Origin of the sequence: Achromobacter sp. NFACC18-2, assembly GCF_900108985.1 — a bacterium.
Classification (GTDB): domain Bacteria; phylum Pseudomonadota; class Gammaproteobacteria; order Burkholderiales; family Burkholderiaceae_B; genus Achromobacter.
Window position 1 is genome coordinate 55,888 of the sequence record NZ_FNYM01000016.1, and the last position, 113,215, is coordinate 169,102.

The 113,215-nt window shown below is 67.0% G+C and carries 99 protein-coding genes, 3 tRNA genes and 1 riboswitch (2 of these 103 running past the window's edge); of the genes, 48 read left to right on the forward strand and 54 right to left on the reverse strand.

Translation table 11 applies throughout. The annotated features are described in order from the left end of the window. A protein-coding gene (locus tag BMW75_RS22210) for a LysR family transcriptional regulator (protein WP_092581904.1) crosses the window boundary here: on the forward strand, positions 1-655 show its 3' portion. The gene continues 248 nt to the left of window position 1, outside the view; 655 of the gene's 903 nt are visible here — the last part of the coding sequence; its start codon lies beyond the left edge, outside the window; it ends in the stop codon at positions 653-655. A 57-nt stretch (positions 656-712) separates the two neighbouring features. Here the strand turns inward: BMW75_RS22210 and BMW75_RS22215 are convergent, their stop codons facing one another. From BMW75_RS22215 to uvrA, 3 genes are all read right to left on the reverse strand, one after another. Beyond that, positions 713-1,345 carry an aminotransferase class IV family protein gene (locus BMW75_RS22215; protein ID WP_092581905.1) on the reverse strand — a complete coding sequence of 211 codons (633 nt, stop codon included), beginning with the start codon at positions 1,343-1,345 and terminating at the stop codon, positions 713-715. A gap of 68 nt (positions 1,346-1,413) precedes the next feature. Then, the gene (locus BMW75_RS22220; protein ID WP_092581906.1) at positions 1,414-2,550 is read right to left on the reverse strand and encodes an aminodeoxychorismate synthase component I; all 1,137 of its coding nucleotides are present in this window, start codon (positions 2,548-2,550) and stop codon (positions 1,414-1,416) included. Positions 2,551-2,556: 6 nt separating this feature from the next. Next, a complete protein-coding gene (gene uvrA / locus BMW75_RS22225) occupies positions 2,557-8,349 on the reverse strand; it encodes an excinuclease ABC subunit UvrA (RefSeq protein WP_092581907.1) in 5,793 nt (1,930 codons plus the stop codon). A 225-nt stretch (positions 8,350-8,574) separates the two neighbouring features. Here uvrA and BMW75_RS22230 point away from each other — a divergent pair, with 225 nt between their 5' ends. The 4 genes from BMW75_RS22230 to BMW75_RS29890 all read left to right on the forward strand — a co-directional run bounded on the left by BMW75_RS22230 (position 8,575) and on the right by BMW75_RS29890 (position 11,216). Beyond that, positions 8,575-9,360, forward strand: coding sequence for an IclR family transcriptional regulator (locus tag BMW75_RS22230; RefSeq protein ID WP_092581972.1), 786 nt, complete (start codon positions 8,575-8,577; stop codon positions 9,358-9,360). Positions 9,361-9,382: 22 nt separating this feature from the next. After that, complete coding sequence (locus BMW75_RS22235) at positions 9,383-10,033, forward strand: bifunctional 4-hydroxy-2-oxoglutarate aldolase/2-dehydro-3-deoxy-phosphogluconate aldolase (protein ID WP_076519008.1); 651 nt, start codon at positions 9,383-9,385, stop codon at positions 10,031-10,033. Continuing rightward, complete coding sequence (locus BMW75_RS22240; protein ID WP_092581908.1) at positions 10,026-10,955, forward strand: sugar kinase; 930 nt, start codon at positions 10,026-10,028, stop codon at positions 10,953-10,955. Before BMW75_RS22235 ends, BMW75_RS22240 begins: the two co-directional genes overlap by 8 nt. 132 nt (positions 10,956-11,087) lie before the next feature. Next, positions 11,088-11,216, forward strand: coding sequence for a hypothetical protein (locus BMW75_RS29890; RefSeq protein WP_006226408.1), 129 nt, complete (start codon positions 11,088-11,090; stop codon positions 11,214-11,216). Positions 11,217-11,313: 97 nt separating this feature from the next. Here the strand turns inward: BMW75_RS29890 and BMW75_RS22250 are convergent, their stop codons facing one another. Continuing rightward, positions 11,314-12,279, reverse strand: a complete 966-nt coding sequence (locus tag BMW75_RS22250) for a LysR family transcriptional regulator (protein ID WP_092581909.1) — start codon at positions 12,277-12,279, stop codon at positions 11,314-11,316. Between the two features lie 222 nt (positions 12,280-12,501). Between BMW75_RS22250 and BMW75_RS22255 the strand changes: the two genes are divergently transcribed. Further along, positions 12,502-13,437 (forward strand): glycosyltransferase family 2 protein, encoded by a 936-nt coding sequence (locus BMW75_RS22255; protein ID WP_092581910.1) that lies wholly within the window; start codon positions 12,502-12,504, stop codon positions 13,435-13,437. Between the two features lie 58 nt (positions 13,438-13,495). Here the strand turns inward: BMW75_RS22255 and BMW75_RS22260 are convergent, their stop codons facing one another. The 14 genes from BMW75_RS22260 to BMW75_RS22325 form a co-directional block, all read right to left on the reverse strand. After that, positions 13,496-14,233, reverse strand: coding sequence for an ABC transporter ATP-binding protein (locus tag BMW75_RS22260; RefSeq protein ID WP_092581911.1), 738 nt, complete (start codon positions 14,231-14,233; stop codon positions 13,496-13,498). Beyond that, positions 14,233-16,026, reverse strand: a complete 1,794-nt coding sequence (locus tag BMW75_RS22265) for a branched-chain amino acid ABC transporter ATP-binding protein/permease (protein ID WP_092581912.1) — start codon at positions 16,024-16,026, stop codon at positions 14,233-14,235. Before BMW75_RS22265 ends, BMW75_RS22260 begins: the two co-directional genes overlap by 1 nt. Beyond that, the gene (locus BMW75_RS22270) at positions 16,023-17,063 is read right to left on the reverse strand and encodes a branched-chain amino acid ABC transporter permease (RefSeq protein WP_092581913.1); all 1,041 of its coding nucleotides are present in this window, start codon (positions 17,061-17,063) and stop codon (positions 16,023-16,025) included. Before BMW75_RS22270 ends, BMW75_RS22265 begins: the two co-directional genes overlap by 4 nt. 188 nt (positions 17,064-17,251) lie before the next feature. Further along, positions 17,252-18,403 (reverse strand): ABC transporter substrate-binding protein, encoded by a 1,152-nt coding sequence (locus tag BMW75_RS22275; RefSeq protein WP_092581914.1) that lies wholly within the window; start codon positions 18,401-18,403, stop codon positions 17,252-17,254. Positions 18,404-18,571: 168 nt separating this feature from the next. Beyond that, positions 18,572-19,300, reverse strand: a complete 729-nt coding sequence (locus tag BMW75_RS22280) for an SDR family NAD(P)-dependent oxidoreductase (RefSeq protein WP_092581915.1) — start codon at positions 19,298-19,300, stop codon at positions 18,572-18,574. 37 nt (positions 19,301-19,337) lie between these two features. Next, positions 19,338-20,123 (reverse strand): cyclase family protein, encoded by a 786-nt coding sequence (locus tag BMW75_RS22285; protein ID WP_056568924.1) that lies wholly within the window; start codon positions 20,121-20,123, stop codon positions 19,338-19,340. Between the two features lie 51 nt (positions 20,124-20,174). Next, positions 20,175-21,425 (reverse strand): SDR family NAD(P)-dependent oxidoreductase, encoded by a 1,251-nt coding sequence (locus BMW75_RS22290; protein ID WP_092581916.1) that lies wholly within the window; start codon positions 21,423-21,425, stop codon positions 20,175-20,177. Beyond that, positions 21,422-22,591 carry a thiolase family protein gene (locus BMW75_RS22295; protein WP_092581917.1) on the reverse strand — a complete coding sequence of 390 codons (1,170 nt, stop codon included), beginning with the start codon at positions 22,589-22,591 and terminating at the stop codon, positions 21,422-21,424. The genes BMW75_RS22290 and BMW75_RS22295 overlap by 4 nt, the downstream gene beginning before the upstream one ends. After that, positions 22,588-24,228, reverse strand: a complete 1,641-nt coding sequence (locus BMW75_RS22300; RefSeq protein WP_092581918.1) for an AMP-binding protein — start codon at positions 24,226-24,228, stop codon at positions 22,588-22,590. The genes BMW75_RS22295 and BMW75_RS22300 overlap by 4 nt, the downstream gene beginning before the upstream one ends. 9 nt (positions 24,229-24,237) lie before the next feature. Next, positions 24,238-24,729, reverse strand: a complete 492-nt coding sequence (locus tag BMW75_RS22305) for an aromatic-ring-hydroxylating dioxygenase subunit beta (RefSeq protein ID WP_092581919.1) — start codon at positions 24,727-24,729, stop codon at positions 24,238-24,240. Then, the gene (locus BMW75_RS22310; protein ID WP_092581920.1) at positions 24,726-26,045 is read right to left on the reverse strand and encodes an aromatic ring-hydroxylating dioxygenase subunit alpha; all 1,320 of its coding nucleotides are present in this window, start codon (positions 26,043-26,045) and stop codon (positions 24,726-24,728) included. Before BMW75_RS22310 ends, BMW75_RS22305 begins: the two co-directional genes overlap by 4 nt. A 21-nt stretch (positions 26,046-26,066) precedes the next feature. After that, the gene (locus BMW75_RS22315) at positions 26,067-27,044 is read right to left on the reverse strand and encodes a PDR/VanB family oxidoreductase (protein ID WP_092581921.1); all 978 of its coding nucleotides are present in this window, start codon (positions 27,042-27,044) and stop codon (positions 26,067-26,069) included. A 27-nt stretch (positions 27,045-27,071) separates the two neighbouring features. After that, positions 27,072-28,616, reverse strand: coding sequence for an indolepyruvate oxidoreductase subunit beta family protein (locus tag BMW75_RS22320; protein WP_092581922.1), 1,545 nt, complete (start codon positions 28,614-28,616; stop codon positions 27,072-27,074). Positions 28,617-28,628: 12 nt separating this feature from the next. After that, the gene (locus tag BMW75_RS22325; protein WP_076519024.1) at positions 28,629-30,875 is read right to left on the reverse strand and encodes an indolepyruvate ferredoxin oxidoreductase subunit alpha; all 2,247 of its coding nucleotides are present in this window, start codon (positions 30,873-30,875) and stop codon (positions 28,629-28,631) included. Between the two features lie 367 nt (positions 30,876-31,242). Here BMW75_RS22325 and BMW75_RS22330 point away from each other — a divergent pair, with 367 nt between their 5' ends. From BMW75_RS22330 to BMW75_RS22355, 6 genes are all read left to right on the forward strand, one after another. After that, positions 31,243-31,740, forward strand: coding sequence for a MarR family winged helix-turn-helix transcriptional regulator (locus tag BMW75_RS22330; RefSeq protein ID WP_076519025.1), 498 nt, complete (start codon positions 31,243-31,245; stop codon positions 31,738-31,740). A 183-nt stretch (positions 31,741-31,923) separates the two neighbouring features. After that, positions 31,924-33,495: an ABC transporter substrate-binding protein gene (locus BMW75_RS22335; RefSeq protein WP_092581923.1), complete on the forward strand. Its 1,572-nt coding sequence runs from the start codon at positions 31,924-31,926 to the stop codon at positions 33,493-33,495. A gap of 58 nt (positions 33,496-33,553) precedes the next feature. Continuing rightward, positions 33,554-34,543 carry an ABC transporter permease gene (locus tag BMW75_RS22340; RefSeq protein ID WP_076519027.1) on the forward strand — a complete coding sequence of 330 codons (990 nt, stop codon included), beginning with the start codon at positions 33,554-33,556 and terminating at the stop codon, positions 34,541-34,543. Continuing rightward, the gene (locus BMW75_RS22345; protein WP_076519028.1) at positions 34,543-35,457 is read left to right on the forward strand and encodes an ABC transporter permease; all 915 of its coding nucleotides are present in this window, start codon (positions 34,543-34,545) and stop codon (positions 35,455-35,457) included. Before BMW75_RS22340 ends, BMW75_RS22345 begins: the two co-directional genes overlap by 1 nt. A 122-nt stretch (positions 35,458-35,579) precedes the next feature. Next, entirely contained in the window at positions 35,580-36,566 is a 987-nt protein-coding gene (locus BMW75_RS22350; RefSeq protein WP_092581924.1) for an ABC transporter ATP-binding protein, read from the forward strand. Then, positions 36,563-37,558, forward strand: coding sequence for an ABC transporter ATP-binding protein (locus BMW75_RS22355; protein ID WP_092581925.1), 996 nt, complete (start codon positions 36,563-36,565; stop codon positions 37,556-37,558). Before BMW75_RS22350 ends, BMW75_RS22355 begins: the two co-directional genes overlap by 4 nt. A 51-nt stretch (positions 37,559-37,609) precedes the next feature. On the opposite strand, the gene BMW75_RS22360 is transcribed toward BMW75_RS22355, so the two are convergent. Further along, on the reverse strand, positions 37,610-38,134 hold the full coding sequence (locus tag BMW75_RS22360; protein WP_092581926.1) for a hypothetical protein: 525 nt from the start codon (positions 38,132-38,134) through the stop codon (positions 37,610-37,612). Positions 38,135-38,269: 135 nt separating this feature from the next. After that, a complete protein-coding gene (locus tag BMW75_RS22365) occupies positions 38,270-39,061 on the reverse strand; it encodes an AraC family transcriptional regulator (protein WP_092581927.1) in 792 nt (263 codons plus the stop codon). A gap of 99 nt (positions 39,062-39,160) precedes the next feature. Between BMW75_RS22365 and BMW75_RS22370 the strand changes: the two genes are divergently transcribed. The 4 genes from BMW75_RS22370 to BMW75_RS22385 all read left to right on the forward strand — a co-directional run bounded on the left by BMW75_RS22370 (position 39,161) and on the right by BMW75_RS22385 (position 42,985). Continuing rightward, complete coding sequence (locus BMW75_RS22370; RefSeq protein ID WP_092581928.1) at positions 39,161-40,084, forward strand: DMT family transporter; 924 nt, start codon at positions 39,161-39,163, stop codon at positions 40,082-40,084. A 92-nt stretch (positions 40,085-40,176) separates the two neighbouring features. Then, a complete protein-coding gene (gene ettA, locus BMW75_RS22375; RefSeq protein WP_076519034.1) occupies positions 40,177-41,850 on the forward strand; it encodes an energy-dependent translational throttle protein EttA in 1,674 nt (557 codons plus the stop codon). A gap of 184 nt (positions 41,851-42,034) precedes the next feature. Next, positions 42,035-42,568 carry an isochorismatase family protein gene (locus tag BMW75_RS22380; protein WP_092581929.1) on the forward strand — a complete coding sequence of 178 codons (534 nt, stop codon included), beginning with the start codon at positions 42,035-42,037 and terminating at the stop codon, positions 42,566-42,568. A gap of 192 nt (positions 42,569-42,760) precedes the next feature. Beyond that, positions 42,761-42,985: a glycine zipper 2TM domain-containing protein gene (locus BMW75_RS22385; RefSeq protein WP_056321146.1), complete on the forward strand. Its 225-nt coding sequence runs from the start codon at positions 42,761-42,763 to the stop codon at positions 42,983-42,985. Positions 42,986-43,071: 86 nt separating this feature from the next. Here the strand turns inward: BMW75_RS22385 and minE are convergent, their stop codons facing one another. The 4 genes from minE to BMW75_RS22405 all read right to left on the reverse strand — a co-directional run bounded on the left by minE (position 43,072) and on the right by BMW75_RS22405 (position 47,114). Continuing rightward, positions 43,072-43,329 carry a cell division topological specificity factor MinE gene (minE, locus tag BMW75_RS22390; protein WP_006217654.1) on the reverse strand — a complete coding sequence of 86 codons (258 nt, stop codon included), beginning with the start codon at positions 43,327-43,329 and terminating at the stop codon, positions 43,072-43,074. A 3-nt stretch (positions 43,330-43,332) separates the two neighbouring features. Then, positions 43,333-44,148: a septum site-determining protein MinD gene (minD, locus tag BMW75_RS22395; protein WP_056569518.1), complete on the reverse strand. Its 816-nt coding sequence runs from the start codon at positions 44,146-44,148 to the stop codon at positions 43,333-43,335. Positions 44,149-44,300: 152 nt separating this feature from the next. Further along, entirely contained in the window at positions 44,301-45,188 is an 888-nt protein-coding gene (minC, locus tag BMW75_RS22400; protein ID WP_092581930.1) for a septum site-determining protein MinC, read from the reverse strand. Between the two features lie 159 nt (positions 45,189-45,347). Continuing rightward, positions 45,348-47,114, reverse strand: a complete 1,767-nt coding sequence (locus BMW75_RS22405; RefSeq protein ID WP_076519037.1) for a glutamine--tRNA ligase/YqeY domain fusion protein — start codon at positions 47,112-47,114, stop codon at positions 45,348-45,350. 136 nt (positions 47,115-47,250) lie between these two features. Between BMW75_RS22405 and BMW75_RS22410 the strand changes: the two genes are divergently transcribed. Both BMW75_RS22410 and BMW75_RS22415 read left to right on the forward strand, forming a co-directional pair. Beyond that, positions 47,251-48,594 (forward strand): cytochrome ubiquinol oxidase subunit I, encoded by a 1,344-nt coding sequence (locus tag BMW75_RS22410; protein ID WP_092581931.1) that lies wholly within the window; start codon positions 47,251-47,253, stop codon positions 48,592-48,594. Then, positions 48,591-49,646 (forward strand): cytochrome d ubiquinol oxidase subunit II, encoded by a 1,056-nt coding sequence (locus BMW75_RS22415; protein WP_076519039.1) that lies wholly within the window; start codon positions 48,591-48,593, stop codon positions 49,644-49,646. The genes BMW75_RS22410 and BMW75_RS22415 overlap by 4 nt, the downstream gene beginning before the upstream one ends. Positions 49,647-49,669: 23 nt before the next feature. Here BMW75_RS22415 and recQ read toward each other — a convergent pair whose 3' ends face one another. Both recQ and BMW75_RS22425 read right to left on the reverse strand, forming a co-directional pair. Next, a complete protein-coding gene (gene recQ / locus BMW75_RS22420; protein ID WP_092581932.1) occupies positions 49,670-51,499 on the reverse strand; it encodes a DNA helicase RecQ in 1,830 nt (609 codons plus the stop codon). 91 nt (positions 51,500-51,590) lie between these two features. After that, the gene (locus BMW75_RS22425; protein ID WP_175493244.1) at positions 51,591-52,925 is read right to left on the reverse strand and encodes a fimbria/pilus outer membrane usher protein; all 1,335 of its coding nucleotides are present in this window, start codon (positions 52,923-52,925) and stop codon (positions 51,591-51,593) included. Between the two features lie 246 nt (positions 52,926-53,171). Here BMW75_RS22425 and BMW75_RS22430 point away from each other — a divergent pair, with 246 nt between their 5' ends. From BMW75_RS22430 to BMW75_RS22450, 5 genes are all read left to right on the forward strand, one after another. Further along, positions 53,172-53,873 (forward strand): response regulator, encoded by a 702-nt coding sequence (locus tag BMW75_RS22430; protein WP_076521949.1) that lies wholly within the window; start codon positions 53,172-53,174, stop codon positions 53,871-53,873. Further along, a complete protein-coding gene (locus tag BMW75_RS22435) occupies positions 53,873-55,468 on the forward strand; it encodes a sensor histidine kinase (RefSeq protein ID WP_092581934.1) in 1,596 nt (531 codons plus the stop codon). Before BMW75_RS22430 ends, BMW75_RS22435 begins: the two co-directional genes overlap by 1 nt. A gap of 72 nt (positions 55,469-55,540) precedes the next feature. Beyond that, a complete protein-coding gene (gene ruvB, locus BMW75_RS22440) occupies positions 55,541-56,614 on the forward strand; it encodes a Holliday junction branch migration DNA helicase RuvB (protein ID WP_076521950.1) in 1,074 nt (357 codons plus the stop codon). 156 nt (positions 56,615-56,770) lie between these two features. Continuing rightward, a complete protein-coding gene (locus tag BMW75_RS22445; RefSeq protein ID WP_092581935.1) occupies positions 56,771-57,736 on the forward strand; it encodes a threo-3-hydroxy-L-aspartate ammonia-lyase in 966 nt (321 codons plus the stop codon). Between the two features lie 104 nt (positions 57,737-57,840). After that, complete coding sequence (locus tag BMW75_RS22450; protein WP_092581936.1) at positions 57,841-58,761, forward strand: complex I NDUFA9 subunit family protein; 921 nt, start codon at positions 57,841-57,843, stop codon at positions 58,759-58,761. Positions 58,762-58,787: 26 nt separating this feature from the next. Here the strand turns inward: BMW75_RS22450 and ruvA are convergent, their stop codons facing one another. The 6 genes from ruvA to BMW75_RS22480 form a co-directional block, all read right to left on the reverse strand. Continuing rightward, entirely contained in the window at positions 58,788-59,360 is a 573-nt protein-coding gene (gene ruvA / locus BMW75_RS22455; RefSeq protein ID WP_076521951.1) for a Holliday junction branch migration protein RuvA, read from the reverse strand. Between the two features lie 77 nt (positions 59,361-59,437). After that, positions 59,438-59,986: a crossover junction endodeoxyribonuclease RuvC gene (ruvC, locus tag BMW75_RS22460; RefSeq protein WP_092581937.1), complete on the reverse strand. Its 549-nt coding sequence runs from the start codon at positions 59,984-59,986 to the stop codon at positions 59,438-59,440. After that, a complete protein-coding gene (purH, locus tag BMW75_RS22465) occupies positions 59,986-61,575 on the reverse strand; it encodes a bifunctional phosphoribosylaminoimidazolecarboxamide formyltransferase/IMP cyclohydrolase (RefSeq protein ID WP_092581938.1) in 1,590 nt (529 codons plus the stop codon). The genes ruvC and purH overlap by 1 nt, the downstream gene beginning before the upstream one ends. 100 nt (positions 61,576-61,675) lie before the next feature. Further along, positions 61,676-61,915: a helix-turn-helix domain-containing protein gene (locus BMW75_RS22470; protein WP_006217670.1), complete on the reverse strand. Its 240-nt coding sequence runs from the start codon at positions 61,913-61,915 to the stop codon at positions 61,676-61,678. Between the two features lie 36 nt (positions 61,916-61,951). Then, positions 61,952-62,977 (reverse strand): tRNA dihydrouridine synthase DusB, encoded by a 1,026-nt coding sequence (gene dusB / locus BMW75_RS22475; protein WP_076519047.1) that lies wholly within the window; start codon positions 62,975-62,977, stop codon positions 61,952-61,954. A 139-nt stretch (positions 62,978-63,116) separates the two neighbouring features. After that, positions 63,117-64,286, reverse strand: a complete 1,170-nt coding sequence (locus BMW75_RS22480) for a UbiH/UbiF/VisC/COQ6 family ubiquinone biosynthesis hydroxylase (RefSeq protein ID WP_092581940.1) — start codon at positions 64,284-64,286, stop codon at positions 63,117-63,119. A gap of 68 nt (positions 64,287-64,354) precedes the next feature. Here BMW75_RS22480 and BMW75_RS22485 point away from each other — a divergent pair, with 68 nt between their 5' ends. Further along, a complete protein-coding gene (locus BMW75_RS22485) occupies positions 64,355-64,819 on the forward strand; it encodes a TM2 domain-containing protein (protein ID WP_092581974.1) in 465 nt (154 codons plus the stop codon). 69 nt (positions 64,820-64,888) lie between these two features. On the opposite strand, the gene BMW75_RS22490 is transcribed toward BMW75_RS22485, so the two are convergent. Next, the gene (locus tag BMW75_RS22490) at positions 64,889-66,232 is read right to left on the reverse strand and encodes an aminopeptidase P N-terminal domain-containing protein (RefSeq protein WP_092581941.1); all 1,344 of its coding nucleotides are present in this window, start codon (positions 66,230-66,232) and stop codon (positions 64,889-64,891) included. 136 nt (positions 66,233-66,368) lie between these two features. After that, positions 66,369-66,566: riboswitch (yybP-ykoY riboswitch) on the forward strand. A gap of 43 nt (positions 66,567-66,609) precedes the next feature. Here BMW75_RS22490 and BMW75_RS22495 point away from each other — a divergent pair. The 5 genes from BMW75_RS22495 to BMW75_RS22515 all read left to right on the forward strand — a co-directional run bounded on the left by BMW75_RS22495 (position 66,610) and on the right by BMW75_RS22515 (position 73,750). Beyond that, positions 66,610-67,617, forward strand: coding sequence for a sodium:calcium antiporter (locus BMW75_RS22495; RefSeq protein ID WP_076519050.1), 1,008 nt, complete (start codon positions 66,610-66,612; stop codon positions 67,615-67,617). A gap of 438 nt (positions 67,618-68,055) precedes the next feature. Then, the gene (locus BMW75_RS22500; RefSeq protein WP_076519051.1) at positions 68,056-68,388 is read left to right on the forward strand and encodes a hypothetical protein; all 333 of its coding nucleotides are present in this window, start codon (positions 68,056-68,058) and stop codon (positions 68,386-68,388) included. A 428-nt stretch (positions 68,389-68,816) separates the two neighbouring features. Continuing rightward, on the forward strand, positions 68,817-71,615 hold the full coding sequence (gene mgtA / locus BMW75_RS22505) for a magnesium-translocating P-type ATPase (RefSeq protein ID WP_092581942.1): 2,799 nt from the start codon (positions 68,817-68,819) through the stop codon (positions 71,613-71,615). Positions 71,616-71,666: 51 nt separating this feature from the next. Beyond that, positions 71,667-72,770: a porin gene (locus BMW75_RS22510; RefSeq protein ID WP_092581943.1), complete on the forward strand. Its 1,104-nt coding sequence runs from the start codon at positions 71,667-71,669 to the stop codon at positions 72,768-72,770. Between the two features lie 107 nt (positions 72,771-72,877). After that, a complete protein-coding gene (locus BMW75_RS22515) occupies positions 72,878-73,750 on the forward strand; it encodes a cytochrome c oxidase assembly protein (protein WP_092581944.1) in 873 nt (290 codons plus the stop codon). A 53-nt stretch (positions 73,751-73,803) separates the two neighbouring features. Here the strand turns inward: BMW75_RS22515 and galU are convergent, their stop codons facing one another. Next, on the reverse strand, positions 73,804-74,655 hold the full coding sequence (galU, locus tag BMW75_RS22520; RefSeq protein WP_092581975.1) for a UTP--glucose-1-phosphate uridylyltransferase GalU: 852 nt from the start codon (positions 74,653-74,655) through the stop codon (positions 73,804-73,806). A gap of 56 nt (positions 74,656-74,711) precedes the next feature. On the opposite strand from galU, the gene BMW75_RS22525 reads away from it, so the two are divergent. Further along, on the forward strand, positions 74,712-76,235 hold the full coding sequence (locus BMW75_RS22525) for a M48 family metalloprotease (RefSeq protein WP_092581945.1): 1,524 nt from the start codon (positions 74,712-74,714) through the stop codon (positions 76,233-76,235). Positions 76,236-76,241: 6 nt separating this feature from the next. On the opposite strand, the gene BMW75_RS22530 is transcribed toward BMW75_RS22525, so the two are convergent. The 4 genes from BMW75_RS22530 to BMW75_RS22545 form a co-directional block, all read right to left on the reverse strand. Continuing rightward, positions 76,242-77,342, reverse strand: coding sequence for a YheT family hydrolase (locus BMW75_RS22530; protein ID WP_092581946.1), 1,101 nt, complete (start codon positions 77,340-77,342; stop codon positions 76,242-76,244). A 17-nt stretch (positions 77,343-77,359) separates the two neighbouring features. Continuing rightward, positions 77,360-77,782 (reverse strand): YybH family protein, encoded by a 423-nt coding sequence (locus BMW75_RS22535; RefSeq protein ID WP_092581947.1) that lies wholly within the window; start codon positions 77,780-77,782, stop codon positions 77,360-77,362. Between the two features lie 39 nt (positions 77,783-77,821). Continuing rightward, on the reverse strand, positions 77,822-78,043 hold the full coding sequence (locus BMW75_RS22540) for a zinc-finger domain-containing protein (protein WP_076519057.1): 222 nt from the start codon (positions 78,041-78,043) through the stop codon (positions 77,822-77,824). An 85-nt stretch (positions 78,044-78,128) separates the two neighbouring features. Beyond that, entirely contained in the window at positions 78,129-79,049 is a 921-nt protein-coding gene (locus tag BMW75_RS22545; protein ID WP_092581948.1) for a branched-chain amino acid transaminase, read from the reverse strand. A 234-nt stretch (positions 79,050-79,283) separates the two neighbouring features. On the opposite strand from BMW75_RS22545, the gene BMW75_RS22550 reads away from it, so the two are divergent. The 3 genes from BMW75_RS22550 (at position 79,284) to BMW75_RS22560 (ending at position 82,237) form a co-directional block, all read left to right on the forward strand. Continuing rightward, entirely contained in the window at positions 79,284-80,033 is a 750-nt protein-coding gene (locus tag BMW75_RS22550) for an AzlC family ABC transporter permease (protein ID WP_076519059.1), read from the forward strand. Beyond that, on the forward strand, positions 80,030-80,365 hold the full coding sequence (locus BMW75_RS22555; RefSeq protein WP_076519060.1) for an AzlD domain-containing protein: 336 nt from the start codon (positions 80,030-80,032) through the stop codon (positions 80,363-80,365). The genes BMW75_RS22550 and BMW75_RS22555 overlap by 4 nt, the downstream gene beginning before the upstream one ends. A 381-nt stretch (positions 80,366-80,746) precedes the next feature. Then, on the forward strand, positions 80,747-82,237 hold the full coding sequence (locus tag BMW75_RS22560; RefSeq protein WP_092581949.1) for a DEAD/DEAH box helicase: 1,491 nt from the start codon (positions 80,747-80,749) through the stop codon (positions 82,235-82,237). Between the two features lie 81 nt (positions 82,238-82,318). On the opposite strand, the gene BMW75_RS22565 is transcribed toward BMW75_RS22560, so the two are convergent. Further along, positions 82,319-82,702 carry a thioredoxin family protein gene (locus tag BMW75_RS22565; RefSeq protein ID WP_092581950.1) on the reverse strand — a complete coding sequence of 128 codons (384 nt, stop codon included), beginning with the start codon at positions 82,700-82,702 and terminating at the stop codon, positions 82,319-82,321. A gap of 63 nt (positions 82,703-82,765) precedes the next feature. On the opposite strand from BMW75_RS22565, the gene BMW75_RS22570 reads away from it, so the two are divergent. The 3 genes from BMW75_RS22570 to BMW75_RS22580 all read left to right on the forward strand — a co-directional run bounded on the left by BMW75_RS22570 (position 82,766) and on the right by BMW75_RS22580 (position 85,438). Next, positions 82,766-83,575 (forward strand): EI24 domain-containing protein, encoded by an 810-nt coding sequence (locus BMW75_RS22570; RefSeq protein WP_254792102.1) that lies wholly within the window; start codon positions 82,766-82,768, stop codon positions 83,573-83,575. Positions 83,576-83,608: 33 nt separating this feature from the next. Beyond that, the gene (locus BMW75_RS22575; RefSeq protein ID WP_092581951.1) at positions 83,609-84,424 is read left to right on the forward strand and encodes a competence/damage-inducible protein A; all 816 of its coding nucleotides are present in this window, start codon (positions 83,609-83,611) and stop codon (positions 84,422-84,424) included. 150 nt (positions 84,425-84,574) lie between these two features. After that, positions 84,575-85,438, forward strand: a complete 864-nt coding sequence (locus BMW75_RS22580) for an IclR family transcriptional regulator (RefSeq protein ID WP_092581978.1) — start codon at positions 84,575-84,577, stop codon at positions 85,436-85,438. Positions 85,439-85,541: 103 nt separating this feature from the next. On the opposite strand, the gene BMW75_RS22585 is transcribed toward BMW75_RS22580, so the two are convergent. Then, positions 85,542-86,519: a tripartite tricarboxylate transporter substrate binding protein BugD gene (locus BMW75_RS22585; RefSeq protein WP_092581952.1), complete on the reverse strand. Its 978-nt coding sequence runs from the start codon at positions 86,517-86,519 to the stop codon at positions 85,542-85,544. Positions 86,520-86,898: 379 nt separating this feature from the next. Between BMW75_RS22585 and phaP the strand changes: the two genes are divergently transcribed. Then, the gene (phaP, locus tag BMW75_RS22590; RefSeq protein WP_092581953.1) at positions 86,899-87,477 is read left to right on the forward strand and encodes a TIGR01841 family phasin; all 579 of its coding nucleotides are present in this window, start codon (positions 86,899-86,901) and stop codon (positions 87,475-87,477) included. Positions 87,478-87,657: 180 nt separating this feature from the next. Here phaP and BMW75_RS22595 read toward each other — a convergent pair whose 3' ends face one another. From BMW75_RS22595 to BMW75_RS22615, 5 genes are all read right to left on the reverse strand, one after another. After that, entirely contained in the window at positions 87,658-88,701 is a 1,044-nt protein-coding gene (locus tag BMW75_RS22595; protein ID WP_076519067.1) for a quinone-dependent dihydroorotate dehydrogenase, read from the reverse strand. 62 nt (positions 88,702-88,763) lie between these two features. Beyond that, positions 88,764-89,501, reverse strand: coding sequence for an arginyltransferase (locus BMW75_RS22600; protein WP_076519068.1), 738 nt, complete (start codon positions 89,499-89,501; stop codon positions 88,764-88,766). A 55-nt stretch (positions 89,502-89,556) separates the two neighbouring features. Beyond that, positions 89,557-90,327 carry a leucyl/phenylalanyl-tRNA--protein transferase gene (aat, locus tag BMW75_RS22605; protein WP_092581954.1) on the reverse strand — a complete coding sequence of 257 codons (771 nt, stop codon included), beginning with the start codon at positions 90,325-90,327 and terminating at the stop codon, positions 89,557-89,559. Then, positions 90,324-90,905, reverse strand: coding sequence for an NUDIX hydrolase (locus tag BMW75_RS22610; protein ID WP_076519070.1), 582 nt, complete (start codon positions 90,903-90,905; stop codon positions 90,324-90,326). Before BMW75_RS22610 ends, aat begins: the two co-directional genes overlap by 4 nt. A gap of 10 nt (positions 90,906-90,915) precedes the next feature. After that, positions 90,916-91,848, reverse strand: a complete 933-nt coding sequence (locus tag BMW75_RS22615; RefSeq protein WP_076519071.1) for a LysR family transcriptional regulator — start codon at positions 91,846-91,848, stop codon at positions 90,916-90,918. Between the two features lie 131 nt (positions 91,849-91,979). On the opposite strand from BMW75_RS22615, the gene BMW75_RS22620 reads away from it, so the two are divergent. After that, the gene (locus BMW75_RS22620; RefSeq protein ID WP_076519072.1) at positions 91,980-92,381 is read left to right on the forward strand and encodes a DoxX family protein; all 402 of its coding nucleotides are present in this window, start codon (positions 91,980-91,982) and stop codon (positions 92,379-92,381) included. Positions 92,382-92,463: 82 nt separating this feature from the next. Here the strand turns inward: BMW75_RS22620 and BMW75_RS22625 are convergent, their stop codons facing one another. From BMW75_RS22625 to BMW75_RS22640, 4 genes are all read right to left on the reverse strand, one after another. Continuing rightward, positions 92,464-93,063, reverse strand: coding sequence for a DUF2946 family protein (locus tag BMW75_RS22625; protein ID WP_092581956.1), 600 nt, complete (start codon positions 93,061-93,063; stop codon positions 92,464-92,466). A gap of 2 nt (positions 93,064-93,065) precedes the next feature. Next, on the reverse strand, positions 93,066-93,404 hold the full coding sequence (locus tag BMW75_RS22630) for a hypothetical protein (RefSeq protein ID WP_092581957.1): 339 nt from the start codon (positions 93,402-93,404) through the stop codon (positions 93,066-93,068). 103 nt (positions 93,405-93,507) lie between these two features. Then, positions 93,508-93,581, reverse strand: a tRNA-Cys gene (locus BMW75_RS22635). 55 nt (positions 93,582-93,636) lie between these two features. Then, positions 93,637-93,712, reverse strand: a tRNA-Gly gene (locus BMW75_RS22640). A 330-nt stretch (positions 93,713-94,042) separates the two neighbouring features. Between BMW75_RS22640 and BMW75_RS22645 the strand changes: the two genes are divergently transcribed. From BMW75_RS22645 to BMW75_RS22660, 4 genes are read left to right on the forward strand one after another with little or no spacing between them, the layout of a single operon-like run. Continuing rightward, positions 94,043-95,872 (forward strand): AAA family ATPase, encoded by a 1,830-nt coding sequence (locus BMW75_RS22645; RefSeq protein WP_092581958.1) that lies wholly within the window; start codon positions 94,043-94,045, stop codon positions 95,870-95,872. Further along, on the forward strand, positions 95,869-96,522 hold the full coding sequence (locus BMW75_RS22650) for a 4Fe-4S single cluster domain-containing protein (protein WP_092581959.1): 654 nt from the start codon (positions 95,869-95,871) through the stop codon (positions 96,520-96,522). The genes BMW75_RS22645 and BMW75_RS22650 overlap by 4 nt, the downstream gene beginning before the upstream one ends. Further along, positions 96,519-102,764 carry an AAA domain-containing protein gene (locus BMW75_RS22655; RefSeq protein ID WP_092581960.1) on the forward strand — a complete coding sequence of 2,082 codons (6,246 nt, stop codon included), beginning with the start codon at positions 96,519-96,521 and terminating at the stop codon, positions 102,762-102,764. The genes BMW75_RS22650 and BMW75_RS22655 overlap by 4 nt, the downstream gene beginning before the upstream one ends. Next, positions 102,761-104,104 carry a hypothetical protein gene (locus tag BMW75_RS22660; RefSeq protein WP_092581961.1) on the forward strand — a complete coding sequence of 448 codons (1,344 nt, stop codon included), beginning with the start codon at positions 102,761-102,763 and terminating at the stop codon, positions 104,102-104,104. Before BMW75_RS22655 ends, BMW75_RS22660 begins: the two co-directional genes overlap by 4 nt. Before the next feature lie 103 nt (positions 104,105-104,207). On the opposite strand, the gene BMW75_RS22665 is transcribed toward BMW75_RS22660, so the two are convergent. Next, positions 104,208-104,283 (reverse strand) — tRNA-Gly (locus tag BMW75_RS22665). 205 nt (positions 104,284-104,488) lie between these two features. On the opposite strand from BMW75_RS22665, the gene murB reads away from it, so the two are divergent. Next, on the forward strand, positions 104,489-105,547 hold the full coding sequence (gene murB / locus BMW75_RS22670) for a UDP-N-acetylmuramate dehydrogenase (protein WP_092581962.1): 1,059 nt from the start codon (positions 104,489-104,491) through the stop codon (positions 105,545-105,547). A 56-nt stretch (positions 105,548-105,603) separates the two neighbouring features. Here murB and dapB read toward each other — a convergent pair whose 3' ends face one another. Together dapB and BMW75_RS22680 are read right to left on the reverse strand one after the other, a co-directional pair. After that, positions 105,604-106,395 (reverse strand): 4-hydroxy-tetrahydrodipicolinate reductase, encoded by a 792-nt coding sequence (gene dapB, locus BMW75_RS22675; RefSeq protein WP_092581963.1) that lies wholly within the window; start codon positions 106,393-106,395, stop codon positions 105,604-105,606. A 15-nt stretch (positions 106,396-106,410) separates the two neighbouring features. Next, on the reverse strand, positions 106,411-106,947 hold the full coding sequence (locus BMW75_RS22680; protein WP_092581964.1) for an outer membrane protein assembly factor BamE: 537 nt from the start codon (positions 106,945-106,947) through the stop codon (positions 106,411-106,413). A 154-nt stretch (positions 106,948-107,101) separates the two neighbouring features. Between BMW75_RS22680 and fur the strand changes: the two genes are divergently transcribed. Then, entirely contained in the window at positions 107,102-107,521 is a 420-nt protein-coding gene (gene fur / locus BMW75_RS22685) for a ferric iron uptake transcriptional regulator (RefSeq protein ID WP_056321269.1), read from the forward strand. Between the two features lie 138 nt (positions 107,522-107,659). On the opposite strand, the gene recN is transcribed toward fur, so the two are convergent. After that, positions 107,660-109,321 (reverse strand): DNA repair protein RecN, encoded by a 1,662-nt coding sequence (recN, locus tag BMW75_RS22690; RefSeq protein ID WP_092581965.1) that lies wholly within the window; start codon positions 109,319-109,321, stop codon positions 107,660-107,662. A gap of 12 nt (positions 109,322-109,333) precedes the next feature. Beyond that, positions 109,334-110,233, reverse strand: coding sequence for an NAD kinase (locus BMW75_RS22695; RefSeq protein WP_076519078.1), 900 nt, complete (start codon positions 110,231-110,233; stop codon positions 109,334-109,336). Between the two features lie 142 nt (positions 110,234-110,375). Here BMW75_RS22695 and hrcA point away from each other — a divergent pair, with 142 nt between their 5' ends. From hrcA to grpE, 4 genes are all read left to right on the forward strand, one after another. After that, complete coding sequence (hrcA, locus tag BMW75_RS22700) at positions 110,376-111,380, forward strand: heat-inducible transcriptional repressor HrcA (protein ID WP_076519079.1); 1,005 nt, start codon at positions 110,376-110,378, stop codon at positions 111,378-111,380. A gap of 45 nt (positions 111,381-111,425) precedes the next feature. Next, positions 111,426-112,541 carry a ferrochelatase gene (gene hemH / locus BMW75_RS22705; RefSeq protein ID WP_092581966.1) on the forward strand — a complete coding sequence of 372 codons (1,116 nt, stop codon included), beginning with the start codon at positions 111,426-111,428 and terminating at the stop codon, positions 112,539-112,541. Beyond that, complete coding sequence (locus BMW75_RS22710) at positions 112,531-112,767, forward strand: hypothetical protein (RefSeq protein WP_092581967.1); 237 nt, start codon at positions 112,531-112,533, stop codon at positions 112,765-112,767. Before hemH ends, BMW75_RS22710 begins: the two co-directional genes overlap by 11 nt. Before the next feature lie 141 nt (positions 112,768-112,908). Next, on the forward strand, positions 112,909-113,215 hold the 5' portion of the coding sequence (gene grpE, locus BMW75_RS22715) for a nucleotide exchange factor GrpE (protein WP_092581968.1). The gene runs 251 nt beyond the window's last position; only the first 307 of its 558 coding nucleotides appear in the window; the start codon lies at positions 112,909-112,911; the stop codon falls past the right edge of the window.

Sequence of the window (113,215 nt, forward strand, 5' to 3'; positions counted from 1 at the left end):
GCTGAATGCGCGCGTGGCGTTCGACCCGGCGCGCAGCGAACGCGCTTTCGTGATCGGCGTGAACGACGTGGGCGAGACCTACTTCCTGCCCCGGTTGATGCGGGCGCTGGACCAGGTGGCGCCCGGCGTCACCATCCGCACCGTACGCACGACCTCGATCGACGTGCGCGATGAAATGGAACGCGGCCGCATGGATCTGGCCATGGGCTTCCTGCCGGGGCTCAAGGGCGGCTTCTTCCAGCGCCGGCTGTTCCGCCAACCCTACGTCTGCATCTTCCGCCAGGACCATCCGCTGGCGCGCTCCGGCGTGTCGGCCCGCCAGTTCCGGGCGGCCGAGCACGTGGCCATCGTGTCCGAGGGCACGGGCCATGGGGTGGTGGACGAAGTGATCGAACGCGCCGGCATCCGCCGCCGCCTGCGGCTGACGGTGCCGCATTTCATGGCGGTGGGGCCGGTGCTGCAGGCCACCGACATGATCGCGGTGGTGCCGCAGCGCTTTGCCGACTGCGCCTGCGGGCCGTTCGGGCTGGCGGCGGCGCCCTGTCCGGTAAAGATCCCGGAATCCGTGATCAACGTGTTCTGGCACGCCCGGAATCATCGCGAGGCCGCGAACCAGTGGCTGCGCCAGGTCGTCGTGGACGTGTTTGCGGAGTGAGGCGTGCGCAGCGGGCGCGTGCAGCGGCGCGTGCAACAGGCGTCCTGCAATCCCGCCCTAAGCTTCCCGGAACGTCACCGTGAACCACCCGCGCAGCGCATTCGACAGCCGGATCTCGTCGGCGGCGTGCAGGTCCGCCAGCGTCAGCACGCGTTCCTTGGCCTTGCCGGCTTCCAGCAGATGCGCGCGCTGCACGCCCGGCAGGCAGCCGCTGTCCACGGGCGGGGTGTACCAGGCGTCGCCCAGGCGCAGATAGATGTTGCTGCGGCTGCCTTCGCAGAGTTCGCCGCGTTCGTTCAGGTAGACCAGGTCGAAGATGTGCGGATGCGCGGGCAGCCATTCGATGGTCTTGGTGTACCAGGGCCGATGCGTGGTCTTGTAGCGCAGCAGCGGCTCCGATGACCGCAGCGCCTCGGGCGCGAGCATGATTTCCTGATGCGCGGGCAGCGGGGGGAGGACGGCGGTCTGGATGTGGCGGCTGCCGTCGCGCGCGACCAGCAGGCGCAGGCGGTGCGGACCGGGCGTGCCCAGGGCCGTCACCGCGACCAGGATGTCGCCTTCGACGTCGCGTCCGCCCCAGACGTAACCCAGCGCCTTGCAGGAGGCTTCGAGGCGGTGGAGGTGGCGCGCCAGCAGAGGCACGTTGCCGGAGGCTTCCACCAGGATGGTCTCGATCAATTCGGGCTGCATGGGACTCTCCTGGAACATGGCGGGCGCGGGCCGCGCTCTATGCTACTACCGGTGGCGGGGTTTGCGGCTCAGGCGCGCAGGATGCGGGCCTTCCAGTGGCATTCCTGCCATTCGCCGGCGGGGTCCGAATCGTAGACGATGCCGCCGCCCACGCTGTAGACCCCGTGGCCGTCCCGGTCCAGGACCAGGGTGCGGATCGCGACGTTGAGCGAGAAGTCCCCATCCGGGGCCAGCCAGCCGATGCTGCCGCAATACAGGCCGCGCGGGGCGGCTTCCATCTGCCGGATGCGGCGCATGGCGGCCACTTTGGGGGCGCCGGTGATGGAGCCGCAGGGAAACAGGGCGTGCAGCACGTCCGACAGCGTCGCGTGCGGGGCCGTCGCCGATACGGTGGACGTCATGGTCCAGACCGTGGGGTAGCGCTCCAGCGAAAACAGCGCATCCACCTTGACCGATCCGGGTTCGGCCAGGCGCCCGAGGTCGTTGCGCAGCAGGTCGACGATCATCAGGTTTTCGGCGCGGTTCTTGTCGCTGGCCAGCAGTTCGCGGCCCAGGCGTTCGTCCTCGGCCGGGTCGGGGTGGCGCGGCGCGGTCCCCTTCATGGGCCGGGTCGTCAGCCGGGCGCCGTCGCGCCGCACGAACAGCTCGGGCGAAAACGACAGCACCGTGCGGTCGCCGTCCTGGATGAAGGCGCCGTGCGCGACCGGATTGCGCGCGGCGATGCGGCGGTAAAGCGTGGCCGGATCGCCCTGGAACTGCACGTCCAGCGGCTGCGTGAAATTGACCTGGTACAGCTCGCCGTCGCGGATGAGGCCGCGGATGGCGTCGATCTGGCGCACGTAGGCCGCCTCGGTCATGCGCGGCGCGGGCAGGCTGATGGACGCGGGCGGGGCGTCCGCGTCCGGCGCGGCCCACGGCGCCTCGTCGATCTTGCGCTCGAACACCAGCGCGGTCAGGCGGGGGCGGCCGTCTTCGCGGGGCGGGGTCCACGGGCCGGCCGGCGCGGGCCGGGTGGCTTCGGGCAGCAGCCATTCGCCCAGCTCGTAGTCCAGCAGCAGAGCGATCCAGCGCCCCTGCCGGCGCGCGGCCTCGATGGCAGCCAGCGCCGGGCCGACCTCGGCGGCGGCGCGCGCCTCGATCCGGGAGCGCAAGCCGTCCAGCCGCAACGCGCGGCCGGCCAGCCGGTCTTCAAAACGACAATCCATGATGCGTTAGCGCTGTTGTTGCGCGAGGAACTCCGTCAGGACCCGGCCGGTATGGGAATGGCCGGCCAGCGTCATCACGTGCTCGGGGGAGCCTTCGCCCACCAGTTGCCCGCCGCCCGTGCCGCCTTCGGGGCCCAGGTCCAGCAGCCAGTCGGCTTCGGCGATGACGTCCAGGTTGTGCTCGATCACCACCACGGTGTTGCCCGCCTCGACCAGGCGGTGCAGCACGTGGATCAGCTTTTCGACGTCGGCCATCGACAGGCCCACGGTCGGCTCATCCAGCACGTACAGCGTGTGCGGGATGCGCGAGGCGCGGCCGGTCTTGATCAGGCCGTCGGTCAGGCGCGCCTTGGACAGCTCGGTCACCAGCTTGATGCGCTGCGCCTCGCCGCCCGACAGGGTGGGAGAAGGCTGGCCCAGCGTCAGGTAGCCCAGGCCCACGTCCTGCATCAGTTGCAGCGGCCGGTGGATCTTGGGATGGGCGGCGAAGTAGCCGATGGCGTCGTCCACTTCCATGGACAGCAGCTCGCCGGCGTTCTTGCCGCGCATCTGCACGCTGAGCGTGTCGTTGTTGAAGCGCGCGCCGTTGCAGGCATCGCACGGCACTTTGACGTCGGGCAAGAAGTTCATTTCGATGGTGCGCATGCCCTGGCCTTCGCAGATGGGGCAGCGGCCGTCGCCGGTATTGAACGAGAAGCGCGCCGCGGTCCAGCCGCGCATGCGGGCCTCGCGGGTGTCGGCGAACTGCTTGCGCACGTCGTCCCAGAAGCCCACGTAGGTGGCCGGACACGAGCGCGGGGTCTTGCCGATGGGGGTCTGGTCGACTTCCAGCACGCGGTCGATCGCTTCCCAGCCGGTGATGCTGTCGCAGCCCGCCCATCCCGGCGCCTTGCCCTGCGAGACGGCCTGGGTCAGGTTGTCCAGCAGCACTTCGCGCGCCAGGGTGGATTTGCCCGACCCGGACACGCCGGTGACGACGCTCAAGCGGCCGACGGGAATGCGCGCGTTGACGCTGCGCAGGTTGTGCAGGCGCGCGCCGCGGATCTCGATCATGGGCGTGTCGGCCTCGACCGGACGGCGGCCTTGCAGGGGATGCGCCAGCGGCGTCTTGAGGTAGCGGCCGGTGACGGATTCGGGCGAATCGATCACGTCCTGCACCGTGCCCTGCGCCACCACGCGGCCGCCGCGGATGCCCGCGCCCGGCCCGATGTCGATGACGTGGGACGCGCGGCGGATGGTGTCGTCGTCGTGTTCCACGACCACCAGCGTGTTGCCGTTGCCTTCCAGGCGCGCCAGCGCGTCCAGCAGGATGCGGTTGTCGCGCGGGTGCAAGCCGATGGTGGGCTCGTCCAGCACATAGCAGACGCCCTGCAGGTTGGAGCCAAGCTGCGCGGCCAGCCGGATGCGCTGCGCCTCGCCGCCGGACAGCGTGGGGGCGGCGCGGTCCAGCGCCAGGTAGTTCAGGCCCACTTCCTGCATGAAGTTCAGGCGGCCGCGGATCTCGGCCAGGATGTCGCGGGCGATCTCGCCTTCGCGGCCGCGCGCCACCAGGCCGGTGAAGAAGGTGTGCGCATCGGACACGGGCAGCGAGGCCAGTTCGGCGATCGACTTGTCGCGCCAGCGCACGGCGCGCGCCACGCGGTTCAGCCGCTGACCGTCGCACTGCGTGCAGGTCTTGGCTTCGCCTTCGTACCACGCGTTCCAGGCGGTTTCCTCGCCGGTCTGTTCTTCGTCAAAGCCCTGCAGTTGCAGGCCGGTGCCGTAGCAGCCCGTGCACCAGCCATGTTTGGAGTTGTACGAGAAGAGGCGCGGATCGGGTTCGGGAAAGCTTGTGCCGCACGACGGGCACGCGCGCTTGACCGAGAAATGCTGCTGCTGCAGTTCGCTGTTCAGCGCCTCGTGCAGCTTGTTCACCGGCCAGACCACCGACATCACGCCCTGGCCGTTTTCCAGCGCGCTCTTGACGGCCGCGCGCAGCTCGGCTTCGTTGGCCGGGTCCACCACCACGTCCGCCACGGGCAGTTCGATGGTGTGCTCTTTGTAGCGGTCCAGGCGCGGCCACGGCGCCACGGGAATGAATTCGCCGTCCACGCGCAGGTGGGAATGGCCCTTGGAGCCGGCCCACTTGGCCAGGTCCGTGTAATAGCCCTTGCGCGCGGTGACCAGCGGCGCGAGCAGGCCGATGTGCACGCCCTTGTGCTCGCGCAGCAGGCGCGCCACGATCTGGTCGGTGTTCTGCGGCTCCACCGCCACATTGCAGTCGGGGCAGTATTGCGTGCCCAGCTTCACATACAGCAGCCGCAGGAAATGGTGGATTTCCGTCATCGTGGCCACGGTCGACTTGCGGCCCCCGCGGCTGGTGCGCTGTTCGATCGCCACGGTGGGCGGGATGCCGAAGATGGCGTCAACATCGGGCTTGCCGGCCGGCTGCACGATGGCGCGGGCGTAGGCGTTCAGCGATTCCAGATAGCGGCGCTGGCCTTCGTTGAACAGGATGTCGAACGCCAGCGTGGACTTGCCCGAGCCCGACACGCCCGTGATGACGGTGAACTTGTCGTGGGGGATCTCGACGCTGATGTTCTTCAGGTTGTGTTCGCGCGCGTTGCGGATTTCGATCGCCATGCTGCCCTGACGGCGTTTGCGCACCAGCGACTGCAGCGGCGTGCCGACGTCCGCGCCCTCGCCGTAATTGGCCTCGGGTTCCGCGATGCGCGCCGTCAGGCCCGCCTGTTCGGCTTCCTGCGCATCGGCGTCGCTGCTGACCACGACGTCGGCCTGTTCGCCGGCGACGGCGTCGGCGGGCAGGATGCTGGTTTCATAGTCGCGCAGCGCGGCGCCCGTGTGCGACTTGGGGTTGTCCATCAAGTCCTGCGGCGTGCCCGTGCCAAGCACCAGGCCGCCGGCGTCGCCGCCTTCCGGACCCAGGTCGATCAGCCAGTCGGCCGCGCGGATCACGTCCAGGTTGTGTTCGATGACGAGCAGCGTGTGGCCCGCGGCCAGCAGCTTGCGGAAAGCGCGCATCAGGCGCGCGACGTCGTCGAAGTGCAGGCCGGTGGTGGGCTCGTCGAACAGGAACAGGCTGCCTTTCTTGGCGACCTTGGCCGTCGAGATGCCGCTGCGCGCGGCCTCGGCCAGGTGGCCGGCCAGTTTGAGGCGCTGCGCCTCGCCGCCCGACAGCGTCGGCACCGGCTGGCCCAGCCGCACGTATTCCAGGCCCACGTCGGCCAGCGGCGCCAGTCCGGTCTGCACGTCGCGCAGGCCCTTGAAGAACTCCAGCGCCTCGCTGACCGTCATTTCCAGCACTTCGTCGATGGACGCGCTCTTGCCCAGGTGCTCGACGCGCACTTCCAGGACCTCGGGGCGGAAGCGCTTGCCGTCGCAATCGGGGCAGCGCAGGTACACGTCGGACAGGAACTGCATTTCCACGTGTTCGAAGCCGGTGCCGCCGCAGGTCGGGCAGCGGCCGTCGCCGCCGTTGAAGCTGAACGTGCCGGCCGTATAGGCGCGCTCACGCGCCAGCGGGGCCTGGGCGAACAGCTTGCGAATGGCGTCGAACGCGCCGACGTAGCTGGCGGGGTTGGAGCGCGCGGTCTTGCCGATGGGCGTCTGGTCCACCATGACCACATCGGCGATCTGTTCCGCGCCCAGCAGGCGGTCGAACGCGCCCGGCGCTTCCGACGGTTTGCCCTTTTGCTTGAGCAGCGCGGGGTACAGCACGTCCTGCACCAGCGTGGACTTGCCGGACCCGGACACGCCGGTCACGCAGACCAGGCGGCCCAGCGGGAGCTCGACCGAGACATTCTTCAGGTTGTGGGCGTTGACGCCTTCCAGCAGCAGGCGCGGCGTGTTGGCCGCCACCGGCATCGGACGCGGCGCTTCCACGCGCATGCGGCCGCCCAAATAGTCGCCCGTCAGCGTGGGCGCCGCGCGCAACTGCGCCGGCGTGCCGTCGAAGACGATGCGGCCGCCGCGTTCGCCGGGGCCGGGGCCGATGTCGATGATGCGGTCCGCGGCCACCATGACTTGCGGATCGTGCTCGACGACCACCAGCGTGTTGCCGGCATTGCGCAGGCGGTGCATGACCTCCACGACGCGGTGCATGTCGCGCGGATGCAGGCCGATCGAGGGCTCGTCCAGCACGAACAGCGTGTTCACCAGCGAGGTGCCCAGCGCGGTGGTCAGGTTGATGCGCTGCACCTCGCCGCCCGACAGCGTGCGGCTCTGGCGGTCCAGCGTCAGGTAGCCCAGGCCCACGTCGCACAGGAACTTCAGGCGCGCGCGCACCTCGGTCATGAGCAGGTCGGTGGCGGCGTCCAGCGCGCCGGAGAAGGACAGCGTGTCGAAGAATTTGCGCACGCGCTCGATGGGCAGCAGCATCACGTCATGGATGGACAGCCCATCCAGGCCATCGAGCTGCTCGCGGCTCCAGGTGGTGCCGACGGGCATGAAGCGCTTGTAGCGGCCATCCTCGGGCGGCAGCACCAAATCGGCCTCGTCCTTGCTGCCCAGGCGCCAGAGCAGGGCGTCGGGCTTCAGGCGCGCGCCGTTGCAGGTGGGGCAGGGCGTGTAGCTGCGGTATTTGGACAGCAGCACGCGCACGTGCATCTTGTAGGCCTTGGTCTCCAGCCAGTCGAAGAAGCGCTGCACGCCATACCACTGGTGCTTCCAGGCGTCGTTGCCGCCCTTCCAGTCGGGCGTGCCGTAGAGCACCCAGCGCTTGTGCTCCTCGCTCATGTCCTTCCAGGGCACGCCCAGCGGCACGCCGGCGCGCGGCGCGTATTTCTGCAGGTCGTCCTGGCACTCCTTGTAGGAGGGCGTCGTCCATGGCTTGATGGCGCCTTCCAGCAGGGTCTTTTTCTCGTCGGGGATGACCAGGCCGAAGTCGATGCCGATCACGCGGCCGAAGCCGCGGCAGGCTTCGCAGGCGCCCAGCGGGGAATTGAACGAGAAGCTGCTGGGCAGGGGATCGGTGTATTCGATGTCGCAGTCGGCGCAGTGCAGGCGGTCGCTGTACTTCCAGAGCTGCGCGTTGCCGCCTTCGGCGTCCATGGCGTAAACCGCGATATGGCCGGCGCCCATGCGCAGCGCCGTGTCCAGGGCTTCCATGACGCGTTCGCGCTCGGTGCCGGCAAAGCGGAAGCGGTCCTGGATGACGTGCAGGATGCGGCGCGCTTCGGTGGCTGCCTTGGCGGCCTTGCCCTTCTTGGCGCCCTTGGCGGGCGCGGCGGCGCGAGGAATGGCGTTTTCCTCGGCATGCACGCGTGTGTAGCCCTGCTGTTCGAGGAAGCCGCGCACTTCGTCTTCGGTGAAGTTGGCGGGCACGGCGATCGGGAAGGTCACGACCAGGCGCGGATCGCCCGCGACGGCGGCGCGCTCGGCCAGCGAGTGGTAGACGGATTCAGGGGTGTCGCGCCGCACCAGCTTGCCGCATCCGCGGCAATACAGGCGCGCGCCGCGCGCAAACAGCAGCTTCAGGTGGTCGTTCAGTTCGGTCATCGTGCCGACCGTGCTGCGCGAGCTGCGCACCGGGTTGGTCTGGTCGATGGCGATGGCCGGCAGGATGCCTTCGATGCGGTCCACCTGCGGCTTGTCCATGCGGTCCAGGAACTGGCGCGCGTAGGGCGAAAAGGTTTCCACATAGCGCCGTTGCCCCTCGGCGTACAGCGTGTCGAAGGCCAGCGAACTTTTTCCGGACCCCGAAACGCCGGTCACGACGACCAGTTCGCCGGTGGCGATGGTCAGGTCCAGGTTCTTGAGATTGTTCTGGCGGGCGCCAACGATGCGGATATGGGAGCTCATGGACGGTATCGTAGCCTGAGGAGGGAGCATGCCGGCGCGGCGACCCATCGCTGGTTCCGGGCGCGTCGATATGGAATAATTGACTATATTGTGAGGCGGCTGTCCATAATGTGGACAAAACCCGTCTCGTTAGCTGTACAAATAAACAGTATCGCAGATTCGTCTGAAAATCGCGCTGAGCGTGTTGCGCATCTGCCGGGCCATCACCTTTATTTGGGGACGTTTGTGCAGGAATCCAAGGTCGCCGGCGCGGCGGCATTCGGAAAGTTCATGGCGGTGCTGCAGGCCGTGGCCGATGCGCCGCAGCCCCCCACGGCCGCCTTGCTGGCGCGCGCCTGCGGCTATCCCCGTCCCACCGTCTACCGCATCCTTGCGGCGCTTGCCGAGCAGGGCATGGTGGCCGAGTCCGGCGGCGCGTATCGCCTGGGGCACCGCCTGATGTCGCTGGCCAGCCGGGCCTGGGGCCAGTTCGACCTGCGCGCGGCGCTGGCGCCGGAGCTCCAGTCGCTGCGCGACCAGACCGGCGAAACCGTCCACCTGGCCGTTCCCGCCGGCCACGAAATGATCTACATCGACAAGCTGGAAAGCCCCGGCTCCGTGCGCATGGTGTCGCGCGTGGGCGCCTCGGTCGCGCTGCATTCCAGCGCGGTGGGCAAGGCCTACCTGGCGGCGCTGGACGAGACCGCGCGCGAGCGCGTGCTGCGCGACCTGCCCCTGCCTGCCCGGATGCCCGCCACCTTGAACAGCCTGCCCGCGTTGCGCGAGGCGCTGGGCGAGGCGGCCGCGCGGGGATACGCTATCGACAACGAAGAAAACGAACCCGGCATCGTCTGCTACGGGGTGGCGCTGTGCGACGCGGCCGGCAGGCCGGTCGCCGGCGTCAGCGTCAGCACGCTGCTGTTCCGCCGGCGCGACGATCCGCAGTCGGCCTATATCGAACCCTTGCTGCGGCTGCGCGACGCCGCCGCGGCCAAACTCGCCGTCCTGCCGGTATCGTCCGGCGGCGCCTGACCGTCAGCCCCAGAGGAAAACCATGACCGCAACTGCTGCTCCCATCGCCTCCAAGCTTGCCGCCCTGCTCGCCGCCCGGGTCGTGCCCGTGCTGCGCTATACCGACGCCGCAACCGCGGCGTATGCGGCCGAAGTCGCGGTCGCGGCGGGCTGCACCACGCTCGAGCTCACCTGGACCATTCCGGGGGTGACGGACCTCGTGCGCGCGCTGCGCGACAAGCACGGCGCGGCGCTACTGCTGGGCGTGGGCACCGTGCTGGACGAGGCCCAGGCGCGCGAAGCGCTGGTGGCGGGCGCGGACTTCCTGGTGTCGCCCGCGCTATCGACCGAAATCGTGGACATGGCGCACGCCGCCGATGCCCTGTGCCTGCTGGGCGCCTTCACGCCCACGGAAGTGCTGGCCGCGCGCCGGGCGGGCGTGGACGTGGTGAAGGTCTTCCCCGCGGACACCGGCGGTCCCCGGCACCTGGCCGCGCTGAAGTCGGTCTTCCCGGACACGATCTTCTGCCCCACGGGCGGCATCACGCAGGAAAACATGGGCACGTACTTCGCGGCCGGCGCCGGCCTGGTCGGCATTGGCAGCAATCTCTACGACAAGGCCGCGTTCGCCGCGCGCGACACCGCCGCGCTGGTGGCCCAGATCACCCGGACCCGCGAGGCCGCCCATGGCTGACTTCGACATCGTTGCGCTGGGCGAGCCGCTGGTCGAGCTGAACCAGACCCACAAGGGCCAGCGCCAGTACCTGCAAGGCTTCGGAGGCGACACCTCCAATGCCGCCATCGCGGCGGCCCGCCAGGGCGCGCGCTGCGCGTACCTGACCCGGGTCGGCAATGACGCCTTCGGCCAGCAGTTCCTGGACCTGTGGCGCACCGAGAACGTCGACACGTCCGGCGTGCAGGTGGACGACGACGCGCACACCGGGCTGTACTTCGTGCAGCACGGGCCGGACGGCCATGCCTTCAGCTATCTGCGGCGCGATTCCGCGGCCAGCCGGATGACGCCGGCCAGCCTGGAAGGCGGGCTGATCGAACGCGCCCGCTTCCTGCACGTTTCCGGCATCAGCATGGCCATCAGCACCAGCGCCTGCGATACGGTCTTCGCCGCCATCGCGCGCGCGCAGGGCGCCGGCGTCCAGGTCAGCCTGGATTCGAACCTGCGGCTGCGCCTGTGGCCGGTGGACCGCGCCCGCGCCATCCTGCGCGAGGCGATGCGCGCGGCGGATCTCTTCCTGCCCAGCATGGACGACATGCAGCACCTGACGGGCAACGACGACCCCGAGCGCACGCTGGACTGGATCCGCGACGGCGGCGCGCCGGGCGTGGTGGTGCTGAAGCTGGGCAAGGACGGCTCCATCATCGACGACGGGCGTACGCGCACGCCCATGCCGGCCCTGCGCGTGCAGGCCGTCGACGCGACAGGGGCGGGCGACTGCTTTGCCGGCAGCCTGCTGGCGCGCCGGTGCCAGGGGGATTCCTGGGAAGAGGCCGTGCGCTATGCCAATACGGCGGCGGCGTTGTCCACGCTGGGCTATGGCGCGGTCGACCCCCTGCCGCGCGCCGAACAGGTGTGGGAACGCCTCAAAACAGGCGGCTGAGCCTCTGGAATTGGGCCGTTGGCGTGCTTTTCAGATTTCAGGCTAAAATGCCAAGTTATCCGAATTTTTTTCCGCCAGCCCATTTTCCGGTTGTGCGGGCCAATTTCCGCGAATTCAACAGGAGAAATCAACATGGCTGAACGCAAACGCGTGCGTCGTAACACCCTGGAACGCCGTTGCCTGGGCAAGGCCTTCAAGCGCTTGTTCGTCAAGTCGCCCAAGGGTGTGTTCAAGATGCTGGAAAAGATCAAGCGCGTCTAATCGACGTGTCTGGCTGGCGGGTCCTTGGGCCGGCTGGCCGAAAAAAAACCGCAGGGCGCGAGCCTTGCGGTTTTTTTTTTGCCTGTGCGGGGGCGCCTTAGCCTTGCGGCGGACCGAGCTTGGGCCGGATGAAATCCATGAAGGCGCGCGTCTTGGCCGGCTGGATGCTGGACGGGTACACCACGTAGATCGAGATCGGGTCCACCGACCAGCCCGGCAGCACGCGCCGGAGCGAATTGCGCTGGATGATGGGTTCCAGCGCCTGGCAATGCGGCATGCGGGTGATGGCCAGGTCCAGGCCGGCCAGCGTGCCCGCGATGCTCATGTTGTTGGCGGCCAGATGGCCCTTGACGGGCACCCGCTGCGAGATGACGCCGTTTTGCAGCGTCCAGTAGGAGTGCGCCTCGTCGATGGTCGTGCGCAGGCACTGATGCTGCGACAGGTCGGCGGCCGTCTGCGGTTCGCCGTGGCGTTCCAGATAGCGGTCGGATGCGTACAGGTGGGTTTCCAGCACCACCAGTTCCTGGACCACCGCGCCTTCGATGGCGCGCAGCGGCGTGCCGCTGCCGCTGCCGGTGTCGGTCGACGCGACCGGATAATCGGCCTCCCGGCCGAAGCGCAGCACCACGTCGAACGGCGTGCCCTGCGCATCCGAGGCGGTCATCATGCTCAGGTCGAATTCGCATTCCACGTCGGGATACTGTTCGAGGAATTCGTTGATGGTTTCGGGCAGCAGCCAGATCGCCAGGCTGAACGGCATGGACACCCGCAGGTTGCCCGACGGGCCGCCCGACAACGACAGGAGCTGCTCGTGCGCCAGGCGGGCTTCGTCGATGAGGCCCTGGCAGCGGCGCATGTAGGCCGCGCCCGCCTCCGTGAGATCGAGCCGGCGCGTGTTGCGGTTGATGAGGCGCAGCCCGATCGCGCGCTCGAGCTCGTTGATCCGGCGCGATAGCGTCGAGGTCGGCATGTCCAGCGCGCGCGCCGCCTGGCTGAAGCTTTTGCGCTTGGCAACCTCCACGAACAGGGCGATGTCATTGAGCTGGACGGGCGAGGCTTCCATAGGCGTTCCGAATTGGGCCGCCCGAGTTTACGCCAGGACGGCGCACGGCCCAATGACCCGCGGCGCGCGGGGCATCGAAAAAGCCGCACGGATTGTCAGATTTGATTGCAAATTCAAATGCCGTGGCATCGGTTCGCCCAGGCATATCCCCTACACTGCAGGCGACAACATAAGAACCAAGACCGCAGCGGTTTCCTGAAGATCGCAAGGGGCTCAGCAGGCATGACCGACACACCGATTTTTTTCACCGTTCTGACGCCAACCTACAACCGGGCAGGCACTCTGCACCGCGTCTATGAATCGCTCTGCCGGCAGAGCTTCCGCAATTTCGAATGGGTGGTGGTGGACGACGGCTCCACCGACAACACGCACGAGTCCATCCTGCACTGGCAGTCGCTGGCCGATTTTCCGATCCGCTACGTCTGGCAGAACAATCAGCACAAGAAGACGGCCTTCAACCGGGGCGTGCGCGAGGCGCGCGGCCAGATGATGGTCGGCCTGGACAGCGATGACGAAATGCCGGCCGACGCGCTGGCCATTTTTCACGAGGCCTGGAACGCCATCCCGCCCGCCCGTCGCGAATCCTATTTCGCCATCACCGGCCTGTGCGCGCGTCCCGACGGCTCCATCGTGGGCGACCGCTACCCGCAGGACGTCTTCGACAGCACGGCGGTCGACGTTTATTTCCGCTATCGCATCAAGGGCGAGAAATTCGGCTGTATGCGCACCGACATCCTCAGGAAGTACCCCTTTCCCGAGGACGTCGCGGGTTTCGTGCCGGAAAGCCTGGTCTGGTGGGCGGTGGCGCGTGCCGGCTACCTGAGCCGCTTCATCAACCGCGTCGTTCGCACCTACCACGACACGCCCGGCGGCCTGAGCCGGGGCGCGGTATCCGTGTCCAACAATGCCCAGGGCCTGTACCTGCTGGCCTGGGACATGCTGCAGCACCACCTGGAATTCTTCCGCTACCGGCCGCGCGAATTCATGATGGCGGCGGCGCGCTACACGCGCTTTCGCCTGCACCTGAAGCACTCGGGCGTGCCGACGGCCGTGCAGGCCTACCGGCTCAACAACCCCCTCGCGGCGTTTCTCGTGGGGGTGATGTATCCGCTGGGCTATGCGCTGTACCGCCGCGACCGCCGCCGCGGCGTGGCCTAGCCGCACCGCCGCGCGCGTCAGGCAGGCCGCGGCAGGCCGGCGCTACTGGCCGGCCGCATCAGGCGGGCGCGCCATGCCCCAGCCCCAGGTATACCTCCACCACGCGCGGGTCCTGCGCCACTTCGGCCGCAGGCCCTTCCAGCGTGACCGTGCCGGTCTCCAGCACGTAGGCGTAGTCGGCCACCTGCAGCGCCGCGCGCGCGTTCTGCTCGATGAGCAGGATGGAAACGCCCATCTCCCGCAACCGCGCCACGATGCGAAACACCTCGCGCACGATGCGCGGCGCCAGGCCCAGGCTCGGCTCGTCCAGCATCAGCAGGCGCGGCTTGGCCATCAATGCGCGGCCCACGGCCAGCATCTGGCGCTCACCGCCGGAGAGCGTGCCGGCAAGCTGGTCGCGCCGCTCCTGCAGGCGGGGGAACAGTCCATAGACCTCGGCCAGGGTCTGGTCCTGGTCTCGCACGCCACGGCGATAGCGGTCGAAGGCGCCCAGCATGAGGTTGTCTTCCACCGTCATTTCGGCGAAGAGTTCGCGCTTTTCAGGCACCAGGTTCATGCCGGCGGCCACCATTTCCTCGATCTCGGCGTGTTCCTGCTCCTTGCCGCCGAAGACGATCCGGCCTTGCGACGGCAGCACTCCCATGATGGCGGACAACAGCGTGGTCTTGCCTGCGCCGTTCGGGCCGATCACGGTGACGATCTGGCCTTCGCCGACGTCCAGACCGACGCCCGAGATGGCTTCCACCTTGTCGTAGGCCACGCGCAGGTCGCGCACTTCCAGCAGTTTCGCGCTCATCATTCCACTCCGCCCAGATAGGCCTCAAGCACCGCGGGATTCTGCTGGATCTCGGCCGGCAGGCCTTCGGCGATCTTCTCGCCGAAGTCCATGACCACCACGCGATCCACCAGCCCCATCACGAAGTCCATGTCGTGTTCGACCAGCAGGATGGCCATGCCTTCGGCGCGCAGCCGCTTCAGCAGGTCCGCCAGTTCGCACTTTTCCTGGTAGCGCAGGCCCGCGGCCGGTTCGTCCAGCAGCAGGATGCAGGGATCCGAGGCCAGGGCGCGCGCAATCTCCAGGATGCGCTGCTGTCCCAGGGCCAGCGAGCCGGCCTCGTCGTGCAGATGCTTGCCCAGGCCCACGCGCTCGACCTGGCGCGCGGCCTCGGCCAGCAGGCGCGCCTCTTCCGGCCGGTCCAGCCGCCACGCCGCGGGCAGCACGCCGCGATGGCCGCGCAGGTGCGCGCCGATGGCGACGTTCTCCAGCACGCTCATCCGGCCCAGCAGGCGCACGTGCTGGAAGGTGCGCGACAGGCCCAGCCGCGCGATCTTGCGCGCGCCCACGCCGGCCACGGGCTGGCCCAGCAGCGTGACCTGGCCCGAGGTCGGCGTGTCCACGCCCGAGATCTGGTTGAACATCGTGCTCTTGCCCGCGCCGTTGGGACCGATCAGCGCCAGCACCTCGCCGGCCCGGATCTCCAGGTTCATGGCGTTGTTCGCCACCAGGCCGCCGAACTTGCGTGTCACGTCAACGGCCTTGAGCACCACGTCGCCGCGCGGCGGCATGGCGCGCCGGGGCAGCGGTTCGGCCGTCATGTCGACACGGCGCGGCTGCCGCTTGACCGGCACCCAGCGCGTCAGCACCGGCCACAGGCCGCTGCGCGCGCGGTGCAGCAGCAGCACCATGCCGAAGCCGAAGACGATCACCTCGAAGTTGCCCGACTGGCCCAGCACCTTGGGCAAGAGGTCCTGCAGCCATTGCTTGAGCACCGTGAAGACGCCCGCGCCGACCAGCGCGCCCCAGACCTGTCCGGCGCCGCCGATGACGGTCATGAACAGGTATTCGATGCCCATCTGCAGGCCGAAGGGGTTGGGATTCACGAAGCGCTGCATGTGCGCGTAGAGCCAGCCCGAGGCGCAGGCCTGCAGCGCCGCGATGACGAAGATCACCATGCGCGAGCGCGCCGTGTCCACGCCCATCGATTCGGCCATCACGCGTCCGCCCTTGAGCGCCCGGATCGCGCGGCCCTCGCGCGAATCCAGCAGATTTTGCGTGGACCACACCGCGACCAGCAGAAAGGCCCAGATCAGGTAGTAGATGCTGCCGCCCTGCGTGAGCGGCCAGCCGAACAGATTGATGGCCGGGATGTCCGGGATGCCGGTGTGCCCGCCCAGGCCCTCGACGGACCCGAAGACGAAATACAGCGACAGGCCCCAGGCGATGGTGCCCAGCGGCAGGAAGTGGCCCGACAGCTTCAGCGTGATGGCGCCCAGCAGGTAGGCCAGCGCCAGCGTCAGGGCCAGCCCGGCCAGCAGCGTGAGCCAGGGCGACGCGCCCAGCCAGGCAAGCCAGGACGGCAAGGTGTCGGCGCGGGTGGTGAGCAGCGCCGTGGTGTAGGCGCCCACGCCCACGAAGGCGGCCTGGCCGAAGCTGGTGAGGCCGCCGACGCCGGTCAGCAGCACCAGGCCCAGCGCCACCAGGGCGTACAGGCCGATGTAGTTCAGCAGCGTGACGTAGAACGGCGGCAGCACCAGGGGGCCTAGCGCCAGCAGGGCCAGGAAGGCGAGGAGGATGTGGCGCGGGGTCATTCGTCTTCTTCCTCGACGTGATGGCTTTTGAGTGAACGCCAGAGCAGCACGGGGATGATCAGCGTGAACACGATGATTTCTTTGTAGGCGCTGGCCCAGAACGACGAGAACGCCTCGATCAGGCCGACCAGCACGGCGCCCGCCGCGGCCAGCGGATAGCTCACCAGGCCGCCGATGATCGCGCCCACGAAGCCCTTCAGGCTCACCATGAAGCCCGAATCGAAATACATGGTGGTGATGGGCGCGATGAGGATGCCCGAGACGGTGCCGATCAGCGCGGCCAGGAAGAACGTGGCCTTGCCCGCGAAGACGGGCGAAATGCCCATCAGCCGCGCGCCGATCCGGTTGAACGCCGCGGCCCGCAGCGCCTTGCCGTACATCGAGCGTTCAAAGAACTGGTACAGCACGACGATAAGCACCACCGACACCGCCACCACCCACAGCGCCTGGCTGTTCACATTGACGGGACCCAGCGCCAGGCTGGCGTCGCTGAACGGCGCGGTGCGCGCGCCTTCCGCGCCGAACGCCAGCAGTCCCAGGCCGACCAGCGCCAGGTGGACCGCGATGGACACGATCAGCAGCACCAGCGTCGAGGCTGACGCGATCGGCTGGTAGAACAGGCGATAGAGCTGCGGTCCCATCGGCACCAGCAGCAGCAGCGTCAGCAGCGCCTGCACCGCCATCGGCAATTGCGCCAGCGGCAACCGGTACAGCAGCAGCGCCAGCGCCAGCGGGTAGACCACCTTGGCCGCCATGCGCCAGTGCGCGCGGCCGCGGCCGGGGCGCTTGCGGCGCGCCATGAGGTCGGCGAGGACCTCGGCCAGCGCGAAGGCCGCCAGCAGCCACACCAGCAGCACGGGCTTGCCGGCCTGCATGGCCGCCATGGTGAGCGCGCCGAAGGCGACGAACTCGCCCTGCGGGATGAACAGCACGCGGGTGACGGTAAAGACCAGCAGGATGGACAACGCCAGGAGCGCGTAGATGGCGCCGTTGGTGATGCCGTCCTGCCCGAGTATCAAGGCAATCTGTGCATTCATGCGAAATTCCGGAAAACGGATTTCCCCCCCGAAGCGCTGCGCGCTCCCCCCAGGGGCATGCCTGCGGACCGGCGGAGCCGGATCCGCGGCATCCCGATGGGACGCGCAGAGACTGCTTCCTGGCGACGCCCCGCAGCGCATCTGAGCGTGGGTGGAAACCCTTTTACTTAACCAGCGTCCAGTTCCTTTTACTTAACCAGCGTCCAGTTGCCGTCCTTGACGGTGATGAGCTCGCGGCCGCGTTCGTCAAAGCCGCTGTGGTCGGCGGCGCTCATGTTGTAGACGCCTTGCGTGCCGACCAGCTCCTTGGTCTGTTCCAGCGCATCGCGCAGCGCGCTGCGGAACTCCTTGGTGCCCGGCTTGCCGGCCTTTTCCGCCAGCGGCACGGCCTTTTCCAGCAGCAGGCCGGCGTCGTAGACGTTGGCGCCAAAGGTGGCGGGCTTGGAGCCGTTGAGCTTTTCGTAGGCGGCGATGTAGTCAGTGGCGACCTTCTTGGACGGGTTGCTGTCCGGCATTTCGGGCAGCACCAGCATCAGGCTGGCGGCCAGCACCGTGCCTTCCACCTTCTTGCCGCCCAGCTTCAGGAAGTCGGGCAGCGCGGCGCCGTGCGTCTGGTAGAACTTGCCCTTGTAGCCCTGATCGAACAGCGTCGCCTGCGGCAGCACGCTGGCGGCGCCGGGGGCGGCCACCAGCACGGCGTCCGGCTTGGCGGCCAGGATCTTCAGCGCCTGGCCCGTGACCGAGCTGTCAAAGCGCAGATAGCGCTCGTTGGCGGTGACCTTGATGCCCTTTTCGGTGGCCATGGCGGAGAAGACCTTGTACCAGTTCTCGCCATAGGGATCGTTCAGGCCGATGAAGCCGACCGTCTTGATGCCGGTCTTGGCCATGTGGTCCACCAGCGCGCGCGCAATGATGTCGTCGTTCTGCGTCGTCTTGAACACCCACTTCTTCTGGTCGTTCATCGGCAGCACCACCGCGGCGGTGCCCACCGGCGCCAGCATCGGCACGCCGGCCTCGGCCGCGAACTGGATCACGCCCATGGCGTTGGGCGAGCCCGACGGGCCGATCAGCGCGTCCACGTTCTGCTCCGAGATCAGCTTCTTGAAGGCCGTGACCGAGTTGGTGGAATCGCTGGCGTCATCCAGCGAGATGTATTCCACGGTCAGGTCGCCGATCTTCTTGGGCAGCAGCGGCACCGTGTTCTTCTGCGGAATCCCGACCAGCGCGGTGGGACCGGTGGACGAGGTGACCACGCCGACCTTGACCTGGGCCAGGGCGGGCAGGGCGAACAGGGCGGCGACGGCGGCGGCAGCGGCCAGGGGGAGTTTCTTCGACAGCATGGCAAAACCTCCGGATAGGGAGCAGAGTGGGAGTGCGGCTGGAAAGCGGAGAAGAGCGGGAACTGCGGGAATACTTGTTGCTTAAAATTTCTTACCATCAAGGATCAGCACTGTAGACCCGGGTCCCCGTGCTTACCTATCCGTCAAAACCCGAAGCGCGACGGGCGATCAGATGGTGATGGCGCTGACGCTGGCGCCGCCGCAGACGAACAGCGTCTGGCCGGTGACGAAGCTGTTGGCGGGATCGGCGAAGAACATGACGGCGCGCGCCACGTCGTCCGAACGGCCCAGGCGCTTGACCGGGATGCCTTCGGCCAGCTTCCTTTCGCGCTCGCTGCCGGCCTCGATCACCTCGTAGAACATGTCGGTCTGGATGGGGCCTGGCGCCACGACGTTGACCGTGATGCCGTACGGCGCCAGTTCCAGCGACCAGGTGCGGGCCATGCCCACCATGCCGGCCTTGGTGGCGGAATAGGCGGTGCGCGTGGGCAGCCCCAGCGCGCCGCGCGACGACATCATGACGATGCGGCCGAACTTGCGTTCCTGCATGCCCGGCAGGGCCGCCTGCACCAGGCTGATGGCCGCGCCCAGGTGGATCTGTGTGAGGCCGTGCAGTTCCTCCTGCGTGACCTGCGGCAGCAGATTGGGCCAGATCACGCCTGCGTTGTGGATAACGTGGCTGACGGGGAATTTCGCCGCCACCTCGGCGCTGGCCTGCGCGGTGGCCGCCGCGTCCAGCAGGTCCACCTGCATGTTGTGCAGGCGCGGATGCGTGAAGTCCGCCGCCCGGCGCGCCATCGAGATCACCTCGTAGCCCGCGTCCAGCATGCTGCGGCAGATCTCCGCCCCGATGCCGGCGCTGCCGCCGGTCACGATGGCCACATGGGTTTGCGTCATGTTTTCCCCTTGATTTATTGGTCTGGGCCGAAACGGATCAGGCCGTGGGCGCCAGCGCCAGCACGCGCAGCGGACTGCCCGAGCCGCTGCGTATCTTGAGCGGCGCCGAGAAGATCACCGCGCCCGTGGCCGGCAGCTGGTCCAGGTTGGTCAGGCACTGCAGGCCGTAGCGGTTGTTGCCGTGCATGTAGTAGTGGCAGGGGTAGGGCGGATCCAGGTGCTGGGCCTGGCCGGCGTCGGTGCCCACCGACTCGGTGCCAAAGCCATGCACGTCGCGCTCCTTGATGAGCCAGGGCACGACCTCGGCGTCCGGGCCCGGCGAATGCGCGCCGTCGGCCTGCATGTTCAGGTATTCGGCGGGCTTGGCGCGCTTGGACCAGTCGGTACGCATCAGCACCCACGACCGCGCGGGAATGCGCCCGTGCTGTTCTTCCCATTTCTTGACGAAGTCGATGGTCAGCAGAAAGTCCGGATTGCCGGCCGCTTCCGCCGAACAGTCGATCACGCAGGCGCTGGCAATAAAGGCGTCGATGGGGATCGTGTCCACCGTGTTGTCGGGCTGGTCCTTGCCCGTCACCCAGTGCGCGGGCGCGTCGAAGTGCGTGCCGGTGTGTTCCGAGCACGAAAAGTTGTTCCAGTACCAGGCCGGCCCGCGCTCGTCGTAGCGCGAGATTTCCTCGATGCGGAACGGCCAGGCCTGGCCGAATTCCGGCGGCAGCACGATCGTCGGAAACTCCGGCGTCAGGGTTTCGGTCAGGTCCACCAGGCGGATGCGTCCGGAGACCAGTTCGGTCATGAATTGGGCAAGAATGGGTTGACTCACGATGCGCTCTCCTGTTGGTTCTTAGGTGTCTGACACCGGGTTGGCTGGGGGTCAGACACCGCCCGCGCCCAGCTCTCTTTCCAGTCCCTTCGGGTTCTCGGCCAGTCTTGCGCGGAATTCCTGCGCCACGTCGCCGACATACACGTCCTCGGTGCCGTCCTTCAGCGCCCGTACGATGGCCGCCGCGATCGCGGCCGGCGCCACGCGCGGCGGCGGCGTGCGCTGCTCCCATTCGTGGTCGACCGGGCCGGGGAACACGTTCACGACCCGCACCCCTGCCGCACGCATCTCCGCGCGCAGGCATTGCGCCAGGGAGAGTGCCGCGGCCTTGGATGCCGACCACATGCCGCGGGACGGCAGGTTCATGTGCGCGTAGATCGACAGCACGTTGACCCACGCCGCGGCGCTGTTCACGCCATCTGCCGCCCGGCCGCACAGCGCGGGGCCGAAGCTTTGCGCCAGCCGCATCAGGCCCAGTACGTTCACGTCCATGGCGTCGCGCGCGGTGTTCACGTCCTTGCGGTTCAACAGGCCGCCTTCGCGCTCCAGGTCCGCCGTGTTCACCAGGATCTCGACCTTGCCGCCAATCGAGGCGGCCACGCGTTCGACGGAATCGGTATCGGTCACGTCCAGCGTCACGACCTGCACGCGCGGATCGGCCGCCAGCGCGTCGAAGGCGGCATCGCGCTTCCAGGCCTGCGGATCGCCCAGGAAGACCAGCGGGCTGCCCGCGTCCAGCAGCGCGCGCGCCACCGCCTGGCCGACGGCCGATTTGCCGTCGGTGACCAGCGCGCGGCGGAATTTCGGGTCGCACGAGGTTTCGCGCAGCGTCTTGTCGTCTTCCATGTTTGGGGTATTCCTTTCGGGCAGGGCGATCATCACGGCCTGGCCGCTGCGGTCCAGCTTCAGGGCCAGGCGCACGCGGCCGCCGTCGATGCAGTCCTGGTGGACGTGCGCCACGACGGACGGACCGGCGTCCATCCGCACCGTGCCCACGCGCCAGGGCAGGCGTTCGCGGAAGTACAGGTCGTTGCTGTGATGCAGGGTCGTGCTGACCAGCAGCGCGCCGTTCGGGTCGGCGGGCCGCCAGGGCAGCTTGTCGGACAGGCAGTGGCCGCAGACCTCGCGCGGCGGATACTGCACCGTGCCGCAGTCGGCGCAGGTCTGCAGATCGAAGCGCCCTTCGGCGGCGGCGGCGGTCAGGCCCAGCGCGCTGCGGCTGCGCGAGCCGGGCGGCAGCGTGGGCTGCCGGGTCCGCGCGACGGGATTCTTGCGGGGCGGCTTGGCCAGCGGCTCGGTCATGCGTCGCTCCTTGCCAGAATGGCCGCGGCCGTGCACAGCCCGCGGTCGTAATTGATCATGCCGAAGCCGCTCACCAGCCCCAGGCGCGCATCGGCCACCTGGGTGCCGCCCGCGGTGCCGGTCAACTGGCGCAGCGCCTCGACCAGGCCGAGATACCCCCCGGCCGCGCCCGCCTGGCCCACCGACAACTGGCCGCCGTTGGTGTTGAACGGGAAGCTGCCGTCCACGGTGAAGGAGTTGTCCCGCACGAACTGCGGGGCCGCGCCCTTGTCGCAGAAGCCCAGGTCTTCGATCTGCATCAGGTTGATGACCGGGTAGTCGTCGTAGGCCTGCAGGAAATCCATGTCGGCGGGGGCGGCCCCAGCCTGTCCGTACAGTTCGTCCACGTCCAGGGTCCAGCCGCCTCGGGTCTGGATCGGGTCGTCGATCCAGGCGTTGTGGCGTTCGATGGTGGACAGGATGCGCGCGTAAGGCAGCTTCAGCGCCCGTGCGCGGTCCTCGCTCATGACCAGGAAGGCGTCGGCGCCGGCGCAGGGCATGACGCAGTCGAACAGGTGGATCGGCTCGGTGATGACGCGCGCGTCCAGATACTGCGCCAGCGTCAGCGGCTTCTTCATGAGGGCGTGCGGATAGCGCAGGGCGTTGTCGCGCTGCGCCACGCAAAGCTTGCCGAAATCCTCGCGGGTGGCGCCGGTCTGGCGCATGTAGTTGGCCGTCAGCAGCGCGAAGCTGGCGTTCGGGCCGCCCGCGCCATAGGGGTAGACGGCGTCCTGCGCAAAGCGCGAAAACTGGCTGACCGTGTTGCGGAACGAGTCCACGTGGTTGGTGTCGCCGGCCAGGCAGGCCACGACCTCGGCGTCGCCCGCCTGCACGGCGCGCGCCGCGCGGCGCAACGCGGCCACGCCGCTCGCGCCGCCCATCGGAATGTGGTCGAGCCAGCGCGGCGTCATCCCCAGGTGCTGGACCAGGCCGACCGCGGTGTCGGGCGCGAGCGTGAAGCTGGACACGCACAGGCCGTCGACGTCGGTCTTGGCCAGGCCGGATTGCCGGATCAGCGCGCCCAGCGCGCGGCCCAGCCACCAGTGCGCGGCATGCGTGGAGTAGCGTTCGTACGGAATCGTGACGGGCAGGGCCGCCACGACGCCGTTGTAGCCCAGGCGGCTCATCGGTGGGTCCCCTCGGCCGGGCGCTTCTTCATGTGGCAGGTGTCCACGCAGCGGGCCGTGCCCGGCAGGGTGGGCGCCAGCGCCTTCATCTCGCCACGCTGGATCTTGTTGGTGGTGGTCAGCGGCAGGCTGTCCACGAACGCGACATAGCCGGGCGCCTTGTAATAGGCCAGTTGCTCCAGGCTCCATGCCACGATGGCGCGCGCGGCCTCGGCCATCGCGGCCGCGTCGGCGGGCGCGGTCTCGGGCACCACGCAGGCCAGCACCTCGTCGCCGCGCACCGGGTCCGGCACGGCGGCCACCGCCACCGCCTTGACCAGCGGGTGCTGCATCAGCACGCTTTCCACTTCCACCGCGGAGATGTTCTCGCCGCTGCGGCGGATGACGTTTTTCTTGCGGTCCACGAAACGCAGGGCGCCGTCGGCCTCGCGGCGCACGATGTCGCCGGTGTGGAACCAGCCGCCTTCCCAGGCCTCGTTGGTGGCCGCCTCGTCCTTCAGATAGCCGGCGAAAAAGCCGTAGCGCGGATCGTCGCCGGCGTGGCGCACCAGCAGCTCGCCGGGTTCGCCGATGGCCGCGGGCTCGCCCGCGTCGGTCACGATGCGCACTTCCACGTCGTCTTCCTCGCTGCCGAAGCTGCTGGTGCCGACGTGGCGCGGCTCCTGGTTGGCGATGATGACGGCGCCCGCGCCGGTCTCGGTCATGGCCCAGGCCTCCAGCAGCGGAAAGCCGAAGCGCGCCTCGAAGGGCGCATGCAGCTTGCGGTCCACGCCCGCGCCGAAGCCGAAGCGGATGGCGGGCTGCCGGTCGCGGTCGGACGGCTCGGCCTTCATCAGGATGGCGGGCATGACGCCCAGGTAGTGCAGCACGGTGGCGCGCGATTCGCGCACGCTGTCCCACCAGGAACGGGGATGGAAGCGGTCCAGCGGGATCAGGCAGCCGCCCGTCAGCACCATTGCCATCGCCGAATACGCCATGGCGTTCATGTGCACCAGCGGCAGCGGCGTCAGCATGCGTTCCTGCCCGGGCCGCAGCGCGGCCAGCCCGCCGATGCGCGCGTACCAGCCGCCCGCATGCAGGAAATAGCGGTTAGGCAGGATGCAGCCCTTCGGGCGGCCGGTTGTGCCGGACGTATAGAGCAGGGCGCATTCAGTCAGTTCGTCCGGCGCTGCGCCTGGGCGGGGCGGCGGGAAGGGCGCGGCGGGCGGCGCGTCGTCCGGCCCCATGACGCGCAGCTCGCGGCCCGCCCGGCCTGCCGCGGCCAGCAGGTCCGCGTGGCGGCCGGGCAGCGCCACCGCCAGCGCGATCTCGGAGTGGCCGGCCAGGTATTCGAGTTCGGCGGCGCGCAGGTCCGGGTTGATCGGCACCACCGACACGCCCAGCGCGTTCAGCGCGAACCAGTGCAGGAAAAAGGCGGGACGGTTTTCCAGCAGCAGGCCGGCGCGGTGCCCGTGGCCGTAGCCGGCCGCGGCATAGGCGGCGCGCAGGGTCTCGATGGCGTCGGCGGCCTTGCCGTACGTCAGTTCGCCCGCCTCGATGCCATAGGCGGCGGCCGTTTCCGGCAGGATGCACAGGAACGGCTGGCCGCCATGGCGGGCGGCGGTGTCGGCAAAAGCCTGGTGGACGGTGGCGTTCACGCTCCGCTCCTACATGAACAATTGGATGTTGCCGAAGGCCGCGTCGCAGTTGACGAGGTCCACGCGCTTCAAGCGGATGCGCAGCGCGCCGTCCTGCTCTACCAGGTGATGCGTCGCCCACCCCGCGTACAGGGTCTGCGCGTCCAGCCGGGTCTCTACGTAATGGAAGGCGGTGCGCACCACGTGGCGCCCTTGCGCGGGCGCGGATTCGGGATGGCCGTGTTCGACGGTGGGCGCCTGCAGCAGATGATGGCAGCGGCTCTTGGGCTGCTGCGAGAACGTGCGCTGGCCCGCCAGCCGCTCCACGCGCACGCGCAGCAGCAGTTTGTCCTCGTACATCAGCGAGGCATGCAGCTTCGGGTCGGTCTGGCCGTGGGCCAGCGGCATCCAGTAGTAGCCGTCGTCGGTGTACAGGTCCAGCCAGTCCTCGAAGCGCAGCTCGTCCAGCATGCGCGCCTCGGCATAGACAAAATCGATCAACTCGCGGTCGCTTGCGCTCATACCGACTCCGGTCCGGTCATGTAGCGGCCCCATGCGCGGTACTGGTTGCGCATCTGCCATTCGTTGGTGCCATTGGTGACGACGTTCTTCTGGCCTTCCTCGCCGGGCGTGAAGAGCCGCCCCACGTTCACCCAGTCGCGCGCGCGCGAATGCAGCCCGTCCTGCGCGCGTTCGTACATTTCCAGGTCGTCGTGGCCCACCACCGACGTGGGCGCGTTGATGAGCCGGTTGTACATGAGCGTGCGTTCCAGCAGCAGGTCCGGCGCGCCGACGAGGCGGAAGGTCCAGGACTCCACCAGCGTGCGGTCGGCGGCGATGGGCTTGAAGATCCGCAGCGTCTGGATCGGGCCTTTGACCATGATGTTGGGGAAGTAGACCGTGTTGTGGCGCACGTCGCCCAGGATCTCCTTGGCCCGCGCTTCGCCGTAGGCCTGCACCATCGCGTCCCAATAGCCGGGAATCCCCGAGTACGAGGCGTGGATCGAGTCCGACACGCCGGTGTGGCCGTGTCCGTTCTCCCAGACACGGATGCCCATGTTCTCGAAGAACTCGTAGGGCGAGATGAACGGCGCAAAGAGCTCCACCGCCATGGGCTTGGGCGTGCCTTCGGGCGCCTGCTCCCAGACCTTGACCGCCGTGCCCGCGGAGGATTCATGGGCAACCATCGGATGGCAGGTGTCGGTCTGGTTGTCGACCAGCATCTTCCAGTTGCAGCGGTGCATGTAGCGCAGCACGCCGCCGGCGACTTCGAGGCGGCCTTCCGGCGAACGGTCGACCATGTTGTCCAGCGTGGACAGCGAGTCGCCGAAGAATTCCTCGAACGACTGGCCTTCGGGATTCAAGCGGCAGAACACGAAGCCGCGATGGTTGCGCACGTCCTTGACAGCGGCCATGCCCTGGCTGGCTTCGCAGTTTTCCAGGCCGGTGTTCTCGTAGCCCTTCTTCAGGGGAATCGACAGCAGGCTGCCGTCGGTCTTGAAGGTCCAGGCGTGGTAGGGGCAGCGGAAGAACTTGCCGGTGTTGCCGCAGGCGTCCCCCGCCACCATCGTGCCCTTGTGCGGGCAGCGGTTGTGCAGCACGCGCACGCTCTTGTCGCTGTGGCGCACCATCACCACGGGCTGGTTGCCCACGGTGGTGGTGATGTAGTCGCCCGGATTGGGCACCTGGCTGTCGTGGCCGACGTAGACCCAGGTGTTGGCGTACAGGCGCTCCATTTCCAGGTCGAACAGCTCCTGGTCGATGAAGAGATCCTTGTGGACCTCGGTGTCGCGCAACAGGGCGCGTATGGCGTCGGGATTGTCGCGGTACTTGGCCATGGTCGCTTCCTTGTCGGGGGCCTACAGATCCAGCACCAGGCGCGCGGACTTGGCGCGCGAGATGCAGATCTGGATGATCTTGCCGCTGGCCTTTTCGGTGTCGGAAAGGTAGTAGTCCCGGTGGTCGGGTTCGCCTTCCAGCACGGTGGCCTGGCAGACGCCGCATTCGCCGCGCTTGCAGTCGAACATCGGGTCGCAGCCTTCTTCTTCCATGACCTCGACGATGGTCTTGTCGGCGGGAATCGTCAGCGTGCGGCCGGACTGGCGCAGTTCGACCTCGAAGGGCTGGTCGCCGGCTTGCGGCGCCGCCGTCGCGAAGAGTTCGAAATGGATGTGGGCGTCGGGCCAGTGGCGCGCGTGCGCGCCCTGGATGACGGCGTCGATCAGGCCCTTCGGTCCGCAGACGTACAGATGCTGGCGCGGCGTGACCGATTCCAGCAGCGCCTGCAGGTCGAAGCGGCTGGACGGATCGTCGTCGGCGTGCAGCGTCAGGTCGCCGCCCGCCAGCGCCTGCAGTTCGGGCAGGAACGCAAGCTGGTCCTTGCTGCGGCCGCAGTAATGCAGGTGGAAGGCGCGGCCGGCGGCCTTGAGCGCGGCGGCCATGGACGCGATGGGCGTGATGCCGATGCCGCCCGCGATCAGCACGACGGGCTCGTCGCCCGCGGGCGATTCATGCAGCGGGAAATCGTTCTTGGGGCCTTCGACGCTCAGCGTGTCGCCCTCGGCCAGCGCGTGCATGTGGCGCGATCCGCCCTGGCTGGTCTCTTCCAGCCGCACGCCCAGGCGGTATTCGGCGGGCTCGGCGAAGCGTCCCGCTTCGGGGGCGAGCTGCACCAGGGAATAGCAGCGCGGGTCGCGTAGACCCGGGACCGTCACCTTCAGGTGCGCGCCGGGGCCGAAGGCGGGCAGCGCGCCGCCGTCTTCGCGCGCCAGCCGGAACGAGCGGATCAACGGTGATTCCTGCCGGACTTCCCGGACGATCAGTTTGAGTGTCTGCACGATGTCTGTCTCTTTCTGGTGTCGGCCTCAGGCGGCCAGTTTTTCCGCGATCTGGCGTTCCATCGGCTCGCATTTCACGTTGGCGAGCGCGGTGTCGCGCAGCGCGCGCAATGCCTCGGCGGCGTCGGGACGGCCGGCAAGCTGGTCTGCCGCGGCAATGAGCTGGCGGTACTTGCCGCCGCCGCGCGCATGGGTATCGCTATAGCCCTTGACCAGGCGGCGGCAGTTGACGGTCTCGACCGCCAGCGCGTAGTCGCGCGGTGCCAGCCGGGCGACCACCGCCAGCCAGGTTTCCTGGGATTCGGTCTCGATCTGGTGGCGCAGCGTGCTGCGCCGGAAGCGGCGCATGCCCGCGAGCGCGTACAGCATCAGGAATCCGCCCAGGGTGCCGCTGCGCAGGCGGCGGCCCTTGCCGAGGCGGCGCTCCACGAAGCCGCCGAACGCCTTGGATCCTTCGAGCCAGCGGCCCAGCCGCGTGGGCAGGGTGCCGCAGATTTCTTCCAGTCGGGGGTGCATGAACTCGGTCGTGTCGACGAGCTGGCCGGGGCGCGCGCCCACTTCCGTGCGTACGCGGTCAAAGCGCGTGCCGCGCGTCTTCAGGTCGGCCACGCGGATCACGTCGTCATAGGCCATGGCCGTGGCCACGTAGCGCGCCGCCGCACAGGTCAGCGCCCATTGCCGGGCGTCGCCGCCGTGCTGGGCGTCCAGGTCGCGGATCGCCTTCATGCGGCGCAGGTAGTCCTCGGCGTAGGCCAGGTCCTGGAACTCGATCTGGCGGCGCACGCCCGCGGTCAGCATGGGCTGCGCACAGGCGGGGAAGTCGCGGCGTATCGCGTCCAGCAAGGCCTGCGCGCGGGGGCTGGCCGCGCGTTCGGGCACGGACGGCACGGGCCGGGCCAGATCGATGGCGGCGGGCTGCCCCGGCGCCTTGTCGGCCGACTCGAATCCCAGCGCAAAGGCGCGCAGGCTTGCCTCCACGCCCAGGCCGGCGCGGCGCACGGTGGCCTCGAAGTCCTCGCGGGCGAAGGGCAGGGCGCCGCTGCCGGCCACCGCGCCGAACAGGCTGGCGCTGATCACGCTGCCGGCGCGATCGGCCAGGTCCTGCAGGTCGAAACAGAGGAAGCGCCGGGCCGCGGCGCGCCCGGCCTCCAGCACCTTGTTCGGATCGGCGATGCCGTTGCCGGGCGCGGATTTTTCGCTGACCGCGTAGCTGCGGTGCGAGGACGTGATCAGCACCGTGCGTTCGGGCGTCACCAGGCCGCGCTGGATGGCGCGGCCGCCTTCCATCAGTTCGGCGGCGACCACCAGGTCCACGTCGCCCGGGGTGGGCATCAGGGCCAGCGCGGGCTGGCGGCCGGCTCGCTGGACATCGGCCTCCGGCAGCAATTCCAGGTAGTAGATCGTCGCGCCCGTGCGCTGGGCCACGCCCGGCACCGAGGTGGTCTGCGCCCACCAGCCGGCATGCTCGGCCATGTCGACGATCCAGTCGGCCAGCACGCCGCCGCCCTGGCCGCCCATGGCCAGGATGGCGATCTTGATGGGGTTGCCTTGCTGCATCACCGCCGCGTTCATGGGGCTGGTTCCTTAAAGGGCGTTCTGGGCCAGGCGCGCCGCGCGGCGGCGCTGCAGAAAACCGATCACCGCGCCGCGCATGCGCGCCAGGAAACGGTCGGCGCCGGTCGGGTTGTGGATGATGTCGGCGCGGTAGAACGACGGGCACAGCACGGCGGCATGGGCGACCTCACCGCAATTGCCACAGCCCACGCAGCTGCTTTCCACGTGCGCGACGGGGTCTTCCTTGAGCGGATCGCCGCTGTCCTTCACCGTCAGCGACGGGCAGCCGGACAGCCGGATACAGGCGTGGTCGCCGGTGCAGACGTCGGGGTCCACGCCGAAGCGTTCCTTCACCACGCGCTTGCCTTCCTTGACCGCCTTGTTGAAGAGCGGCTTCACGCGCCGCTGCTTGTTCAGCATGCATTCGGACTGCGCGATGATGACCTTGGGGCCCTTGATGTCCGTGGTCAGTGCCTCTTCAAGGGTGGCGCGCACCTTGGCCACGTCGTAGGTCCGGTCCAGCGTGCGCACCCACTTCACGCCCACGCCGCGCACGGCGGCGTCGATGGGGTTGTTGGTCGAGCGGTCGGGATTGTCGGCGCGCGAGGACAGGATGTCCTGTCCGCCGGTGGCCGAGGCGTAGAAGTTGTCGACGATGACGATGACGCCGTCGTACTTGTTGAAGACCGCGTTGCCGATGCCGGACGCCAGCCCGTTATGCCAGAAGCCGCCGTCGCCCATGATGGAGATGGGCCGCTTGGCGGCGGGCACGTTGAAGGCCGCCGCGCTGGACGCGCCCAGTCCGTAGCCCATCGTGGTGGCGCCCAGGTTGAAGGGCGGCAGGATGGAGAACAGGTGGCAGCCGATGTCGCAGGAAATGTGATGCTGGCCCAGCGTTTCCTGCGCCAGCGTCAGCGCGGAAAAGATGGGCCGTTCCGGACAGCCCGTACAGAAGCCCGCGGGACGCGGCGGCACCACGGCGGCCAGGTTCTCGACGTGCTTGTGGAAGGTGATCGGCTGTTCGGCGGGGCGCGCAGGCTTGGGGCGCGACACTTCCGTAATGGTGAGCTGGCGCGCGTCGTCCTGTGTTTGGCCCGTTGCCTGCGCCTGCGCGTCCGCCGCCACGGCCGGATGCGTCTGCAACGATTCGGGCCGGTTGCGCTTGAGGAATTCGCGCAGGCCGTCGCGCATGACTTGGGTGGTGTATTCGCCGGCCATCGGCAGCACGTCCTTGCCGGACAGGCGCGTGCCCACGCCCGCGCGGCGCAGCACCGCATGCAGGTTCTGCTCGATGTAGTCGGGCTGGCCTTCTTCCAGCAACAGCACCGCGCGCTTGCCGCGGCAGAAATCGATGACCTCGTCCTCGATGACGGGGTAGGTCACGTTCATGACGTAGAGCGGGATGCGGCTGTTGCCGAAGTTGTCGGCCAGGCCCAGAAGCTGCAGCGCGCGGATGACGCCGTTGTACAGGCCGCCCTGCAGGATCAGGCCGATGTCGTCCTGGTCGCCGTCGAAGTGCTCGTTGAGCTGGTGTTCCTTGATGTAGCGGATGGCGGCGGGCCAGCGCTCCTTGATCTTTTCCTGTTCGTGCAGGAACGACGCGGGCGGCAGCACGATGCGGCTAGTGTCGCGCGCCGGGCTTTCCAGCGCCTCGGCCAGCGAGAAGGCGGGCCGCTTGTTTTCCTTGGCGATGAAGCGCCCGTGCACATGGCAGCCGCGGATGCGCAATTGCAGCATCACGGGCGTCTTGCTGGCTTCCGACAGCGAGAAGCCGTCTTCCACCGCCTTGACCATGCTTTCCAGATTGGGACGCGGGTCCAGCAGCCAGATCTGCGACTTCATAGCGAACGCGTGCGAGCGTTCCTGCATGATGGACGAGCCTTCGCCGTAGTCTTCGCCCACGATGACCAGCGCGCCGCCCGTGACGCCGCCCGAGGCCAGGTTGGCCAGCGCGTCGGACGCGACGTTGGTGCCCACGGTGGACTTCCAGGTGACGGCGCCGCGGATGGGGTACATGACCGAAGCGGCCAGCGTGGCGGCGGCGGTGGCTTCCGAGGCGCTGGCCTCGAAGTGCACGCCCAGTTCCTGCAGGATGTCGTTGGCGTCGGCCAGCACGTCCATCAGGTGCGAGATCGGCGATCCCTGATACCCGGCGACGTAGCCCACGCCCGATTGCAGCAGCGCCTTCGTGACCGCAAGAATCCCTTCGCCGCGGAATTCCTCGCCCGCGCCGATACGCAGTTGCTGGACTTCTTTCTTGAAAGACCTTTCTGCCATCTGGATCCCTTTCGCGGACCCTGCCGGGTCCCTAATCCGTGCTGCCCCGCAGCATCACATTGCCACGAAAACATCGCTTGAAAAATACTTTAGGAGTCAACGTTTTAGCTGTCAATAAAAAAGATGAAATTTCATGGAAATTAAAAAATATCACGCTAAAACAAGGGTGTATATACTGGTTGTTCTCTAGGTTTTTGGTCGAGGCGGGGCGCTGATATGGTGCAAAAACGGGTTGCGATTCGGGGTATACCCTGTGCTGCGCAACAGCATTGCGGTACATCATGGCGCGTGGCTGCGCCGTCGTGGTGCAATGCGCTTTTCGGCAAAGGGGCGGGCCTTGGAAACCAGTGCGTGGGAGCAAAGCAACATGCGGCCAGATAAGCCACGCGGCGCGCGCGCGGCCGTCGCGGGCCCCCGGTTCGTCGACGGCTACCTGGCCTATCTGCTGGCGCAGGCCAGCCAGCGCATCTCGGCGGAATTCCACCAGCAGGTAAAGGCCGCCGGCTTGTCGGTGACCGAATGGCGGGTGCTGGCCAGCCTTCAGGGCAGCGCGGGCGAAACCATCGGCAGCCTGGCGGTGCTGGCCATCACCAAGCAGCCCACGCTGAGCAAGGTGGTGCAGCGCATGGAGGCCGACGGGCTGGTGGCCCGCACCGGCGTGCGCGCCGACCGGCGCCAGACGCGGGTGTGCATCACGGCCAAGGGCTCGAACCTCATCGGTGGCCTGTGCGAGCAGGCGTTGCAGCACCAGAAGGCCGTGCTGGCGCCCTTCGGCGAAGAGAAGGCCGCGCTTCTGATCGAAATGCTGGATGTGCTGATGACCGAGCACGTCCCCCTGGAGCTTCCGCTGGACGCCGACGACTAGGGCCGATGCTTGCGGACAATCGAACATTGTTCGGTTCAATTGTTTTGTTACAAGCTTATATGTCCCTGATTGCGTTTCCTCTGTGAAAACCCCCTCCGGTACGCATAAACCCTGAATTGACGCGGTTCTCGCGGGTAGGCACACTCGCGCCGGTATTCAGACTACTGTCAGGAGTTGATACTTATGCGCCGCACTCTGATTGCTATCGCGATCGCCGCCGCCGTGGCAGTGCCCTCGATCGGGCAAGCCAAGACCTTCCGCTGGGCCGCTCAAGGCGACATCCTCACCTTCGACCCGCACTCGCAGAACGAAGGCATGACGATCGCCGCCAACAGCTACATCTACGAGCCCCTGGTCGACTACGACAAGTCTTTCAAGCTTTCCCCGCGCCTGGCCACCGAATGGGAACAGGTGTCGCCCACGCTGTACCGCTTCAAGCTGCGGCCCAACGTGAAATTCCATGACGGCGCCGCGTTCACCGCGGACGACGTGGTGTTCTCGATCCATCGCGCCATGGCGCCGACATCGAACTACAAGGCCTACACCACGGGCATCAAGGAAGCGCGCAAGGTCGATGACCTGACCGTCGAGATCGAAACCTCGGCGCCCAACCCCGTGCTGCTGCGCCAGTTGACCAACGTGTTCATCATGAACAAGGCCTGGTCCGAGAAGAACAACATCGCCAAGCCGCAGGACTTCGTCAACAAGGAAGACACCTTCGGCGCGCGCAACACCAACGGCACCGGTCCCTACAAGCTCAAGAGCCGCGAAGTCGACGTGCGCACGGTCTTCGAGGAAAACAAGGACTGGTGGAACAAGGCCGGCAAGGTCGGCAACGTGACCGAAGTCGTGTTCACGCCGATCAAGCAGAACGCCACGCGCACCGCCGCGCTGCTGTCGGGCGAGATCGACTTCGTGCTCGACCCCGCCGCGCAGGACCTGGACCGCCTGCGCCAGTCGCAGAAGGTGGTCGAGGGCAACGAATACCGCACCATCTACCTGGGCCTGGACCAGAAGCGTCCCGAGCTGCAGTACTCGAACATCAAGGGCAAGAACCCGTTCCAGGACATCCGCGTGCGCGAGGCGCTGTACCGCGCCATCGACGTGGACGCCATCAAGCGCGCCGTGATGCGCGGCCTGTCCGCGCCCACCGGCACGATGATCGCGCCGCAGGTGCATGGCTGGACGGAATCCCTGCACAAGCGCGTGCCGTACGACCCCGAAAAGGCCCGCGCGCTGCTCAAGGAAGCCGGCTACGACGGCACGCTGAACTTCACGCTGGACTGCCCGAACAACCGCTACATCAACGACGAAGCCATCTGTCAGGCCGTGGTGGGCATGTGGGCCAAGGTCGGCGTGAAGGCGACCATGAACGCCATGCCGCGCGCCACCTACTTCCCGAAGGTGCAGTCGTTCGACACCAGCGCCTACCTGTTCGGCTGGGGCGTGCCCACCTTCGACGCCATGTACACGCTGCAGAACCTGATCCGCACCAAGGGCGAGGGCGCGGACGGCATGTACAACCTGGGCAACTACAGCAACAAGGAACTGGACGTCATCATCGACCGGATCAAGACCGAGACCGATCCGAAGAAGCGCGACGCCGATATCGTCACGGTGCTGGAAGGGCACGCCAAGGACTTCGGGCATATCCCGCTGCATGACCAGGTCATCCCCTGGGCGATGCGCAAGAACGTCACGGTCGTCCACCGCGCCGACAATCGCCTCGTTGCCGATTGGGTCAAGATCGACTGATCCAGGCTAACCAGACGGCGGGACCTGCCCGGTTCCGCCGTCTTGCTTTTTTCCGCCTATGTTCGCTTTCATACTGCGTCGCCTGTTGCAGGCCGTAGCGGTGATGCTCACCGTCGCGCTACTGGCCTTCGTGCTTTTCCAATACGTGGGCGACCCTGTCACCATCATGCTGGGGCAGGACGCCACCGATGCCGAGCGCATCGAACTTCGAGAACGCCTGGGCCTGAACGACCCCGCCATCGTGCAATTCGGCCACTTCGTGGTCAACGCCATGCAGGGCAATTTCGGCATTTCCCTGCGCCAGAGCGAACCCGTTTCCTCCCTGCTGAAGTCCCGCCTGCCGGCCACGCTGGAGCTGTCCATGGTGGCCGCGCTGCTGGCGCTGGTCGTGGGCGTGCCGCTGGGCGTGTACACGGCCCTCAAGCGCAACAGCCTGTTTTCGCAGCTGCTGCTGGCCGGCTCGCTGCTGGGGGTGTCGCTGCCCACCTTCCTGATCGGCATTCTGCTGATCCTGGTGTTTTCGGTGCAGCTGGGCTGGCTGCCCAGCTACGGGCGCGGCGAGACGGTCAGCCTGGGTTGGTGGACGTCGGGACTGTTCACCGCGACGGGCTGGAAGCATCTCATCCTGCCGTCCATCACGCTGTCGCTCTTTCAGATGACGCTGGTGCTGCGCCTGGTGCGCTCCGAAATGCTGGAGGTCCTGCGCTCGGACTACATCAAGTTCGCACGCGCCCGGGGATTGAAGCGCCGCGCCATCCACTTCGGCCATGCGCTCAAGAACACGATGGTGCCGGTCATCACCATCACCGGCCTTCAGCTGGGCGGCATCATCGCCTTCGCCATCGTGACCGAGACGGTGTTCCAGTGGCCGGGCATGGGCCTGCTCTTCATCCAGGCCGTGCAATTCGCTGACGTGCCGGTGATGGCCGCGTACCTGTGCCTCATCGCGCTGGTGTTCGTGGTGATCAACCTGATCGTCGATCTTCTGTATTTCGTCGTGGACCCGCGGCTGCGTTCCGGGCTGACTCGCGGCGGGGGGGCTCACTGATGCGCGCCGTACTCAAACGCTGGTGGGACAGCGACATCGCCTGGGCCTGGCGCAGGGCGCCCGTGGCCATCGCGGCCACGCTGCTGCTGGCGGCCCTGCTGATCGGCTCCTTCGGGGCCGGCTGGGTCGCGCCGCACAATCCGTTCGACCTGACCAAGGTGGAACTGCTGGACGCGCTGCTGCCGCCGGCCTGGGAGCCCAACGGACAGGCCACGTACCTGCTGGGCACCGACAGCCAGGGCCGCGACCTGTACTCGGCCATCCTCTACGGCACGCGCGTGTCGCTGCTGATCGGCCTGGCGTCGGTGTTTTTGTCGATGCTGATCGGCATCGTGCTCGGCCTGGTTTCGGGCTATGCGGGCGGGCGCATCGATGCCTTCATCATGCGCGTGGCCGACGTGCAGCTTTCGTTTCCCGCCATCTTGATCGCGCTACTCATCGACGGCGTGGCGCGGGCGGCGGTGCCCCGCGAGATGCACGAGCTGATCGCCTTTCCCGTCCTGATCGGCGCCATCGCGCTGGCCGGCTGGCCGCAGTACGCCCGCACGGTGCGCGGCTCGACGCTGGTCGAGAAGAACCGCGAATACGTGCAGGCGGCGCGCGTGATCGGCGTGGCCTCGCCCGTCATCATGTTCCGCCACGTGCTGCCCAACGTGCTGGGGCCGGTGCTGGTGCTGGCGACGGTGCACCTGGCCACCGCCATCATCACCGAGGCGACGCTGTCGTTCCTGGGGGTGGGCGTGCCGCCGACCGCGCCGTCGCTGGGCACGCTGATCCGCATTGGCAACGATTTCCTGTTTTCCGGAGAGTGGTGGATCACCATTTTCCCGGGTGCGGCGCTGGTGTTGCTGGTGCTGTCGGTCAACCTGCTGGGCGACTGGCTGCGCGATGCGCTCAACCCCCGCCTGAATTGACCCACCCCCGAAGCGCCTGCGGCGCTTCCCCCTCAAGGGGGCGCCGCGGGCGGACCGGGAAACCCGGATCCGCTGCGGCCCCGCTGGCGTGTGCAACAGGTATTTGAATAGAGGTATCGCGCATGAGCGTATTACTAGAGGTCCGCAACCTGCGCGTGGAGTTTCCCACGCGCCGCGGCACGCTACGCGCCCTGGACGACGTGTCGTTTTCCATCCAGGCGGGTGAAGTCCTGGGCGTGGTGGGCGAATCCGGCGCCGGCAAATCGCTGACCGGCGCTTCCATCATCGGCCTGCTCGAACCGCCGGGCCGCATCGCGGGCGGCGAAATCCTGCTGGCGGGCCGGCGCATCGACAACCTGCCCGACGAACAGATGCGCCGCGTGCGCGGCCGCGAGATCGGTGCGGTGTTCCAGGACCCGCTGACGTCGCTGAACCCGCTGTACACGGTGGGCAGGCAGCTCGCCGAAACCATCGTGACCCACCTGGACATGTCGTGGTCGCAGGCGCGCAACCGGGCGGTCGAGCTGCTGGCGGCCACGGGCATTCCCGCCGCGCGCGAGCGCATCGACCACTACCCGCATCAGTTTTCCGGCGGCATGCGCCAGCGCGTGGTGATCGCGCTGGCCCTGGCCGCGGAACCGAAGCTGGTGGTCGCCGACGAACCCACGACCGCGCTGGACGTGTCGATCCAGGCGCAGATCATCGAGCTGCTCAAGCGCCTGTGCCGCGAGAACGGCACGGCCGTCATGCTGATCACCCACGATATGGGCGTGATCGCCGAGACCGCCGACCGCGTCGCGGTGATGTACGCGGGCCGCGTGGCCGAGATCGGCCCGGTGGCCGACGTGATCCACCATCCGCGCCACCCCTATACGGCGGGGCTGATGGGCTCCATCCCTACGCTGGAAGGCCACGCCGAAAGGCTGGTGCAGATCGACGGCAGCATGCCGCGTCTGAACGCCATTCCGCCGGGATGCGCGTTCAATCCGCGCTGCAGCCAGCGGCTGCCGCGCTGCGCGCACGAACGGCCCGAGCTAATGCCGGCGGGCACGTCGCGCGCGGCCTGTTGGCTGCATGACACGGGCAATACGATGGAGGTGGCCGCATGAGCACGCCCTTGGTGGAAGTAAAGGACGCGGCGCGCTGGTTCGATGTGTCGCCCCCCTGGCTGGAGCGCACGCTGGCGCGCAAGCCGAAAGTGATGCTGCGCGCGGTCGATGGCGTGTCGTTCGACATCGCCCGCGGCGAAACGCTGGCCTTGGTGGGCGAATCCGGCTGTGGAAAGTCCACGGTGGCGCGCATGCTGGTCGGGCTGTATGGACTAACCCGGGGCGACATCCGCTTCGACGGCCAGCCGCTGTCGCGCATGTCGGAGCCGGGCGGCCGCGCCTTGCGCAAGCGCCTGCAGATGATTTTCCAGGACCCCTATGCCAGTCTGAACCCGCGCTGGCGCGTGGGCCGCATCATCGCCGAGCCGATGCTGACCCATACGCAGATGACGCCCGACGCGCGCGTGGCGCGCGTCAGCGACCTGCTGCGGCAGGTGGGCCTGGACCCGGCCGACCAGGGGCGCTACCCGCACCAGTTCTCGGGCGGCCAGCGCCAGCGCATTTCGATCGCGCGCGCGCTGGCGGTCAATCCGGAGTTCCTGGTGTGCGACGAGCCCACCTCGGCGCTGGACGTGTCGGTGCAGGCCCAGGTGCTGAACCTGATGAAGGACCTGCAGCGCAAGCTGGGGCTCACGTACCTGTTCATTTCCCACAACCTGGCCGTGGTGCACCACGTCGCCGATCGCGTGGGGGTGATGTACCTGGGCCGCATGGTGGAAGTGGCGCCGCGCGACGAACTGTTCGCCCGGCCGCGGCATCCCTACACGCGGATGCTGCTGGAAGCGATCCCCGACATCAATGGCGCGGGCAAGCCGCGCACGGCGGTGGCCGGAGAGGTGCCCAACCCGTTGAATCCGCCGTCCGGATGCACCTTCCATCCGCGCTGCCCGCACGCCAATGACCGGTGCCGGGCCGAGGCGCCGGTGGCGATGCTGGCCGGCGTGTCGATCGTGGCGTGCCACGCGGTGCAGGAAGGCCGGATCACGGCGTGATGCGGCAAGCGCCGTGGCCGGGGCGCCCGTCCGGGCCGCGGCGCGCGCCGCTCAATGGCGGTGATTGTGGACGTCGTCGTACGGAATGCCGTCGTCGTCGTCCGCGCCGTCCGCCTCCTCATCGTCGTCCTCTTCTTCCTCGTCCGGGTCCGGCTGCGGTTCTTCGCTGAGGGCAAAGGGCAGCACGTCTTCGAGGCTGTCGGACCAGGCGGATTCTTCGCCGTCGTGGTCCAGCTTGATGAAGCGCTCGCCGTCGTTCAGCGAGATCTGGATCGCCCAGAGGTACAGGCAGTCGTAGGTGTCGTCGTCGGACTGGGGCAGGCCGCCGCGGTTGCCCAGCAGCCGCGCGCCCGGGCCGCCCATCTGCACGTGCGTCTGTTCCTCGTCGGTTTCGGCTTTCTCGTCCATCGGGACGCCAAAGGTCACCCATTCGGTGCCTTCGTCGCCCAGCACCACTTCGGCCAGCACGGGCTTGCCCAGGTAGGCGCTGAGCGCGTCCGCGGTCTTGGCCAGCATGTCCAGTTCGGGTGCGCTGAAATGGGTCAAGGAGGCGGGGGGAGTGGCAGAAGCGGACATGAAGATTCCTGGGCGCGATGAAGCCGCGACGGCACGGCAGATACGTCAGCCGCTATTGTCGCGCGAACTGCGCTGCGGTGCATCGGACGCTTGGATTACGAATAAACGCGGGCATGGCAGGCAAACGCGGCCACGTCAGGCGCCCGCGGGCAGGCCGCGCTTGCGGGCGCTGTCCGGCGATTCGCCGGTCAGCCGCTGGAACATGGCGATGAAGGCGGAGGGACTGCTGTAGCCCAGCTCGCGCGCCACCGCCTGCACCGGACGGCCTTCGTCCAGCAGGCCCAGCGCGCTGACCACGCGCAGCCGCTGGCGCCAGTCGTTGAACGACATGCCCAGGTGCTGCTGGCAATGACGCAGCAGCGTGCGCTCGGTGATCCCCGCTGTGCCGGCCCAGTAGGCCGCGCCGCGCCTGTCGCCGGGCGTGCGCTGCAGCGCGGACAGGACCGGCGCCAGGATGGGATCGCTGGTGGAGGGCAGATAGCTGGCGTAGGCGCGCGCCTGGCGGGCCTGGTCGATGACGATCTGCGCCATTCTCCGGTCTTCCGGCGTCAACGGATGGCAGATGCCGCGCCGTTCGAAGTCCGCCAGGATCGCCCGCATGACGGGGCTGATCTCCAGCGTGCAGGGCACGTCGGGCAAGCCCGCGCAGGCCCCGGCCGGGATGTCGATGCAGGCGTAGTGCACTTCGCCTGCGTTCTGGCAGCAGTGCTCCACCCCGGGAGGTATCCAGATGGCGTACTGCGGCGGCGACAGATAGGTCACGCCGCGGATGCCGATTTCCATGATGCCGGAGATGGCGAAATTCAGCTCGGCCCAGGGCGAGGTGTGGCGCTTCATGCGCGAATTGGGCGTGAAGTGCAGGATGCGGCAGGCCAGCGGGTAGGGCAGGTGTTCGGCCAGGATCGGAAAGTCGACGGCAGGCGCCATGTCGGATGTTCGCGTGGTTTTGTCTGTTTTTCAGTATATACATCATGTCGGACGCGGCCTACACTGGCCTGCCTTTCGTATCCCCGCTGGTCAGTTTCGATGACGCGCTCCGACGCCCCGCACACCCCGTTCCGATTCTTCCTTTTCCCGCTCCTGGCGGCCCTGATCTGGTCGATCAACATGATCGTGACCAAGATGGCGGCCGGGGTGATCGCGCCGGCCGCCATCGGCTTTTACCGCTGGGCGCTGGCGGGCGCGGTGCTGACCCCGTTTGCGCTGCCGGGCGTATGGGCCCAGCGCCGCCTGGTGCTGGCGCATTGGCCCAAGTTCGCCGTGCTGGGCGGACTGGGCATGGCGCTGTACCAGGGGCTGGCGTACGTGGCCGCGTCCTCCACCACCGCCACCAACATGGGCTTCATCACCGCGATGATTCCGCTGCTGACCGTCGCGGTCATGGCGGTGGTGATGCGCGAACGGCCGTCGGCCATGGCGGTGCTGGGCGGCCTCGTGTCGCTGGCCGGCCTGGCGCTCCTGATCGGCGAGGGCGATCCGGCCCGGCTGCTGTCCCTGGGCGCCAATCGCGGCGACGTGCTGATGGGGCTGGGCGCGCTGGCCTACGCCCTGTATGGCGTGCTGCTCCGGCGCTGGTCCTTGCCGGTCGGACCGTGGCAATCGCTGTACGTGCAGGTCGCCTTCGGCATCCTGTTCCAGTTGCCTGCCTTCCTGCTGGCGCCGCCGTCGCCGCTGAACGCCGCCAACGTGCCGCTGGTGCTCTACGCGGCGGTCTTCCCGTCGCTGTTCGCGCCTTACCTGTGGATGCAGGGCGTGCGGCACCTGGGACCCAACCGCGCCAGCATCTTCCTGAACGTCATGCCCGTGTTCACCGTCGCCATCGCGGCGCTGTTCCTGGACGAGAAACCGCATCTCTTCCACATCGCGGGCGGCGCCCTGGCGGTGGCCGGCGTGATGCTGGCGCAGATGCGCACGCCGGGCCTGCCCCGGCGCGCCCCCAAGGCCGGCTGACGCAAGACGGGGGCGGATCGCCGCCGCCGCACGCCGGCCGGGGTTCCGGCCTACAATCAACGGTTTCTCAGCTATATCTCTTCTACGAGCCCATGGCCCAATACGTCTACACCATGAACCGCGTCGGCAAGATCGTGCCGCCCAAGCGGCAGATCCTGCGCGATATCTCGCTTTCGTTTTTTCCGGGCGCCAAGATCGGCGTGCTGGGCCTGAACGGCTCGGGCAAGTCGACGCTGCTCAAGATCATGGCGGGCGTCGACCGCGAGATCGAAGGCGAAGCCATCCCCATGCCGGGCCTGAACATCGGCTACCTGCCGCAGGAACCGCAGCTCAACCCCGAGCACACGGTCCGCCAGGCCGTCGAAGAAGGCCTGGGCGCGGTCGTCACCGCCAAGAAGCGCCTGGACGAGGTCTACGCCGCCTACGCCGAACCCGATGCGGATTTCGACGCGCTGGCCGCCGAACAGGCCGAACTGGAAGCCATCATCGCCGCCGCCGCCTCCAGCGGTTCGGACGATATCGAGCACCAGATGGAGATCGCCGCCGACGCGCTGCGCCTGCCGCCCTGGGACGCCATCGTCGGCAACCTGTCCGGCGGTGAAAAGCGCCGCGTGGCCCTGTGCCGACTGCTGCTGTCCAAGCCCGACATGCTGCTGCTGGACGAACCCACCAACCACCTGGATGCCGAAAGCGTCGAGTGGCTGGAGCAATTCCTGCACAAGTTCCCCGGCACCGTCGTGGGCGTGACCCACGATCGCTACTTCCTGGACAACGCCGCCGAATGGATCCTCGAACTGGACCGCGGCTACGGCATTCCCTGGAAGGGCAACTACAGCTCGTGGCTGGAACAGAAGGAAGACCGCCTCAAGCAGGAAGAATCCTCGGAATCGGCACGCCAGAAGACCATCAAGAAGGAACTGGAGTGGGTGCGCCAGAACCCCAAGGGACGCCAGGCCAAGGCCAAGGCGCGCCTGGCGCGCTTCGAGGAACTGTCGTCCTATGAATACCAGAAGCGCAACGAAACCCAGGAAATCTTCATTCCGGTGGGCGAGCGCCTGGGCAACGAGGTCATCGAATTCAACAACGTCAGCAAGGCCTACGGCGACCGCCTGCTGATCGACAACCTCAGCTTCAAGGTGCCGCCGGGCGCCATCGTGGGCATCATCGGCGCCAACGGCGCCGGTAAGTCGACGCTGTTCCGCATGATCTCGGGCCGCGAGCAGCCGGATTCGGGCGAAGTCAAGATCGGCCAGACCGTCAAGCTCGCCTACGTCGACCAGTCGCGCGATGCGCTGGAAGACAAGAAGACCGTGTTCGACGCGGTGTCGGACGGTGCCGACATCCTGACCGTGGGCAAGTTCGAAATGTCGTCGCGTGCCTACCTGGGCCGCTTCAACTTCAAGGGCGGCGACCAGAACAAGGTCGTGGGCCAGCTCTCGGGCGGCGAACGCGGCCGCCTGCACATGGCCAAGACGCTGATCGCCGGCGGCAACGTGCTGCTGCTCGACGAACCGTCCAACGACCTCGACGTCGAAACCCTGCGCGCGCTGGAAGACGCGCTGCTGGAGTTCCCGGGCAGCGTCATGGTGATCAGCCACGATCGCTGGTTCCTGGACCGTATCGCCACGCACATCCTGGCCTTCGAAGGCGACTCGCAGGTCGTGTTCTTCGACGGCAACTACCAGGAATACGAAGCCGACAAGAAGCGCCGCCTGGGCGAAGAGGGCGCCAAGCCCAAGCGCCTGCGCTACAAGGCCCTGAAGTAAGCCGGCTCGCGGCTGATCGCTGATCGCTGATCGGCACCACGGATCCCGGCCTGCGCGCCGGGATTTTTTTGGCGTCTGGCGCCCTGCAGGCATGGGCTTTCAGTTCGCAACGCTGCCTACCGGGTGCCAGACACCGCCCGCCGCGCGGGGTTATCCTGGGGCATTGTCCTGGGAGTCTTTCATCATGCTGCTGTCCGCCTCCGATTCCACCCTGCTGATCGTCGACATGCAGGGCCGCCTGATGCCCGCCATCCACGACGGCGATGCCGTGCTCAACGCCGCGCACAAGCTGGCGCAGGCCGCCCGCCTCCTCGACGTGCCGGTGGTGGCCACCGAGCATCACGGCAAGATGCTGGGCGTCACGGTGGACCCGTTGCGCGAGCAGGTGCAGGCCACTTTCCAGAAAATGCACTTTTCCTCGGCCCGCGAGCCCGGGTTCGATGGCTGGCTGCCGGCCTCGCGCCGGACGGTGCTGGTGGCCGGCTGCGAGGCGCACATCTGCGTCCTGCAGACCGTGATCGGCCTGATCGAGCTGGGCTACAAGGCGGTGCTGGTGGCGGACGCCGCCGGCTCGCGCAAGCCCTCGGACCACCACGCTGCCCTGCGCCGCGCGCGCGCCCATGGCGCCGAGATCGTCACGTCGGAAATGGCGATTTTCGAGTGGATGGAGACCTGCGAGCATCCGCGCTTCCGCGACGTGTTACGTCTGGTCAAATAGCGGGCCGCCCCTGCAACATGGTTCCCTGGGGAGTGCAAAGATCCGCTCTCCCTTTGACACAATTCCTGGGCAAACCTAACAGTGTGTCCCCGGATATTTTGCGATCCTGAAGGCTCTGAATCCCAAAAGGTCCGCGCGCTCGCGTCACGGTTCACCGGTGCGGCCCCCGGGTACAAGAACAGGAGCTTCATCATGAAAATCGCATCGCTTTCCAAGATCTGTGCCGCCGTGGCCTTGGCCGCCACCATGGCGGGTTGTTCATCGTGGGATGGCATGAGCCATCGCCAGAAGAGCACGGTGGGGGGCGCCGCGCTGGGCGGTGTCGCCGGCGCCGTGATCACGAACGGCGGCGTGCTCGGCACCGTGGGCGGCGCGGCCATCGGCGGGGTGATTGGCGATCAGGTCGGCAAGCGCTGATCTTTCCACGCCCCAAAAGCAACGCCCGGCAATGCCGGGCGTTTTTTGCGCGGTGCGCGCGGCCAGGCCGCGCGCGCGACGAGGCATCAGGTCTCGTTCTGCGGCATCTCGATCTTCACTTCCAACACTTCCAGCGTGTCCTGGCGTTCCAGGTGCACCTTGATGTCTTCAGGATTGATCTTCACGTACTTGGAGATGACCGCGATCAGTTCCTGCTGCAACTGGGGCAGGTAATCGGGCGAATCCCCGCGGCCACGCTCGTGGGCCAGGATGATCTGCAACCGTTCTTTGGCGACGGACGCGGAGGTCTTCTTTTGACCGAGCAGAAACGACAGGAAGGACATCGCTTACTTTCCTCCGAACAGGCGCTTCAGGAAACCGGGCTTTTCGTAGTCGGTAAAGCGCAGCGCCTTGTCTTCGCCCAGGTAGCGGCTGACGACGTCCTTGTAGGCTTCCGAGACGTCGGTGTCTTTCAGGTGAATGGCGGGCAGGCCCTGGTTCGACGCCTGCAGCACGGCTTCGGACTCGGGGATCACGCCGATCAGCTTGATGCGCAGGATGTCTTCGATGTCGGTCAGCGACAGCATCTCGCCGTCGGACACGCGCTTGGGGTTGTAGCGCGTCAACAGCAGGTATTCCTTGACCGGTTCGTCGCCATCGACGGCGCGCTTGGACTTGGCCGCCAGGATGCCCAGGATGCGGTCCGAGTCGCGCACCGAGGAGACCTCGGGGTTCGTGACCACCAGCGCGTCGTCGGCGAAGTAGGCCGCCATCAGCGCGCCGGTCTCGATGCCCGCCGGCGAGTCGCAGACGATGTAGTCGAAGCCCATTTCCTTCAGGTCGTTGATGACCTTTTCCACGCCTTCCTGCGTCAGCGCGTCTTTGTCGCGCGTTTGCGAGGCGGGCAGGATGAACAGGTTCTCGAGCTGCTTGTCCTTGATCAGCGCCTGCTTGAGGGTGGCCTCGCCCTGGATCACATTGACGAAGTCGTACACCACGCGACGCTCGCAACCCATAATGAGGTCGAGATTGCGCAGGCCGACGTCAAAGTCGATGACAGCCGTCTTGTGGCCCCGCATCGCGAGGCCCGCGGAAAAACTGGCGCTCGTCGTGGTCTTGCCCACGCCGCCTTTGCCGGAAGTCACCACAACAATGCGTGTCATGACGATCAAACCCTTATGTTCGAATAAATCGCGTTATCGTAAAGCAAAAAGCCCATGTAAGGCTTCTTACAGGATGTGTTGAGATTTGAGCGGGCAGCGGCCGCGCCGCCGCCTCGCAACCAGACGCAAACCGAGGCGTCCGGGGGCCGGCATCAAGCCTTGAGGGCCTCGATGCGCAAGGTGTCGCCGTCCAGGCGGACCAGCGCGGGCTGGTTCTGCAGCGCGCCGTCGAGCTTGTCTTCGACCACGCGGTACACGCCCGCCACGGCCAGCAGTTCCGCATCCAGATGCGTCGTGAAGATGCGCGCCGACGTGTCGCCGCGCGCGCCGGCCATGGCCTTGCCGCGCAGCGGACCGTACACGTGGACGTTGCCGTCGGCGATGACTTCCGCACCCTGGCTGACCATGCCGATCACCACCAGGTCCGTGTGGCGCGCATAGATGCGCTGCCCCGAGCGCAGCGGCCGCGTGACCACCAGCGCCGAGGACGAGTGCGGCGCCGACGGCGTGGGACTGGCGGCCGACGTCGTGCTGCTGGCGGCGCGCGCCGGCAGCGGGTCTGCCGCGGGCTTGGCCTGCGCGTCGGCCTGGGCCGCGGGCGTCTCCGCCGCATTGGCCGAGGTGTCGGTGGGCGCGGGGGCGATTTCGACGGCGGCGGCCGGCACGGACGGCACCGGCGTCGCGACATCGTTGGGCGGCGCGGTGTCGACTACGGGGGCGGGGCGGGCGGCGGGCGTGGACAGTTCGACCGGCGTCAGGCCCGCGTCGCGCGCGGCCTGCAGGTTCACGCCTTCGGCCACGACGCCGATCGGGGGCAGGTTGTGGCCGCGCAGCGATTCCACCAGCGCCGGCCAGTCGATCTTTTCCTCGACCCGGCTGGCGTCGATGACGACGGGCTCGTTTTCAAAGAAGCTGCCGGCATCCGCCATGCGCTTGGTGAGCGCTGCGTTCAGGCGTTCGGGGTCGGCGCTATGCAAAACCACCCGGATGGCATAAAGGGTGGCGCTCTTGAAGTCCAGGGCTAGGGATTCAGTGTTCATCTTGATTGTGGCTGGCGGTCCGGGCGCCGAAAAACGGCGCGCTCAACCGGCTGCGGGATGTCGGGGATGATAACCCGCCCAGGGCGGGCTGAGCCGGCCGCACAGCGAAAGAAAAAGGCGTCGCAAGACGCCTTTTCCCCGTATTGCGCGCGCGGGAGGTCAGCCCTGGGCCCAGGAATCGCGCAAGGTCACGATGCGGTTCAGCACCGGCGTCTGCGGCGTCGAGTCCTTGAGGTCGGCCGTGAAGTAGCCCAGGCGCTCGAACTGCCAGGTGGCGCCCGGCGTGGCGACCGTGCCCGGTTCCAGCCAGGCCGTGACGGTCTCTTTGGAATTGGGGTTCAGGCAGGCCAGGAAGTCCTTGTCGCCGCCATCCGGACGCGGATCGGCGAAGAGGCGGTCGTACAGGTGGATCTGCGCGGGCACCGCGTGCGCGGCGCTGACCCAGGTGATGTTGCCCTTGACCTTGACGCTGTCGGCGCCCGGCGTGCCGCTCTTGGTGTCCGGCAGGTATTCGGCCTGCACTTCGACGACCTCGCCGGCCTCGTTCTTGGTGAAGCCGGTGCAACGCACGACATAGCCGTACTTCAGGCGCACGGTGTTGCCGGGGAAGAGGCGGAAATACTTCTTGGGCGCTTCTTCGCGGAAGTCGTCGCGTTCGATCCACAATTCGCGCGACAGCGGGAACTCGCGCACGCCGGCGTCCGGATCATGCGGGTTGCGCGGCGCGGTGCAGGTCTCGGTCTGCCCTTCGGGGTAGTTGGTGATGACCAGCTTGATCGGATCCAGCACGGCCACCGAACGCGGGGCGATGGGGTCCAGGTCGTCGCGCACGGCCTGCTCCAGCAGGCTGTAGTCGATGCGCGAATCGGACTTGGACACGGCGGTGCGGTCGCAGAAAAGGCGGATCGAGGCGGGGGTGTAGCCGCGGCGGCGCAGGCCGAAGATGGTGGGCATGCGCGGATCGTCCCAGCCGTCCACATGGCCTTCCTTCACCAGTTGCAGCAGCTTGCGCTTGCTGGTGACGACGTAGCTCAGGTTCAGGCGGGCGAACTCGTACTGGCGCGGCAGCGGCTGGGCCAGCTTGCCGAGTTCGGCCAGGCGCGCCAGGATCCAGTCGTAGAACGGGCGCTGGTCTTCGAATTCAAGCGTGCAGACGCTGTGCGTGATGCCTTCCAGCGCGTCTTCCACCGGATGCGCCCAGCTGTACATCGGGTAGATGCACCACTGGTCGCCGGTGCGGTGGTGGGTGGCGTGGCGCACGCGGTACATGACCGGGTCGCGCAGGTTGATGTTGGGCGACGCCATGTTGATCTTCGCGCGCAGCACCAGGCTGCCGTCCGGATGCTTGCCGTCGCGCATTTCGCGCAGCAGCGCGATGGATTCGGCCGCCGGGCGGTTGCGCCAGGGCGAATCCGTGCCGGGTTCGGTCAGGGTGCCGCGGTTGGCGCGGATCTCGTCCGCGCTCTGCGCGTCGACGTAGGCGTGGCCCGCTTCGATCAGGGCTTCGGCGAACTCGTACATATAGCCGAAATAGTCGCTGGCGAAGTACAGGTTCTCGCGGCCGTCGGCCTTCCAGTCAAAGCCCAGCCAGTGGACGGCCTCGATGATGGCGTCGACGTATTCCTGGTCTTCTTTCTCGGGGTTGGTGTCGTCAAAGCGCAGGTGGCAGACGCCGCCGAAGTCGCGCGCCAGGCCGAAGTTCACGCAGATGCTCTTGGCGTGGCCGATGTGCAGGTAGCCGTTGGGCTCCGGCGGAAAGCGCGTGCGGATGCGGGCCGGGTCCGCGTCTCCCTGCTGCTGCAAGGCCGCCGGGCCAGGCTTGCCCGCCCAGCGCTTGCCCTGGAAGCGATTGGCTTCGAGGTCGTCTTGGACGATGTTGAGCAGGAAGTTTGATGCGGCGGGGGTCGGCGTCGTGGCGGAGGTCATTCTTGAAAGAATAGGAAAAAGCAGCGACAAAGCGTCAATTTTGCCACGTTCCGCCGCGCGCCCCTTTTCGTCACGCCTGCAACCGGTTTCAATCCGCCCCCATCGTCATGTAACTGGCTCTACACTACGGGCCATTATGGATATCTCGACCCTATCCCTGGCCCGGGCGCAGTTCGTGGCCAGTCTAAGCTTCCTGGCAATTTTTCTCGCCGTTTCCCTGGCGCTGGCCTGGGTGCTGCTGTTCTTCAAGATCCGGGCCCGGTGGTCCCGCCATGGCGGCTGGACGGCGGCCTACCGCTTCTGGGTCCGCATTTTCGCGCTGGCCTTCGTGCTGACGCTGGCGGCCAGCGTGCCCGTCCTGATCCAGATCGGCAGCCTGTGGCCGGGCCTGATGGACAAGATCGGCAATGTGGCCGGTCCGCTGCTGGGCTACGGCATCCTGTCGGTATTCATCCTCAAGTCCTGCTTCCTGGGGGTCATGCTGTTCGGCCAGCGCCGCGTGTCGGACGCCGCGCACACGCTGGCCGTGCTGATGGTGGCGGTGGGACAGCTGGTGGCCGTGTTCTGGGTCCTGGCCCTGCAATCGTGGATGCAGACGCCGGACGGCGCGCTGCTGGTGGACGGCCGCTATCAGGTCTATGACTGGGTGAAGGTCGTGCTGAATCCGTCCATCGGCTGGCGCATGGCCGTGGTGATGGTCGGCGCCGCCCTGGCCGCCTCGTTCCTCATCATGGGCGTGACCGCGTTGCAGGCCTTGCGCCGACCGCTGGGCGAGGGCGAGCGCAGCGCGTTCAAGACTGCCCTTGTCGTGGCCGTGTTGGGCGCCTTCCTGCAATTGCCGGTCGCGACCGGCGCGGGGCAGATGATGGCCCAGCTTCAGCCGGCCAAGGCCGCCGCCGCGGCGGGGTTCTGGGAAAGCGGGCCCGTGCCGCAACTGGTGTTGTTCGGCTGGCCCGACGCGCGCGCCCACACCAACGTGGCCGACCTGACGCTGAACAATGCCGGCGGGATGTGGCTGCACCGCAATGCGGATGGCACCTACCAGGGATTGGACAAGTATTCGGGCATGTTGCCCCCGGTCGCGCTGACCTTCTGGTCGCTGCGCGTGGCGGCGGGGCTGGGCCTGCTCATGCTGGTGGTGGCGTGTGTGACGTTCCTGTGGACGTTCCGGCGCGGGATGGATCCCTCGTCCCTGCCGACGTGGTGGCAGCGGGTCCTGTGCGGCATGATGTTTTCCGGCGGCATCGCCGTCGTGGCGGGCTGGTGGGTGTCGATCATCGGGCTGCAGCCCTTCGTCGTGAACGGCACCGTCACGCAATCCGAGGTCCTCGGATCCATGCCCGCCAGCACCGTGCTGTATGGCCTGGCCGGCTACGTGCTGTTGTACGCGCTGCTGTTGGCCGCGTTCGCCGGCATGCTGTTCCATGCCGCGCGCTACGGCGTGGTGCCGGTGCGCAAGCTGATCGGAGGTGCGCCATGATCGCGATGCTGGCCGCCTCGCAGGGCCTGAGTCCCGACGATCCCTCGTTCTGGATGCCGCTCGCCTTCATGGCCCTGCTGTTCGTCGTCATCGCCGCGGGCATGGTCCTGGACGGCTTCGATCTTGGCGTCGGCATCCTGCTGCAGATCGCGCCCGAGCACGAGCGCGGACGCATGATGAGCCTGCTGAGCCCCTGGCGCGACGCCAACGAATTCTGGCTGCTGCTGGGCATGGGGCTGTTCGCGGCCGCGTTCCCGTTCGCGTGGGGCGCCGTGCTGGGCAAGCTCTACGGGCCGCTGACCTTCATGGTGCTCGGCGTGGTGCTGCGCAGCGTCGCCTTCGAATTCCGCATCCGCGCCCGCACGGAACTCAAGCCGCGCTGGATCTTCGCGTTCTGGGCCGGCTCCATCATCACGGCGTTCGGCCAGGGCATGCTGCTGGGCCGGATCGCCACCGGATACCAGTCCGACGCCGGCTACGGTTGGTTCGCGATGTTCGTGGGCCTGTGCGCGGTGGCGGCATACGTGCTGCTGGGCGCGTCGTGGCTGGTCATGCGCGTGGACGGCGACCTCCAGCGCCGCGCCGCGAACTGGGCGCGCCATGCGATCCGCTGGACGGCGGTGGGCATGGTGGCGATCGCGGTCACGCTGGGCCTGGCCAACGCCGGCATCTTCTACAAGTGGAGCAACATCGCGCACCTGAGCCTGGCGGCGTCGGTGTGGGTGCTGATGCTGGCCGGTTTCGTGGCCGCGGAAATGCTGCTGGCGCGGCTGCCCGGCAGGGCCGACCGCTTCAGCTGGCTGCCGTTCGTGCTGACGGTGGCGCTGTTTCTCCTGATGCTGAGCGGGCTGGCCTACAGCCTGTTTCCGTACCTGATCCTGGATGACATGACGCTGTGGGACGGCGCGGGCGCGCTGGGGTCGATGCGGCTGGTGATGGCGGGCGCGGTCGTGGGGATACCGGTGGTGCTGGTCTTCAACATCCTGGCCTACCGGTCCGTGTTCGGCAAGGAGCGCCGCCCGGTGCCGCTGCTGCCGCCGCCTTCGTACTGAGCGGGGCGCGCCGGAACCGGCGGCTACAGCACGGGTCGGGCCACGCGCTGCAGGATTTCTTCGCCGTAGGCTTCCAGCTTGCGGGCGCCCACGCCGTTGATGTGGCTCAGATCGTCCATGGACGCCGGCCGGGCCAGCGCGATTTCCCGCAGCGTGGCGTCGTGGAAGATCACATAGGCCGGCACGCCATGGCTCTTGGCGACCTCGCCGCGCCACGCCCGCAATGCCTCGAACACGGGCTGCAGCTCGGGCGGCAGGTCGATCGCCGCGGCCTTGGGACGTCCGCTGCCGGTCTTGCCGGCGCGCGCCTTCTTTTCGGACTCGCGCCGCAGCATCAGTTGGCGTTCGCCCTTGAGCACGGCGCGGCTGCCTTCGGTCAGGGCCAGCGTGCCGAAACCTTCGTTGTCCACCGTGAGCAGGCCCTGCGCCAGCAACTGGCGCAGCACGCCGCGCCAGGCGGTGTCGCTCAGGTCCGCGCCCACGCCGAACACGCTGAGGGTCTCGTGGCCACGCTGCCGGGTGCGGTCGGTGACCTTGCCGCGCAGGATGTCGATGATGTGGCCCGCGCCGTAGCGCTGGCCGCGTTCTTTCCAGAGCCGATATACCGCCGACAGCACCTTCTGCGCCGCGACGGTGCCGTCCCAGGCCTGCGGCGGATCGAGGCAGACGTCGCAGTTGCCGCAGGCGGTGATGTGCTGGCCAAAGTAGGCCAGCAGCCGCACGCGACGGCATTCCACCGTTTCGCACAGGCCGAGCATGGCGTCGAGCTGTTGGCCCAGGCGCCGGCGATAGGATTCGTCGCCGGGGGATTCGTCGATCATGCGGCGCTGCTGCACAACGTCCTGCAGGCCGTAGGCCAGCCAGGCGGTCGCGGGCAGGCCGTCGCGGCCGGCGCGGCCGGTTTCCTGGTAGTAGCCTTCGACCGACTTGGGCAGGTCGATGTGCGCCACGAAGCGCACGTCGGGCTTGTCGATGCCCATGCCGAACGCGATGGTGGCGACCATGACCACGCCGTCCTCGCGCAGGAAACGGGCCTGGTTGGCCGCCCGCACCTGAGGACTGAGGCCCGCGTGGTAGGGCATCGCATCGATGCCCTGGTTGCAGAGGAACTCCGCCGTTTCCTCGACGCGGGCGCGCGACAGGCCGTACACCACGCCGGATTCGCCGTCGTGTTCGGTGCGGATCATGTCCAGCAACTGCTTGCGCACTTCGTTCTTTTCGACGATGCGGTAGCGGATGTTGGGGCGGTCGAAGCTGGAGACGAAATGGCGCGCTTCGTCCAGGGACAGGCGCTGGGCGATTTCGGTGCGAGTGACCGCCGTGGCCGTGGCCGTGAGCGCGATGCGCGGCACGTCCGGCCAGCGCTCGTGCAGCATGGACAGCCCCAGGTATTCGGGCCGGAAATCGTGGCCCCATTGGGACACGCAGTGGGCTTCGTCGATGGCGAACAGCGCAATGCGGCCGCGTTCCAGCAATTGCAGGCAGCGGTCGGTCAATAGGCGCTCGGGGGCCACGTACAGCAGGTCGAGCTCACCGTCCAGGAAGGCCTGTTCCACGTCTCGGGCCACCCGCCATTCCTGCGTGGAATTGAGGAAGGCCGCGCGCACGCCCAGTTCGGTCAGGGCGTCCACCTGGTCCTGCATCAGCGCGATCAGGGGCGACACGACGATGCCGGTGCCTTCGCGCACCAGCGAGGGGATCTGGTAACAGAGCGACTTGCCGCCGCCGGTGGGCATGAGGACGAGCGCATCGCCGCCGCCGATCACCTGTTCGACAATGGCTTGCTGGTCGCCGCGGAAGGATTCGTAACCGAAAACGCGCTGCAACACGCCGAGGGCGCGCGCGTCAGACATGGGGGTAGGCCGGGAGCATCATGGCAGGGATTTTAAGCCCCAATTCCGGCAGGCCCCGCCGGCGGGATATTTTCGTCCGTCTGCCAGGCGCCTACCAGCTGAGCCAGGTGCCGCGCATGAAGGTGTCGACGGGCATGCTCAGGTTGGCGCGCCAGCCATAGTCGCCCGTGACGATGTCCCGGTCGGCGCCCACGGCCAGCTTGACCTTGGGCGCGACGAACATGCTGTGGGACAGCCCCACGCGCTGCTCGGCCAGCACCGAGCCCTCGCGCAGGCCGGAATACGTGCCGCTCAACGTGCCCCAGCCCGACAGCGGCACCCCCGCCGACACCGTATTGCGTGTCTGCGCGGCGGACGCCACGCCATCGGAATAGGTCGACAGATCCCCGTAGCCCGCGCCGATCTGTTCATTGGTGTAGCCCAGGGTCACGGTGTCGGCCAGGGCCACGCTGTAGCCGAAGCGGTAGCGGTAACCGTTGGCCGCGTCGAACGTGCTCTGGGTGGCGCCGGCCTGGAACGTGCCGAACTCGCCGGCGGAATACGTGGTGCCCACGCCGCGCGTGGTCAGCGACGGCGCGCTCTGCACCTGGCCCTCCAGCGTCATTTCCGGCGTAAGCCCGTAACGGACGCTGCCGCTGCCCACCGAGGCGCCGTAGTCGACGGGCCCGGACAGGGCGGCGGGGTCCATGAGGTTGAGCCTGCCCAGCGATGACGAATAACCGAAGCTGCCCTCCGGCAGGGTGGCGCCGGTGCCGCCCCAGTTGGCGATCTGCAGCCCGCCCACCGGCGCGGCGCTGCCCCAGGCGGGCGCGTTGGGGCTGACGTTGCCGACCGTGAGCGAGGGGCCCGAGGTATTGCGGTAGACCCAGTTGCGGCTGCCGCCGTAGCGCAGGCCGTCCTGTCCGCTGACGGACGCGAACCAGGGCCGGCTGGGGCGGGACACGCCCGAGATCACCACCACCGGCACGCTGGAAATGTCGCCGTCTTCCAGTGCGAACGAGTAATCGGGAGGGATGTCGGCCGCCGAGGCGGGCGCGGCGAGCGGGTCGCAGGACAGCGGGGCCGGCAACGCGTCGCCCGCCAGGCCCAGTCCCGTGCCGGGGACGTATCCCTCCTGCGGTTCCTGGGCGCCGCCTTGCACCGTCGTGTCCATGCCGGGTTCCGTCGCGTGCAGGTCGCAGGGCGTGGGATCCAGCGGGACGGCGCGATCGTCCAGCGACGGGGCGGGGCGCACCGGGATGGACTGGACCGGGGACAGCACCCCGATGCCGCGCGCAACGTGCGTGACTTCACCTGCCGGCGGCGGCATCAGGACAAATGGGGTCGCATCAGGCTCGGCACCGGAAGCAGGCGCCAGCGGCCAGGCCAGGCCTGCCGTCAGCGCCGCGTGCAACAGCCCTCTGCGCCAGGTGATAGTGGCGACCATGGGGACAGTGTAGAGAACGTCCCGCCCCGCATCTGTAAACGATCTTTAGAAAACCCCACGAGCGGCGGCAGGCGAGGCGCCATTTTAGGTCCAGAGCCATTTTAGGTCCAGATGACCGCGGCGGGCAGGCCCGCCGGAACCACCCGCCAAATGCCCGAAACATCCGCCCTACATCGTGCAACGGGTATATTTCAGATGATTTCTCGCCTCTTGCGGGGGAAGGCGGCGCGCCGCACTATGACGCCCATGGACAATTCCCACACCAAGCTGCTGGTCGTCGACGACGACCCGGCCTTGCGCCAACTGCTGGCCGACTATCTGAATCGGCACGGCTACGACACGCTGCTGGCGCCCGACGCGACCGATCTCTCGTCGCGCATCACCCGCTACGCACCCGACCTGCTGGTGCTCGACCGCATGCTGCCCGGCGGCGACGGCGCCGACGCCTGCCGCCGCCTGCGCGAGCAGGGCGAAGACATTCCCGTCATCCTGCTGACCGCGCGCGACGAAGCCGTCGACCGCATCATCGGCCTGGAAGCCGGCGCCGACGACTACGTCGGCAAGCCCTTCGACCCGCGCGAACTGCTGGCCCGGATCGAGGCGGTGCTGCGCCGCAAGCGCGGCCCGTCCGCGCTCACCAAGGACGCGCCCGTCTCGTTCGGCCCCTTCGTCTTCGACCCTTCCACGCGCCAGCTTTCGCGCGAAGGCACGGTCGTCAAGCTGACCGGCGGCGAAATCAACCTGCTTGAGGCCCTGGTCCGCAACGCGGGCAAGCCGCTGTCGCGCGAGCGCCTGCTGGCGCTGGCCCGCGATGACGACGCCGGCGAGCGCAACGATCGCGCGATCGACATCGCCATCCTGCGCCTGCGCCGCGTGATCGAAGACGATCCCAAGCAGCCGCGCTGGATCCAGACCGTCTGGGGCATCGGCTACCGGTTTTCCCCCTGATGCGCTTTTCCCCCGGCTTTCTGGTGCCCCGTTCGCTGCGGGCGCGGCTGATCCTGCTGATCCTGGGATCGGTCCTGCTGACGCAGGCCGCCACCCTGGTGACGGTGTCGTACTTCCGGCACAAGTTCATGGAAGACGTGGCCATCGGCTACATCGTCACCACGATCCGCACGCTGCGCGCGGCCGTATCCCAGGTGCCGGCGGAAGACCGCGCCGATTTCGTGCGCGCCGCGTCCCAGAACCAATGGCGGCTGTGGTCGCGCGTGCTGCCGGCCGAAGCCAAGCTGCAGCGCTTCAATGGCCGCCGCCCGCCGCCGCCCCGTTCGGCGCCCCGTCCGCCGCCGCCTCCGCCGCCCGCGCCGTCTTCCCAGGATGCCCAGATGCACGGCCCCCCGCCGCCGCCGCCGCCCGAGGTCCGGGGCGATGAGCGCGAGCCGGGCGCCGCGCGGGCGGACGATCGCAGCGACGAACAGCGCGAGGCCGATCGCGCGCGCGAACGCGAAGAGCACAATCGCCGCTACAAGCCCGAGCCCGACGATATCCGCCGCGACCTGCGCGTGCTGGTCCAGCAGCTCAACGAACGCCTGAACGACGGCACCCGCGTCGCGCTGTCGCGCGGCCCCACGCCGGAGATCTTCATTTCCCTGGCCCCCAATCCCGCCACCGAGGACGCGCCGCGCCTGCGTGAATGGCTGGTCATCCCGCTGGACCGACTGGATCCGCCCGTCGCCACGCCGTTCATCGCCGCCTGGCTGGGCGGCCTGGGGCTCCTGCTCTTGCTGGCCGTGGGCTTTTCCTGGCACATCACGCGGCCGATCACGCGGCTGGCCGACGCCGCCGACCGCCTTGCCGCCGGACAGCCCCAGCGCGTGGAGCCCTCGGGCCCGCACGAAACGCGCGTGCTGGGCGAACGCTTCAACGCCATGCTGGACGCCCTGTCCGAATCCGATTCGGTGCGGCGCACGCTGCTGTCCGGCCTGCCGCATGACCTGAAAGGGCCGCTGTCGCGCATGTGGCTGCGCGTCGAAATGGCGGACGACTCCACGCTGAAGGAAGGGCTGCGCACTGATCTGCGCGACATGCAGCACATGGTGGACCAGTTCATCGGCTTCGTGCGCGGCACCGATCCGGCCGCCTACCGCTATGCCCCCATCGTGCTGGCCGAATGGCTGACCGAACGCGTGGGCGCCTGGCAGGGCGCGGGCACCGACATCGGCCTGGATGCCGCGGCCGAGGCCAGCGGGCTGGTGGTGCAGGCCGACGCCGTCGCGCTGGGCCGCCTCCTGGACAACCTGATCGGCAACGCGCTGAACCACGGCGCGCCGCCGGTCGAGATCGCCTTGCGCCGCGAGGACGGGCAGGCGGTGCTGGATGTCGCCGACCACGGGCCGGGCATCGTGCCGGAGCGCCGCCAGGAGGCGCTGCGCCCGTTCAGCCGGCTCGACGACGCGCGCACGCGCACCGGCAGCGTGGGCCTGGGCCTGGCGCTGGCCGAGGCCATCGCCCGGGCGCACGGCGGGTCGCTGGAGCTGCGCCAGGCCGACGCCGGCGGCTTGTGCGTGCGCGTCGGGCTGCCGCTGGCCCCGGCCGCCTGACGGGGGCGCCCCGGCGCGGCCCGCGCTACGGTACGATGCATCCTGCTTCGTCCTTTGCACGTTTTCCGCACCATGGCCATCCAGTCCGATTCGCTTTCCTCCCGTCCCGACGCGCCACGTATCGTGGCGCCGCAGCCGGTGTCGCCCAACGAGGAGTCGATCGAACGCGCACTGCGGCCCAAGGCGCTGGAAGAGTACGTCGGGCAGCAGCGCGCCCGCGAACAGCTCGAAATCTTCATCGCCGCGGCTAGAAAGCGCGGCGAGGCCCTGGACCACGTCCTGCTCTTCGGCCCCCCGGGCCTGGGCAAGACCACGCTGGCCCACATCATTGCGCATGAAATGGGCGTGCAACTGCGCCAGACGTCCGGCCCGGTCCTGGAACGCCCGGGCGACCTGGCCGCGCTGCTGACCAACCTGGAAAAGAACGACGTCCTTTTCATCGACGAAATCCATCGCCTGTCGCCCGTGGTCGAGGAAATCCTCTATCCGGCGCTGGAAGACTTCCAGATCGACATCCTGATCGGCGAAGGCCCGGCCGCGCGCAGCGTGAAACTGGACCTGCAGCCGTTCACGCTGGTGGGCGCCACCACGCGCGCCGGCATGCTGACCAACCCGCTGCGCGACCGCTTCGGCATCGTCTCGCGGCTCGAGTTCTACAACGCCGAAGACCTGGGCCGCATCGTGACCCGCAGCGCGGGATTGCTCAACGCCGTCATCACGCCGGACGGCGCGGCCGAAGTGGCGCGCCGCGCCCGCGGCACGCCGCGTATCGCCAACCGCCTGCTGCGCCGCGTGCGCGACTACGCCGAGGTCAAGGCCGGCGGCACCATCGACGCCGACGTCGCGGGCCGCGCGCTCGCCATGCTGGAGGTCGACCCGCAGGGCCTGGACCTGATGGACCGCAAGCTGCTCGAAGCCATCGTCCACAAGTTCGACGGCGGTCCCGTGGGCGTGGACAGCCTGGCCGCCGCCATCGGCGAAGAGCGCGACACGATCGAGGACGTCATCGAGCCCTATCTGATCCAGCACGGCTACCTGCAGCGCACCCCGCGCGGCCGCACGGCCACGCTGACCACCTGGCGCCACCTGGGCCTCGCCCCGCCCGCCGGCACCACCGGCGGCAGCGGCGACCTGTTCGGGAAGTAGGCGCGGCCGGCGAGGCGCGGCCGGCCAGGCGCGGCCGGCGAGGCGGCCCCCCGGACCGCTTGGCGCGCCGTCATGCATCCGGGCGGCGCGCAACCCGCCTCGCGGGTTTATGATCCCAGGGTTTCGTTCCCCCTTGCGATCAAAGGACCCCATTCCATGCTGCCCGAATTGCCCTCCTATGATGATGTCGCGCGCGCCAGCGAGCGCCTGGCCGGCAACGCACACCGCACGCCCGTCATGACCTCGACGACCGCCGACGCCATCGCCGGCGCGTCGCTGTTCTTCAAGTGCGAGAACTTCCAGCGCATGGGCGCCTTCAAGTTCCGGGGCGGGTACAACGCGATCGCGCGCCTCACGCCCGAACAGCGTGCCGCCGGCGTCGTGACGTTTTCGTCGGGCAACCATGCGCAGGCCATCGCGCTGGCCTCCCGGCTGCAGGGCGTAACGGCCACCATCATCATGCCGCTGGACGCCCCTGCGGCCAAACGCGCGGCCACCGAGGGCTACGGCGGCAAGATCGTCACGTATGACCGCTACACCGAAGACCGCGAAACCATCGCGCGCCGCATCCAGGCCGAGACCGGCGCGACGCTGATCCCGCCTTACGACCACGAAGACGTGATCGCGGGGCAGGGCACCGCGGCCAAGGAATTGTTCGAGGAGGTCGGCGAACTCGATTACCTGTTCGTGTGCCTGGGCGGCGGCGGCCTGCTGTCGGGCTCGGCCCTGTCCGCCTTCGCGCTCAGCCCGCGCTGCCTGGTGTACGGCGTGGAGCCCGAGGCCGGCAACGACGGCCAGCAGTCCTTGCGCAAGGGCGAAATTGTCCGAATCCCCGCGCCCAAGACCCTGGCCGACGGCGCCGCGACGACGCACCTGGGCAATCTCACCTTCCCGCTCATCCAAAAGTACGTCCGCGACATCGTCACGGTGACGGATGAACAGCTCGTCACCACCATGAAATTCTTCGCCGAGCGCATGAAGATGGTCGTGGAACCCACGGGCTGCCTGGCCGCGGCCGCCGTCATGCAGAACGTCGTACCGGTGCGTGGGGCCCGGGTAGGCGTCATCATCAGCGGCGGCAACGTCGACCTGCCGGCCTACGCCCGCCTTCTCGCCGGCTGACGCGAATCAAGCGGCGCGCGGGGCAGACCGCCTGCGCGCGCTTGCGCCTGCCGACCTGGCAGGGCAGAATCGAATCTCGATCCTGACAAACCGGAGGCGACGCCATGCGTATCCTTGTCATTGGCGGCACGGGCTTCATTGGCCGCCACTTGGTAGCACGGCTTTGCGCGGACCAGCATCAGATCGTCGTTCCCACGCGGCTTGTCGCCCGCGGACGCGACCTGCAATTACTTCCCACCGTCACCCTCATGCAGGCCGACGTCCACGACGACGCCGCGCTGGACGGCCTGGTGCGGGGCTGCGATGCCGTCATCAACCTGGTTGGCATCCTTCACGGCAACACGGGCCGGCCGTATGGCTCGGATTTCGCGCGCGCCCATGTGCTGCTGCCGCAGCGCATCGCGCAGGCCTGCGTGCGCCACGGCGTGCACCGGCTGCTGCACGTCAGCGCGCTGGGCGCCGATTCCAGCGGCGACAGCATGTACCAGCGCTCCAAGGGCGACGGCGAGGCCGCCGTCAAACAGGCCTACCAGGACCGCCGGGACATCGGCTGGACGATCTTCCGCCCGTCGGTCCTGTTCGGACCCGACGACAACTTCACCAATATGTTCGCGTCGCTGGCGCGCTGGCTGCCGGTGCTGCCGCTGGCGGGCGCGGATGCGCGCATGCAGCCGGTCTACGTGGGCGATGTGGTGACCGCCATGGTGTCGGCGCTGGCCGATACGCATACCTGTGGCAAGACATACGAACTGGGCGGGCCGCAGGTCTACACGCTGGGCGAGATCGCGCGGCTGTGCGCCGCCTGGAGCGGCCATCCCCGTCCGGTCATCGGCATGCCGATGGGCGTGGGGCGCATGCAGGCCCGGCTGTTCGAATGCATGCCGGGCACGCCCCTGATGTCGCGGGACAACCTGGATTCGCTGCGCCGCGACAATGTCTGCAGCGGTCCCATCGCGCCGGAACTGCATGTGGTGCCGACGGGCCTGGAGGCCGTGGCGCCGCGCTACCTGCACGGCAAGGCCTGAGCGGGCTGTGAACCCGCCCGCTATCCCTAGCGCACCAGCGCCTTCAGCGCCTGCTTGATGCCGTCGGACACGCCCACGCCCTCGGGCAGGGTCTTGAGCGCCGACAGCGACTCCTTCTCGGAGTAGCCCAGCGCCAGCAGCGCGTTCAGGATGTCGGACTGATTGTCGGGCGTGGCGTGCGGCGAGGCGCCGATGTCCGCGCCCAGCTTGCCGCGCATTTCCAGCAGCAGGCGTTCGGCGGTTTTCTTGCCGATGCCCGGCACGCGGGTCAGGCGTCCCGATTCCTGCAGCGTGATGGCCTGGGCCAGGTCGGCGACCGACAGGCCCGACAGCACGGACAGCGCCGTGCGCGCGCCGATGCCGCTGACCTTGATGAGTTCGCGGAACGCGCTGCGTTCGCCGGCGGACGCGAAACCGTACAGGATATGGGCGTCTTCGCGCACCGTCAGGTGCGTGTAGAGCGTGACGCGCGCGCCCGTCTCGGGCAGCGAATACAGCGTGCTCATGGGCACGTCGATGTCATACCCCAGACCGCCGACGTCCACGCAGATCGTGGGGGGCAGTTTCTCGATCAGGGTTCCGGTGATTCGTCCGATCATGGTGTAGGCCTGCAAGGGTGGGGCCGCGCGAGGCGCGGCGAATGCGGGGATTCTATACGCGCGCTGTCGCGCGGGCGTCAGCCGATCAGGCGGCCGTTGCGCAGGCGGGTCTTGCCGCCCATGCGCAGGGCGCTGCCCAGGCGTTCCAGCTTGTCCTGCAACGGGCCCACGTGAGCATGGCAGATGGCGCAGGCCAGCGCGTCGGCCGAGTCCGGCGCGGGCATGCCGTCCAGCGCCAGCAGGTGCTGCACCATCATCTGTACCTGCTCCTTGGCGGCGCGACCGGTGCCGACGACGGCCTTCTTGATCTGCAGCGCGGTGTACTCGTGCACGTCCAGCGAACTGTCCGCCAGCGCGCACAGCGCGGCCCCGCGCGCCTGGCCCAGCAGCAGGGTGGACGCGGGATTGGTGTTCAGGAAGACGATTTCCAGCGCGGCCACGTCGGGTTGCGTGTCGCGGGCCACCTGGCGCAGGTTGTCCAGGATGACCTTCAGGCGTTCGGACAGCGTCAGCGCCGGCGGGACCACGATGGTCCCGCTGGCCACATAGCGCAACCGCGAACCTTCGGCATCGATCACACCGAATCCGGTGCGGCGCAGGCCGGGATCGATGCCGAGGACGCGCATCAGTGGCGGAAGTGGCGGGTGCCGGTCAGCACCATGGCGATGCCGTGCTCGTCGGCCGCGGCGATGACTTCGTCGTCGCGCACGCTGCCGCCCGGCTGGATCACGCAGGTCGCGCCCGCGGCGACGACCACGTCCAGGCCGTCGCGGAACGGGAAGAAGGCATCGGACGCCACGGCCGAGCCCTTGAGCGTCAGGCCGGCGTTTTCAGCCTTGATCGACGCGATGCGGGCCGAGTCGATGCGGCTCATCTGGCCGGCGCCCACGCCCAGCGTCATGCCGCCGCCGACAAACACGATGGCGTTGGACTTGACGTACTTGGCGACCTTCCAGGCGAACGACAGGTCGCTCATTTCCTGTTCGGTGGGCTGGCGCTTGGTGACGACCTTCAGGGCGTCGCGCGGCACGTTGTAGGCGTCCGGCGTCTGCACCAGCCAGCCGCCGCCCACGCGCTTGACGTCGAAGGCGTTCTGGCCCGTGCCCATGGGCACTTCCAGCACGCGCACGTTCTTCTTGGCGGCCAGGATGGCCAGCGCGGCGCCGTCATACGCCGGGGCGAGCAGCACTTCCAGGAATTGCGCGCTGACGGCTTCGGCCGTGGCGGCGTCCACCGGACGGTTGAAGGCGATGATGCCGCCGAAGGCCGACGTCGGGTCGGTCTTGAAAGCCTGCTGGTACGCGCCCAGCGTATCGGCCGCCACGGCCACGCCGCAGGGGTTCGCGTGCTTGACGATGACGCAGGCGGGCGCCTCGAAGCTGCGCGCGCATTCCCATGCGGCATCCGCGTCGGCGATGTTGTTGTAGGACAGTTCCTTGCCCTGGAGCTGGCGGTAATTGCCCAGCAGCCCGGCCGGACGCTGCGCGTCCACGTAGAAGGCGGCGCTCTGGTGGGGGTTCTCGCCGTAGCGCAGCGCCTGTTCCTGCTTGACCTGCAGGGTCAGCGTGCCGGGCCATTCGTTGCGCGCGGGCACGGCGTCCTGGGCCGGCTCGGCTTCGGACAGGCTGGTCAGGTAGGCGGCGATGGCGCCGTCATAGGCGGCGGTATGCGCATAGACCTTGGAGGCCAGCGCCAGGCGCAGGCCATAGGAGGTGCTGCCGCCCTTGTCCATTTCGGCCAGGACGCGCGAATAGTCGACGGGGTCGATCACGACCGTGACGCCACCGGCTTCGGTGCCGTGGTTCTTGGCGGCGGCGCGCAGCATGGCCGGACCGCCGATGTCGATGTTTTCGACGGCGTCGGCGAACGAGCAGTCCGGCTTGGCGACGGTTTCACGGAACGGGTACAGGTTGACCACCAGCATGTCGATGCGATCGATGCCAGCCGCCTTGATGGTGTCCATGTGCTCGGCGCTGTCGCGGCGGGCCAGCAGGCCCCCGTGGATTTTCGGGTGCAGCGTCTTGACGCGGCCGTCCAGGATCTCGGGCGAGCCGGTGTGGGCGGCCACTTCGGTGACGGTCAGGCCGGCCTCGGCGAGCAGCTTGGCGGTGCCGCCGGTCGACAGCAGGCGGACGCCGCGCGCCGCCAGGGCGCGGGCAAATTCAACGATGCCGGTCTTGTCGGACACCGAAAGCAGGGCGGTTTCGATTTTCATGATGGGACGGGAGTGGGGCGGGGACGCCTTTCTCGTTCTGGTCGGATGGGAAATCTGGAAGGAGGCGCGGGCGATGCAGCCGCCGCCCGCGCAGGGAAAGCTATACCTGGATATTGTGCGCCAGCAACTTCTTGCGCAGGGTGTTGCGGGTGATGCCCAGCATCTCGGACGCCCGGGACTGGTTGCCGCCCGACCGCTCCAGCGCTACTTCAAGCACCGGGCGCTCCACGCAGCGCATGACCATGTCCCACATATCGTGGGGCTCGGACTCGCCCAAGTCTTCGAAATAGCGCTCCAGGCTGGCGCGCACGCATTCTTCCAGGACATCTTTCTTGCTCATTTGAGTACAAATATTTTTATGTTGGTGTTCAGGCGGTCATGCCGCCAGCAGGGCTTCTGCGACCGGCGCCGGGGTGGGGCTGCCGTCGCGTGAGAGAGAGTCGAACCAGTCCGCCACCGCCCGCCACTGGTCGCGGGTGTTGTCGATCAGGTTCATGCGGGCGCAGAACGAATCCGCGCCCGGCAGGCCGTCCACATACCAGCCGATGTGCTTGCGCGCCGTGCGTACGCCGGTGTGCTCGCCATAGAAGCGGTAGTGGTCGTCGAGATGTTCGAGCAGCAGCTCGCGCATTTCCCCATGGGTGGGAGGGGCCAGTGTTTCGCCCGTGCGCAGGTAGTGGTCGATTTCGCGGAAGATCCACGGACGGCCCTGGGCCGCCCGGCCGATCATGACCGCGTCGGCGCCAGTGTAATCCAGGACGTGCCTCGCCTTGGCGGGCGAGTCGATATCTCCGTTCGCGATCACGGGAATGGAGAGTTCGGCCTTGACGGCGCGGATGGTGTCATATTCCGCCTCGCCCGTATAGAGGTCGGCCCGGGTCCGGCCGTGCAGGGTGAGGGCGGCGATGCCGGCGTTTTCGGCCAGCTTGGCCACGCGCACGGCGTTGCGGCTGTTGCGGTCCCAGCCGGTGCGGGTCTTCAGGGTGACCGGCACGCCAAGCGGCGCGCAGGCGGCCACCACGGCGTCCAGGATGCGGACGATCAGGTCTTCGTGGCGCAAGAGCGCCGAGCCGGACGCCACGTTGCACACCTTCTTGACCGGACATCCCATGTTGATGTCGATGATCCGGGCGCCCTTGCTGGCGTTGAACGCCGCGGCCTCGGCCATCATGGCGGGGTCGGCGCCGGCGATCTGCACCGAAATGGGGGCGATCTCGCCGTCGTGGTTCAGCCGGCGCGAGGTCTTGACGCTGTCCCAGAGCTTCGGGTTGCTGGCGGCCATTTCCGACACCGCGTAACCCGCCCCCAGCTTTTTGCAAAGCTGGCGGAAAGGACGGTCCGTCACGCCCGCCATGGGCGCGACAAGAACGTTGTTGGGAAGGGTCCACTGGCCTATGCGCATGCTCACATTTTAACCGGCTCGATCGCACCCCCGTTTTCGGGGTGCGACGGCTTGTTAGCAAACCGGGAAGAAAAAGGGGGAGTAGAGGGGCGAAAAACGGGAAGCCAGCCCCTTCACGGGGCCGGATCCGTGCCCGGAATCAGGAGCGGAATCCCTGCAGCAGGTGTTGCGCCAGGGGCGCGCGCAGGGGGGAAGCCAGGTCCATCCCCAATAACGCGGCGCCGCAGGCATGCTCGACCGGCGCCAGGCCGGTGGCGAAGATGCGCGGCATGAGGTCCGTGAGCCCGGCCGTGATGAAACGGTCCAGGTGGCGCGCGCCGGCGAACTCGGCCAGGGCGGGCCCGGGGTTGGTGGACGGACGGGCGAGCCAGCCGGTCAGCGTCTGGGCCAGCCTGGCCGCGTCGCGCAGGCCCAGGTTCAGGCCCTGGCCCGCCACCGGATGCAGCGTCTGGGCGGCGTTCCCGATGGCCGCCACACGGCCATGCACCTGGGCGCGGCGGGCGGCCAGCGCCAGCGGAAAGACGTGGCGCGGGGCATGGCTGGACAGGCGGCCGAGGCGGTCGCCGAAGGCTTGTGTCAGCGCATGGGAAAACGCGGCATTGTCCAGCGCCGCCAGTTCGGCCGCGCGCTCGGGGGCGCTGCACCAGACGACGGAATAGGCGTCCGGGGTCAGCGGGTGCGGCAGGAGCGCCAGCGGCCCCTCGGAGGTGAATCGCTCCCAGGCCCAGCCGCGCCGCGGCAAGGTGGCGTGCGCGGTGGTCAGCACGGCGTGCTGGTCGTAGTCGCGCCGCACGTCGGTGGCGCCGGCGCCATCGGACTGAACGGCCACCTGGCAGCGCAGCTCGGCGTCGCCGCGCTGGATACGCACGCCGTCGGCGTCCTGCAGGCCGATCTGCGCCGCCGGGCCGGCAAGCACCGTGACGCCGCTGGCGGCCACGCACTCGTCCAGCCTGGCGTACAGCCCGGAGTAGGCCACCACGCTGCCCAACTGGGGCACGCCGAAGTCGGTGTGCTGGATCAGCGTGCGGCCCAGCCGGCCGCGCTGCGACACATGGATGTTGCGGATGTCGGCCGAGCGCTCGGGCCAGGCATGCAACGACTCCAGCAGCACGCGGCTGCCGTGGTTCATGGCCAGGACACGGGGATCCGCCGCGGGGACCGCCGCGGCCGGCGTGACCGGGGCCGGCGCGCTGGCGGCCAGCAGGGCGATGCGCGCCGGGTCCGGCGCCACGCGCGCCAGCATCAGGGCCAATACGCGGCCCACCGGGCCGGCGCCAAGAATCGCGATGTCGAAGGCGGATGCAGTCATGTCCGGATTTTAACCGTCCACTACAATCGCGGCAGCCGGCTCCGCGGCTCCCCTACCGGTTGATCGACATGACGCAGGCCCAGGCTTCCTCTTCGCTTTCCGCCGTTTCCGCGCGCCGCCCCCGCGGCAAGGTCGCGGTCGGGCTGCTGGCCTGCCTGTTCGGCGCGGTCGGCGCGCACTGGTGGTATCTGGGCCGCCGCCACGCCTGGCTGGTGACCGCGTTCGCGCTGGCCTGCCTGTTCTGCGCGATCCGCTTTTACCCGGTCTGGTACGACAACCCCGCCTTCTTCCTGCTGTTCGTGCCGATGATCGACGGATTCATCGAAAGCGCGGTGTTTTCGCTGATGCCCGACGAGAAATTCGACCGGATCTACAACCCGGGCCTGGGCAAGGTGTCGTCCACCGGATGGGGGCCGGTGCTGGTCGCCATCCTGGCGTGCCTGGTCGGGGCCATCGTCACCATGTTCGCCATCGCGATGGTGGTGGTCTACGTGTGGGTGGCCATGGGCTGGCTGGACGGCTACGTGCTGTAGCGACGGGTTCCGGCGAGGTGTTCCGGGGACCTGCCCTGACGACGTGTGTCGGCGGCCCCTCCGGCCGCGCTATTCGCGCATCAGCGCCTCGATCTCGGTGGCCTGCACCGGCACGCCGCGCGTGATGAGCTCGCAACCCTCGTCGGTGACGAGCGCATCGTCCTCGGTGCGGATGCCGATGTTCCAGTAGGCTTCGGGCACGTCGTCCGCGGGGCGCACGTAGATCCCCGGTTCGATGGTCAGCATCATCCCGGGTTCCAGCCTGCGCCAGGGGCGTTCGGCGCCGAGCGCGGCGCCCTGCTCGCGATAGTCGCCGACGTCGTGGACGTCCAGGCCCAGCCAGTGGCCGGTCCGGTGCATGTAGAAGCGGCTGTAGTCGCCGGATTCCAGCACGCCGTCCAATGAGCCCTTCAGGAGTTTCAGGTCCAGCATGCCCTGCGCCAGGACGCGTAAGGCGGCTTCGTGCGCGTCGTTGAAGGCGCGGCCCGGCGCCGTGGCCTGGGCCGCCGCGTCCTGGGCCGCCACGGTCAGGTCGTACAGCGCGCGCTGCGGGCCGCTGTAGCGGCCATTCACCGGAAAGGTGCGGGTGATGTCGCTGGCGTAGCTGTCCACTTCGCAGCCCGCATCGACCAGCACCAGGTCCCCGTCGCGCAGCACCGCCTCGCCGGCGGGGTAGTGCAGGACGCAGGCGTTCGCGCCCGCCGCGACGATGCTGTTGTACGCCACGGACTGGGCGCCGTGGCGCCGGAATTCATAGAGCAGTTCGGCCTCGATCTCGTATTCGTGCATGCCGGGCCGCGCGACGCGCATGGCGCGCGCATGCGCGCCCGCCGAAATCTTGGCCGCACGGCGCATCGCCGCGATTTCGGTGGCGTCCTTGATGAGCCGCATTTCCGCCAGCAGCGGGCGCAGGTCCTGCTGGCGCGTGGGCGGGGCGTGTCCGCCGCGGCTCGCCTCGCGCGCCGCGGCCAGCCAGCGGTGCAGGCGGCCATCTGTGCGCTTGTCGCCGGCCAGCGGCGCATACAGGGTCGGGTGGTCCAGCATCAGGCCGGGCATCAGCTCGTCCAGCGCATCGATGGGATGGGCGTCGTCGAAGCCGAAATGGGCGGCGGCGGCCTCGGGACCGAAGCGCTTGCCTTCCCAGAGCTCATGCTCCACATGGCGGGCGCGGCAGAACAGCACCGCCCGGTCCGTCGCGCCCGCGACCAGCACCACCCAGGCGTCCGGCTCGGTAAAGCCCGTCAGGTAGAAAAAGTCGCTGTCGTGGCGGTAGGGGAATTCCGCGTCGCGGTTGCGGATGGCCTCCGGCGCGGTCGCCAGGATGGCGATACCGCCTCCTTCCGCGCGCATGCGTTCCATCAGGCGCTGGCGCCGCGCGGCGAAAGGGGCGATGTCGTCGGGAGGCAGGCTCATGGCGGGCCGGGGCGGGCAGCCCCGCAAAGGCGGAAGATGGGGCTTACTTTACCTGCCAACCCGCGAATGCGACACCCCGAGGACGAATCCGCGAGGGCGGTACGGGTATGGCTGCGCGGTCTGGAATCCGCTGCTACAATCGCGGCTCTGTCATTGGGGAGTAGCCATCCTTTGCCCCCAAAGGAGTCAGCGTCAACAGACTTGGCGGTTCAGTGCTGCGGAGCAGCCACTAGAACCCCATGGCGCTGACGGCACCCACGTCCGGCATGCCGCCGCGTGGGTCAGCCAGGCGAGACCTTTGGCCGCGTAGCGTTCACCCTTGGCCGGGCGAGCCGCTGCGTCGCGCCAATGGTATCTGCTCGTCCGGCCGCGTTCCCATGTTGCTCACCCTGTTTCTGTTCTTCCTGTCCGCGGCAGTGATCTATGTCGCGTGCGAGTTCTTCGTCAATGGCGTCGAATGGGTCGGTCATCGATTCCAGCTGGGCGCCACAGCCACCGGCACCGTGCTGGCGGCCTTCGGCACCGCGCTGCCGGAAAGCGCCGTCACCTTCATGGCCGTCGTCTTCGGCAACACCCCAGAGCAAAAGGATATCGGCGTCGGCGCCGCGATGGGCGGTCCGCTCGTGCTTGCCACCCTGGCCTACGCGGTGGTCGGCCTGGCGCTGTGGCGCGCCCGCCGCGGCCAGACCGAGCAGGCGGACTGTATCAACGCGGACCAGCGCCGGCTGGCCCGCGATCAGGCCTGGTTCATGGGCATCTTCGTCTTCAAGGTGGGCCTGGGCCTGCTGGCCTTCGCGTGGAAGCCGTGGCTGGGCTTCGTGTTCCTGATCACCTACGCCCTCTACATCAAGCGCGAACTCAGCAACGACGAGGAGTGCATGGACGGCGAAGACCTGGAGCCGCTCAAGCTGCGCCCGCGCGACGAAAACCCCACCATGTTCTGGGCCGCCACGCAGACGATCCTGGCGCTGGTGGTGATCGCCGGCGCCTCGCACGTGTTCGTGAACCAGATCGAGGCGCTGGGCATCGCCATGGGCGCCTCGCCGCACGTGGCGGCGTTGCTGCTGGCGCCCGTGGCCACCGAGCTGCCCGAAATCATGAATGCGCTGATCTGGGTGCGCCAGGGCAAGGAGCGTCTCGCGCTCGCCAACATTTCGGGCGCCATGATGATCCAGGCCACCATCCCGAGCGCGCTGGGCATCTTCATGACGCCGTGGCTGCTGGACGCGCCGCTGCTTGCCGCGGGCCTGTTCACCATGCTGTCGATCGGTCTGCTGTGGCTGCGCTTCCGCCGCGCGGCAATGAGCGTGCCGGCCCTGTCGGCGGTGGCCGGCCTGTACGCCCTGTTTGCCGGCTACCTGGGCTGGCATTTTCACGCGTACTGATGCCGGGGCCGGACAAGCGCCCGCGCGCTTGTCCGACTTTCGCCGCATTTGTGAGCCGAAAGTTGGCCTAACCCTTGTCCATCAGTACAAACCCGCGTAAAATCGCCCTGTTTTCCATCCCAGGAGCAGTCTTCGTGAATACCGATTCCGGCGAAAGTTGTCGATCTTGCATCGACGTCGCTGTCTGACAGGATCCACGCAGAACTCCGTCTGCCGCATCCTGTCATTCAGGTTGCGGTGTTTCCCAGGCGCCAGGCTTAACCTGGCGCAATAGCGCAGGCCCTCGGCCCGCCGGGACCCTCCCCAACACAAACCGCCAGAACCGCCGCTAGTCGCAGCGCCAGCGTTCGCGCACGTTCGTCGTGTCCGTCCGCCAGGCGCCGCCGGGCTGCGCTCGTGTTCGCGATCACGCTCCGCCTTCTTGCCATGGAGGTCGTTATGCGTTTCTTCGACTTGTTCCTGCGCCGCGCCGGCGTGGACCGTGCCACCGCCCTGGGCCGCCGTCGCGGCACGTCCCGGCTGACGGTGATCTGTCCGCGCGGTGAACTGGGCGCACTGCGCAAGCAGATCTGCCTGGACTTCAGCGCCGCCGGCCTGGATGTCTCGCAAGTGCAGATCGACCAGGGCAAAGACCCCGATCTCGCGTCGGCTTGCATCACCGTCAATTGCCCCCCGGAACTGCGGGCGGAATTGATGTCGCAAGCGCGCCGCCTGAGCGCCAATCCCGTCGTGCGCCGCGTGCATTTCGGCGCGCAGGCCGCGATGGCCTGAACACCCGTCCCATCCCTCCCAGGAGAAATCATGCCTAGCGCCTTAGACCCAGAGCCTCGATTGCGCCCTGTGCGCGGCTCCGGCATGTTTATCTGACCCGTCCTCTCACTGCGAGCCGACTGGCCGGATAGACATCCCGGTCCGTACGGAACCCGCAGCCACGAATCCCCGGCCTGATCCGCGCCATGCGCGACGCAGCGCCCGGTCCCGGTTCCCCCGCTGACTTTCCCTCCGTTCTCCGCACCCGGCGCGCCATAGACGCGATCCGGACACCGGCAACATTGCTCCGGCGCCTGCGCACGCGCGCACGCGGCGGCCCGACGACGTTTCCCTTGAAGCGCCGCGGACCGCTGCTGCCCGCGCGCGGCCGCCGCCGGCAGGGTCGTCCGTGTCTCCCGCAACAACACCAATAAATGCGGAGCACTCCCATGTTTGCTTTCCTCAAATCGTTTTTTTCGTCCGCCGCCCGCCTGCGCCGCACGGGCAGGCACTTCCGCCGCGCGCCGATCCTGGAGCAGGGCGGCGACGTCGCCGCCGCCTCGTCCGAGGCATCCCGCCGTGCCAGCCTGCGCATGGTGGAAACGTCCCGCCTGGGCTTTGACTCGCTGTTCGCGCGGTTCGGCAGCGGCTGGGGCGGCTTGTCCGAAGCGCAGGCCCTGGCCGCGCGCGAACGCCACGGCGCCAATGAGGTCGACCACGAAAAGCCGCTCTCCTGGCCGGCCCATCTGTGGCTGTCCTACCGCAATCCCTTCAACCTGCTGCTGACCGCGCTTGCCGTGTTGTCATGGCTGACCGATGTGCGCATGGCCGTGCCGGAAGACCAGTCCTGGACGGCGGTCGTGATCATCGGCGCGATGGTGGCGATTTCGACCCTCCTGCGCTTCGTGCAGGAGCAGCGCTCGAACCGTGCGGCCGAAGCCTTGAAGGCGATGGTGCGCAACACCGCGACGGTGCTGCGCAGCGACGCCGGCTCGCCCGACGCGGGCGATGGTCGCCGCTTCTTCGGCGCCGCCTTGCACGCCACGGGATCGCGCCAGCGTGAAGTGCCGCTGGCCGACCTCGTGCCCGGCGACGTCGTGCTGCTTTCCGCGGGCGATATGGTCCCCGCCGACTGCCGCGTCCTGAACGCCAAAGACCTCTTCGTCGCGCAGGCGGCGCTGACGGGGGAATCCCTGCCGGTGGAAAAGCACATGACGCCGCGCATGAACACGGGCAATCCGCTGGAGCTGGAGAACATGGCGTTCATGGGCACCAACGTGGTCAGCGGGGCGGGCAGCGCGCTGGTGGTGGCCACGGGCGCTGATACGTACTTCGGCCAGTTGGCTGGCCGCGTCACGCAGACCTCGCGCGCGCCCACGCAATTCCAGCAGGGCATCAACCGCGTGAGCTGGATCCTGATCCGCTTCATGCTCGTCATGGCGCCCGTCGTGATGCTGATCAACGGATTCACCAAGGGAGACTGGCTGGAAGCGCTGCTGTTCGCGCTGGCCATCGCGGTGGGCCTGACGCCCGAAATGCTGCCGATGATCGTGACGGCCACGTTGGCCAAGGGGGCGGTGCGCATGTCCCGGCGCAAGGTGGTGGTCAAGCGCCTGGATGCCATCCAGAACCTGGGCGCGATGAATGTACTGTGCACCGACAAGACCGGGACGCTGACGCAGGACCGCATCGTGCTGGAGCGCCATACCGACGTCTACGGCGCGCCCAGCGACGACGTGCTGGCCTATGCCTACCTGAACAGCTACTACCAGACGGGCCTGAAGAACCTGCTGGACGTGGCGGTGCTGGAGCATGCCGAAGTGGCGCGCAGCCTGGATCTGGCGGGCCGCTACCGCAAGATCGACGAGATTCCGTTCGACTTTTCCCGCCGCCGCATGTCCGTCGTGGTGAACGAGACCGAGAATGGGCGCGACCATCATGAGCTGATCTGCAAGGGCGCGCTGGAGGAAATGCTGTCGGCGTGCACCCGGCTGCGCGTGGGCAGCGAGGTCCATCCGCTGACCGAGGCGCGCCGGGCCGAGATCCGCCGTGTGGCGGCCGCATTGAACCGCGACGGCCTGCGCGTCATCGCGGTGGCCGTCAAGGAGTTGCCGCCCACGCAGCAGGCCTACGGCGTGGCGGACGAATCCGACCTGGTGCTGGTGGGATACATCGCATTCCTGGATCCGCCCAAGGCGTCGACCGGCCCCGCGCTGGCCGCGCTGAAGGCGTCGGGCATCGAGGTCAAGGTGCTGACCGGCGACGTGGAACTCGTCACGCGCAAGGTCTGCCGCGAAGTGGGCCTGGACGTGCGCAAGGTGATTCTGGGCGCCGAGATCGAAGCGATGGACGACGCGCAGCTTGCCGTCGCCGTGCGCGAGGCCAACGTGTTCGCCCGCCTGGCCCCCATCCACAAGGAGCGTATCGTGCGCAGCCTGCGCGCGCAGGGCGACACCGTGGGCTTCATGGGCGACGGCATCAACGACGCGCCGGCGCTGCGGGCGGCCGACGTGGGCATTTCGGTCGATTCGGCGGTGGATATTTCCAAAGAGGCCGCCGACATCATCCTGCTCGAAAAAAGCCTGATGGTGCTGGAGGACGGCGTGATCGAAGGCCGCAAGACCTTCTGCAACATGCTCAAGTACCTGAAGATGACGGCCAGCTCGAACTTCGGCAACGTCTTCTCGGTGCTGGTGGCGAGCGCCTTCCTGCCGTTCCTGCCGATGCTGCCCATCCATCTGCTGCTGCAGAACCTGATGTACGACATCTCCCAGACGGCCATCCCGTTCGACAACGTCGACGAGGAATTGCTGAAGCAGCCGCAACGCTGGGATCCGGACGGCCTGGGCCGCTTCATGGTGTTCTTCGGTCCGATCAGTTCGCTCTTCGACATTGCCACGTACGCCGTCATGTGGTTTGTCTTCCAGGCCAACGCGCCCGAGCACCAGACGCTGTTCCAGTCCGGCTGGTTTGTCGAGGGCCTGTTGTCGCAGACGCTGATCGTGCATATGATCCGCACGCGCCGGATTCCCTTCCTGCAAAGCCGCGCGTCGTGGCCGCTGATGGGGATGACGCTGATGGTGGTCGCGCTGGGCCTGCTGCTGCCGTTTTCGCCGCTGGCGGCGTACTTTCAGTTGCAGCCGCTGCCCTGGAGCTACTTCCCCTGGCTGGTGGGCATCCTGCTAGGCTACTGCGTGCTGACGCAGATGCTCAAGCGCATCTGGGTCCGCCGCTACGGCTGGCAGTAAGCAGATTCATCTCGCGGCGGGCGCTGCCCGCCGCCAACGCGGAAAACCATCATGAGAATCGCACTGTTGGCCGCCTTTGCGGCGGCCGGCTTGGTCCAGCCTTGGCAGGCCCGGGCCGCGGAACCGGGCCCCGGGCTCCAGTTCTACGGCATCGTCGATGCCGGTCTGGCGGTGACGAAGACCTCGGGGCAGGGCAGCCGCAGCGGTCTGCTGGACGGCGGCCTGACGGACTCGCTATGGGGGCTGCAGGGCACGGAAGATCTTGGCAGCGGCTGGTCTGCCCGATTCCAGCTCGAAAGCGGCTTCGATCCTTCCAGCGGCAACGCGGCCGATGACGCCAGCCTCTTCAACTACGGCGCCTGGGTCGGGTTGGCCCACGAGCACTATGGCGACCTGCGACTGGGCCGCCAGACCACCGTCGGCCAGACCTACGGCAGCGCGCTGGAGATCGCGTCATGGAAAGACATGGGCATGGGCGCCACCTTCAAGGCCTCCGACAACTACCAGTTCAGCAATATGGTGAACTGGTATTCGCCGCAGTGGCGCGGGTTTCAGGCGGGGGTGGGGTATGCGTTCGACGCGGACGGGCAGGAGCGCTTTCGTACCAGCCAGAACACTCGTGCAATCAGTGTCGGCCTGAAGTATGAGGACGGCCCGTTGCTGGCCGTGGCGACCTGGGAGCAGCTTCGCCTGGCCAATCCGCCCGCGGACGCCGGCGGACGTCCCCAGGCGGTGCAGGTGGGGGCGTCGTACGACTTCGAAGTGCTCAAGCTGTCGCTCGCGTGGTCGCGCCAGCGCAATGGTTACGTGGGGCTGGATGGCGGGGATCCCGACGAACTGGGGTTCGGGCTGGGACCCGCGGCGTTCGTGCGGGGCGGCACGGTCGATGCCTGGCTGGTCGGGGTCAGCGTGCCGGTCGGGCGGGGCGCGGTGCTGGTGCAGTGGTCGTTGGCCAGGCCCGACTGGTATTGGGCCGATGGCATGACGGCGCGCAATGCGCAGGTCGCGACCTTGGGCTATACCTACGACCTGTCCCCGCGCACCACGCTCTATGCCTTTGCCGGCTATGCGTCTAACTACACGCTGGACAACCAGTTCGACCCCGCCAACGGGCACACCGTGCGCGTGGGCACGGGGGTATCGCACCGATTCTGAACGGGTCGGCTGCGGACCGGCGTCCGGCAGCGGGCAATGGCCGGCTCTACTACAATCGTCGGGGAATGGCGCTTGGCGCCGGTCCTTGTCTTCGCGTCGTTTCTCGGATGGCCCGCATGGATAGTCTCGAATGGCTCGTACCCTGGGAGTTCTCTCCCACGCTGGTGGCTTCCTTCCTGGTTGCCATCGCGCTGTTCGTACGCGGCCAGCGGGTGCACCACGTCACGGTTGCGCGCCGCATCCTGTTCTGGACGGGGATGGTGCTGCTGTACCTGTCCCTGCATACCCGGCTCGACTACTACGCCGAGCGCATGTTCTTCATCCATCGCATCCAGCATCTGGTCCTGCACCATCTCGGGCCGTTGCTTGTGATGGCCGCCTTTCCCGGCCAGGTGATGCGCGCGGGCCTGCCGATGGCCTGGCGCATCCGGCTGCGCGATTTCCTGCGCGGCGGCGCGGGCCGCGCCACGGTGGCCGTGCTGACCCACAAGGTCTTCGTGCCGGCGCTCTTCGTCTTTCTGGTGCTGGTCTGGCTGATCCCGTCGGTGCAGTTCTATTCGATGCTCGACTGGCGCCTGTACCGGCTCATGAACTGGTCGGTCGTGATCAGCGGCTTCATGTACTGGAACCTGATCCTGGACCGCCGTCCCGCGCCGCCCGCGGCCATGTCGCCGGGCGGCCGCGTGATCTCGCCGGTGGCGACGATGCTGCCGCAGATGGTGGCCGGCGCCGTCATTGCCTTCACCGAAAGCGACATCTATCCGCTCTTCGAGTTGTGCGGCCGGGCCATCGCCATGTCGGCCCAGACCGACCAGACCATCGGCGGGCTGACCATGTGGATACCCGCCGCGCTGGTGGAGGTGATCGGCCTGATGGTGGCCCTGGGCACCTTGATGCGCCTGTCGGCAAAGGGACGTCTGCGCAAGGCGGACCGCGATGCGCGCGCGCGCGCCAAGTCGGGCGCGGCGCTTTCGTCCTGAATCCGGCGGCAGACGCGGCGCAGATTTAGCCCGTCCCCGCCGGATCGCGCCGGTTACTCCGGCTGCAGCCCGTGATACTTCTTGCCCAGCGCCACGGTGGCCTGGAACATCCCGGCCTTGTTGCCGCAGTCGTAGCGCACGCCTTCGAAACGGTGCGCGTAGACCTCGCGCTCGCGCATCAGCGAGGCGATGCCGTCGGTCAGCTGGATTTCGTTGCCCGCGCCCATCTTGGTCGAACGCAGGTGGTCGAAGATCGCGGCTTCCAGCACATAGCGGCCCACGACGGCCAGCGTTGACGGCGCGGCCTCGGGCTCGGGTTTTTCCACGATGTGCGTGACGCGTTCGGTGCGTCCATCCTGGGCTGTCTCGCCGCGATGGGTCGCCACGATCCCGTACTTGCGGGTGTCGGCGCGCGGCACGTCCTGCACGCCCAGGACGCTGGCATTGCGCGCCACGGCCACGTCCACCAGTTGCTTCATGGCGGGCACATCCGCGTCGATCAGGTCGTCGGCCAGCAGCACCGCAAAGGGCTCGTCGCCCACCGCGGGCGCGGCCGACAGCACGGCGTGGCCCAGGCCCAGCGGCGCCGATTGGCGGATATAGAGGCAATTGACGTGCGCGGGTAGAATGCCCCGCACCATCGCCAGCAGCTCATGCTTGCCCTTGCTTTCCAGGTCGGATTCCAGCTCGGGCGCGGAATCGAAATGGTCTTCGATGGCCCGCTTGTTGCGGCCGGTCACGAAAATCAGATCGGTAATCCCGGCGGCCACGGCTTCTTCCACCGCGTACTGTATGAGGGGCTTGTCGACCACGGGCAGCATTTCCTTGGGCATCGCCTTGGTGGCGGGCAGGAAGCGCGTGCCCATGCCGGCGACAGGGAAAACGGCTTTACGGACGGGACGCATTGACACCTCGTTGAGGATTCGATGAAACATTTTAAGCTCATCGCTATCATAGGCTTATGAACCGCAGGAAAATGCCATCCATTTGCTCGATTGCGAAACGGGGCGCGATCGCGAGCCTTTGCGCGGCCCTCGCCATGCCCGCCGCGCCGATCGTGGCGTGGGCGCAGCCGGTCGGGCTGCCCTCCATGGGCGCCGCGTCGTCGGCCGACCTGTCCCCCATGCTGGAACGCAGCCTGGGCGAAGCCATCATGTCCCAGGGGCGGCGCGACCCCACCTATGTGGACGATTCCGAGCTCAGCCAGTACCTCACCACCATGGGCCGCAAGCTGGCGGCATTCGCCCCGGGCGGTGTGCCCGATGTCGAAATGTTCGGCGTGCGGGATCCCGAGATCAATGCGTTCGCCATGCCGGGCGGCTTCATCGGCGTGAACACCGGCCTGATCGTGTCGTCGGCCAGCGAGTCCGAGCTGGCGGCGGTGCTGGCCCACGAAATCGGCCACGTCGTGCAGCGGCACATCGCGCGCGGCATGACGCAGCAGAACCAGAACGGCATGCTGATGCTGGCCAGCCTGGCGGGCGCGTTGCTTGCGGCGCTGGCGGGCGGGGGCGGCAATCTTTCCATGGGCGTGGCCGCGTTCGGCCAGGCCGCGGCCATCAACCGCCAGCTCGGCTTTTCGCGCGACGCGGAGCGCGAGGCCGATCGCGCCGGCCTGCAAATGCTGACCAAGGCGGGCTATGACGCCGATGGCATGAGCCAGATGTTCGCCCGCCTGATGAACGCGTCGCGCCTGAACGAAGGCGCGGGCGGCGGCTCCTGGGCCAGCACCCATCCGCTGTCGATCGAACGCATGTCCGATGTGCAGAACCGGGCGCGCGCGCTGCCGACGTCGCGCCATCTGGATAGCGACGACTTCTGGTACATCCGCGCCAAGATGCGCGTGGTGCAGGGCCGCGACGCCGTCAGCCTGCGCACGGCGGGCCAGCAGCTGCAGGACGAGGCCCAGGCCCTGTCGGGCGTGCGGCAGTCCGCCGCCTACTACGGGCTGGCGCTGCAGAACTATCAGCGCAACAACCTGGCCGAAGCCGACCGCTATTGGAAACTGGCGTCGGCCAATGGCCGCAGCTCGCCCCAACTGGACAAGCTGGCCGTCGACATCGCGCTCGCGCGCAAGGATTATCCGCAGGCGCTGTCGCTTGCCCAGGCGGGCACCAAGCGCTATCCCGACCATCGCGCGCTGGGCATCGCCTATGCCCAGGCGCTGCAAGGCAACGGCCGTCATGCCGAAGCCCAGGATTATCTGCGGGCCAGGATCAAGCAGTGGGGCAGCGACGAACCCAGCCTCTACCAGATGCTGGCGCAAAGCGAAGAGCGCAACGGCAGGCCGGTGCAGGCGCGCCGCGACCTGGCGCGCTACTACGTCATGACGGGCGCTTACGCGGCCGCCGAGTCGCAGCTCCAACAGGCGCGGGGCTTGTCCAAGGATTTCTACGAGCAGTCGCAGATCGACGTGCAGATCAAGGAAGTCAAGGACAAGCTGGCCGAAGAGCGCCAGTTGCTCGAGCGGTTCAAGTCCGGCTGAGCGGCCTCAGAGGCCGGTTTCGAAGAATCGGCCCAGCCGCTGGGGCAGCCAGTTCAGGTGGCCCGGAAAGGCGCCGGTGGGAAAGCCCGCGTGTCCGCCATCCGAAGGCTGGTGCAGCAGGATGCCGGGGGCGCAATCTTCGGGCTTGGGCAGCGATGCGGACGGGATGAAGGGATCGTTGCGCGCGTTGAGCACCAGCGTCGGCACGGAAATCTTGGGCAGCCACGGCTTGCTGGACGCTCGCGTCCAGTAATCCAGGGCATTTCGAAAGCCATGCATCGGCGCGGTATAGGTGTCGTCGAATTCTCGCAGGTCGTGCGCATGCGCGATCCGCATGACGTCGATCGAGCCGGGAAAGCGATGCGCCTTTTCCAGCACCTTGTGCTTGAGCGTCTTCAGGAAGTGCGCGGTGTACACGCGCCGGTTGAAGAGCCCCGTGGACAGCGTCTTGCCGCAGGCGACCAGATCCAGCGGCGCCGACACGCCGGCGCAGGCCGTCAGCCAGGTGGTGTCCTCCTGGTGTTCTCCCAGGTACTTCAGCAGCGCATTGCCGCCCAGCGACACGCCCACGGCGTGCCAGCGCGCATGGGGAATGCGCTGGCGCACGGTCTGCAGCAGGAAACCGACCTCGGCCGAGTCGCCGGAGTAATAGGCCCGCGCCAGCCGGTTCGGCACGCCCGAGCAACCCCGGAAATGCGCGATCACGACGATCCAGCCGCGCGCCCGGAAATAATGCGCGATGGACTGCGCATAGCGGCTGGTGCTGCCGCCTTCCAGGCCGTGGAAGAGGATGAGGGCAGGGGTGTCGGGCGTCTGGGGCAGGGACGTCCAGTCGGCGTCCGTCATCCAGCGCGCGGCGGCCGTCTTGCCGTTGGCGACCGGCCGCTGCCCGCTCACCGGCGCGCCGTCGGCGGCCTTGTGCGGAAACAGCCCCGGGCCGGTCCAGTCGAAATCCACGAAATCCGTGTCGGGCGTGTCGACCCGGTCGCGCACGAACGCGATGCGGTGATACTGCGCGAACAAGGCGGCGTACACCGTCTGGCTGTCGCCCCCTGGCAACCAGGGAGGGACGGGGCAGGGCGTTGTATCAAGACGAGCAGCGGCCAACTGGGAATCCACCCGGATCAATGAAGCATGTCGGGCACGTCGTGCAGGTCGAGCACCCCGGCTTCCGTGGGCGCCGGCGAGGCATGGTGCATGACCATGCGCCAGCCGGTGGGGCCCTTGTGGTAGATGTTGGTGGCGTAGCAGTTGGCGAACTGCGTGCCTTCACGCGTGCGCACCGCCACCTGTTCGACCAGCACATGGACCGCGCACATCATGCTGAGCATGACGAGCGGGCGCAGCGGCCGGACATGCAGCGGACCGTTGGACAGCACCTGTTGCCAGGACTCGTGCACCGCGGAGTGGCCGACGATGCGCAGGCCGCCCGGATGGATGCAAACGACTTCCTCGTCGTCGGCCCAGACCTGCATCAGGCGGACAGCGTCCGCCTGCTCTAGGGCTTCGTAGAACGCGTGTTCTGCTTCTTCGGGCGTGGCAAACATGGCTGCTGAAACGGATAAGCGTGTTATGGGGCAGTGGGCTCAGTGCCCGTGGCCGTGCAGCACGGTGCCGGCCTTCAGACGGTACTCGGCGCCACAGTAGGCGCAACGGGCCGACCCGGTGCGGGCCACATCCAGGAAGACGCGGGGATGCATGCTCCAGAGCGGGGCCTTGGGGCCTGGACAGAACACGGGCAGGTCTTCGGCGCCGACCTCGATGACTTCGTGAGCGCGGGAGACGGCGGCCGGGGCAGCAGCGGTCATGGATATTCCTGAAAAAAGAACCGATATACGGCAGGTTGAAACAATGATGCGGTCTTGCTTCGCAGAACCGCGCGAATCAGACGGATCAGACTTTACTTAGCCAGTGATGGTACTTCGGGTTGCGGCCATTCACCACGTCAAAAAACGCGTTCTGCAAGCGTTCGGTGACCGGGCCGCGCCGGCCCGAGCCGATCTGGCGGTTGTCGACCTCGCGGATGGGCGTGACTTCGGCGGCCGTGCCGGTGAAGAATGCCTCGTCGGCGATATAGACGTCGTCGCGCGTCAGCCGCCGCGTCACCACGGGCAGGCCGAGGTCGGCCGCCAGGGCGTGGATGGTGGAGCGCGTGATGCCCGTCAGCGCGGAGGCGATCTCGGGCTCGCAGAGCACGCCGTCCTTGACGAGGAACAGGTTTTCTCCCGAACCCTCGGCCACGAAGCCGTCGGTATCCAGGAGCAGCGCCTCGTCGTAGCCGTCCTGCAGGGCCTCGGTGTTGGCCAGGATGGAATTGGCGTACGTGGTGGCGACCTTGGCGCGCGGCATCGTGACGTTCACGTGCTGGCGGGCGAATGACGACACCTTGACGCGGATGCCGTTGGCCAGGGCATCTTCGCCCAGGTAGGCGCCCCAGGGCCAGGCGGCGATGGCGACGTGCACCCGGGCGCCCTTGGGCGACACGCCCATTTTTTCGGGACCGTAGAACACCAGCGGGCGTATGTAGCCGGCTTCAAGCTGGTTCTCGCGCACGACCGTCCGCTGGGCTTCGTTGATCGTGTCGCGATCGAACGGCATGGGGATCTGGTAGATATGCGCCGAATTGAAGAGGCGCCGGGTGTGGTCTTCGAGGCGGAAGATCGCGGTGCCCAGGGTGGAGCGGTAGGCGCGCACGCCCTCGAAGACGGACAGCCCGTAGTGCAGGGAATGCGTCAGGACATGCGTCGTGGCGTCTCGCCATGGAACGAGCTTGCCGTCATACCAGATGAAACCATCGCGGTCAGCCATCGACATGGTCTTCTCCACACAGTGCGCGCCAGACCTGCCGCCGCGCGCCAGGCCCCAAGGGGTCAAGAATCTTGAGGCCGCTATTGTATCAAGCAGCGAGGTTACAATACGGGCCTATTCGCGCACCGGAGTGGGGCGGTCCGCCCCGCGCATGCTGATTCTGGTGGGCGAACGGGCTGCCGCGTGTTTCTTCCCATCGAGTTTTCATGTCGTCCTGTCTGAATCGCCAGGGGCCAGCCGTTGTCCTCTGAATCCGCGTTGCCTGAATCCGAAAACCCAGGCCAGGTCCGCCAGGAACGCCTGACCGCCTTTCGCGCGGGCGTCCATGCCATCGTGCCCGCCCTGATCGCCACCGCGACCTGGGGATTGGTCACCGGCGTGGCCATGGTCAAGTCCGGGCTCACCGAATCCATGGCGCTCGCCATGACCCTGCTGCTGTACGCGGGATCGGCCCAACTCACCTCGCTGCCCCTGATCGCCGCCGGCGCGCCCCTGTGGCTGGTCTTCGCGGCCGGCTGCGTCGTGAACCTGCGATTCATCATCTTCGGCGCGGCGCTGCAGCCCTACTTCCGCCATCTGTCCTGGCCCAAGCGCCTGGGGCTGGGCTATTTCACGACCGACATGGGCTTCGTCCTGTTCATGCCGCGCTTTGGCGATTCCGCCGAGCGCGGCACCCGCGAGCAGCTTTGGTTCTTCATGGGCACGATCGTGCCGGGCTGGCTGGTGTGGCAGTCGTCGTCGATCGTCGGCATTTACCTGGGCGCCATGGTGCCCACCAACTGGTCGCTGGATTTTGCCGCGGTGCTGGCGCTGCTGGCCATCACGGTGCCGCTTGCCAGTTCCAAGCCCATGCTCGTGTCCATGCTGGCGGCAGGCGTCGTGGCATGGGTCGGGCAGGCGCTGCCCTTGCGCCTGGGCCTGGCGGCGGCGGTCATCGCCGGCGTCGTGGCCGGCATCTGGGCCGAACGTTTCTTCAAGGCGCGCCCATGACGCTCTGGCCCTCTGAAATCTACGTCTATTCCGCCATCCTGCTGCTCGCCCTGTGCAGCGTGCTCACGCGGGCGGGCTTCATGCTGTTCGGCGACTACATTCCGTTGCCCGACAACGTGCGCCGCGCCTTGCGCTATGCGCCCGCCGCGGCGCTGACCGCCATCGTGGTGCCCGATCTCCTACCCTGGAAGGCAGGCCTGGGTCCAGTCTTCGATTACAAGCTGGTCGCCGGCCTGGTCGCCATATTGGTGTTTCTGCGCACGCGCAGCGCCGTCTTGGTGATCGTCGTTGGCATGCTGGTGCTCTGGGGCCTGCGCTGGCTGGCCGGCTGATGGCCAGGAAGTATCTGGCAATGTGTCCATCAGGTGGACGTTGCGGCGGCTTTTTTCGCCTCGCCAGCCCCTGCGAAGGGCGGTCGACGGGGGCCGGCCCAGGACCTTTTGCGCGTGTGTTAAGGCGGCTGCGCTAAAATTCATCAATCCACAGCAATCCGGGCCTGGTACTGCCCACATAAGTATCGAATCCAAAATGCGCCTCTTGGCCTGCAAGGCAAGGTGCGGATTGCCCGCGTAGCGTGCTGGCGACCCGCGGCGATTTGCGTGCCGTCGCAATGCGATCGCGCGTTTCGGGTTGCCCCGATGCATATGTAGAGCAGTGCATGTAGCACTCTCGTTTTGTTCTTTTTCACTGGTCCCGGTATCTGCCTAACCCTGATGACTGAATCCAATCAAACCGTAGCACCCACTGCTGACGCTGACGCGCCCGCGCCGACGTTCGACGATTTCGGGCTGCACCCCCTGTTGCTGCAGTCCATCGCCGAAACCGGCTACACCATCCCGACGCCCATCCAGGCGCAGGCCATTCCCGTCGTGGTGGCGGGTCGTGACGTCATGGGCGCCGCCCAGACCGGCACCGGCAAGACGGCGGCGTTCACGGTGCCCATCCTGCACCGCCTCATGCCGCTGGCCAACACCAGCGCATCGCCCGCACGGCATCCGGTCCGCGCGCTGATCCTCGCGCCCACGCGCGAACTCGCGGATCAGGTCTACGAAAGCGTCAAGCGCTACAGCAAGCAGACGCCGCTGCGTTCGGCCGTCGTGTTCGGCGGCGTGGACATCGGCCCGCAGAAAGAGGCGCTGCGCCGCGGCTGCGAAGTGCTGGTCGCCACGCCGGGCCGCCTGCTTGACCACGTCGAGCAAAAGAACGTGAACCTCAGCCAGGTCGGCATCCTGGTGCTGGACGAAGCGGACCGCATGCTCGACATGGGGTTCCTGCCCGATCTCGATCGCATCGTCCGCCTGCTGCCGGCACAGCGCCAGGGCCTGCTGTTCTCGGCCACCTTCAGCAACGAAATCCGCAAGCTGGGCCGCTCGTACCTGAACCACCCCGTCGAAATCGAAGTCGCCGCGCGCAATGCGACCGCGACGACGATCACGCAGATCGCCTACAAGATGACCAGCGACGCCAAGCGCGCCGCCGTCGTCCACCTGGTGAAGTCGCGCGGGCTCAAGCAGGTCATCGTTTTCTCGAACACCAAGATCGGCACCGCGCGCCTGGCGCGCGACCTGGAGCGCGACGGCGTCAAGGCCGAATCGATCCACGGCGACAAGACCCAGGCCGACCGCATGAAGGCGCTCGAAGCCTTCAAGGCCGGCGAACTGGAAGTGCTGGTCGCGACCGACGTGGCCGCGCGCGGCCTGGACGTCGCCGGCGTGCCCTGCGTCATCAACTACGACCTGCCGTACAACGCCGAAGACTACGTGCACCGCATTGGCCGCACCGGCCGCGCGGGCGCGTCGGGCGAAGCCATCGCCCTGTTCACCGCTGACGAAGAGCGCTTCTTGCTCGACATCGAAAAGCTCATCAAGCGCGAGGTGCCGCGCGGCACGCTCGACGTGCCGGCGGACCTGATCGCGCGCAGCCATCGCCGCAGCGACGGCCCGTCGCATTCGCGCGAAGGCCGTGAATCAGGCCGCGATTCCGGCCGCGAAGGCCGGGGCGATCGCGGCCGCTCGTCCGACCGCCGTTCCAGTCATCATTCGGGCGGCTCGCGCCAGCCGGTCGACGACTTTTTCTTCAAGCCGTACGAGCCCTCCACGCCGTCCGACCGCGCCGAAGAACAGGAATCGCGCAGCAGCGCCTCGCCGGCGACGACGCCCAAGCGCCAGCTCGCCGTCCTGCTCGGCGGCAGCCGCAAGCCCTGATCGCGTCCGGCGTCGACGCAAAAAAACCCGCAAGGCCGATTGGCGTTGCGGGTTTTTTTTCGCCTGCGGGACGGCGCAATCTCAGGCGGCGAGCATCCGCGGCAAGTCGGGCAGGGCGGTCTTCACCGGGGCGCTGTCCGCGTTCAGGCTTGCCAGCAGGCGCTCCAGGTGGCCGATGTGCGGCAGCATGGGACCGTAGAACACCACGCGATTGCCGATCTGCACCAGCAGCGTGGGGAAGTTTTCGATGTCTTCGTCGCCCAGCAGCTCGGCGTGGTCTTCGATGTCGATCCAGGCGAAGACGTGCTGCGGCAATGCCGCAGCCAGGGACTCGAGCTTGGGCTTGTACTCTTCGCAGGTGTCGCACCAGGCCGCGCAGAAGCAGGCGATGAACCAGGCGTCGGAGGTGGCGCCCAGCCGCGCGCGCAGGGCGTCAAGGTCGGTACCGGGGGTAAGCAGGGGCATGTGAGCAGATCGGGACGTGTTTGACTATCATACCCGGGTTGTCCACCCCTCATTCCGACTGCCATGACCGCCTTGCGCACAGATCCTCCCACTCCTGGAAACGGCCGCTTGTCCGGCGCGGGGGCGGGCACCGCAGGCGTGGGGCAGGCGTTCAAGCGCGCCTTGGTATCGCAATGCCACCCGACGATGCTGTTCGCGGTGTTGCTGCCCTTCCTGATCGCGCTGATCGGCGCCTTCCTGCTGCTGTGGCTGTTCTGGACGCCCCTGACCGAATGGCTGCGCGCCGAGGTGTCGCACTGGGAGTTCGTCAACCGCGTCGACGAATGGCTGGTCGCGGTGGGCCTGTTCTCGCTCAAGATCTACCTGATTCCCGTGATCGCCGCAGCCATCCTGCTGCCGGTATCCGGGATTCTCGGGCTGGCGATCGCCGCGGTCTTCGTCATGCCGCTGGTGCTGCGCCATGTGGGCCAGCGCGAGTACGCGACCGTGGGCCGACGCGGCAAGTTTTCCACGGCGGTCAGCGTGTGGAATGCCGTCTGGGTCTCGGCGGCGTTCGCCGCCGGCTGGATTCTGACGCTGCCGCTGTGGCTGGTGCCGCCCATGGCCGTGGTGCTGTCGATCTTCTGGTGGGCGTTCGCGTTCTCGCGCATGATGCGGGTGGACGCCATCGTCGAACACGCCAGCCCGGATGAGCGCAAGCTGATCCTCGAACGAAACAATGGCGGCTTCTGGACCATCGGCCTGATCTGTTCCCTGCTGAACCTGCTGCCGCCCGCCTGGATTATCCTGCCGGTGTTTTCCGCGCTGGTATACGCGCATTACGGCCTGGAAGCCCTCAAGCGCCTGCGCCAGGACCGCGTCATCGACGTCTGACCGGCGTCTTTTTTCTAACCTATGGAATCGGACATGGCTGCAGAATCCAACGCCCGCCGCATCGGCCTCATCATCGTCGGAGATGAAATCCTCTCGGGCCGGCGCCAGGACAAGCATTTTTCCAAGATCGTCGAGATGCTGAGCGCGCGGGGCATGCACCTGAGCTGGGCCGAATTCCTCCCGGACGAGCGCGACCGCCTGGTGGACGCCTACAAGCGCAGCTTCGCCAGCGGCGACGTGGTGTTTTCCTGCGGCGGCATCGGCGGCACGCCGGATGACCATACCCGCCAGGCCGCGGCGGCCGCGCTGGGCCTGCCGCTGGCGCTGCACCCGGAGGCCGAGGCGGCCATCGCGCTGCGCACCCAGGAAATGGCCGCCAAGGGGCAGGGCACCGCCGACATGAGCGCGCCCGAAAACCAGCAGCGGCTGCAGATGGGCATGTTTCCCGCAGGCTGCGAGATCGTCCCCAATCCGTACAACCGGATCCCCGGCTTTTTCATCAAGGACCATACCTTCGTGCCGGGCTTTCCCGTGATGGCCTGGCCAATGCTGGAATGGACGCTGGATACGCGCTATCGTGCGCTGCAACATGTGCGTGCCCACGTCGAGCATTCGTTCCTGGTTTTCAGCATGCCTGAATCGCGCATCACCCCGTCGATGGTCAGCGTCGAAAGCCGTTGGTCCGGCGTACGGGCCTTCAGCCTGCCCAGCGTCGGCGAGGCCGGCGGCATGCCTCACATCGAGCTCGGCGTTAAGGGCGAACCCGAGGCGGCGGCCGAGGCGCTCGAGTTCCTGCGCGCCGAAGTGCTGCGCCTGGGTGGCAAGCTGGCCCCGCCCGCGGCGGCCTGAGCCGCGTTTTTGCAAGACACCGCCGGTTGCGCCTTTTAATCAAATTCTGATTGCCAAACGCCGCGCTAAATTTCACAATACGGGAAAGAACTGTTTGCTGCAATGCCGCAACGTGCACCCTGGGCGCTGCGGCGCCAGCCCAAATTTTCCATGACCCGCCTTCCTACTCCCCGTAATCCGCTGGACGCCGAGACCGAAGGCGCTTCCGCGCATCCCATCGCCATCCAGGTCATCGAACGCGCGATGCGCCTGCTCGACGCCCTGGCCGCGCAGCCTGATCCGGTCACGCTCAAGGAACTCTCCGCGACCACCGGCCTGCATGCGTCGACGGCCCACCGCATCTTGAATGACCTGGTGGTGGGGCGCTATGTCGAACGGGTCGACAACGGCCTGTACCAGCTTGGCATGCGTCTGCTGGAACTGGGTTCGCTGGTCAAGGGGCGGCTCAATGTGCGCGAAGCCGCCATTCCCGCCATGCGTTCGCTCCACAAGCTCACGGGGCAGACCATCAATCTTTCGGTCCAGCAGGGCGACGAGATCGTCTACATCGACCGCGCCTGGAGCGAACGCTCGGGCATGCAGGTGGTGCGCGCCATCGGCGGGCGGGCGCCGCTGCACCTCACCTCCACGGGCAAGTTGTTCCTGTCCACCGGCGACACCCGCCAGGTGCGCGCCTACGCGCTGCGCACGGGCCTTGCCGGCCATACGCGCAACAGCCTGACCGACCTGGACAAGCTCGAACGCGAACTGGCCCTGGTGCGGCGTCATGGCTACGCCCGCGACAATGAAGAGCTTGAACTCGGCGTGCGCTGTATCGCGGCCGGCATCTTCGACGATACGGGCAAGTTGGTGGCGGGCCTTTCCATCTCGGCTCCCGCCGAACGCCTGCAGGATGACTGGATCAAGGCCCTGGTCGACACGGCCGCCAGCATTTCCGAGGCCCTCGGCTACGAGCCCTCGGTCTCCACCGGGTTCAACGGCCTGGGCATGGCGGCCGAAGCCATGCGGACGTAGTCCACGGCAAGCCCAAAAAGACGAAGCCCCCGCAAGGGGGCTTCTGTTTTGGGGCGATCGTCGCAACAGGCCGCCCGCGTGGCGGACGGCCTCGCGGCCGCGCTTATTGCTTTTCGATGCCGGCCTTCTTGAAGAGCTCGGCCCACTGCGGAACCTGCTGCTTGACCTTGGCTTCCAGCGACTGCGGATTGGCTTCGGACGTCAGCACGGTGGCGCCCAGCTGCTTCATGCGATCCTGGAACTTGGGATCGGCCAGGCCGGCTTGCAGGCTCTTGACGAGCTTGTCCACGACGGGCTGCGGCGTGCCCTTCGGCACCCACATGCCATGCCAGATACCGACTTCAAAGCCCTTGTAGCCGGACTCGTCCATGGTCGGCAGGTTGGGCAGGGTGGGAACGCGCTTCAGGCTGGTCACGGCGTAGGCCTTCACCTTGCCGGCTTCGATCTGCTGCGTCGTGTTGGTGGTCTGGTCGCACATCAGGTCCACCTGCTTGCCCAGCAGGTCGTTCATGGCGGGCGCCGTGCCCTTGTACGGGATCGTCAGCAGTTGCACGCCCAGGGCTTCGACCAGCATGGTGCCGCACAGGTGGCTGGCGGCGCCGATGCCGGCGTTGGCGAGGGAAACCTTGTCCTTGTTCTTTTTGAGGTAATCCGCCAGCTCGCCGATGTTGTTGGGCGGAAAATCGGAGCGTGCGACGATGGTCATCGGCACGTCCACCACGAGGCCGATCGGCTGGAAGCTGGTGTAGGGGTCGTACCCCGGATTCTTGTAGAGCGAGGGCGCGGTGGAGAAGCCCGCATGCATCAGAAGGATGGAATAGCCGTCCGGTTGCGAGCGCGCGACCTGGGTGGTGCCGATGGTGCCGCCGGCACCGCCTTTGTTTTCGACCACGACCGTTTGGCCCAGGCTGGCGCGCATGGCTTCCGCAAGGGAGCGGGCGACGTTGTCGGTCGGGCCGCCTGCCGCAAACGGCACCACCATGTTGATGGGGCGCTCCGGGAATTCCGCGTGTGCGGTGCCGGCCGCGAGCAGGGCGCCGGCCGCGAGCAGGGCCGAAAGCGTGCGGGGGATCAGGGTCATGAAGTCTCCGATTGCAGGTTTATGCTTGCTGCGATGTAGTTATCAACCGCTGACATGTCATTGGTATTTGTCTGTCATCAGCGTGAAAGCAGTGTAGAAAAGAATTGATACCGCGTCATGTCCGGTATTTCCCGAGTCATGGAAATTCGTTGAGCAGGATCAAGCGCGGCGGGCGGGCGCACCGGAAAAGTGCAAACAGTTGTTGCGCTGCACAAAAACCGCTTGACAAGTTTTTTGCTCGGCCTAGAATGGCAATTGTGCAGTGCATCAAACGGGCCGGCGGTAGCTTGTAGTACCAGTTTCCGCGCACGTTTATTTCGTCGCAGACAACCATCCTTACTCGCCGGACATCCTCCGGCTACCCTAAGAGGAGCATTCTATGAGCGCTATTCCGCAACAAGTCCTGGACCGTCAAAAGGCCAGCATCAACACCATCGTGGCCGCCCAGACGGCCGTGTTCGCCGGCTTCGAAAAGCTGGTCGAGCTGAACCTGAAGGTCGTCAAGGCCACGCTGGACGAAGTCGCCCAGAAGTCGCAGCAAGCGGCTGAAGTGAAGGATCCGCAGGAAGCCGCGGCGTTCGCCACGGGCCTGCTGCAACCGGGCGCCGAAAAGGCCCTGGCCTACACCAAGCACGTGTACGACATCGTCGCCGGTGTGCAAGGCAGCCTGGTCAAGCTGACCGAAGAACAGATCGCCGAAAGCCAGCAGCAACTGAGCGAAGCCGTCGACCAGTTCTCCAAGAACGCCCCGACCGGCTCCGAAAGCGCCGTGGCCCTGATCAAGTCCTCGCTGGCCACCGCGACCAGCGCCTACGATTCGATGACCAAGGCCGCCAAGCAGGCCGCCGAAGTCGCCGAGTCGAACCTGAATGCCGCCGCCAACGCGACCTTCAAGGCTGCAACGGATGCTGCCGATGCCGCCACCAAGGTTGCCAACCGCACCCGCCGCAGCGCCTAAGTATTTGGCGCGCAGTGATGCGCAAATCGCAGTAATGTAGTACTGTTGAGTGACAGAGCAGAGCTGGAATTAGGGCCACCCACAGGGTGGCCCCTTTTTTTTGTCCAAGGCTTTTGCCTGAACTGCTGCCGGAGCCTTTGCCGGCGCTTGCGCCGGACGTTTCGCCGGTGCCCCTGCCGGTCAGCGGCGCGCCACGGCGCGCACGCACTCACCCACCAGCGCCGGCCCGCGATAGATCAGGCCCGTATAGAGCTGGACCGCGTCGGCGCCGGCGTCCATTTTTTCGCGCGCCTGGCGGCCCGACAGTACGCCGCCCACGCCGATGATGGCAAGGCTGCCTCCCAGCTTTTCCTTCAGGCGGCGAATGACCGCCAGCGAAAGCTCATGCACGGGCGCGCCGGACAGGCCGCCGGCCTCTTCCGCATGGGCCTGCCCCTGCACCGCATCGCGCGACAGCGTGGTGTTGGTGGCAATGACCGCGTCGATGCCGTGCCGCGGCAGGATTTCTGCGATGGCGTCGATCTGCTCGTGCGTCAGGTCGGGCGCGATCTTCACGGCCATGGGGACGCGGCGCTGGTGCCGGTCTTCCAGCGCGCGCCGCTTGTCGGCCAGTTGGCCCAGCAGCGCAGAGAGCTCGTCGCCGCTTTGCAGCGCGCGCAGGTTCTTGGTGTTGGGCGACGAGATGTTCACGGTGACGTAGTCGGCATGCGGATACACGCCTTCCAGGCCGATGAGGTAGTCGTCGGCCGCCCGCTCGATGGGTGTATCGGCGTTCTTGCCGATGTTCAGGCCCAGAATCCCGCCTTGCTGGCGCCATGAACTGCGCTGCACGTTGGCCAGGAAGGCGTCCAGGCCCTGGTTGTTGAAGCCCAGGCGATTGATCAGCGCATTGGCGCGCGGCAGGCGGAACATGCGGGGTTTCGGATTGCCGGGCTGCGCGCGCGGAGTGACCGTGCCGACTTCGATGAAGCCGAAGCCCAGGTTGCCCAGCGCGTCGATATAGGCGCCGTTCTTGTCCAGGCCGGCCGCCAGCCCGATCGGATTGGCCATCTGCATCCCCATCAGCGTGCAGGGCGCCTTGGGTTGCGCGTGCAGGAGCTTGCGCGTGGCGCCGCAGTCATAGGCGCGCTGCAGGCCGGACAAAGTGACGTCGTGGGCGGTTTCCGCGTCCATGGCAAACAGCGCCGGGCGGGCCAGGGGATAGGCGTGGAAGAGGATAGACATGGGGCGGAATTGTAGAGGGAATTGATCCGTCCCTGGCGGCCGCGGCATGGCTGCCGGGGAAATCAGGCGGGCGCGCGCTCCGCGTTGTCGCGCCATTCGCCGTCGACCAGGAACTGGGCCGGCCGGAAGGCGGACTTATAGGACATCTTGCGGCTTTCCGCGATCCAGTAGCCCAAGTAGAGCCACGGCAGGTTCAGCGCGCGGCATTGTTCGACCTGCCACAGGATGCTGTAGGTGCCCAGGCCGTCGGCGATATCGGGGTCATAGAACGTGTAGACCGAGGAAAGGCCGTCGTCCAGCACGTCGATGATGGAGACCATCACCAGCACGCCCTCGGGGTCGCGGAATTCCACCAGCCGGGTGTTGACGCGGCTGGTCAGCAGGAACTGGGCGTATTGCGTGCGGCTGTCTTCGTCCATGCCGCCGCCCGGATGGCGTCCCTGCTGGTAGCGCGTGTACAGCCGGTAGTGCTCGGGAGACCAGGCCAGCTCCGCCACAAACGACTGCAGGTGCTGATGGTTGCGCCACGCGCGGCGCTGGCTGCGATTGGGCGCAAAGCCCGCCGTATCCACGCGCACCGGAATGCACGCCTGGCAGTTGTCGCAATGGGGGCGGTAGGTAAAGAGACCGCTGCGGCGAAAGCCCTGTTCGACCAACTGGGAATACGTGCCCGCATTGATCAGATGGCCGGGCGCGGCGACCTGCGACCGGGCCTGCCGCCCTGGCAGATAGCTGCAGGGGTAGGGGGCGGTTGCATAGAACTGCAGCGTGGAGAAGGGAAGTTCTTTGAGCTGGCTCATTGGAAATCCCGCATGACGGCGGCAAGCCTGTGACGGGAATGGCTAATATTAACGCCTAACCCACCCTGCAATCCGCGTCCCCGGCTGCGTCCGGATGCAGCCGGCCCTGGCTGTCCAGCGTGCCGCGGGACCACGGGATGCCCGGTTGCGCCGTGGCGGTGCGCACGTGCCGCAGAAAACGTTCGCGCGGCAGCGGGCGGGCGCCCATGCTGGCCAGGTGGCGCGTCTGCTGCTGGCAATCGATCCATTCGACCCCCTGGGCATCCAGGTAGCGCACCAGGTAAGCCAGCGCCAGCTTGGACGCATTGGGCACGCGCGTGAACATGGATTCGCCGAAGAACATGCGTCCCAGGCTGATTCCATAGAGCCCGCCCGCCAGTTCGCCGTCGATCCAGGTTTCGATGCTGTGCACGACCCCCGCGGCATGCCAGTCCCGGTAGGCCTCCTGCATGGCCGTCGTGATCCAGGTGCCGGGCTGGCCATCGCGCGGCGCGGCGCAGGCGGCCATGACCCGCGCAAAGGCGGTGTCGACCCGCACCTGCACGCGCGGGGTGGCGTCGTGTTCCCGGGCGGCGATCTGCCGCAGCAGCTTGCGCAGCGAGTGGGACGGCGCGAAATCCTTGACGGCCAGCACCATCCGCGGATCCGGGCTCCACCACAGGAGGGGCTCGCCTTCCGAGTACCAGGGGAAGATGCCGTTGGAGTACGCCTGGGTCAGCCGGGCCGTGGACAGGTCCGCCCCGGCGGCCAGCAGGCCGTCCGGATCCGTCAGCGCGAATTCCGCAGGAGGGAACGGGGTATCGGCGGCAAGCCAGGGCAGTTTCAACGGTGCGATTCTAGGGTGTAGTGGTGAGGACCGAAGGTGCCGCGCTTGCGGTCCTCGAAAAAGAGGCGCAGGGTGCTCGCGACGGTGCGAAAGGCCAGGTCGTCCCAGGGAATGTCGGCCTCGTCGTAGTAGCGGGCCTCCAGGCTTTCGGGCCCGGGATCCAGCTCCGGACCCAACGCCTGCGCCAGGTAGAACACATGCACCTGTTCAATCTGCGGCACGTCGATGATGGTGTAGATCTCTCCCAGCTGGATCTTTGCGCCGGATTCCTCCAGCGTTTCGCGCGCCGCGCCCTGTGCGGTGCTCTCGCCCAGCTCCATGAACCCCGCGGGCAGCGTCCAGGTGTTGTAGCGCGGCTCGATCGCGCGGCGGCAAAGCAGCACGCGGTTGTCCCAGACGGGCACGGTGCCGACCACCAGCCGGGGATTCTGGTAATGGATCGCACCGCAGTGATCGCAGATGTCGCGCTCGCGGTTGTCGCCTTCCGGCACCCGGCGGTTTACCGGCGAGCCGCATTGGCTGCAGAAATGGGAACGGCGCGGGGCGGGGAAGTATTCGAGGGGCGGTTTGGCGGTCATGGGTACGATTCTAACGGCTGCGGCGGGGCGTGGCGCGCCGGCCCGGTGGCGTGGCGGCGGGGCTGCCGAAGCGCGCTTCCAGGTGTTCGACGAAGGACCTCACTTTCGGCGACAGGAATCGCCGGTGCGGGTAGACGGCCACCATCGAGATGGGCGTGTGGGCATAGTCCGTCAGGAGCGCCGTGAGGCGTCCCGCGCGGATATCCTCGCCCACCAGGAATTCCGGCTGCAGGATGATGCCGTGGCCCGCCAGCGCCGCCGTGCGCAGCACGTCGCCGTTATTGGCCCGAAGCGCGGCATTCACGCGCACCAGGTGGGTTACGCCGTCCTTCTCGAAGTGCCATTCGTTGCCCGTGCTGGCGTAGGCATAGTGCAGGCAGCGGTGCTGCTTCAGGTCTTCGGGCACGCGGGGCGCGCCGTGCTGTTTCAGGTAGGACGGCGCGGCGCAGACCAGCAACTGCTGGGGCGCCAGGGGACGGGCCACGAGCGACGAATCCACCAGCGGCCCGATGCGCACGGCGACGTCGTAGCCGTCTTCCACCAGGTCGACCACGCGGTCGTTCAGGTCCAGGTCGATCACCACGTCGGGATAGCGCAGGAGGTACTCGGCAATGGCCGGGCCCAGGTGCAGGATGCCGAAAGACACGGGCGCGCTGATCCGCAGCCGGCCGCTGGGCCGCTGGCCCTCGGCCTGCAGCGACAGCTCCAGGTCGGCGACCTCGGCCAGGATGGGGCGCACGCGCTCGTAGAATGCCCGGCCCGCATCGGTCATGCTGAGCTTGCGCGTGGTGCGGTTGAGCAGCCGCACGCCGTACTTCTGTTCCAGGTAGGCGATCTGCCGGGTGACCACGGAACGCGCCTGGCCCATTTTGTCGGCCGCCGCCGCGAATGAGCCCAGTTCGACGACCTTGGCATAGGTCTGCATGGCAGTATGGGTATCCAAGATTGTTTCCTTTCGGGGAACAATAATTTGCAATTCTGCATGTTTATCTTTGTTTTTGGAATCGCAAGAATACGCCCCAGAAGAATTCTCCCGAACCGGGAGCTTCGCTTTTCCGCACAAGGATGACTGCAATGATCGATACCCGTACCGCGCCCTACGCCGCGCTGCTGCTGCGCGTGGCGCTTGGCGTGATGTTCCTGGCCCATGGCCTGACCAAGCTGCTCGTTTTCACGCTGCCCGGCACCGCGCAGTTCTTCGGGAAGATCGGCTTTGCCGGATGGCTGGCCTATCCCGTCACGTTCTTTGAAGTGGCCGCGGGCATCCTGTTGATCCTGGGCGTTGTGCCGCGCTGGGTGGCCGCTGTGGCGGTGATCCAGCTTTTCGTTGCCTCGACCGTCCACTTCGGCAATGGCTGGGGGTTCGGCAACCCGGGCGGTGGCTGGGAATACCCCATTTTCCTGACCGTGGCGGCGGCTGTGCTGGCGCTGCTGGGCGACGGCAAGTTCGCGCTGGTCAAAAGCGGCCGCCGCTGATCGCAAGGATCAGCCTGCCGGGCCGCAAGCGGCCCGGATGCGCCATCCCTGATCGGGACTTTCGCAGGCAGCCCTGACGCAGTCAGGCCGGATCGGCCTGCGGGCGCGGCTCAAAGCCCAGCCGTCCGGCAATATCCGCCTGCGCGATCGATTCCAGCGGCGCGGCCGCGTAGACATCGTCGTACACCGCAGGGACCGACTGGCCGGGCGCCATGGCCGCCAGGGCGTCCAGCAGCGGCGCCCCGTCTGCCATCCGCAGCTTGTCCAGCAGCGGTTGCAGATCGCGGTCCAGCACGATGCCTGCGCCCAGGGGCGTCGTCGCGTAGAGCCGGCCCTCATCATCAAGCCACCAGCCGCTGACCGATGCGACGCGCGCGTTCGTGTGCGTGACCAGTCCGCGGCCGTCGTCCGCAAGGCGCAGCACATAAGGCGCCGCGTCCAGCCGCACGTAGACCCGTTGCGGGCCGTTCTGGAAAAACCAGCGGCCCGAATCATCGTGGTCGTAATTGCGGCTGATGAAATCCAGGATCTGCGTGTTGGTGATCGGTTCGCCCGGCCCGCCTTCGTTTGCCAGGCCCTGCGGATGCAGGCGCCAGCGTCCGCGCGCATCGAGCGACAGCCAGCCGTACACCGCCGGCACGTTCGGCCAGCGGGCGAGGGCGTCTTTCACCGATTGGTCCATGGTCAGGGGCGAATGATGATCGGGGGCGGGTTGATGACGATGGCGGGCGCTGCCGGCATCACGGGCACCGCCACGGGCTGCGGCGCGTAACCATAAGCATAGTCGTCGCGGCACTTGCGCTTTTCGCTGTAGTCGCCGTTGCGCTTCCATTTGCGCTCGACCTTACAGGCGCCATCCCAGTACTTTTCCTTGTACTCCCCGCCTTTATGGCGGTGGTGATGATGGTGCCGGTCGCCCGCCTCGGCGGCAACCGGCGCCAATGCAATCAGCGCGGCGGCGGACAGGGTCAGGAAAGAGGCGCGATGGCTCGCGCGCGGCTGCGAAACCGAGATGTTATGCATGGACTCATCGTTCAAATGAAAACGGGGTCACCATAGCAATCATCCGGCTGACCGGGCGTAGTGATGGGTAACGAGATGCTGGGGGAGGGGGAAGAAAAGATGCTGGAGGCGCAAGCCGGAATCGAACCGACGTACACGGATTTGCAATCCGCTGCATAACCACTCTGCCATTGCGCCAGCACTTGCAAGAAAAAAGGAAGCGCGGTGTTGGCCGTTGCTTCCTCTTTGTATTTGGAGCGGGAGACGAGTCTCGAACTCGCGACCTCAACCTTGGCAAGGTTGCGCTCTACCAACTGAGCTACTCCCGCGATTTGCATGCATCGCGCGTTGCTGAAGGTCCGTTTGAATTTTCAGGATTCGGGCGGCTGTCCGATCAGCGAGGCGAGAGTATACATTAATTCCTTCATGTATCAAGCGGGTCTGCATGGGGGGCGGGTCTAGTCTTTAGTCGTGAAAGAGGTCATTCCGACCCCGGGGCGTCGAAACGAAGACCAGGATTCGAAGACTGGGATTTGCCCAATCGAAATTCTTGTTCGTTCTGCCGCCTCGTTCACGTTGCCCCGCGAATTGCCGCGTTGGTGGGCTTGATCAGCGTGTGGTAACGTTTTGCGTCCTTTTTTCGCCGTCGCCGCCAAACTATGTCTGCCTACGTCAAGCCCAGATGGTTACGGGACACGCTAAGGTTTCTTCCCCTTAAAAGCCAATTCGTTCTGTCCGGGAATGTGCGCGATCTGCAGGCTTGCGAGGTGGCGCCGGGACTGGTGACTGCGCAACCGCTGGTCAACGCGCTGGCCGACAATCTACGCGACGCCGGTTATGCCCAACTCGTCGTCTGGAATCCCGTGACGGGGTTTACGGTGCCCGATAGTGCGCAGGCGCCGGCTGAGCCCGCGGACGAGACCTTGCGCCGATTGGGCCTGACTCCTTTGGATGGGGCGGCGCCGGGCGGCATTGATGCGCTTACCGCTTGTCTGGAGCGGGTAGTTGCCTTGACCGGCATGCCGGTAGCATTGATCGTCGATTTCGCATCGCGCCTGGCCATCCGCAGCGAAACACTGAGCGCTGCGGAACATGCCTTGTTCACCCGGGCTCTGGTGCTGGCGCATAGCGCCGCCGCGCGCCCGGCAGGCGATTCGCGCAAGCCCTTCTTCAATACGGTGATCTGGGTCGTCGACAAAGAAGGCGATCTGCCCGACTGGCTGTTGATTGAAAATCCGCGCATTCGGCACGTTCCGGTATCCAAGCCGGACAGCGCCGCGCGGCGCGCGTTGGCGGGCGCTTTGCTGCGGGGCGTTCCCGGGGGCAGGGATGCGATGCCCGAAGCGTTGGCCGAGGCCGAATCGGCTTTCGTGGACGGTTCCGAAGGCTTGCTGCTGGCCGATATGAACGCGATCGCCACGCTGGCACGCGTTGAAGAGGTGCCGATCGAGCATATCGCGGATGCGGTGCGGCGCTATAAGGTCGGCGTAACCGAAGATCCGTGGCTGCGGATCGATCGCGACAAAATCCGCAATGCCGAGGCGTTTATCCGCCGTCGCGTCAAAGGCCAGGCGCATGCGGTGACCCACATGCTTGATCTTGTCAAGCGTGCCATGACTGGCGTCGGCACGCAGCGCAAGGGCAACCGGCCGCGCGGCGTCGCCTTTCTGGCCGGGCCGACGGGCGTGGGAAAAACCGAACTCGCCAAGACGGTCACCAGCCTCTTGTTTGGCGACGAAAGCGCCTACATCCGCTTTGACATGTCGGAGTTCAGCGCTGAACACGCGGACCAGCGCCTGATCGGCGCGCCGCCTGGCTACGTTGGCTATGACGTGGGCGGCGAGCTGACGAATGCGATTCGTGAGCGGCCGTTCAGCGTCGTGCTGTTCGATGAAATCGAGAAGGCGCACCCGCGCATCCTCGACAAGTTTCTGCAGATTCTCGACGACGGCGTGCTGACTTCCGGGCGGGGCGATCGGGTGTATTTCTCCGAGGCGCTGATCGTTTTCACGTCCAACCTGGGCATCTATCGCCAGGACGAGACCGGCCAGCGGGTGGCCAATGTCCATCCGGCCGATAGCTTCGAGGATATCCAGAAGAACGTGCTGGGCGAGATCCAGCAACATTTCAAGCTGGTGCTCAACCGCCCTGAAATTCTGAACCGCATCGGCGAGAACATCATCGTGTTCGACTTCATCCGCAATGAGGTTGCGATCGAGATATTCGAGCAGATGGTGCGCGCCATGCTGGCGGACATTGCCGCGTTGGGCATCACCGTGGAAATCACGGACGTTTCCAGGACTGCGCTGCAGTTGCGCTGCATCGGCGACCTGTCCAACGGCGGCCGCGGCATCCGCAACCAGCTTGAGGCGCATTTGCTCAATCCGCTGGCGCGGTGTTTATTCGATCAGGACGCGCAGCCTGGCGATCGATTTACGATCTCGGGCATCGATGCGGGAGCCTTCCATCTGGAAAAATACGGCCCATGAATATCCGGATCTCGCGCCTGCATTTTCCCGTGACCACACTGGGACCTGGGCGCCGAATCGGAATCTGGTTTCAGGGCTGTTCCATCCGCTGTCCGGGTTGCATTTCGATGGACACCTGGTCGCCGGCAGGCGGGGAAACTCAGGTTGATGTGGTATTGGAGCAACTGCGGGCCTGGGCGCCGGAGGCAGACGGTTTCACGATATCGGGCGGAGAACCTTTCGATCAGCCAGAGGCGCTGCTCGCGCTCTTGCGCGGCGTGCGGCGGCTGTCGGCGGGCGACGTGCTGGTCTATAGCGGCCACGCCTACGAGCAACTGGCCGATGTGCTGGTCACCGCCGACGGCCTGATCGACGGCTTGATTTCCGACCCCTTCGATATGGCCGCGTCACAGACGCTGGCGCTGCGAGGCAGCGACAACCAGCGCTTGCATTGCCTCACGCCGCTGGGCAGGCAGCGATTTTCCGCGTTGCCTCGCCCCGCCAAGGCGCTTGACGTGATGTTCGACGGCGATGGCAGCGTGTGGTTCGCGGGCATCCCTTCGCGCGGCGATTTCCAGCGATTGCGCGAGCTATTGGCCGATCAGGGCCATCACGTCCAGACCAGCGCCGCTAAGGCGCGAGACAGAAAAGACAGGAATCAGCAGTCATGATGCGCTATTGCCCGAACTGCCACACCGAGCGATCGGTGGAAGAGTTCTTCTGCGCCGGCACGATCCACGGAGTGGAGTGCAACTGGGATTTGTCGCAGGTGCCGATACGCGCGGAAGGATGGCGACCGCACGAAGTCAAAACCATCGAGGCCAGGAAGGAAGACCATGCGCCGCAGTCGCTGGCATGCGTCAATGGCCACCCCATGAGCGAAGGCGACCTGATGTGCCTGGAGTGTGGCGGGGATGTCGCCGATGCAGTGGCCTTGGGCAGCGAGGCAGCGGCGGAACCCGACGAGACCCGGATCGATGGCTGGCGGCTGGTGCGGCAGATATCCAGCACCGATGGGGTGCGCGAACGCTATCTCGCGCAGCAGCAGGACACGGACCACCAGGCGGTGTTGACGCTTTACCGTCCGGGCGCGGAGCCGGATCCTGCTGTCTACGATGTGCTTCGCCGCCTGGCGAAACGCCATGTGCCGGAAATCATCGCGACCGGCCGCTGGGACGGCCGCGCGTATGAGGTCGCCGAGGAAATGAGCGGCGGCACGCTGGCCGATCTTGGCATCGCCATGCTAGATGCCGCCGCCGTCCGTCATGTTGTCGACGAACTTGGGCAGGCGTTGCATGCGTTCTCCGAGGTAGGACTGCGACATCGCGATCTGCGGCCGGCGACCTTGCTGGTGCGCAGCCGCGATCCGCTGGACCTGGTCATCAGCGGCTTCGGCTCGGCTCGCTTGTCGGAGTTTGACCTGGACATCGTGTCGCCGCTGGAAACGACGCGCTATATGGCGCCCGAGGCAATCGCTGGCGGTGTTGCTCCGGCATCCGATTGGTGGAGCCTGGGCATGATCCTGCTGGAACAACTGACTCATGGTCGCTGCTTTGAAGGCGTCAATCCGCATGCCTTCCTGATCCACGTACTGGCCAACGGGGTCGCGCTGCCGGATGATATGGACCCCTCGCTGCATCTGCTGTTGCGCGGTCTGCTCGCCCGCGACCGGCACCAGCGATGGCAATGGTCCCAGGTCAAAGCCTGGCTGGACGGCGAACCGGTGGCGGCGCCTTCGGCAAGCCAGATAGAGGCCGATGCCGAGGAGGGTGCCACCATCGCACTGGGTTCGCGGCAATTCCGCCGGCCGGCGGTGTTCGCGCTGGCCGCGGCGGAGAGCGAAAACTGGGAAGAGGCTCGCGACCATTTCAACCGTGGTGTGGTGCTGACCTGGGCGGAGCAAGCGGGCGCCAGCGCCCGGACGCTGGCGGGATTGCGCCAGGCCATGCAGCTCGACGGGGTTGACGACGACGGCCGCCTGATGATCGCGCTGAAGCTCTTGAATCCGGACATGCCGCTGATTCTGCGTGGCGACATCGTCACGCCGGGCTGGCTGCTGCAGCATCCCCTGGAGGGCTATGACCTGGTGACCGGCCCGATACCGGATTATCTGGAAAAGCTGGATACCGAAAGTTGGATCTCCCGGCTGCGCGCCCGCGCGGAACAGGTGCGGCAACGCGCAAGAAATCTGGACATCGCACTCGATGAGGACATGGTGCGGGTGGCGCTGCTGTCGACCTCGCGCGCCTCGTTGGCGGCGCAATGGGAAGCACGCAGACTGTTGCTGCCGGATGCCGACCACGCGGGCTTGCTGTCCCTGTCAGAGCGGCGATCCCTGAGCGAAGAAGACCTGATCGTCTTGCTGAGCGCGGCGATTTCGCAGTTTCGCTCGGTGGAAGAGATTCTCGATCAGGCGGCCGAGGTGGCGCAACGCGAAAGCATTCTGCTGTTTGAGCGCGAAGCGGCGCGTCCCGCGCTGGCGCTGTCCCGTCCCGATCTGTTCCGCGCCGTCGACGAGCGGATCGCGGGATTTGCGCGAACGGGCAACAAGACGCTTGACGACTGGGCGGACCAGTTCCGTATCGAGCGCCGCCTGCCCCTGCATCAGGCGCTTGTTCTGCTGTCGGTACCGCCGGAGCAATGGCTTGAGCCCCAAAAACAGCAATACGTGGTTCAGGTACTCGATTTTTTCGAGAAGAAGGTGGCGACCACGGTCATGCGCGGGCCTTTGGTGCGGATGAGCATCGGCAAGACGACAGGCCGTATCGATCTGAGCGAGCTGAACGGCGAGCGCAGTCGCAGCGGCGCCTTGCTCGATCATCTGGTGGCGCGCAATGCGCAGCCGGTGCCGGTCGATCCCGCCGTGTTGAGCGCGGCGCCGATGCTGGAGTACCGCCTGCACACGCTGCACCGGCAGACCTCGCTTTACAAGCGCGATACCGGAATAGACGGCTTGTATGTGGGTTTTCCTTTCCTGCTGCATAAAGAGCATCGCAGTTCCATCCGTCCGCGGATTGCCCCGATTTTGCTATGGCCGATCAAGCTGCTGATGGAACTGGGAACGCGCGGACAGGTGTCCCTGGCGTTTGACGGCGAGCGCGAAGAAATTCGCCTGAATCCGGCGCTGGAAGGCCTGCTGGGTCGGGAGGCGGTCAAGGCCTGGCGCGCGGCGGCCGGCGACGTGTTGGGGCGGTCGGCGTTGAAGGCAAGCGATGTCGTCGATGCGTTCGGCCTGCTGGCCGACGTGGAGGGCCGGCAACTCCGCGCGTTGCCGCCGCTCGCCATCGATATGCCTGCCGGCAGCGCTCGAATCGTCAGCGCGGCGGTTTTGTTCCATGTGGATTTCGCAGGGCAGGCCATTGGCGAAGACTTGCGACAGCTCAAGCAGTTGTCGCCATCTGGCACCGCGCTCGAATCCATGCTGCGGCTCAAGGATAAATCGGCCTACGAAGCGTCTTCGGCGGCGTCCGCCGAGATTGACCGCTACCTGACGGTGGCGAGCGATCCTTCGCAGGAAGCGGCGATTCTGCAAGCGCGACAGGAACCGGGCCTGCTTGTCGAAGGCCCGCCGGGCACTGGCAAGAGTCAGACCATCGTCAATATGGTCGCCGACGCGATCGGGCGCGGTCAGAGCCTTCTGATCATCTGTCAGAAGCATGCTGCGCTGGAAGTGGTGCACAAGCGCCTGGTCGCGGAGGGCCTGGGCGACCGCGTCGTGATGGTCAACGATGTGAACAAGGACAGAGAGCCGACGATACGCGCCGTGCGCGAGCAGTTGGAGGCCATACTCCGCGGAACATCGTTCGATCATGGTTGGATTCGCCAACGCGAACGCGTAGCAGCCCGGATCGAAGCTTTGGAGGGCGAGCTTGACCGGCAGCACATGGCGCTGCATCAGGTCGACGCGTTGACGGGTTTGAGCTTCCGAAGCCTGCTCGGCGAGCTGATCCATCTGGAGGCTGGCACGCCGCCCGTCAGTGTGCCGCAGCTGCGCAGCAGGCTCGCGGCGTTGGATATCTCGGCGCTGACGACGCTGGAAGAGCAGTGCGCACCGCTCGCACGGTATTGGCTGCCGGCGAAGTTCGAGGGCAGCGCCCTGGCGCTGCTTCTGCCATTTGCGACCGACGCAGCCACGCTGGAGGGCTTTAATGCGTTGTTCGCCAGATTCTGCGAGGCAGAGCGCGTTCGCGTCGAAACGCTGGTCGCACATCCCGCACGCTTCGACATCGACGACCCCGCGCCCTATCGGGCCTGGCTGGACGTCAATGCAAGCCGTCTCGTCGCCCTGGACGAGACGCAGCGCAAGCATCTGGCGCAATGGCTGCCCTTGTTCCGGCCTGCCGGCAATCCGGACGCCGAGGGGCAGCGCCTGTATGCGGCCTTAGGCGAGTTGCACCGCGAACTGCTGGCGCTTGCGAACGCCGATCACGACGCGGTGTTGTCGCCTGCCGTCGTGCGGCTGAACGATCAGGAACTGGATCGACTGGAGGCCAAGGTCGCGCTGGCGACGCGCCCGTCCAGTTTCTGGTCCCGCCTGAACCCGCTAGGCTACCTGCGTCGTGGCAACCTGATGGCCTTTATCAAGTCAGCCGGGGCGGCCCAGGGCGATGAAGCCCTGCTCAAGCTCCTGGCTGCCTGCCGGCTGGAGCAGAGCGCGCGGCCGCTGCGCGCGAAGCTGAACCGGATCAGCCGCGAGCTTGGCCTGGCGGAGGTGGTCGCATCTGAAGTGCTCGGCCTGGCCGACGCTTGCCTCGCGCGTTTGCGCCAGGTTGAGGAGATTCGAGAGCTTGCAGAGCATCTCGCGGTTGCGCCGCGCGGCGACGAGTTCGAATCAGCGGTCATGACTGGCGACGTCGGACCGGTCGAGCAACTGCTCGACGGCTTCGAGGCGGCTTTTGTACGGCATAACGTCCGCCTGCACAGCCTGGAAGCCTTGGCGCCGCTGGAAGAATCGTTGTCCCCTGAGTTGGTGGCGGCCTGCCGCAAGGCCATCGCGCAGAATGTCAGCTACCAGGCGCCCTTGAACCGCATCGGCGACGCTTTGCCCACGCTCGCGGCCTATCAGCAATTCCGGACCCGGGCGCGCCACCTCAGCGCCGAGGCGCTGGAGGTTTTCGCGATCATGCGTGGCTGCGAGGCGGCGTTAACTGCACTGCCGCCGGGCGATCTGGACGCTGCGGTGCGACGCGTGATCAATCGTGAAGCCAGGCTGGGCTGGAAGCGCCGCATGGAGCAGGACAATCCGGAGTTGCTGCTCGACCAGGCGGAAACCACGTCCAAGATTCGGTCCCTGGCCGAGGCTGATCAGAAGATGCGCGAGCTCAACCGCGAAGTGCTGCGAAACGGAATAGACCGTTCTCGGCTCGGATCTGCACGGGCCTGGGACGACATAACGCGCCTGACAGGCCGCCGTTCGCGGCGCCTGCGCGAATTCATTGAACTGGGCTCGGGGCTGGGCCTGATGGCGATTCGGCCTGTCTGGCTCATGAATCCTGATGTGGCCAGCCGCGTGCTGCCACTGAAGCCTGGCCTGTTCGATACCGTCGTCTATGACGAAGCCTCGCAAATGCCGGTGGAATATGCCATTCCGACGTTGTTCCGTGGCGGCTTGTCGATTGTCAGCGGGGACGAGAAGCAGATGCCGCCGACGGCGTTCTTTTCGAGCCGGGCGGAAAGTGATGAGGCCGAGGTCTATGACGGCGGGCTGCCGGATGAAGCCGCGACCGAGGACGAACGTGAGCGATTCGAAGACACGTGGAACCGGCGTGAAATCAAGGACTGCCCGGATTTGCTGCAACTGGCGCGCAGCGCCTTGCCAGTTTCGACTTTGCAGATCCACTATCGCTCGGCCTATCGTGAATTGATAAGCTTTTCAAACGTGGCCTTCTACGACAACACATTGAGCGTTCCCGTGCGTCATCCCGATTCCACGGTGCGCGAAGTCCAACCGCTGGAGTTGATTCAGGTGGACGGCCTGTATGAACAGCAGACCAACAGCGCGGAGGCGGACCGCGTGGTCGATTACCTGGCCGGCGTCTGGCAGTTGCAGGCCGGGCAGCGTCCCTCGCTGGGCGTGGTCACCTTCAATCGCAAGCAGGCCGATCTCATTCAGGAGCGTTTGGAACAGCGCGCCGAAGAGGATGAGGCGTTTAGGAATGCCTATCGCGAAGAGCTGGAGCGGGTGGAACGCGGCGAGGACATGGCCGTCTTCGTGAAGAACGTCGAGAATGTTCAGGGAGACGAGCGTGACGTAATCGTGTTCTCGACGACCTTTGGGCGCAATGGCCAAGGCACCTTCCGGCGCCTCTTCGGTGTTCTGGGGCAGAAGGGGGGCGAGCGGCGCCTGAACGTGGCGGTTACGCGCGCGCGTCAGAAAGTGGTGCTGGTCTCATCAATGCCGATACGCGAGATCTCCGACATGCTGACCACACAACGCCGGCCGAGTATGCCGCGCGACTATCTGCAGAGCTATATGGAGTACGCCCGCGCCATGTCGAACGGCGAGCTTGCCGCGGGGCGCGCATTGATGGGGAGGCTGAGCAGCGAGCGGGCGCACGCCAGGTTACGTCAAGTCGACGCCGCAGATGGCTTCGTGGCCGATGTACTTGCGTATCTGACTACGCTGGGTGTTTCGGCGGTGCCGGCTCAGGAAGGCGATGCCTTCGGCCTGGATTTCGCCATCGCCGATCCGGAAACCGGCCTGTATGCGATCGGCATCGAATGCGATGCGCCGCGGCATCCTCTATTGATGCGCGCCAGGGCCCGGGAGATCTGGCGCCCTTCAGTGCTGGGTCGTGCGATCCCGAAACTGCACCGCGTTTCTTCGCAGGCTTGGTATCAGGAGCCCGAGGCTGAGAGGGCGCGTTTGAAGGAAGCGGTGGAACTTGCCATGGGACAGGAGGTGGCGGCATGAGCGGTCCGAAGGTGGTGGTGCTGGTCACGCGGGAGCAGATGCGGGCGACGGCCGACGGCCTGTTGAAGCGGCTTGACCAGGCCATTGCATCCTGGGCAGCCGAGGGGCAGCGCTGCGGCATGTTATCGGATGAGGAGATTGCCGCGACCCGGCGGCGCGGCGTGTCGCTCGCGGCCCTGATGGAAACCGACGATCTGGTGCGGTTGCTGGAGCAAGTACCGGACGAGATCGCTTTCCTGAAAGCCGACGTTGCCAAGCGGCAGCAGGCGGCGGCCGATAAGGCGGAACAGGCGGCCAGGCGCGAACGCCACTCGCGCCATGGTGCGGCGACGGCGCTGCGCGCGCTGAAAACGAAAGGCACCGCGATTCCGGCCGAATTGGGCGAATCGCTCGAGGCGATGCGCGCTGGCCGTACGCAGGACAATGCCGAGACTGTGCTGGCCCAGGCCTTTAGCCTGTTGGCGCCCGCCGCTCCCACGGCGCTCAGCGCGGCGCAGGAAGCACTGGCCGAAGGTTTGCGGTCGTTCTCCGATACCACCATGGATGTCCAGGCGTGGAAGGCGGCCAACGCGGCGCTGGACCGCGATCCGGTCATTACAAGGTTGGACCGGCACATCGGCGAAGCCGCCGTCCACTTGGGGCAGGCCGAGGCTGCCGAGTTCTCTGCCAGGCTGCTGGCGCTGGACCAGGAGGCCAATGGGGCGCGCGGAAGGCTCTTGATGGACAGCCTGACGCTGGACTTGGCCGGCGCGATCGAGACGGCTTGTAAGCGGCGCGCAGCGCGCGAGGCGCTGCAAGAGCTGGGTGCGGAGCTAGGCGCCTATTCAGATGCCGACGCGGCAGCCTTTGCCGAGCGAGCCAGTCAGCTAGGCGCAGACGCGTCGATCACTGTCATGGAGACCTTGGTCGAATCGGGGCAGGCTCTGGTCGCGCAGGCGCAACAGCAACACGCGGCCGAGGCCCGGCGCCGCGCAGTCCTGGGCGGCTTGGCGAAACTCGGCTATGAGGTTCACGATGGCATGGAAACCGCATGGGCCAATGATGGCCGTGTGGTGATCAAGAAGCCGTCGGTGCCCGGCTACGGTGTTGAGGTGGGGGGGCAGGCCGCTCGTATGCAGGTCCGGGTGGTGACGACCGATCCCCACCGAGACGTGTCGCGCGATAGCGAAGTCGAATCCATGTGGTGCGGCGAGTTCGGTCAGTTGCAGGATCTGCTGGCAAGCCGGGGCGATGAGTTGCTGATCGAGCGCGCGCTGGGCGTCGGTGCGGTGCCGCTCAAGCTGGTGTCCGGTGCACAGCAGACCGAACACGGGACAACGCAAATCCGCAGCCTGAAATAGGCGCGCTTCTCGGCGCGATAGACAAAAAAAAAGCCGAAAACTCGACGTTTTCGGCTTTTTTTAGTCATTTATGAACGACAGGCGCGTTCACAGACAAAAATTCTGGAGCGGGAGACGAGTCTCGAACTCGCGACCTCAACCTTGGCAAGGTTGCGCTCTACCAACTGAGCTACTCCCGCATTGGTTCCGTAAACTGCTCAGAACCGCATTTCTTATTCACTCTGATCAACTTGGTTATCGATCAGAAGGCGCGCAGTCTAGCACGATTTTTTGAGCTTGTCCTGAGCTTGATTTAAAGCCTGTCTTGCCGGCTTTGGTTCGGGTCAAGCACTCAATCAAGTAAACTGAGCGAAGACCGCAACTATAGCACACCTCGTAGCATCCATGTCAAATTCCTTCGGGGGGCTCACGCCCGAATCTGTCGCGTCCGAGTCCTTGTCCCCGGCCGTGCAGGACCTCACCGGGCTGAATACGCTGGGGCTGGCATCCCGGGCCGACGCCTTCGTCACGCTGCGCGACCCCGCGCAACTGCCCGCCCTGTCGGCGCTGGCAAGCCAGGCGCGCTCGCTGCTGGTGCTGGGCGGCGGCAGCAATCTGGTGTTGCCCGAACGCGTGCCGGGTCTGGTTGCGCGCGTCGCGTTCCAGGGCGTGCGTCTGTTGGAGGCCGGACCGCAAGCGTGGCTTGTGGAAGCCGCGGGCGGGGAGAGCTGGCACGGCTTTGTGTCGGCATGCGTGGCGCAGGGATGGGATGGCCTGGAAAACCTGGCTTTGATTCCTGGCACCGTGGGCGCCGCGCCCGTGCAGAACATCGGCGCCTACGGCGTCGAACTGCAGGAGCGCTTTCACAGTCTGACGGCCTGGGATGTGCGCGAAGGGCGCTACGTCGACATGCAGGCGGACGACTGCCGTTTCGCTTATCGGGACAGCGCGTTCAAGCATGACGAGCCCGGCCGCTGGATCATCGTGCGTGTGCGTTTTTCCCTGCCGCGGCCGTGGCGTCCCGTGCTGGCGTATCCCGACCTGCAGCGCCACGCGCGGCTGTCGGGCGCGGCGCCCAGCGCCCGCGATGTGTTCGAGGCGGTCTGCGACATCCGTCGGACCAAGCTGCCGGACCCGGCAGTCACCGGCAACGCGGGCAGCTTCTTCAAGAATCCCATCGTCCCGGCCGCGCAACGCGATGCGCTAGCGGGGCGTTTTCCGGGTCTGGTGTCGTACGCGCAGCCAGACGGCCGCTATAAGCTGGCGGCGGGCTGGCTGATCGACCAGTGCGGCTGGAAGGGCCGGGCGTTGGGCGCGGCGGGCGTGCATGACCGCCAGGCGCTGGTGCTGGTCAATCGTGGCGGCGCCACCGCTGTCGACATCATGGGCCTGGCGCGCGCCGTGCAGGATGCCGTGGCCGAGCGCTACGGCGTGAAACTGGAACCAGAACCCGTGGTGGTCTGATCCGCCGGCCCAAAAAAACAGGACCCCGCGGGGTCCTGTTTTTTTGGCGCCAGGACTCAGAGTCCCAGCACGGATTGCATGTCGTAGAGCCCGTTGTGCTTGCCGTCGAGAAAGCGCGCCGCGCGCAGCGCGCCTTCCGCGTAGGTCGCGCGGCTGGACGACTTGTGCGTGATCTCGATGCGCTCGCCGATGCCGCAGAACGAGACGGTGTGGTCGCCGACGATATCGCCGCCGCGCAGTACCGAAAAGCCGATGGTGCCGGGCTTGCGCACGCCGGTGTCGCCATGGCGGCTCCAGGTGGCCACGTCAGGCAGCGCGACTTCCCATGCGGACGCGATGGTTTCACCCATCTTCAGCGCGGTGCCCGAAGGCGCATCCACCTTGTTGCGGTGGTGGGCTTCGAAGACTTCGACGTCGTAGCCCGAGTTCAGGATGCGGGCCGCCATGTCCAGCAGCTTGAGCGTGGCGTTGACGCCCACGCTCATGTTCGGGGCGAACACGATGGCCGTTTTCTGGGCGGCCACTTCGATCGCGGCGCGGCCGTTGTCGTCAAAGCCGGTGGTGCCGATGACGGCCTTCACGCCGTGCTTGACGCAGGCCTGCAGATGCTTGAGGGTGCCCTCGGGACGGGTGAAATCGATCAGGCAATCGGCGCCCGCCAGCGCATCCAGGTCGTCGGTGATGGCCACGCCCGTCTGCTTGCCCAGTGTGGCGCCGGCATCGCGCCCGACCGCGCTGGAGCCGGGGGTGCCCAGCGCGGCGGCCAGTTCCAGGCCGTCGGCCTTCAGGACGGCTTCGATCAACATCTGGCCCATGCGGCCGTTGGCGCCGGCAATAGCAATACGCATAAGAAATCCTTGGTGTCAGAGCAGCGGCTCGGGCGCATTGCCGGGCTGGCCGGGGTATTGGTTGATCGGACTGACGGGCGCATCGGCGTCCCGCTTTTGCTCGTCCTGCTCTTGCTTCATGCGGGCTTCGTCCTGGTCCAGGCGCAGGTCGGTCTTTTCGTCGGCGACGGCGTCCAGGGTGTTGATCTGGTAGGGCTGCAGGTCGGGCTGCTTGTCGCCTTCCCATCGCACGAGCCGGTCGTTTTCGAACCAGACGGTGAACTTGCGCTCCTGCGCGTCGCCGTAGCCGGGCTTGAAGTAGTACGGGTAGTCCCAGCGGTTGGCGTGCAGCACGCTGGTGAGCGTGGGACTGCCAAGGGCGAAGCGGACTTGCTCGCGGGTCATGCCGGGCTGAAGCAGCGCAACCTGCTCCTGCGTGATCCAGTTGCCCTGCTGGACGGGGGCCTTGTACGGGAAGCCCCATTTGGTCGAGGTGCAGCCGGCCAGGGCAACGGCCAGGGCGGCGATGGCCAAACTGGTCTTCAGCGTGCGGGAGGGAATACGTGCAAACATGGACACTACGCGCCCCTATTATTTGGAAGCAAGCAAAACCGTTATCATAAAGGTTTCATAAGGATAGTTCCGCGTGGCGGCATGAATTCGGCGAGCCGTCTTGCGGTGACCCCTGTCCTTGCCCATGCCAACGCGGACGGAGAGCGATTACACCATGAGCGACCAAAGCGAACTGAAAAACATGGGTTTGAAGGCGACTTTTCCTCGCCTGAAGATTCTTGATATTTTCCGCAAATCCGGTGAGCGTCACCTGAGCGCCGAAGACGTCTATCGCGCCCTGATCGGCGAAAACGTCGAAATCGGCCTGGCAACCGTTTACCGCGTGCTGACGCAGTTCGAGCAGGCCGGCATCCTGGCGCGCAGCCAGTTCGACAGCGGCAAGGCCGTTTTCGAGCTGAACGACGGCGACCACCATGATCACCTGATCTGCACCAACTGCGGCAAGGTCGTCGAATTCTCGGATCCCGAGATCGAAAAGCGCCAGCAGAAGATTGCCAAGGACAACGCCTTTGCGCTGGAAAGCCACGCAATGGTGCTGTATGGCATTTGCGGAAGCTGCCTGAAGGGTCGTTGAACCCGGATCGGCAAGCGGAAGGCCGGGCCCTTGGACCACGGCCCCGCCAAGCGCAAAAGCCCCTTCATAGAGAAGGGGCTTTTTGTTGTCCGCAGACAGGGGGGATCGGGCGCGCGCAGCTTCCTGGGCGGGCGCGGCTTAAGACGCCGCCTGTCCGAAACCTTCCAGCATTTCGCGCGCATGTTCGCGCGTGGTGGCGGTGAGCGTCATGCCGCCCAGCATCCGCGCGATCTCTTCGACGCGGGCGGACGGGTCCAGTTCTTCGATGCTGGAACGCGTGGTGCCGCGCGATTCGGTCTTGCTGACCAGGAACTGGTTGTTGGCGCACGCCGCGACCTGGGGCAGGTGGGTGACGCACAGCACCTGATGGCGCTCGCCCAGTTCGCGCAGCAGCTTGCCGACGGCTTCGGCGACCGCGCCGCCCACGCCGCTGTCGACTTCGTCGAAGATCAGCGTCGGGACGCGCGCCGCACGGCTGGCGATGACCGACAGCGCGAGCGAAATCCGCGACAGTTCGCCGCCTGACGCCACCTTGGCCAGCGGGCGCGGCGTGGTGCCGGCGTGGCCGGCCACCAGGAATTCAACCTGTTCGCTGCCATGCGCGGAAGGGGCGGACGGCGCAAGCGTGGGCTCGAAGCGGCCGCCCTGCATCGCCAGCGTCTGCATGGCCTGCGTGACCTGCTTGCCGAGGTCCTTGGCGATCTTGCGGCGCGCCGTGCTGAGCTTGGCGGCGGCCGTGTCGTACTGCGCCTGTGCCGCGGCCGCCTGGGCGCGCAGGGCGTCGATGTCCCCGGCGGCCTGCAGGGCGGCAAGTTCCGAATGCAGGGATTCGCGCAGGTCGCACAGCGCGTCGGGTTCGACGCGGAACTTGCGGGCGGTTTCGAAGACGAGTCCCAGCCGCGCTTCCACGTCGGCGAGCCGCTTCGGGTCCAGTTCGACGCGGCTGACGTAGTTGTTCAGGTCCGACACGGCTTCGCTGATGGCGATGCGGGCCGATTCAAGTTCGTCCTGGACGCCCTTCAGACCGGGATCGTGCCGCAGCATCTGCTGGATGCGCTGGTTGGCCGCCGTCAGGCGGTGATGGGCGGAGTCGCCTTCGCCATCGAGCGCTTCGAGGATCTGCGAAGCGCCGTCGAGCAGCGACTGCGAGTGGGAAAGCCGCGTGTGTTCGGATTGCAGGGCTTCCCATTCGTCCGGCCCGAGGTTCAGTTGGTCGAGTTCATCGACCTGCCATTGCAGGCGCTCGCGTTCGGAGGCCAGGCTCTCGGCGTCTTTTTCGGCGGATTCCAGTTGCCGCGCCAGGGCGCGCCATTGCTTCCAGGCCTGACCCACGGCGTGGCGAAGCTCGGCATGGCCGCCGTGGGCGTCCAGCAGGTCGCGTTGGGCGTCGGGTCGCATCAGGCTCTGGTGCGCGTGCTGTCCGTGGATGTCGACCAGGCTGTCGCCGAGTTCGCGCAATTGCGCGACGGTGGCGGGGGTGCCGTTGATATAGGCGCGGCTGCGGCCCTGCGCGTCGATGACGCGGCGCAGCGAGAGTTCTTCGTCGGCGTCGATTTCGCGCTCGGCCAGCCAGGCATGCAGCGCCTTGGGCGTGTCGAACACCGCGGTGATGTCGGCACGGGCCGCGCCTTCGCGCAGCATGCTGGCGTCGCCGCGTTCGCCCAGGGTGAGCGCCAGCGCATCCACCAGGATGGATTTGCCCGCGCCGGTTTCGCCGGAAAAGACGGTGAAGCCGGGACCGAAGTGGATCTCGGTCTGTTCGACGATGACGAAGTCTCGGATGTGCAGGGTGCGCAGCATGGGGGGCGCCAACTACTCTACGTTGTCGGAGGCTTCGGGCATCAGGTTCCAGTGCAGCTTGCGGCGCAGGGTGGAGAAGAAGCTGTAGCCTTCGGGATGCACGAAGCGGATGGTATAGGGCGCGCGCTGCACGACGATGCGGTCGCCCGGTTGCAGGTCGGACCAGGTCTGCATGTCGAAGTGCACGCTGGCGCCGACTTCGACGCGGCCCATGGCCGTGAGGGTCATGTTCAGCACGCCCGTGTCCGGGATGACGATGGGGCGGTTCGACAGTGTTTGCGGCGCCACCGGCACCAGCACCAGGGCGTTCATGCCGGGGTGCAGGATGGGCCCGTTGGCCGACAGCGCATAGGCGGTGGACCCGGTGGGGGTGGCGATGATCAGGCCGTCGGCGCGCTGCGTGTACATGAAGGCGCCGTCCAACTCGACCCGCACCTCAATCATGCCGCCGCGTCCCGCGCGATTCAGGACCACGTCGTTCAGGGCCGATGCGGAATACATTTTTTGGTCGCCGCGCCAGACGCTGCCTTCGAGCAGCATGCGGTCTTCGATCTGGAAGCTGCCTTCCAGCACGCGGGCCAGCGCGGCGTGCGCGTCCTGCAGGGCGATGTCAGTGATGAAGCCCAGCCGCCCGTGGTTGATGCCCACCAGCGGCATGCCGTAAGGCGCGAGGTGGCGGCTGGCGCCCAGCACCGTGCCGTCGCCGCCCATCACGACGGCGAGCGAGGCGGTCTTGCCGATTTCTTCGAGCGTGGCGATGGGGTATTCGGTCAGCCCGGTGTTGCGCGCCGTGTCCGCGTCGATCAGCACCTGCCGGCCCGCCTGCGTCAGCGCGTGCGCAAGCGCTCTCAGCGGTGTATCCAGGCCAGTGTCCTGGTATCTGCCGATCAGGGCGACGATAGGAAAATGCATGGCTGCGTCAAAAGTGAGAAGGGCGAAACCGGAAAGCCGAATCCAGCCCGAAATGAGCCGGTTAGCCGATTATATGGGGCCGTATATCGGGTTGCGGGACAAAAATCGCCTCAATTGGAAAAGATTCCCTAAAATAGCCGTTATGGATGACCGCGCACGCGCATTACTGAAAGCGTTGATAGAACGCTACATCGCCGATGGGCAGCCAGTCGGCTCGCGGACGCTATCTAAAGTCTTCGATTTGTCCCCGGCCACCATCCGCAACGTCATGGCGGACCTGGAAGAGCTGGGGCTGATCCATAGTCCGCACACCTCGGCCGGCCGCGTACCCACGCCGCGCGGCTACCGCATGTTCGTCGATTCGCTGCTGTCGGTGCAGTCGTACCAGCTGCAGCCGCACAACATGGGCGAAATGCTCTCGGCGGCCGAGCCCACCCGCGCCGTCAACGCGGCCGCGGCGCTGCTGTCGAACCTGACCCAGTTCGCGGGCGTGGTGCTCACGCCCAAGCGCGCGCAGGTCTTTCGCCAGATCGAATTCATCCGCCTGTCGGACAAGCGCGTCCTGCTCATCATCGTGACGCCTGACGGCGACGTCCAGAACCGCATTCTTTTCGTGCAGCGCGATTACTCCGAATCCGAGCTGCTCGAGGCCGGCAACTTCTTCAACATGCATTTCGCCGGCAAGTCCTTCAATGCCGTCCGGCAGACGCTGTCGACCGAACTGGCCCAATTGCGCGAAGACATCTCGCGCCTGATGCAGGCCGCCGTCGAAGCCAGCGCCGAAGCCGCCGAAGACGGCGATGCCGTGGTCATTTCGGGCGAACGCAAGCTGCTGGACGTGACCGACATCGCGTCCGACATGGACCGGTTGCGCAAGATGTTCTCGCTGTTCGAGAAAAAGACCGATCTGCTGCAGTTGCTGGACGTGTCCAGCCGGGCGCAGGGCGTGCAGATCTACATTGGCGGCGATTCGCAGCTTGTGCCCATGGAAGACGTCTCCGTCATCACCGCCCCATACGGCGTGGATGGCAAGGTGGTGGGCACCCTGGGCGTGATCGGCCCGACCCGCATGGCCTACGAACGCGTCATTCCCATCGTGGACATCACGGCGCGTTTGCTGTCCAACGCCCTCAGTCACAATCAGTAGTTCCATTCAAAGCTACATCCTCCTTGCGGAGGAACGGGAGTTTTTGTGTTTCTTCGCCTGTTCAAGTATCTCTGGCCTGAGCGCTACCTTCCTGAACCGCAGCAAGAAGACCCCTTCAACGAAGATCCGCCGCCGCGCGTGCCGGGCAAGGTCGGCGTGCTGCTAGTGAACCTGGGCACGCCGGACACCCCGACGGCCAAGGACATCCGCAAGTACCTCGGTGAATTTCTTTCCGATCCCCGCGTCATCGAGATCCCGCGCTACCTCTGGAAGCCCATCCTGCACGGCATCGTGCTGGTCCGCCGTCCCAAGCGGCTGGAGCCGCGCTACGCCGGCATCTGGATGCAGGAGGGCTCGCCCCTGATGGTCTACAGCAAGCGGCAGGCGGACGGCGTGCGCGCCGCTTTGCACGCCGCGGGCGTGGACGCCGTGGTCGAACTGGGCATGCGCTACGGCAATCCCTCCATCCCCGATGCCATCTCGAACCTGCGTAAGCAGGGCTGCGAAAGCATCCTCACCGTGCCGCTGTATCCGCAGTACGCCGCCAGCACCACCGCCACGGTGGTCGATGCGGTCACCCGCCATGCGGGCAGGCTGCGCGACCAGCCCGAGATGCGCTTCATCAAGCGCTTCCACGACGATCCGGCCTACCTGGATCCGCTGGCCGCGCGCATCGAGCGGTACTGGCTGGAGCACGGCAAGCCCCAGAAGCTGGTCATGAGTTTTCACGGGCTGCCGCGCTACTCGATCGAGCTTGGCGACCCCTACTACCGCGATTGTCTGGAGACGGCCCGGCTCCTGACGCAACGCCTGTCCCTGCCGCGCGACCAGATCGAAGTGACGTTCCAGAGCCGGTTCGGCACCGCCCGCTGGCTGGAGCCCTACACCGAGCCGACGCTCAAGGCGCTGGCCGCCTCGGGCGTCACCGAGGTCGATGTGGTGTGCCCGGGATTTGTGGCAGACTGTCTTGAAACCCTGGAAGAAATCAGCCTGGAATGCCGGGACGCCTTCCTCGAAGCCGGGGGCAGGCAGTTCCGTTACATTCCGGCCATCAACGACGACGAAGCCTGGATCGCGGGGCTGTCAGGGCTGGTGGCACGGCACTTGCAGGGGTGGGTACCAGGCACCACGGACTTGAAGGAGAAGGCGCATGCAGCATGATCCCAAGACTGGAAAGTCGACAAAAAAGGGGAGCGTTAGCACCCCGGTCGATGAAGACCACATCGAACACGAGCTGGACGAAGCCCTGGCCGACACCTTTCCGGCCAGCGACCCGGTCGCGATTCCCTCCAATCCGGATGCGGACGACAAGCGTGTCGACCGCGCATTGAAGGAAAGTTTTCCGGCCAGCGACCCCGTCGCGCCGGCGCAGCCCAGCAAGAAGTAAGCGGTTCGAGACCCAGGGCGGTCCGTTCGCGCGGCGCCCTGGCCGCCGCCCGTGAGGGAATTATTCACTTACCCGGGCTTGAAATAGGGGTATTGGCCCCCATTCATGTCTGCGAAAGCCATTCTTTTTGGAGGATTCCCCATGACGGCACCCCACGAGCCTGCTGAGCAGGCGCCCGAAGTCGGCCAGAGCGCCGACGCGGCACCCGCCGCCCAGGACGCTATGCAGGCCGAGCTGAACGAGTTGCGCGCCCAACTGGACGCCGCCCAGGCTACCGTCAACGAGCAGCACGACCAGCTTCTGCGTGTGCAGGCCGAAGCCGAGAACGTGCGCCGCCGCGCCCAGGAAGAAGTTTCCAAGGCGCGCAAGTTCGGCATCGAATCGTTCGCCGAAAGCCTGGTCCCGGTCAAGGACAGCCTGGAAGCCGCACTGGCCCAGCCTGACCAGA

Coding starts and splice junctions, on each gene's coding strand:
- BMW75_RS22215 (WP_092581905.1), bottom strand. CDS start 1,345: ATGCAGCCCGAATTGATCGAGACCATCCTGGTGGAAGCCTCCGGCAAC.
- BMW75_RS22220 (WP_092581906.1), bottom strand. CDS start 2,550: ATGGATTGTCGTTTTGAAGACCGGCTGGCCGGCCGCGCGTTGCGGCTG.
- uvrA (WP_092581907.1), bottom strand. CDS start 8,349: ATGAGCTCCCATATCCGCATCGTTGGCGCCCGCCAGAACAATCTCAAG.
- BMW75_RS22235 (WP_076519008.1), top strand. CDS start 9,383: ATGACCGCAACTGCTGCTCCCATCGCCTCCAAGCTTGCCGCCCTGCTC.
- BMW75_RS22240 (WP_092581908.1), top strand. CDS start 10,026: ATGGCTGACTTCGACATCGTTGCGCTGGGCGAGCCGCTGGTCGAGCTG.
- BMW75_RS29890 (WP_006226408.1), top strand. CDS start 11,088: ATGGCTGAACGCAAACGCGTGCGTCGTAACACCCTGGAACGCCGTTGC.
- BMW75_RS22250 (WP_092581909.1), bottom strand. CDS start 12,279: ATGGAAGCCTCGCCCGTCCAGCTCAATGACATCGCCCTGTTCGTGGAG.
- BMW75_RS22255 (WP_092581910.1), top strand. CDS start 12,502: ATGACCGACACACCGATTTTTTTCACCGTTCTGACGCCAACCTACAAC.
- BMW75_RS22260 (WP_092581911.1), bottom strand. CDS start 14,233: ATGAGCGCGAAACTGCTGGAAGTGCGCGACCTGCGCGTGGCCTACGAC.
- BMW75_RS22265 (WP_092581912.1), bottom strand. CDS start 16,026: ATGACCCCGCGCCACATCCTCCTCGCCTTCCTGGCCCTGCTGGCGCTA.
- BMW75_RS22270 (WP_092581913.1), bottom strand. CDS start 17,063: ATGAATGCACAGATTGCCTTGATACTCGGGCAGGACGGCATCACCAAC.
- BMW75_RS22275 (WP_092581914.1), bottom strand. CDS start 18,403: ATGCTGTCGAAGAAACTCCCCCTGGCCGCTGCCGCCGCCGTCGCCGCC.
- BMW75_RS22280 (WP_092581915.1), bottom strand. CDS start 19,300: ATGACGCAAACCCATGTGGCCATCGTGACCGGCGGCAGCGCCGGCATC.
- BMW75_RS22290 (WP_092581916.1), bottom strand. CDS start 21,425: ATGACCGAGCCGCTGGCCAAGCCGCCCCGCAAGAATCCCGTCGCGCGG.
- BMW75_RS22295 (WP_092581917.1), bottom strand. CDS start 22,591: ATGAGCCGCCTGGGCTACAACGGCGTCGTGGCGGCCCTGCCCGTCACG.
- BMW75_RS22305 (WP_092581919.1), bottom strand. CDS start 24,729: ATGAGCGCAAGCGACCGCGAGTTGATCGATTTTGTCTATGCCGAGGCG.
- BMW75_RS22310 (WP_092581920.1), bottom strand. CDS start 26,045: ATGGCCAAGTACCGCGACAATCCCGACGCCATACGCGCCCTGTTGCGC.
- BMW75_RS22320 (WP_092581922.1), bottom strand. CDS start 28,616: ATGAACGCGGCGGTGATGCAGCAAGGCAACCCCATCAAGATCGCCATC.
- BMW75_RS22325 (WP_076519024.1), bottom strand. CDS start 30,875: ATGGCAGAAAGGTCTTTCAAGAAAGAAGTCCAGCAACTGCGTATCGGC.
- BMW75_RS22330 (WP_076519025.1), top strand. CDS start 31,243: ATGCGGCCAGATAAGCCACGCGGCGCGCGCGCGGCCGTCGCGGGCCCC.
- BMW75_RS22335 (WP_092581923.1), top strand. CDS start 31,924: ATGCGCCGCACTCTGATTGCTATCGCGATCGCCGCCGCCGTGGCAGTG.
- BMW75_RS22340 (WP_076519027.1), top strand. CDS start 33,554: ATGTTCGCTTTCATACTGCGTCGCCTGTTGCAGGCCGTAGCGGTGATG.
- BMW75_RS22345 (WP_076519028.1), top strand. CDS start 34,543: ATGCGCGCCGTACTCAAACGCTGGTGGGACAGCGACATCGCCTGGGCC.
- BMW75_RS22350 (WP_092581924.1), top strand. CDS start 35,580: ATGAGCGTATTACTAGAGGTCCGCAACCTGCGCGTGGAGTTTCCCACG.
- BMW75_RS22355 (WP_092581925.1), top strand. CDS start 36,563: ATGAGCACGCCCTTGGTGGAAGTAAAGGACGCGGCGCGCTGGTTCGAT.
- BMW75_RS22360 (WP_092581926.1), bottom strand. CDS start 38,134: ATGTCCGCTTCTGCCACTCCCCCCGCCTCCTTGACCCATTTCAGCGCA.
- BMW75_RS22365 (WP_092581927.1), bottom strand. CDS start 39,061: ATGGCGCCTGCCGTCGACTTTCCGATCCTGGCCGAACACCTGCCCTAC.
- BMW75_RS22370 (WP_092581928.1), top strand. CDS start 39,161: ATGACGCGCTCCGACGCCCCGCACACCCCGTTCCGATTCTTCCTTTTC.
- ettA (WP_076519034.1), top strand. CDS start 40,177: ATGGCCCAATACGTCTACACCATGAACCGCGTCGGCAAGATCGTGCCG.
- BMW75_RS22380 (WP_092581929.1), top strand. CDS start 42,035: ATGCTGCTGTCCGCCTCCGATTCCACCCTGCTGATCGTCGACATGCAG.
- BMW75_RS22385 (WP_056321146.1), top strand. CDS start 42,761: ATGAAAATCGCATCGCTTTCCAAGATCTGTGCCGCCGTGGCCTTGGCC.
- minE (WP_006217654.1), bottom strand. CDS start 43,329: ATGTCCTTCCTGTCGTTTCTGCTCGGTCAAAAGAAGACCTCCGCGTCC.
- minD (WP_056569518.1), bottom strand. CDS start 44,148: ATGACACGCATTGTTGTGGTGACTTCCGGCAAAGGCGGCGTGGGCAAG.
- minC (WP_092581930.1), bottom strand. CDS start 45,188: ATGAACACTGAATCCCTAGCCCTGGACTTCAAGAGCGCCACCCTTTAT.
- BMW75_RS22405 (WP_076519037.1), bottom strand. CDS start 47,114: ATGACCTCCGCCACGACGCCGACCCCCGCCGCATCAAACTTCCTGCTC.
- BMW75_RS22410 (WP_092581931.1), top strand. CDS start 47,251: ATGGATATCTCGACCCTATCCCTGGCCCGGGCGCAGTTCGTGGCCAGT.
- BMW75_RS22415 (WP_076519039.1), top strand. CDS start 48,591: ATGATCGCGATGCTGGCCGCCTCGCAGGGCCTGAGTCCCGACGATCCC.
- recQ (WP_092581932.1), bottom strand. CDS start 51,499: ATGTCTGACGCGCGCGCCCTCGGCGTGTTGCAGCGCGTTTTCGGTTAC.
- BMW75_RS22425 (WP_175493244.1), bottom strand. CDS start 52,925: ATGGTCGCCACTATCACCTGGCGCAGAGGGCTGTTGCACGCGGCGCTG.
- BMW75_RS22430 (WP_076521949.1), top strand. CDS start 53,172: ATGGACAATTCCCACACCAAGCTGCTGGTCGTCGACGACGACCCGGCC.
- BMW75_RS22435 (WP_092581934.1), top strand. CDS start 53,873: ATGCGCTTTTCCCCCGGCTTTCTGGTGCCCCGTTCGCTGCGGGCGCGG.
- ruvB (WP_076521950.1), top strand. CDS start 55,541: ATGGCCATCCAGTCCGATTCGCTTTCCTCCCGTCCCGACGCGCCACGT.
- BMW75_RS22445 (WP_092581935.1), top strand. CDS start 56,771: ATGCTGCCCGAATTGCCCTCCTATGATGATGTCGCGCGCGCCAGCGAG.
- BMW75_RS22450 (WP_092581936.1), top strand. CDS start 57,841: ATGCGTATCCTTGTCATTGGCGGCACGGGCTTCATTGGCCGCCACTTG.
- ruvA (WP_076521951.1), bottom strand. CDS start 59,360: ATGATCGGACGAATCACCGGAACCCTGATCGAGAAACTGCCCCCCACG.
- ruvC (WP_092581937.1), bottom strand. CDS start 59,986: ATGCGCGTCCTCGGCATCGATCCCGGCCTGCGCCGCACCGGATTCGGT.
- purH (WP_092581938.1), bottom strand. CDS start 61,575: ATGAAAATCGAAACCGCCCTGCTTTCGGTGTCCGACAAGACCGGCATC.
- BMW75_RS22470 (WP_006217670.1), bottom strand. CDS start 61,915: ATGAGCAAGAAAGATGTCCTGGAAGAATGCGTGCGCGCCAGCCTGGAG.
- dusB (WP_076519047.1), bottom strand. CDS start 62,977: ATGCGCATAGGCCAGTGGACCCTTCCCAACAACGTTCTTGTCGCGCCC.
- BMW75_RS22480 (WP_092581940.1), bottom strand. CDS start 64,286: ATGACTGCATCCGCCTTCGACATCGCGATTCTTGGCGCCGGCCCGGTG.
- BMW75_RS22485 (WP_092581974.1), top strand. CDS start 64,355: ATGACGCAGGCCCAGGCTTCCTCTTCGCTTTCCGCCGTTTCCGCGCGC.
- BMW75_RS22490 (WP_092581941.1), bottom strand. CDS start 66,232: ATGAGCCTGCCTCCCGACGACATCGCCCCTTTCGCCGCGCGGCGCCAG.
- BMW75_RS22495 (WP_076519050.1), top strand. CDS start 66,610: ATGTTGCTCACCCTGTTTCTGTTCTTCCTGTCCGCGGCAGTGATCTAT.
- BMW75_RS22500 (WP_076519051.1), top strand. CDS start 68,056: ATGCGTTTCTTCGACTTGTTCCTGCGCCGCGCCGGCGTGGACCGTGCC.
- mgtA (WP_092581942.1), top strand. CDS start 68,817: ATGTTTGCTTTCCTCAAATCGTTTTTTTCGTCCGCCGCCCGCCTGCGC.
- BMW75_RS22510 (WP_092581943.1), top strand. CDS start 71,667: ATGAGAATCGCACTGTTGGCCGCCTTTGCGGCGGCCGGCTTGGTCCAG.
- BMW75_RS22515 (WP_092581944.1), top strand. CDS start 72,878: ATGGCCCGCATGGATAGTCTCGAATGGCTCGTACCCTGGGAGTTCTCT.
- galU (WP_092581975.1), bottom strand. CDS start 74,655: ATGCGTCCCGTCCGTAAAGCCGTTTTCCCTGTCGCCGGCATGGGCACG.
- BMW75_RS22525 (WP_092581945.1), top strand. CDS start 74,712: ATGAACCGCAGGAAAATGCCATCCATTTGCTCGATTGCGAAACGGGGC.
- BMW75_RS22535 (WP_092581947.1), bottom strand. CDS start 77,782: ATGTTTGCCACGCCCGAAGAAGCAGAACACGCGTTCTACGAAGCCCTA.
- BMW75_RS22540 (WP_076519057.1), bottom strand. CDS start 78,043: ATGACCGCTGCTGCCCCGGCCGCCGTCTCCCGCGCTCACGAAGTCATC.
- BMW75_RS22545 (WP_092581948.1), bottom strand. CDS start 79,049: ATGTCGATGGCTGACCGCGATGGTTTCATCTGGTATGACGGCAAGCTC.
- BMW75_RS22555 (WP_076519060.1), top strand. CDS start 80,030: ATGACGCTCTGGCCCTCTGAAATCTACGTCTATTCCGCCATCCTGCTG.
- BMW75_RS22560 (WP_092581949.1), top strand. CDS start 80,747: ATGACTGAATCCAATCAAACCGTAGCACCCACTGCTGACGCTGACGCG.
- BMW75_RS22565 (WP_092581950.1), bottom strand. CDS start 82,702: ATGCCCCTGCTTACCCCCGGTACCGACCTTGACGCCCTGCGCGCGCGG.
- BMW75_RS22570 (WP_254792102.1), top strand. CDS start 82,766: ATGACCGCCTTGCGCACAGATCCTCCCACTCCTGGAAACGGCCGCTTG.
- BMW75_RS22575 (WP_092581951.1), top strand. CDS start 83,609: ATGGCTGCAGAATCCAACGCCCGCCGCATCGGCCTCATCATCGTCGGA.
- BMW75_RS22580 (WP_092581978.1), top strand. CDS start 84,575: ATGACCCGCCTTCCTACTCCCCGTAATCCGCTGGACGCCGAGACCGAA.
- BMW75_RS22585 (WP_092581952.1), bottom strand. CDS start 86,519: ATGACCCTGATCCCCCGCACGCTTTCGGCCCTGCTCGCGGCCGGCGCC.
- phaP (WP_092581953.1), top strand. CDS start 86,899: ATGAGCGCTATTCCGCAACAAGTCCTGGACCGTCAAAAGGCCAGCATC.
- BMW75_RS22595 (WP_076519067.1), bottom strand. CDS start 88,701: ATGTCTATCCTCTTCCACGCCTATCCCCTGGCCCGCCCGGCGCTGTTT.
- BMW75_RS22600 (WP_076519068.1), bottom strand. CDS start 89,501: ATGAGCCAGCTCAAAGAACTTCCCTTCTCCACGCTGCAGTTCTATGCA.
- BMW75_RS22610 (WP_076519070.1), bottom strand. CDS start 90,905: ATGACCGCCAAACCGCCCCTCGAATACTTCCCCGCCCCGCGCCGTTCC.
- BMW75_RS22620 (WP_076519072.1), top strand. CDS start 91,980: ATGATCGATACCCGTACCGCGCCCTACGCCGCGCTGCTGCTGCGCGTG.
- BMW75_RS22625 (WP_092581956.1), bottom strand. CDS start 93,063: ATGGACCAATCGGTGAAAGACGCCCTCGCCCGCTGGCCGAACGTGCCG.
- BMW75_RS22630 (WP_092581957.1), bottom strand. CDS start 93,404: ATGCATAACATCTCGGTTTCGCAGCCGCGCGCGAGCCATCGCGCCTCT.
- BMW75_RS22645 (WP_092581958.1), top strand. CDS start 94,043: ATGTCTGCCTACGTCAAGCCCAGATGGTTACGGGACACGCTAAGGTTT.
- BMW75_RS22650 (WP_092581959.1), top strand. CDS start 95,869: ATGAATATCCGGATCTCGCGCCTGCATTTTCCCGTGACCACACTGGGA.
- BMW75_RS22655 (WP_092581960.1), top strand. CDS start 96,519: ATGATGCGCTATTGCCCGAACTGCCACACCGAGCGATCGGTGGAAGAG.
- BMW75_RS22660 (WP_092581961.1), top strand. CDS start 102,761: ATGAGCGGTCCGAAGGTGGTGGTGCTGGTCACGCGGGAGCAGATGCGG.
- murB (WP_092581962.1), top strand. CDS start 104,489: ATGTCAAATTCCTTCGGGGGGCTCACGCCCGAATCTGTCGCGTCCGAG.
- dapB (WP_092581963.1), bottom strand. CDS start 106,395: ATGCGTATTGCTATTGCCGGCGCCAACGGCCGCATGGGCCAGATGTTG.
- BMW75_RS22680 (WP_092581964.1), bottom strand. CDS start 106,947: ATGTTTGCACGTATTCCCTCCCGCACGCTGAAGACCAGTTTGGCCATC.
- fur (WP_056321269.1), top strand. CDS start 107,102: ATGAGCGACCAAAGCGAACTGAAAAACATGGGTTTGAAGGCGACTTTT.
- recN (WP_092581965.1), bottom strand. CDS start 109,321: ATGCTGCGCACCCTGCACATCCGAGACTTCGTCATCGTCGAACAGACC.
- BMW75_RS22695 (WP_076519078.1), bottom strand. CDS start 110,233: ATGCATTTTCCTATCGTCGCCCTGATCGGCAGATACCAGGACACTGGC.
- hrcA (WP_076519079.1), top strand. CDS start 110,376: ATGGATGACCGCGCACGCGCATTACTGAAAGCGTTGATAGAACGCTAC.
- BMW75_RS22710 (WP_092581967.1), top strand. CDS start 112,531: ATGCAGCATGATCCCAAGACTGGAAAGTCGACAAAAAAGGGGAGCGTT.